Raw genomic sequence first — 82,308 nt, forward strand, 5'->3', positions numbered from 1 at the left:
GATTGCTTCGGGCAGCCAGGCTGCAATGATGAATGTGCTGAAGAAATTCAACCTGTCAGGTTTGTTCGGTGACGAAAAAATGCTGGCGCTGTTCATGAAAATGAAAGATGGGTTGGGTCAATTCCAGGATGCCAGAAAAACACTGGCCAGCAACCAACCTGCTGGGATGTTGGAAAGCAATTATCAGAAACGTACCAATACATTGGGCTCATCGTTGACGCAGGTTTCACAGGATGCCCATCAGTTCTCGACTGGGGTGGGTGACGCAATCAACCCCATCGTCAAAAAAGGAACCGATGCCGCGTCGCCCCTGATTCAGCGTGCAACGGGGTGGGTGAATGACAACCCTGGCTGGGTGAAGGCAATCATCGGGGCTTATGCAGGTTTCCATCTGGGCAAAATTGCCGTCAATGGTGTGCGCCTGACCCGGGCGACTGTCAAACTGGCCAGAGCGCATATGGGAACAGCAAAGGCTGCACGCGGGATCAGTGCGGGTGCCGCTGGCCTAGGAGGTGGTGGCCCGAGCCAAGGTGGGCGATTTGCATCCATCGTGGCAAAAAGCCGCAATGTTCTTGCTGGCGCCTGGGGGCGTGTGCAAGGTGGGGTCAGGGTTGCTGCAACCGGCGTGAATAATGCGCTGAACACCATCAAACCATATGCGCTGACCTTCTTGACCAAGGGAGTTGACCTATTTGCCAGGGGGTGGAGCCGGGCCAGTGCGTTGATTATGCCTTTGCTGCGGATGGTTGGAATCGGAATCCGGGTGCTATTCGCGAACCCAATCGGCTTAGCGGTGACCGCTGTAGCCGGTGCGGCGTACCTGATTTACAAAAACTGGGACACGATCGGCCCAATGTTTACGTCCCTGTGGGAGAAGGTGAAAGGCATCTTTGCCGGCGCGATGGAGTGGTTTGCCTCATTGCCCGATAAGTTCATGGAATTTGGCAAAGCGATGATCAATGCGTTGATTGGCGGGCTGATCGAACGGATTACCAATACCCGGGAGGTGTTTGTCAATGCATCAAAATCCATCTCCAGCTTTTTCAGCAATCTGCTGCGTGATGATAAGCAGGTGGAAGTGACAACAGTGGCATCGCCAGTCAATGTCGCTGCACAGCAAGCAACCAACCGGGCCGTGACGGCACAAGCGGCATCCGCCAAATCGGTTGTGCCGACCACTCTGCCCACGATCCACTTCAACCCGGTATTCCAGATGCCTGCGGGGGTAAGCGGTGATGCGGTCAAAGGGCAGATCAAGACCGCGCTGAATATGTCGCTGCACGAGCTGGAACAACTGATCAAGCGCGTGGTGGAACAACAAGCGCGTCGCGCATATTGAAAGGAGGAATATCACCATGTCAGACAAGATTTTTGCCGTGTTGGGCGATATCCCATTCAATCTGTTGGCACTCAATAGCGGCCTGGAGTCACAGTTTGCAGTCGATTACGCCGAGCACGCGCTGATCGCAGGCAAACCACGTCTGCAATTCGTCGGCCAGAAACTGGATGAATGGCATATCGGCCTGGAGTTCCATGCCAGCTTTTGTGAGCCAGATGCTGAGCTTGCCAAGCTGAAGGCGGCCATGGCGGAGCGCAAGGCTTTGTCGCTGGTGCTGAGCAACGGAGATGTCAAAGGCTACTTTGTCATCAGCGAATTGCGGGTCACCAGTAAACACAGTTATGGCAATGGTGCATCTGTCTCGTTGGAGGCCAATGTCACCTTGCGTGAATTTGTAGGGGACAAACAGACCCGACCGCCTACCCCGGCGGTGCAGCCAGCCCTGCCGCCAGTTACGGCGCAGATTGCGCCAGTAGCCGCACTGCAGGCCAAGGAGCAGGCTGCCAAACTGGCGGCCAATGTCGAGGCTCGCTCACCCATTCGCGATACGGTACGTAAGGTGGTGGGTTTTGCCTACCAGGCTCACGCAGCCATCAAAACTGCACAGGGCACGGTGCAAATGCTGAAAAAGCTGAAGGGTAACCCCCGCACCATCCTTGCTGAGTTACCTGGTGTGCTGACAGGGCTGAATCAGGCGGCTGGGCCATTGGAAAAAATGATACCGGGTCTGGAGGGCCTGAGCGGTGGGCTGGAGAAAGCCACCAAGATGGCGCAGTGGGCAAAGAAGACAGATGGCATTTTGCAGAACATTCGCAAAGACAAGGCCAATCTGCCCGAGCACCTGGCGGAGCTGAGCCAGACCCTCGCGCCTTTGGGTGATTGGTCACCGCAAGTGGGTGAGGCGGTGACCACCGGGCTGGGTGAGGCGGCGGTGATGGCGCGGATGGTGAACGAGACTGGGGCAGTCCTCAAGAAGTTACGGGGCAATCCTGCTCAGGTATTGGATAACCTGCCCGCTGTGATGGCCGAGTTGCAGCGTGTATCCGGCCCCATCCAGCGGTGGTCACCTGCGTTGCAACAGGGCTTGGCTGGTGGGATGAAGGACATCGCTACCATGGCCGCTGACTGCAAGACCATGCTGGATGAGGCCCGTAAGGTGCAAGAAACGGTCCGCAATGCGAAAAGCGCCTTGCAGGCCTTCAAGATCACCAAGGAGCAGTTGGAAACGATGCCGCCGACGGATATCGAGGCGCGTGTGAATGAGCAGCTCGACTACCTGCTTAACCAGTTGGATGCTGGCATGTCGGCAATGGATCGTGCGGCGGGTGCCAAGGCACGTCTGGCGGCAACGATCATGACAAGGAGTCTTTGATGTATCTAACACATATTACGACAGCAGGTGAGCGCTGGGATCAACTGGCTGCGCGCTATTACGGCGATCCCATGCTGTATCAGGACCTGATCGCGGCCAATCCGCAGGTGCCTTTGGTATCTGTGTTGCCCAGCGGCCTGCCCTTGTCGATCCCGATCATCGAGCAAGCCAGATTGCATGAGGAGCTGCCACCATGGAAGCGATGAGCGAGCCGATTTTGGTGCAGCATCCGGTGTTCAAACTTGCCTATGGCAACAAAGATATCACCCGTGAACTGACGCCCTATGTATGCGCATTGAGCTTTTCCGATCAGTTGTCCGGGCAGTCGGATGAGCTGGAAGTGACGCTGGAAGACGTGGATGGCCGATGGATCGATGCATGGTACCCCGGCATGGGCGACCAGTTGTCTTTATCGCTGGGTTTCGAAGGCGGGGAGATGCTGAGCTGTGGCGAATTCGACATTGATGAGGTCGAATTCAGCCATCCGCCTGCCACAGTGCATATCCGCGCGCTGGCGGCCAGTGTCAGGCTGCCGGCGCGCACCCGACAGAGCAAGGCGTTTGAGTCCACCACCCTGGCGGCCATTGTGACGCACTATGTCGGTAAACATGGCTTGAAATTGGTTGGTAAGGTGCCCCCTGTGCCGGTTGATCGGGTCACGCAATTTCAGGAGGAGGATCTGGCTTTCTTGACCCGACTGGCCAATGAGTACGGCTATCACTTCAAGATCAATGGCAAGCAGCTGTATTTCCAGCAGCTTGGTCAGCTGGTGAATCAGCCAGTGGTCGCGACGCTGGACTTGCAGCAACTGACGCAATTGCGGCTACGCGACAAGATCAAGCAGGTGGTGAGTCAAGCACGCAACCGTTACCACAATCCAAGAAGCAAGAATCTGGATGCGGTGGATGTGAAGAATGGGAAGACCTTCATTGCCTATGGTGCGGGTGGGCCAGCAAGTGGGGACACCATCAATCTGACCAAGCGTGCCGGCAGCAAGGAGGAGGCTGAGGTGAAAACAGGGGCAGCGTTGGATCGGGCCAATCTGGAACGGACCAGTGGCAGCCTGTCGTTGCCTGGCAATCCCAGGCTGGCTGCGGGCAAGCTGGTGGAGCTGGTGTCATGCGGAAAATTGTCTGGTCGCTATCTGATCGAGCGCGCCATGCATCGCATCGAGCGCAGTGGCTATACAACCGAGATCGACATCAAGCGGGCCGCGCTTGCACAGACAAAAGCGGCAACTAAGGCAAAGCGCCCAGGCACAACATCGAAAGGGGAGAAAAAGTGATGGCCTATGGCTTGAGTGATTTGATCAGCACCATCCGTTTCGGTACGGTCAAGCAGACCAAACCTGGCTTTGCGCAAATCCATCTACCTGATCTGGATGGCCTGCGCACGCTTTGGTTGCCAGTAATCCTGCCGAAGACCCTGAAAGATCGAGCGTGTTGGACTTTGGATGTGGGAGAGCATGTCGCGGTATTGCTGGACGCCCTGGGCGAAGATGGAGTGGTGCTGGGCGCAGTGTATTCCAACGCCGAGCCGCCCCCCACCACGCAAGCGGGTACATTCATGGTGCAATTCAGTGATGGTGCCAAGTTGGAGTACGACCGTGACAGCCACACGCTCACGGCCACGGGCATGCAACAGGCGCTGGTCGAGGCGAAGGGTGACGTATCGGTCAAAGCTGGTGGCAATATCCAGCTGAAAGCGGCGGGAAAGGTCATGGTGGATGCGCCGGAGACAATCTTCACCGGCAATGTCATTGTACAGAAACAGCTGGCCTATCAAGGCGGGCTGGCGGGCTCCGGGGGCGCGGGCGGGGCATCTGCTGTCATCAAGGGCAATGTGCGGGTAGAAGGGGGGGACCTGGAAGTCAGTGGCAAAAAGTTCCTGCCACACATGCACCCCGATACACATGGCGGAAGCACCGGTCCGGTCAGTTGATTCAATATGTTGGGGATACCCGCCTGTTGGCGGGTATTTTTTTGCTTTGCTTACAGATCAGGGTGGAGTTGTTGATGGTGAATTTTATTTGATTTATAAACAATGACATAGGTGATTGGTTTTTAAACTGAATCACTAATCTGCTTTAAAATACACCAACCGGTCATCGCGGCAAAATAGCTGCATGACACGACTAACAGACATCTCATCTATCCACTGGCAACCCGCCTTGAACCAACCCGATGTGGTTGAAGCAGAGGCGGATATCAGCCAGTCCATCCGTGTGATTCTCACGACGCCCAAGGGCAGCGTGCCACACCGTCCCCAATTTGGTTCCAATTTGCATCGCTACCTCGATCAGCCGATCGATCGGGCCTTGCCACAACTGGTACGCGAAACCACTGAGGCTATTCGCGACTGGGAGCCGCGCTGCACCTTGATCAAGGTGTTGCCGGTGGCAGAGGGCGCGACCATGCGTATCAAGGTGTGGTGGAAATTGGCCGATGGCATTCAACACGAAACTGAGGTACGCCTGTGACAACAAGCCACCCACGCGATTTGAAGCTGCCGGAGCCGGACTTCATTGAGCGTAACCCTGAAGTGATCACCCAAGAGCTGGTTGCTCAATATGAGCAGATGACCGGCAAGAATCTCTATCCCGCTCAAGTCGAGCGACTGCTGATCGACATGATCGCCTATCGCGAATCGGTCGTTCGTACTGGCATACAGGAGGTTGCCAAGCAGAACCTCGTGGCCTTTGCCAAGGCCCCTATGCTGGATTACCTGGGTGAGCTGGTCGGCGTCAGCCGCCTGCCTGCCAAGGCCGCTTTGACAACCCTGAAATTCAGCTTACCAACATCACCACAGACCCCCGTGGTGATCCCCGCCGGCACACGGGTTGAAACCAGTGATGGTGCGGTTTCTTTTGCAACTGACGTTGCAGTGACTTTGGATACCAATACCGCAAGCGTCGAGGAAGTTGCCGGTATCAAGCAATGGTACGTCCTGGCCAGCGCGGCCTGCGAGCTGGTTGGCGCCGTAGGCAATGACTGGCAAGCGGGCAAGATCATCCAGCTGATCAGCAGCCTGGACAATACCGAGTTGCGCGTGAGCAACATCACTGTGACGACCGGAGGGGTCGAAGCGGAGGACGACGATCGCCTGCGGGAGCGCATCAAGCTTGCGCCGGAATCTTTCTCGACCGCTGGAAGCAAGATGGCCTATCGCTTTCACGCTCTGAAAGCGCATCAGGACATTGTTGATGTCGCGGTGCTGTCACCCAAGCCCGGCGTGGTGAAGCTATACCCTTTGATGGCCAAAGGCCTGCCCAGCGACGAATTGCTGGCCAAGGTCAATGCCACCTGCTCTGCCGATCAGGTGCGCCCATTGACCGATAGTGTTGAAGCGCTCAAACCAGAATTGGTGGAGTACGACATCCGTGCGGATCTCACTTTCTACAGCAATGTTGATCGCAAGCAGGTCATGGCCAATGCCAAAGCCCAGGCCGAAGCCTATTGCAAGGATCGGGCGGCAGGCCTGGGACGGGACATCGTGCCAAGTCAGGTCCTGGCAGCTCTGCAGGTGCCGGGGGTGTACCAGGTTGAATTGAAAGCCCCGTCACTGAAGGTGTTGTTGGAACACCAATGGGCCAGTTGTAAAGACATCAAGCTCAACGACCAGGGAGAAGCGAATGGATGAAGCACGCCGACAGCGGGCCGTACATAGCTTATTGCCACCTGCATTGGCGGCTGACGACCGGTTCCTGGTGCTGGAGCAGCTGGCCAGCCGCTTGAATGAACTCGATCTGTCACGGTTGCTGGTCTACCTGGTGGATACGGTTGAAGCATCGGCTTTACCTGCTTTGGCCGAGCAATTGCATATCCACGGCGAGGGCTGGCAGCTGACCAAGGACGAGGCGGAAAAACGACGTCTGCTGAAACGCGCCATTGAGTTGCATCGCTATAAAGGCACGCCTTGGGCCATCCAACATGTCCTGAATGCCTTGTCCTTGAGTGGCCGCATCCAGGAGTGGTTCGAGGCAGACTACAACAGCGACGGCAGTAACGGTGCGCCATTCCATTTCAAAGTGGATATCGACCTGACCACGCGCGGCATCGATCAGGCCACAGTGCAATCACTGGAAGCACTGATCAATGAATACAAGAACGTCCGTTCCAGGCTGGAGGCTCTGAGGCTGTCACTGACCAACCGTTCGACCACGCCGGTCGTGGCGGCGGCCATGGTCAGCGGCGAGATCGTCACGGTTTTTCCGTATTACCTGCCCAGCGAGCTGACACAGCAAAGTGCTGTACCGAATATTGGCATTGGGCATTGGAGCGTCGAGCGAACCACCCTCTATCCACAAAACGCCACCAGATAAGGATTTTGAATGGCAAACGAATTTTTTACGATTTTGACTGCAGTCGGGCGCCAGAAACTGGCCAATGCCATCAGCACCGGTACCGTGCTGACTTTGACCCAGATGGCAGTCGGTGATGGGCAGAATGGTGCCTACTACCTGCCCAGCGAAGATCAGATCACCTTGAAGCGAGAGACTTGGCGTGGTGCGATCAATCACCTGTTCGTTTCACCCGACAACCCCAATTGGGTGGTCGCAGAAGTGGTGATTCCTGACGAAATAGGTGGATTCTACATCCGGGAAGTCGGCCTGTTCGACAGCACGGGTGCCTTGATCGGCATTGGCAAATTCCCCGAAAGTTACAAGCCAGCGCTGGCAACCGGCAGCAACAAGCAATTGCACGTACGGATGATCCTGGAGGTCAGCAATACCGCTGTGATCACCCTGCAGGTGGACCCCAGCATTGTGCTCGCCACCCGCCAGTATGTGGATGACAAAGTGGCGGCAGAGCTGAGCAAGCTCGATGCCAAGCAATCGGTACGGCTTGCCACCACGGGCAACATCCCTCTTTCCGGCCTGCAGGTAATTGATGGCATCACGGTGTCTGCAGGGGACAGGGTGCTGGTCAAAGACCAGACCTTGCCTCGGGAAAACGGCATCTACGTAGCTGATCTGGCCAACTGGCAGCGAGCACAAGATGCGGACCATGCGTTGGAAGTCACACCTGGTTTGTTTGTCTCTGTTGAACAAGGCAGTACCCAGGCCGATTCGATCTGGCAAGTGATGACAGATGGCCCGATCACGCTGGGCACCACCAATCTGCAATTTGAAATGATCGCAGGCCGCACCGGTATTGCGGCTGGCACCTATCGCAGCCTATCCGTCAACCCGCGCGGCATAGTCATCGGTGGCACCAATCCCACCACCTTGGCGGGCTTCGGGATTACAGATGCAGCTCTACGGAGTTATGTGGATGGTCAGCCAAATTTGCTCCGTAATCCATCTGGGGAATTGGGTAAGCAATGCTGGAGATTTAATAGTGTTGATTGGATGGCGGTGCATGGTGTATCGGGGGAATGGGTTTTTTTTAATGCACCTGATTTGTCAGGTCAAGGTCAGGCGATTGCTACATCAGAATTTATACGGATCGACGCGGTGCCCTATATTTCCCTGAGTCTGGATGCTTACACCTTAGGAGTGTATGCCGGTAAGGTTTATGCGGAGATTGAGTTTTTCAATGGCGAGTTCAAATTGATTGGCGCCTCTTCTGCCCTGGATATCGCGATTGGCCAAGTCTGGAGAAGATATGGAAGTGAATTGGGGTCTGTAAAACCTGGAACGAAATACTGTAGAGTTAAAATAACTTTGGATAGTAATAAATCAGATAACTTTTCATTTTCAAGAGTTAAGCTTGAATTCAATGTGAAGCCGTCTATGTATAGCTTGGAAAGTAGACTTTCAGTTCCTGTTGGAACGGTATCTTACTTCTCAAGCCAATCTGTTCCTTTTGGCTGGCTGATGGCGGATGGGAAAGCTTATTCAAGAAACGAATATCAGTCTCTATTTGATGTAATTGGGACGGTGTTTGGTGAGGGGGATAAATCTACAACGTTCAATGTGCCAGATTTGCGAGGTGAATTCATTCGAGGATGGAATGCTGGTGCAGCAAAGGACAGAAATCGAGTCTTTGGCTCCAGCCAGGCAGCATCTCTGATAACGGCATCGATAGGGCCAGATGCAATTCAAAATTTGGTTGTGGAGGGTGTGGTTCCAAATACAGCAACACCAGAAGAGTTTTCGTCCGGTATGAAAACAGACCTGATTGATCCAGCCCAATATAAAGGTTCAATTAAAGGATTTCATCATGTTAGGGCAGCCTATGCATATTCTGGAAATAATATTGTTCAAGATAATTCAGATTGTGATCTTCCATTGAACAGACGTAACGAATTCGGTGCGGGTGGTGCTAGGCCAACCAATTTATCGCTTTTGGCTTGCATTAAATATTGAGGTGACTATGTCTGAAATTTTTTTCACAATCATTACGCAATCGGGTAAGAAAAAAATAGCTAAGTCTTTGGCCGAGGCCAGGCCGATTGTATTATCTAGAATGGCCGTTGGAAGTGGGGTTAATAACGATTATTACCCTCCGGAGGAAACGCAGCAGAATCTGAAGGCACCTATCTGGTCTGCTGATATCAATCGACTGGTTGTCGATGTGGCCAACCCCAATTGGGTCGTGGCAGAGCTCTCCATTCCTGATTCGGTCATGAGCCAGCTGCCAGAGCCATATAAGTCAAATGGATTTTATATTCGTGAGGTGGGTGTATTTGACAAGGATGGTGATCTATTTGCTATTGGTAAATTTCCAGAAAGTTTCAAGCCACCTATTTCAAATGGAACCAATAAGCAGATCTATGTGCGAATGATGCTGGAGGTGACCAATGCATCGAGTGTGATTCTGCAGATTGACCCGAATACCGCAGTGGCGAACAAGCAGTATGTAGATCAGCAGGTCATGAACCATACCAAGCAGGTTGACCCGCACCCGCAATACGCAACGATCACCGCGATTCAGCGTCAGGCTTACACCGCCTTATCCACAGGCGGTACCGCACCGGCGTTCACGGCCACGGCTTCGCCTGCAATTACGGCTTACGTGGCGGGGCAGCGCTTTCGTGTTGGCTTTCATGCGGGGGTGTCGGGGGCATCGACTATCAATCTGAACAGCCTGGGTGCGAAGCCGCTCAAGCAATATGATTACACTGGCACCAAGGTCAATGCGGTGATTGCTACAGGCCAGCTGGGCGACGTGGAATATGACGGCGCCGACTTTGTCATACTCGACCCACTGCCTGGTTTCTCTGCTCCACCTGGTGAGGTGCAGTTTTTCGCTATGCGTACAGCTCCCGCAGGCTATCTGAAGGCGAATGGAGCGGCAGTATCGCGCACCACGTATGCGGCGCTGTTCACGGCAATTGGCACTGCTTTTGGCGCTGGTGATGGATCGACTACATTCAACTTGCCCGATCTTCGTGGCGAATTTTTGCGAGGATTTGATGACGGACGTGGCATTGACAGTGGGCGTACGTTTGGGACGCTCCAAGCGCAGTCGGTTCAAACTCACCAGCATGGCATTGCGACCATTGAAGTCTTCAACACAGCAGCGTTCATCATTAATGATAGCTCCGGAGACGGGGTGGTTTCCGCAGATAACTCAGGGGCTAGCATCTGCATAACAAGGTCTGGCCGGTATTTCACGGACAATGCCGGATCGACTGAAACCCGCCCCCGCAATGTGGCGCTACTCGCCTGCATCAAATTCTGATCGAGGATATCATGGCCAAGACCATATACAACTACCACCCCCAAATAGGCGAGTTCATCAACGAAGCGCCAGCTGATGAATCTCCGCTCGAACCAGGGACGATCCTGCTCCCTGCCTTCGCCACCACGGACAAACCTCCTACAACCTCCTCCCGAGAGGTCGCAGTATTCGCTGACGGCCAGTGGCATGTCAAAGCCGACTGGCGTGGCGTCTCCCTGTTTAGCGTGGTGGATGGCGGCGCAGTCACCATCGAAGAGATTGGGCGAACCCCGGCTGAGGCGAATGCGACCGACCAGGCTATGCCAAGCCCTGCCCATACTTGGCATGATGGTGTCTGGCGACTTGATCCGATCAAGCAGTCCGTACTACTTAACCATGCCAAGCTACAGGCGTTGGCCGCCATCAAGACCGAGCGTGATCGGCGGAAGATGCTAGGATTCCAGGTGGGTGGCAGGTGGTTCCAAAGTGATGCCGACAGCCGCATCCAGCACCTGGGATTGAAAGACCAGGCCCGTGATCTGATTGCCGGTGGCGGTGAGATGGGTGACAAACTCATCGCGCTGGGCAAGCCGATCCATTGGAAGACACTGGATGGCACGATGGTGCCCGTCACGGCTCAGCTGGCCTTCGATATTGTGGCGGCTGCGGGTGAATTTGATGCTAGGTTGTTTGCGGCGGCAGAGGCGCATAAGGATGCAATGGAAAACTGTGCTGATCCTGCTGGTTACGACTATTCTGCGGGGTGGCCACGATCCTTCGGGGAGTAGGTACGTCATGGCTTAGGTCTTGGCTGCCGGGGTCAGACAGATGAATCTGCCAAGGGCTGTTTCATCGGTCTGACTTCGGCGGACTGGTCGGCCATCAGTCTTTGATCTCTACCACCTTCCCGCTTGCGAATCTCACCACTTTTCGATCCACCTTGGTGGACCAATATGTCCATTGATCATCGTCCAGTGACGGGGTTTTGTGAGCGGGTGGGTAGCCGACAGCCATCAGGACAGCGGCTTTGGGCATGCCCTTGATGATGCGGCCTTGTTGGATGGCTTCTTCGATCTGTTTGCCGAATTGAGCGGTATTGACAGGCTTTTGACCAAATAAGCGTTGCCGGAGCTGGTCGATGGTTTGCCCTGACCAATCCTGCCGGTTCTGGATGATGACGCGCTGCCCAGCTCGCAGAAGCTCGATTTCGATGCTCTCGACTTTGCTGCCATCAGAGGCCGCGATGAGTTTGACCTGGGTGTTGGGTGGGACAAAGTTGCCGAACTGGGCGTTGGATGGTAGCACGGTGCCCGCATATTGATAGAAACCGACTTGGGTGTAATGTACCTGATCGGACTGGATGTCCTGTTTGTGTGCGCAACCTGCCAGCAGGGCAACTGCGCATAGGACGGCCAGCCTTGTCATCAATGTCTTCATCGATTGCCTCAGATAGTAGTGGGTGTGCATGTGTGTGGTCTGGTCAACGGAAATGTCGGAAGATCAACGAGGTGTTGATACCGCCGAAGGCGAAGTTGTTGCTCATGATGTATTCGGCATCCAATTGGCGCCGCTCGTACATGATGTAATCCAAGGCCGGGCAGCGTTCGTCGATATCTGTCAGATTCAGGTTCGGGCTGAACCAGCCTTCGCGCATCATCTGGATGCTCATCCAGGCTTCCAGTGCACCACAGGCGCCCAGGGTGTGGCCCATATAGCTCTTGAGGGTGCTGATGGGTGTCTGCCCCTGGAATAGCTGGTAGGTTGCTTCGCTTTCCGCGATATCGCCTTGGTCCGTGGCGGTGCCGTGGGCATTGATGTAGGCGATCTCACGGGCCGGGATCATCGCCTCCTCCAGTGCCATGGCCATGGCGATACGCATGGTATCTGGGCTGGGGTGGGTGACGTGGGTGCCATCGCAATTGGTGCCAAAGCCGATGATTTCCGCGTAGATGCGGGCACCACGGGCCTGGGCATGTTCCAATTCCTCCAGAATCAAAGTGCCAGCCCCTTCACCCAGTACCAGTCCGTCGCGCTTGGTGTCAAAGGGGCGAGGGGTCTGCTCGGGGTGGTCGTTCTTGATGCTGGTGGCGAATAAAGTGTCGAATATGGCTGCTTCGGTAGCATCCAGCTCCTCCGCGCCACCGGCGATCATGGCTGTTTGTCGACCATGTTTGATGGCTTCGTAAGCATAGCCAATGCCCTGGCTGCCCGAGGTGCATGCGCTGGATGTGGTGATGACGCGGCCTGTCACACCAAAAAAGACACCGATGTTGACGGCGGCGGTGTGGCTCATCATTTTGATGTAGGTATTGGCATTGATGCCTTCGGTGGTCTTGGCGTGGATCATGCGACCAAAATCACCGATGGATGCAGGGGTGCCGGCGGACGAGCCATAGGCGATCCCCATCTTCCCGCTTTTGACAATCGGGTCGCCCAGTAGGCCTGCATCGGCCAATGCCATTTCTGTGGCGCGGGTGGCCATCAGCGCCACGCGGCCCATGCTGCGAGTGGTTTTGCGGTTGTAGTGGGCGGGTAGGGTGAAAGGCCTGGCTTTCGAGCCAAGTAGGGTATTGAGCCCCTCATACTGGGCCCAATCTTCCATGCGGACGATGGCATTCCGATAGCTCAGCAGTGATTCACGCACACTTTCCCAATCATTGCCCAGTGGGCTGATGCCGGCCATGCCGGTGATCACGACACGGCGGCTCATGACAGACCTCCATCCACGCAGATCACTTGCCGGGTGATGTAACCGGCCTCGGGTGAGAGCAGGAAGCTCACCGTGGCGGCGACTTCCTCTGGCTGGCCGATACGTCTGGCGGGGATCACCTTCAGAATTTCTTCCTGCGGTGCATCTTGCGTCATGTCGGTGTCGATCAGCCCTGGCGCGACACAGTTGACGGTGATGGCGCGTTTGGCCAGCTCCAGCGCCAGGGCTTTGGTGGCGCCGATGATGCCGGCCTTGGCTGCGCTGTAGTTGACTTGCCCTCGGTTGCCCATGACACCCGACACTGATGACAGCGTGACGATCCGTCCTGGTGCGCGTCGGCGCACCATCGGCATGGTCAGGGGGTTCAGCACATTGAAAAAGCCGTCCAGATTGGTGCTGATCACTGCATCCCAGTCCTCGCCGGACATGGCTGGAAACGCGTTGTCACGGGCAATCCCTGCGTTGCAGACAATACCGTAATAACAGCCATGGGTTTCGATATCATCCAACAACGCACTGGCGGTGGCCTCACGGTCGCAGACATCGAATTGCAGCACCCGGGCCTGGCGGCCCATGGCTTCAATGGCTTGCTTGACCGCATTTGCTTCCTCACGCTGGCTGCGGCAATGCAACACTACATCGTAACCATCACGGGCCAGGCGCAATGCAATCGCCTTGCCGATGCCCCGGCTGGAGCCCGTGACCAAAACCGTTGAATTCATGCTTCCTGTCCTTCCAGATACATTTGTGGGTCGGCTGGCTGGAATACAGTCAGCACGGCCCGGACATCGATGTTGTCGCTCTTGATGGCGCAATCGAACGATGCCAATCCACTGTCACCCTGTAGCTCTTTGTTCACGGTGACCCGTAAGGTGTCACCTACTGCAAAATAAGGTTGGCTGGCGCTGTAACGGCGAGTGCCCAGCAAAAAGCCGACCTTGATCTTCTCGCCCTGTTGGCGGGCATGCAGGCCGGCAAATGCCGCGATGGCCTGCGCCATATATTCGATACCGACCCATGCGCCCATCTGCTGGCCATCACAGAACATGCTGTCGAAATGGATGGTGACTTCTGCAGTCAGGCTGTCCGCATCGGCGGCAATCACGCGATCGAGCAGCACCATGCGCCCGCCATGGGGAACCAGTTCGTGGATGGGGGGGAAATCACTCATGAGGCTCTCCTGCTGAAAACCAGGCTGGCATTCGCGCCGCCGAACGCGAACGAATTCGACAATACGTGTTGGGGCGGGTGGCCGAGTTGCTCACCGACAGCCACTGTGTGTAGCGTGGGCAAGGTGGGATCGGGCTCGCCATCCCAAAGATGGGGTGGCAGGAAGCCGGTTGGGTTGTCATCTTGCATGCTCAACCAGCAAAAAGCGGCCTCGATGGCCCCTGCTGCACCCAGCGTATGTCCGACCATGCCCTTGCTGGAGCTGACAGGCACATCGCCGCCAAACAAGCTGTGCGTGATCCTGCTTTCCATCGCGTCATTCTGGAGCGTGGCCGTACCATGCAGATTGATGTATTCGATCTGCGCAGCGGTCAGGTTGGCGCGAGCCAGCGCTGACTCGATGGCGACGCGTGCACCGGCACCGTTCGGCTCAGGCGCCGACATGTGGTAGCCATCGGATGACTCGCCCCAGCCACTCAACGCTACCGTAGCGGGCTCGCGGGTCATCAGGAACAAGGCGGCAGCTTCACCGATATTGATACCCTTTCGGTTGACCGAAAGCGGGTTGCAGGGCCCTTCACTGACCGAATCCAGTGCTGAAAACCCAGCGATGGTGAATGCGCACAGTGAGTCCACCCCGCCGGTAATGGCTGCATCCACCACGCCACTGGCAAGCAGGCGGGCGGCGCTGGCCATGGCCTTGGCCGCCGACGCGCAAGCGGTGGAGTGCACATAGCACGGCCCGGCCACGCCGAGCTGGCTGGCGACAAAACGGGCAGTGGAGCCCATTTCCTGTTGAGCATAGTGAAAGTGTGTCGGCATGGTGCCCTGCCCGATCAAATGCTGGATGGCGCGTTCGCCCTCTGCAATGCCAGATGTGCTCGTTCCCAGAATGACAGCGATGCGATGCGCGCCAAAGCGCAACTTGGCGGCCTCCACTGCAGCTTGTATCTGTAGCAAGGCTTGCATGGCCAATTGGTTGTTGCGGCTTTGAAAACCGACGGGCCAGTCATCGCAGGCCGGGAGCGACGTAGTCACCCTGCCCAATGCCAGCGGTCGCCCGGGGGAGAAGCAATCGGTAGTCAGCAGCCCCGTGTCGCCACGGAACATGCGCTGCTGTACCTGCGTTTTGCTGTCGCCAAGTGGGCAGACCAAACCCAATGCATTCAGGTAATACATATCAGTTTTCCTGCATCGCTGATTCAATGGTCAGCTGATATTCATAGCGTAGGTTGTGCAACTCGATCCGTCCAAGCCAGGGTGGCTGAGCGGTATAGTGAATCTCTGCAACCCGTTGCTGGCCTTGAAAAAGTGTGCGTGTGGTCGGGGTGGCATCCAGCCGCCAACCGGTTGGCAGGGCCTCCACAATACGTGCGGCAGGCCAGAGCGCCAATTGCAAGTCACTCAAGATATCCGCCGCCTGAACCTGGGAAGGTAATAGCGGGTGGGTGTGCGAATGGAGCTGGGTGCCATCGTGGTGTAGTGTCAGCACCCGCTGTCCCAAAGCCATGCCGACCAGAGTCAATTGATCGTGATCGACCTCAAGCACCGCATCCAGCGTGTGCTGCTGTCCATCCCGATCGACCGTCACGCGTTGCTGCAGGCTGAGCGCCTGCCCCAGCGTCGCCGGGGCGAGCTGCAACAGCGCGGGGGGCTTGCTGGGTGTGCTGCAGGCACTCAGCCCCGCAGCGACCAGCAACGCGACCCAGGCGGGCATCACTGACACACTGTCTCCAGCACCGCCAGACGACGCTTGGTCTCAGCGACATAGGGGTTGGACTGATCCCAGGCATACCCCGCCAAGATCGCGCAGATCTTGCGGCGGACTTCTGCAGGAGGGTGTTCATGGAAAATGACGCGCTGGAACCCACCGGCATACCATGATTCGACAAAGGCACGGAAGGTATCGACACCTTTTTTCAATGCCAGGCCATAGTCTTGTTGCCAATCAACGGTTTCGCCGTTTGATTCCCTGCGTAGGCATTCACAGGCCAGGCTGGCGGATTTGAAGGCGATGGTGACCCCGCTGGAGAACACCGGGTCGAGAAACTCGCCTGCATTGCCAAGCAGAGCAAAGCCCTTGCCATGCAGCGATTTGACGTTGGCGGCATAGCCGACGATATGGCGAGCCGGGGTATCCCATTGTGCATTGGCCAGCAAGGCCTTCAGTGAAGGGTCTTCAAATACCAGCGCCTGCAGGCGTGCCGTATCGCTACCTTGATATTGCGACAGGAAATCCTGTTTGGCGACAACCCCCAGTGAACAGCGTCCATCGGCAAAGGGAATCAGCCAGTACCAGACATCGACATGTTCCGGGTGGATGGTGATGCGGATCTTGTTGCGGTCGAATGTGCCAACCGGGATGCGGTCTTCAATGTGGGTAAAGATCGCCCCCCGCACCGGGAAGTCGGAGGGGGTTTCCAGATCAAGCAGGCGGGGCAGAATACGACCGAAACCGCTGGCATCCAGCACAAAATTGGCCTCGATCAAGTATTGCTCACCTTCTGGGGGTTTGATCGTCAGGCAAGGGCGTTCACCGGCCATGTCAGCCGCGATGACTTCATGACGATAGCGAATGATCGCACCTTGCCGCTCGGCGTCCTGGGCTAATACATGGTCGAAATGAGCCCGCTGGACCTGATAGGTGGTGCCCCAGCCTTCAGAGTGTTTGTCACGGAAATCGAAGTCGGTATAGCGACTCCCTCGCATGAATGCAGCGCCGTTTTTGTATTGAAACCCTGCTTCGACCACTGCTCGCAGCATGCCCGCCTCTTCCAGATAGGCCATGCTTTGTGGCAGCAGGCTTTCACCGATGGAAAAGCGAGGAAAGGTCTCCCGCTCGATGATCAGCACCTCGCGCCCTTGCTGCCTCAGCAGGGCCGCAGCCACCGAGCCAGCCGGGCCGGCTCCAATGATCAAAATGTCGTGGCGTTCCAGGCGTTGCATGATGCTTCCTTTCAAAAAGACGATGATGGTTTCGTATTACGGCGATCAAGGCACGGTGCGGTCAGCCAGACGGTGCTGATACCGATCAGCAGGGTGGTGCCAAATGCCCTTAAAGCCGGGGTGGCACTCAGCCCCAACAAGCCGAATGACAGCAACGTGCTGGCTGCGGACAGGCTGACTGCCAGCCAAGCATGTCGATCTTCGGGGTTGGGGTGTTCCTGCATGAAAATGCCGTAGTCCTCGCCCATGCACAGAATCAGCAACAAGGCCAGCACATGGAATAACTGCAATGGCGTGCCGCTCCAACCCAGCCAAGCCAATACCACGGCGCTGGCGAATGCGGTCGGGAGCAGGATCAGGAAGGCGCGACTGCGGTAGCGCGGCCATAGTACGATCAGCACGGCCAGGTAGCTGGCGATGATCACCCAGCCCATCAGCGTCCGGTAATGGGCCATCAGGGCTGAAATGCCTGCGACCTTATCGACCCAGCTGATGCCAGCTTGTGGGTGGGCAAGCTGCTGCAGTGTTTGGAGATTGTGCGGGGTCACGCCCAGCAGGGCTACGACGCTGACGAATTCCCCGTCGATCTGCCCAAGCCAGAGATGGCGCTGGGTTTGTGATAGTGGGCTGCCGAGCCAGTCTGCAATGGTCAACCGCCCGGTTGCCTGCTGGTGCTGTTGCAGCGCTGATGCCCAGGCGGGTGATTCGTCGAGCGTTTCTGCCAACCGCGCTGCCGCCCCATGTGGCCCCCACAATTTTTGATCAGCCAGGGATCGGGTCGCCTGCTGCTGGGTGGGTGAGGGCACCCATTGCGATACGGCTTGATAGCCTTGCAATTGTTGCTGTTGAATCAGGGAATCCAGTTGCTCGCGCAATTGGCCTTCGCGGGCCAGCACGGTGGCTTCGTCCTGACCTCGAACCAGGAAGAACTGCGCTGGTGCTGGTATATTCAGCAGACGACTGATTTTGTTCTGATCGGCCAGCAAGGCGGGTGGCGAGCTTTGCAGCGCGCGGATGTCGTCATTGGTCGTCAGCTTGCTGATGCCCATGCCGAGCGTGATCACCACTGCGCCAGTGAGCACCCAATGGCTAGGTCGGCCAGTGAATTGCGGCCAGCGCATACGGGTGTTGCCATACCAGCGGCTGAGGCGGGTTTCAGGCAGCGAGTGCCGGCTCAGGAATGGCATCCATAGCACGGCAGTCAGCCACGAGGTGGTCAACCCTGCAGCGGAGAAGACAGCCATCTGCCGTAGACCTGGAAACGGTGTCAGCCCCAGGCCGATGTAGCCGACAACCGTGGTCAACATCGCCAGTGCCAGGCCAGGCAACAAGCGTTGCATGGTGCGTAGCGGGTGGGTGGCGTCACCGATGCGGGTCGACACGTAATGAATGCCGTAGTCTTCCGCCACGCCGATCAGGCTTGCACCGAACACCAGCGTGATGAGATGGATTCTGTCAAAGAACAGAGCCGATACCGACAATGCCCCCAGCAAGCCGGTGGCCAGGGTCAGCACCACCAGCGAGATCGGACGCATTGACCGAAAGGCCAACCACATCAATAACAAAATACCCAGCAACGAGCCTAGGCCGATGGTGGATATCTCATCGTTTGCCTGTTCGGCAGCGGCGGCGGCGTGCAGCAGTACCCCGGCGCTCAATAATTCGATGGAAGGGTGGGCGCGTCTGGCTGCCTGCCCTGCCTCGGTGAGGATCGGCATGACCGCCTGCTGAGCACTAATTGAGAAGGCGCTTTGGTTCAGCTCCAGGCTGATCACCGCATAGGTGGTATCGTCCCGATCAACCCGCAATTCCCCATCAACCGGGCGGACGGGCGACTGAGCGGTGCGCTCACTCAGCCAATGGTTGAACAGGCCAAAGGGGTCATCCCGCCAAGCCCCAATCCTGGCTTGGCCCATCGGGCTGGCCATGTCCCGTAGCGCTTGCTCGGCAATTTCAGTCGGGGGCTGGTTGTGCAGGGCCTGCTGATCGGTTGCGGTCAACAAGGCGGCGCGATGGTGCCACCACGGAGCCAGTGCGCGCTCGTCCAGAACCATGGCTGGCGAGGGCTTGAGCCATTGCGGGTAACGTAGGATGACTTGACGGTATGCCTGTGCCGCTTGGCGGGTGGTCTGCCAATCATGGCTGCCGAGTAGAATGATCACGCGCTGCTGCGCTGCACCGGCAAATTGCTTGAGTGCGGCGTTGACTGCCGGGTCGTGCTTCTCGGCAGGCAACAGTGCCAGCATGTCGGTCTCTGGCGTGCGTTGCTGCACCAGCCAGACCCAGCCGGTATGCCCCGCCATGGCCAGGATCACGACCAGCCACAACCATGCCAGCCACCGCCATGGGCGGGCGTTGACAATGGGTTCGCCAGGTGGATTGTGCAACGGATCACTCAAACTGCTTGGCCTCATCTGCTTGCAAGGCATGGTGGCCCGACATCAGGTTGTAAAACTGGATGTCCGTCTGATCACCACCTTGGTCGGTCAGCAGGATCTGCTGTACCTGGGCATTGCCCGACAGCACTACCTGCTTGATGACTTTGTCGATACCATTCCCTGCCTTGGGTGCCAGCGTGGCTTGCCATTGCTTGCCAGCCTGCTGCGTGCTGATGCTGAAATTCTGCTCAAGTTGTTGCAAGTCGCCATTCATCAGTGAGAACAACAGGCTGTTGATGATGCGTACAGCAGGTTCCTGTCTGGTATTCAGCACCTTGGTCACCCGGGCCCCTTGGCTTTCGATGATTTCATCGCGGGTCAGTTTGAGGTCCTGACTGAAGGGGTGTTGTGTCCGCCACAGCACGCCTTTGCCATTGACCATGCAGAATCGTCCGCCGGACTTCACGGGCTTTTTCAGCCCCAACAAGGTCTTTGCCTGGGCAAACTGGCCGCACAGCACATCCGGACGACTCAACTGTTGCTGAATGCCAGCCAAGCTGGAGCTGTCGGCCCAAGCGGGCAGGCTGATCAGGCTGATGCACAGCACAAACGATTTCATGGCGTGGGCAGCCCCAGCTTGTCGAACAGCACAGGTGGGCTGACAAAACACAGCTCCTGTTTTGTGAAATCGACGGCGACTTGCACTGTGCTGCCCTTTGTCAAACGTGTGCCGGTGGCTTTGTCTGTGATCAGATATTGAATCTTCAGCCGGTTTTCCCATTCCACGATTTCGGCGCGGACACGGATCACCTGACCAAAGGTGGCAGGTTTCACGTAGCGCAGATGCAGGTCCACCACCGGCCAGGCGTAGCCTGACTCGCGCATCTGCGGGTAGTTGTAATCGATCTGATCAAACAACTTGCAGCGGGCGATTTCGAAATACTTGACATAGTTGCCGTGCCAGACGATCTCCAGCGGGTCCAGGTCATAGAACTGCACCGTGATATCGACTTCTGCACACCAATGGGCGCGATGCTCAGTCATACAGCCTCCAGATCTGTCGTTGTATCCAATCCACCAGTTGTTGCAGCTCGCGGTCGAGTGCACGGTCTTCTGTCAGAGGAGGAATGGCGTGTGCCAGTGCCTCGAACATCGGGATCAGTGGGGCGCTGAGCGGGTGGGCACCTGGTTGCTGCTGACGTAACCAGATACCCTGGCGTACCGCCAGCAGCAGGGCGGCTACGATTTGCTCGGTCAAGGTCAGCACCCGCAGGCAATCACGGGCGGCAATGGTGCCCATGCTGACTTTGTCCTGGTTATGGCACTCGGTGGAGCGTGAGAACACGGAGGCCGGCATGGTGTGTTTCAATGCCTCTGCCGTCCAGGCCGACACGCCGATCTGCAAGGCTTTCAGCCCATGATTGATGGCTGCGCGGTCGGCTGATGCCCCGGAGAGATTGGATGGCAGGCCGTGGTTGAATCGGGTATCGACCAACAGCGCCAATTGTCGATCTAATAGGTCGGCAATATTGGCCACTGCTTGCTTGAGGCTGTCCATGGCGAATGCAATGTGGCCGCCGTAGAAATGCCCGCCATGCAGCACCCGCTCGCCTTCGGCATCGATGATAGGGTTGTCGTTGGCACTGTTCAGCTCGTTATCGACCCATTGTGCCAGCCAGGGCAGGGCATCTTGCAACACGCCGATCACATGTGGCGCGCAGCGTATCGAGTAACGATCCTGCAGCCGGCGCTCATTGCGTGGCGGGCGGTCACTGACCAGATCTGCACGGATGCGGGCGGCGACCAGTTGTTGACCAGCATGGGGTTTGACGGCGAACAAGGTTTCGTCGAAGTGATGGCTGTTGCCATCCAATGCATAGGAGGCCATGGCGGTGATGCGGGTGGCCAGGGCTGCGAGGTAGTTGGCGCGATCCAGCGCCAGGCAGGCCAGGCCGGTCATGACTGCTGTGCCATTCATGATGGCTAGCCCCTCTTTGGGGCGTAGGCGTAACGGGGTCAGGCCTACTTTGGCCAGCGCCTCACCTGCAGGCATGATACGTCCTTCAAACAGGACATCACGCTCACCACACAACGCCGCGGCGACATAGGATAACGGCGTCAGGTCACCGCTCGCGCCAACTGACCCTTCCGATGGAATCAGCGGCAGAATGTCATGGGCGAGCAAGGCATGAAGCTGTGACAACAACGCATGGCTGACCCCGGAAAACCCTTGGCACAGCGATTGCAAGCGCGCGGCCAGTACCGCACGTGTCTCGACAGGGCTCAGCATCTGACCCAAACCACAGCCATGGTAGGTATACAGGTGGCGGGGCAAGTCTGGCACCAAGGCGGGGGGGATGGTGACGGTGCACGAATCGCCATAGCCGGTGGTGACACCATAGATCACGCCATCTTCTTCCAGAATGCGGTCGATGAAATCCGCCCCGCGTTGGATGCGCTGTACAAAGTCCTGGTCGTTGCGCAGCACGGCCTGGGCGCGTCGGTGGGCCAGATCAACTATGTGGTCGAAACTCAATCGTCCATCGCCAAAGACGATGGTGGGTAAGGTTGCGTCAAGGGTGGTCATGCGTGGTTACCGATTGGGGCATCGCCCAGAAATCATAGAAATTGAACCATTGCAGCGGTGCGAGCCGACAATAGTGTTCAAGTCGCTCTGCGTAGTGTTGGGCTTGCGTTGCCAGTGCTTGCTCGCGTTGCCCGCGTGGCAGCTTGATCTGTTCGCTGAACAGCTCGAAATGGATGTGGTATCGGCCTTGTCGCGCCAACCCGACAACGAGATAGACTGGGCATTGCAAGGCGTTCGCCAATACATAGGGGCCAATTGGGAAAGGAGCTCGCGCCCCTAGGAAATCAGCATAGGCCACACGCGGGTTGGGGGAGACCGGTACCCGATCCGCAGCGATGACCACGAATTCGCCCCGCTGCACCCGCTCAGACAAGCGCATGGCCATGTCGGGGGTCATGTCGGTCACCTGTAGCAGATTCAGCTGGCTGTTGGGGTTCAGCTCGGCCAGCAGGCGGTTGAAGGCAGCAGCGTGCTTGGTATGCACCAGTACAGTCAATTTCACCTGATGATTACGTTGCGACATCATCCGGCATAGCTCGACATTGCCGATGTGTGCGGTGATGATCACGCCCCCTTGCCCGGTTGCCAATTGCTTGAACAACACTTCCCGATTGTGGATGGTGACGTACTCGGGGGGCAGTTGGCCGCCCCAAACCCGCAATTTGTCGAGGATGGCCTCAGCGAACGCAATGAAGTGCTGGATGACATGACCCAGGCGGACTTGTTGGGCGGGCCTGCCCTGCGCAGGCCAGATGCGTTGCAGATAGCTTCTGGATGCGGCCCTGGCTGCCCGGCTTTTCAGCACGTAAAAGCTGACCACTGGGTACAGCACCAAGCGGAATGGCCAGCGGCCCAGCAGGCGGAAGATGATGAACAGCAGCTTGATGCCCGCTATGAAGCTGGCTTCGTTGATCTGCGCCCAATGTCTGGGTAGTTTGGCGGCGGTGCGGTGGGTCATCGTCCACACACCTTGCGCCGACATAGGCGCGGCAGGCGCCATAGCATGCCAAAGAACAGGATCGCATGCATGCCGGATATCTGGATGTTGTCACGCCATAGCTTGAAGTGCGAGACACCATCCAGCGGGTAGTGTACCGGTGTGGGTTGATTGATCACGCGCAATCCCTGCCAGTGCAGGCGTACCAGGATCTCCGTATCAAAGGCCATGCGACTGCCCAGCTTGACATGATCGGCCAATGTCAGCACGGGTTTGATGGGGTAGACCCGAAAACCGCACATGGAGTCGTGGATGTCCAGTGACAAGGTATTGATCCACACCCAGACATGTGTCAAGTAGCGGGAGTAAAGACGCCCTTTTGGCACTGATTCATCATAGATGGGCTGGCCGATGACCAGCGCATCTGGCTGGTGCTGGGCTAGTGACAGAAACACCGGTAGATCGCTGACCTGGTGCTGCCCATCAGCATCGATCTGAACCACATGGGTATAGCCTTGGCGCGCGGCTTCCCGTATCCCGGTCAGCACGGCGGCCCCCTTGCCTTGATTGATCTGGTGCACCACCAAGGTCACCTGATCCGGGTGGACCTGCGCCAGTGCCTGCAGCGCTAACGCACAGGCTGCATGGCAGCCATCGTCAACCAAAATGCAGGCTACATCATGGGCGCATACCTCGTTCACCACATGGCCGATTGCGTGCTCATGGTTATAGACCGGGATGACAACACAGGGACGGAACATGGTTCACCCAAAGATCAAACGCCCGCTGGCGTGTTGACCGGCGGATGAGCTGAGTGTGAATGACAGCGATTGTTTGTCGCTACGCCAAGTGAGATCGAGTGTGACGACCATGCCGGGCTGGATGATCCGTTGGAATTTCAAGGCTTCCATCCGCACAAATGAACCTGGGATCTCGAAGTGCCGACGACCTTCGCGCATCACCCAATCCACCTGGGCGACGCCTGGCAGCACCGGTGTCCGGGGGAAATGACCATCGAAACACAGCAAGTCTGGCTGAATGGTCATCTGCAGGCTGATCTGGCCATCTGCGCGGGTCAGCACAGTGGTTTCCGGGTGAGTGGGTGCAAACAAGGTAGACAACAGCGCGTGGGTGTGTTTGCCTTGGCTGTCTGCAGGCAGTTGGCCGACAAAACGCCAGCGGCGCGGTAGCGCCACAGCTTCAACGCTGCTTGCCAGCGATTGCCGTAGTTGCCGGGCAAGCACTGTTTTTCCAAGCGCCTGCAAAGCCTGTAACCCTGCTTGGCTGAGAACGACCACAGCAGCCACCTGCTCCCGCTGCTCAGCCAACATCAACACCTTGGCTTGCTGCACCCAGGCATGCTGTTCAAGCGCCTGCTCTATCGCAATCAGTGACACACGCTTTCCCTCTATCTTGGCGATCAGGTCGCCACGCCCTTGCAATTGAAACCCCCCCTGTTCATTTAAGCTTATCCGGTCGGCGGTTTGGAACCAGTTTTCATCCGCCAGATGTGGGGATCGCAAACACAGCATCCCGTTTTGTTCGCCCAGGGTGATCCCTGGCAACGGCAACCAGTCAGCAGGTGTGCCATGGGGGCGCTGCCGCCAGGCAATTCCACCGGTTTCCGAGCTGCCATACACCTCGATCGGCGTGCGCCCGAGTTTGGACTCCACCAGGGGAATGGCGTCTTCCGGCAAGGGCCCGGCGGAGGAGAAAATTGCCTGGGTATGCTGTGCAGCAGCTTGCCATGCCATGGTGTCGGGCAAACGTTTCAGATGTGCGGGGCTGGATACCAACACGGTTGGGCATTCGGCCAGTGCGACCGAGAACTGCTCAGGAAACACCAGGCTGTCTGACAGAAATGCGCGTTGGTTGGCCAGTGGCCATAAAATCTTGAACAGCAGACCATAGATATGTTGGTGCGACACGGTTGCGACAATGCGTGCCTGCTGCAGATGGCTGCCAAACAGCTGTGTGAGAGTGGCGACCTCATTGGCCAGCTGGAACAGGTATTTGGAGATGGCCTGTGGCTCGCCCGTCGAGCCTGATGTGAAGACCATCACGCCGAGGTGATCAGCGACAAGTGGTGGCAGCTCGATCACCACCGGATCGGTTGTCATGGTCGCCAAGCGCTGCTGCTGGTCGACGCCAGGGAAATCCCCAGCGAACAAATTGGTCAACCTGGTCAATTGCTGTGTGGTGGCAGGCAGATTGTTGCCGGGCAGGATCACGGTTTTCCTGGCATGCCAGGCACCCAGCAGCATGGCAGCAAAAGTGGCCCCATCTGGTTCGTACAGGGCCAAATGGGTGGCGTCTTCCGTTCGCAGCCGTTCGTACCAGGCTTTGACCTGCGCGATGAATGCCGCATAGCCGAGCGTGCCCCGTTGGGTATACGCAACAATATGATCCGACACAATGGGGGCGGTGCAGCCCAGCAAGGATTCAAACATGGTGTTTTCGCTTCACATGCCAGCGCACGCAAAATTCAATGGCAAACAACACGCCCATCAGCAGATAGGCAATCAGCCCGTTATAGAGCGACCAGACGGCAGGGCTGGCCCACAACGCTGTGCCAAGAGCAATGGCGCCATTGACGACGAAGAAGCCGCACCATACCTGCGTGACCTTTCTGGTGTACTGTACGCCAGACTCCGGTAGATCGGGCTCGCGTAAACGCGCCAGACGCTCGATCACGGTTGGCGGGTGGCGTAGGCTCCAGCCGAATACGGCAAGCATTGCCAGGTTGACCAGCACTGGATAGAGTTTCAATGGCAAGGCGCTGTTGCTGATCAGCACTGTTACCAGCAGTGTGCCAGCAGCCAGCAGCCAGCCTTTTCCGGCCAGCAGCCCGCTACCCTTCACCCGTAGCGCCAGAACCGCAACCAGCAACAAAGCCAGCACCCGCGGCTCGACATGTGCTTGACCCAGCCAGACCGCGAAGGGATAGAGCAGGGTGATCAATCCGATCAGAACATTGCGTAGCACGGGCAGGGCTTATTCCTTCATCAATGCATCGATGGCATTGATCACATCCTGCACCGTGCGCACAGTTTTGAAGGCCTCAGCGGTGAGCCGTTTGCCAGTCAGTTGTTTCAGCTTGACGGCGAGATCCACCGCATCGATGCTGTCGATGTCCAGATCGGTATACAGATTGGCATCGCGTGTGATGCGGGCTGGGTCAAGTTCGAATGTGTCGTGTAAAACGTCCACGATCATTTGATAGATTTCATCTTGTGTCATGGTGTGCTCCATTTACTGCTGATGGCTGGCAATCAGTGCTACCAGGGCATTGACCGAGGCAAAGTGTTTGCGGGTTTCTTCCGAATCGGCTGACAATTGAATGCCGTAGCGCTTTTGCAGCGCGACGCCAAGCTCTAGTGCGTCGATTGAATCCAGCCCAAGGCCCTCGACAAATAAAGGTGCATCGGCATCGATGTCCGCCGGGGTCATGTCCTCTAATTGCAGGGCATCGATGATCAGTTGTTTGACTTCGTCTTCAAGCGACAGCATGGGTTTGGCTTTCGTGAATGAAATAATCTTCAAGGTAGTGAGTCAGTTGACGTGCCGCCAGTGCCGGTTGGCCTGCTGACTCGATAAAAGGTTGTACATGGATGTCATCTTTGACCTCCAGTCGGAAATACACACGGCGGGCGGGCACTTGCCACCACTTCTCACCCTTACTCAAGGTGGGCGGCGTGCAGTGGATGATGACTGGGGTGATGTTCCGGGCGCCTCGTACTGCAATATTGGCCGCGCCCCGTTTGAGTTGGATCTGTCCGTTTTGCGGGGTACGGGTGCCTTCTGGAAAGATGATCAGATTGCCACCAACATCAAGTGATGCGACACAATCATCAATCAGTGCCAAGCCGTTGTTGTTCATGATATAGCCTGCGGCCCGAACCGGGCCGTGGGTGAACGGGTTGTGCCAGAGTGCAGCTTTGATGACGCAATCGGCATTTTTGACGAAGGCCATCAGGAACACCGTATCGATGAGCGAAGGGTGGTTGGCTAGGATGAGCAGGCCATGGCGGTCGAGTTTCTCCAAGCCGATGAAGTCGTAGCGCAATACACCCAGCCAGTGCATCAACCCGATGAACAGGCGGAAAGTGAGGCGGATGGTCAATCGAGCCAAGCGCTGGCGAAGCTGGTTTTTCCAGACGAACAGGCTCAAAACAGGAAAGACCAGCACACGAAGCACCAACCCCCCTGCCCCAAAGGCAGCGAAGCTCAGACCAGTGCCAACTACCCGCCAGTAACGGCCTAGGACATCAAACATGGCGTTGCCACATCCAGCTTTGCTGCCCGTCGGTTTGGACGAGGTCGCGCTCACCGCTCAGATAGAACAGATGCGGTGCCAATGCAGCAGGGCAGTATGGCGTGCTGTTCACTGGCTGGTGATGATGGCTTTGTAGGCTGAAATGATCATCAGCCGTTGGCGGGCCGATCAGCCATGCCCAGGCAAACGCCTGATCGGGCTCATCTGCATAGGTTTGATAGGCATCGGGTAGCTTGCCATCCGCAACAATGACCAAAACCTGATCCACACCAGTCTGCAGCAGCCCACAGGCCTCGATGACCGCAGATACACCGGATAGTGGCCCGCCTGCTAGCGCAATGGCATTGGCGGTGTCCTGTCGGGCAATGGAGAATAAACCGCAGGTGCCATTGTGGACGGACATGCCGAATGCAGTAGGAGAAAGGAGCTGACCCGCTGCCAGCGTCTTCAGTAAAGCCAAGGAACGATCAGCCGCGCCATGCCGAGAGCAGAATATGATTGGGATGCCGGTTGCATCACCCAATACGGCATATCCGACCTCGCAGGCCATGCGATCCAGCAGCCCAGCCCGTCGTCGCATCATCGGCGCCATCGCGGTCAGCGCAGGCTCCCCAGCACCATCAATCTGACGCGCCTGACACGCCCACGCTTGCCAATCCTCTGGTAGCGCCAGCCCAGGTGCCCAGGCAGCCTGTCGGATGATCGAGAAACGAAGTGCGGGTTCCAAGTGACTTTACTCAATTCTATTTATAACTGTTTCTAAAACAATAGCATAGCCAGAAGGCACATTGACGTAAGTGCATGGCTATTGTTGCATGCTGAAAATCCCTCCCTGAGTATCTGGCTTACAGCTGAACGTCAGACGGGGAGTGGAGCCTAGTCTTTAATTTTGCTTCAGTAAGGGGAATATGACTTTGAATATTTAAAGCATAGATTCGAATGAATACGAATATGATATCAGAAAGCCTGTCTTAAAAAAATATGATTGATCTAATCATATGTTTTTATGACATTTTTGTGTGATGCCTGGGGCGAAAATAAGTCGTTTGTTGATAAAAAGCCAATTGTTCGTTGCCTGGATGCCAGCCGGGAATCCCAAGATATGGCAGTGGAGGCATTTCTTTGGGGGTGGCCAGAAAATCTGGCTGGATCAGTTGGTGGGCGATCAGTGTATCGAGGTGGCGTAGCTGCTCAGGGAGTGGCCAAGCAAAGAAGTCCGGCTCTACAGGGATGGGAAGGGCTTTTGCGGTCATGCCAATGAAGGGTTGATGGGCGCGTTCGAAGATGGCGTGGCCGATCACCAAGGGTTTGATTTCGTGCTGCCAGGCTGCGCGCCGGGTGACGAATAAGGTATGCCAATCATGCTCAATCAAAGCCATGATCAGGCTTGGGCTGCTGTAGGGCAGCAAAATGCCGGACTCATCAAGCAAAGTGGCGGCATCGCGCTTGCGGGTGCGATGTCGTGTATCTGCTTGGCCTTGCAGTTCGTCGATATGCCGTTGATTCAACGACCATTTGGTATGTGGAAATGTCAGCCAGCACAGTGCATTGAAAAGATCGTGCCAATTCGCAAAGCGGGTGGGTACTTCATGCTGCTGAAAGACCTGTTGCTCGTAGTAAAGTGGTGAGGCGGGCTGTGTTTCAGGGTAGATGAAGCGGGGAATCGGGCTTGATGACAGACTGTTTCGCCGTAGGGTGTCCAGCTGTTGCTGGGTGGGCCAGGTTGTCCAATCAATGCTGGGAATCAGCCACGAAAGCGTGTCGAGAATCGGGCTGCGGGATAGAAACAGCGGGGAGAATGAATCGGACATGGTAAGTCGGATCGACAGCCGGTTCGGCACGCGACTTATGTGTTATTGACGCCTGCCGGGTATAGGGTGGTTTGGGAATGATGGTATTGTCAGGTGAAGGCGGGAGTGCACCACTGGGCGCTCCCGGCTCTCAGTCCCGAGGGTGCTGATTACTTCAATACAGCCAATGCCGCGTCGTAATTAGGCTCATCGCGAATTTCGCTGACCAGCTCGGCGTGCAATACTTGGTTGTTGGCATCGAGAACGACAACGGCACGCGCTGCTACGCCTGCCAATGGGCCTTCCTGGATTTCTACGCCATAATTCCCAAGGAAGTCACGCCCGCGCATGGTGGACAGTGTCACGACATTGCTGAGCCCTTCCGCACCGCAGAAGCGCTTCTGCGCAAAAGGCAGATCGGCTGAAATGCACAGCACCACGGTGTTGTCCAGCTCATTGGCTGCTGCATTGAATTTACGGGTTGACATGGCGCAGGTGGCGGTGTCGATGCTTGGGAAAATATTCAATATCTTGCGTTTCGTGCCAAGGCTCGCCAAGGATACATCTGCGAGATCAACACCAACCAGGTTGAATGTGGGTGCAACGCTACCTACGGCAGGTAGCTCGCCATGGATGGAAACAGGATTGCCACCGAGTGTGACGGTTGCCATGCAAAAAACCTTTCAGATCATTGTTGAGGTGTAGTAAGCGTATCGATGATCGCTTGGTAATTGGGTTCGCTGGTCAGCTCTGCCACCAGCTCGGAATGCAGTACGACATCGTTTTCGTCCATCACCACGATGGCGGTGGCCATCAGCCCCGAGAGCGGGTAATCGGTGATCATGACGCCATAGTCTTTATGGAAGTCCCGCCCCCGCAGCGTAGACAGGGTGACAATATTCCGAAACTCTTCAACAGCAACGATGCGTGCCTGGGCGTAAGGTGTATCGACCGAAACGATGATTGTGATCGTGTTTTGGAATTGGTCGGCCATGTTGTTGAGGCGGCGAGCAATGGTCAGGCCGATTGCTGCATCCAGGCTGGGCACCACCGCAATGATTTTACGCTTGCCGGCATATTGGCTGAGCGAGACGTCTTTAAGGTCGGTATTGACCAGCATGAAACTGTGCGCAATATCACCCGGACGGGGGAAGCGTCCACCTACGCCAATCGGCTCGCCTTTGAGCAAAATGGTTGCCATCTGGTTGGTCTCCTGAAAGGCCGGCCCCATGCCGGCGCGGGTTCACCTCATTATAGGCACACATTCCAGTGCCGTTGACAAATCCACCCAGCGCTGATGACCGGATATGAACATCAGCGCTGGGTGGGTTGCCAACAAGCATGTGGCCCAGCAGATTACACCGTACAGATTACGCAGAAAGTGGGCAGAGTTGGGAGATCGGCAGCGGCAGGTCAAATATGCTGTTTCTGCTTGATCTTGCCCAGTTCATCGGCCTTTTTCTGAAAAAAACAACAGAACCCGGAATCCGGATGCTTTTGCGTCGCCTATATCCAATGACAGGCGTGCTGGCACCTCAGAGTTGGGTGCCATGCCCATGTTGCTGAGCTGATTGGCGCCCAGATATTGCTTGGGTTCGAACACCTTCCGCAACACCATCTGATCATTGTTGTCCGTCAGTGTCAGCTCCATCAGTGGGAATGCTTGAGCATAAGCGGCGCGGTTACGCAAGGTGGCGGATAGGGTGATCAGGTTGGGGTGCTCAGCATCGGGTGTCAGCTCGGACGACTCCAGCGTGATCAGATTCTCGTCAGCGGGCAAGGGAACCTCGCAACCTATCGCATGGCAGACCTTTTCCAGCCAGGGGCGGCTACCAGGGAATTGTGTGGCCAAACTGGTCCGGTAGGTATATGTCAATTGAGCGCAGATGCCGAATACCGCCACCACGCTCAAAAGTGCCCAAAGCAGTCGTAGCTTGCTTGGCGGCGGTGGGGTGTCCGGCTCCAGTTGATCCATGCCAGTGTCTGGCCGATAGACCCGCGATTGCCGGGGCAGGGGGCGTATCTCCTGCTCGGCTGGTGGGCATATGTCCAGATCCAGCTCTGGTTCGACATATCGGCTGTTCTGCGGCGCAGGGGGGCTTTCCACCGCCACGGGTGCGGGTGCATCGGCCAGGAGGTCGATGGCGGCAGGGGCCGGGCTGGGCGTGACAGCTTGTTCGCTGATTTGGGGTAGATCATCCAGCGGCGTGCTGGTGGTATCAGAAGCGATCTGAGGCTCGTTATATTGCGGGCTGATGGCTTCGATGAATGCTTCAACAGCGCTGGCCGGTGCACTGGCAGCTTGATTGAACGAGTCATCTGGAATGGCGAAGCTGGGCACGTCGGAAGGGGGGGCTTCGACAGCCTTGGCGTGGGTATCCAGACTTATTTGTGGCTCTGGTGAGGAGATTTCCTCCTGCACGCTTGAGTGTGCCTCAGCTACTGCCATAAGCTGTTCGCTCGCTGGAGCTGGCACAGACTCGGCCTCAGGTGCAGGTGCAGGTGCAGGTGCAGGTGCAGGTGCAGGTGCAGGCGTCAGGGGTTCGCCGGACATGGCATTGGCCGACATGCGCAATGTCTGTGCGGACATATCTTCCACCTCGACCAGGTGGTTCAACGCATTGAAAACGAAGGCGCAACGACCACAACGTACTTTTCCGTTGTAAAGCGCCAGTTGCTCTGGCGTGACCTTGAAGCAGGTTTGGCAATTAGGGCAGTGCGTGACCTTCATTCACATCCTCAATGTGTTTTGGTGCCCGATACACAAGTCCAGCCGTCATCAAAGACTGGTTCATCCAGATCAAACCAAGCGGAGTAGATATCGATGATTTCCTGTGCCTGGTTCTCCAGTATGCCAGACAATGCGATCCGCCCACCTGCCCTGCAGCTGCCTGCCAGCAACGGTGCCAGCATACGGAGTGGGTTGGTCAGGATGTTGGCGACCACGATATCGTAGGTTTGTTTCGGCATGGCGTCTGGCAAGCAGAACTGTGCCACGACCTGATTCTGTTCGGCATTTTGATTGGATGCAACAATCGCCTGCGGGTCGATGTCCACGCCCAGACAATCGCCTGCGCCAAGTTTTTTGGCCGCAATCGCCAGGATGCCAGACCCACAGCCGTAGTCGAGCACGGTTTCTCCATGAGCCAAGTGTCGATCCAGCCATTGCAGGCACAGGCGGGTGGTGGGATGGCTGCCGGTGCCGAATGCCAAGCCAGGGTCCAATTGCAGGTTGATTGCATCCGGGTTGGGTGGTTGATGCCAAGTGGGCGTGATCCATAAACGATCCGAGATGCGGATCGGGTCGAATTGGGCTTGGGTTGCGCGAACCCAGTCCTGCTCTTCCACCGTGACGGTCTGAAATGCAGGTGGCGCAATACCACATTGGGCGACGGCTTGGGCGACCAGGCTGGCGACATCCGTGCCCTCGTCGAACAATGCGATGACATGGCTGGCTTCCCAGACGGTATCGCTGGGCTCACCTGGCTCACCGAAAATCGGTTGCTCAGAGTCGGTGCCGGCATGGGCATCTTCAATGCTGGTGGACAAGGCGCCCAGGTCAAACAGGGCGTCAGAAAGTGCATCGGCGTGTTGGGCGTCGGTTGCAATGGTAACGGAAAGCCAGCTCATGATTCTCGATTCAAACGCTTGAAGATAAAAGCAACAGCCGGCGCGAGGCCGGCTGCGTATTTTATCTGAATGACATCGCTAAGCGACAATAAAATTGCGGGTCAGCGCTTGTTTCGCTGTTCCAGCTTGTGTTCCAGATAGTGGATGCTGGTGCCGCCACGCTGGAATGCGCTGTCGTTCAGTAACTCATTGTGTAATGGGATGTTGGTGGAAATGCCTTCTACCACCATCTCCGACAGTGCAATCCGCATGCGGGCCATGGCTTGATCACGAGTGTCACCGAACGAGATGACCTTGGCGATCATGGAGTCATAGTTCGGGGGGACGAAATAGCCTTGATAGATATGGGAGTCCATGCGGATGCCTGGTCCGCCCGGCGGGTGGTAGGTGGTGATCCTGCCGGGGCTGGGCGTGAATTTGAAAGGGTCTTCGGCATTGATCCGGCACTCCATCGCATGGCCACGCAATACCACATCTTTTTGGGTGTAGCGTAGCTTCTCGCCTGCCGCGATGCGGATCTGCTCCTGGACAATGTCGATGCCGGTGATCAGCTCAGTGACTGGGTGTTCCACCTGAACCCGTGTGTTCATCTCGATGAAGTAGAATTCACCATTCTCGAACAGAAATTCAAATGTACCGGCACCGCGATAGCCGATCTTGCGGCAGGCATCCGCGCAGGCCTCACCAATTTTCTTGCGATGCTTGTCGGTGATGCCGGGGGCGGGTGCTTCCTCGATGACCTTCTGGTGGCGGCGTTGCATCGAGCAATCGCGCTCACCGAGATAGATGGCGTTCCCATACTCGTCGGCCAGAATCTGAATCTCGATGTGGCGCGGGTTTTCGAGGAATTTCTCCATGTAGACGGTTGGGTTGCCAAATGCAGCCTGGGCTTCCGCACGGGTCATGTTGACCGAGTTGATCAGTGCGGCTTCAGTATGCACCACGCGCATGCCGCGACCACCCCCGCCTCCAGCTGCTTTGATGATGATCGGATAGCCGATGCGTTTGGCGATGCGTGTGATTTCGGCGGGGTCGTCAGGCAAGGCCCCGTCTGATCCTGGCACACAGGGTACCGCAGCTGCCTTCATGGCGTCTTTGGCCGACACCTTGTCACCCATCAGCCGGATCGAGTCTGGGCGTGGGCCGATGAAGACGAAACCGGACTGCTCGACCCGCTCGGCAAAATCAGCATTTTCCGACAGGAAGCCATAACCCGGATGGATGGCTTGGGCATCTGTGACTTCAGCAGCGCTGATGATGGCTGGGATATTCAGGTAGCTTTGCGGGCTGGGTGCGGGGCCGATACACACCGATTCATCAGCCAGCTTCACGTACTTGGCTTCGCGGTCGGCTTCAGAGTGCACGACCACGGTCTTGATTCCCATCTCGCGGCAGGCGCGCAGCACGCGCAACGCAATTTCACCGCGATTGGCGATCAGGATTTTTTCAAACATGGATGGCTCCGTGAGGAGTGAGGCAGGGCTGTCGCGCTCAGGCTGACAACCACCTCACAGGCTTAATGCAGCAAACAACATGCGCCACGCAATCGCACTTCAGGTGGTGCCGGTGTTGGCGCGCTTTGTCTCTGGTCTTGGCCAGAATGTCGTGTGCTGTACTTAGCCAATGATGAACAGGGGTTCGCCGTATTCCACCGGTTGGCCATTCTCGATCAAAATGGCTTTGATCACACCGGACTTTTCTGCCTCGATCTCGTTCAGCAGTTTCATGGCTTCGATAATGCACAGGGTGTCGCCTACATTGACCTGCTGGCCGACTTCGACGAAGGATTTGGCACCAGGGCTGGGTGAGCGGTAGAACGTACCCACCATGGGCGATTTGATGGTTTCACCATCAATGGCTGGGGCTGCTGGCGCTGCGGCGGCTGCTACGGGGGCGGGTGCGGCAGCGGGGATGCCGGTCATGGGCATGGATTGAGGCAACAGAACCTGGGTCGGCTGAGAGGCAAAGGCAACCTGGGGGTTGGTTGATACACGGCTGATGCGGACTTTCTCTTCACCTTCGGTGACTTCGATTTCTGCAATGCCGGATTCCTCTACCATTTCGATCAGCTTTTTCAGTTTGCGCAAGTCCATGCTTGTCCTTTCTTATCAGTTTTCTAGGGCTTAGGCGGTTTGGCCCGCAAGCTGGCGAATGGCGTACTGCAAAGCCAGCTCATAACCCATTGCGCCCAGGCCGCATATGACGCCAATGGCCAAGTCGGAGAAATAACTCCGATGGCGGAAGGGCTCACGGCTATGGACATTGGAGAGATGTACTTCAATGAATGGGATCTTCACCGCCGCCAGTGCGTCACGTAACGCGACACTGGTATGGGTGAAGGCTGCGGGGTTGATGATGATGAACCCCGTATTGTCGCTGTATGCCTGATGAATGCGTTCGATCAGCACATGTTCAGCATTGCTTTGGAGCGTACTCAATTGCAGTCCCGCAGCATTGGCGGAGGCTTGCAGGCGGGTGTCGATATCGACCAGGCGGTCGGAGCCATACAGGTGCGGCTCGCGCATACCCAACATATTGAGATTCGGGCCATGCAATACCAGAACATCTCGCTTGGCAGCGTTCATGAGTGCATCACAGGCGTTTTGAACATCGGCGCAGTTTGCAGCAAGATCGGCGAAGTTGTCTAGCTTTCGCTGCAAATTTTATGGGGGAAATGGCGATGAGTGTAGCGGGCTTTGCCTCAGGCACCGCGCTGCTGATAGGGTTCATAGCTTATATGCGGAGAAACCCTGAGGCAAGCAAAATCGCCTGAATGGCTTGTCAGCCAAGCACTTGCTCGATAGCCGCTTCCAGTCTGGCTTTCGAGAGTTTTCCGGCGGCAATCGACACAATCTTGCCCTGCCGGTCCAAGATCGTGGTGAACGGTAATCCGCCTACTTTGTTGCCCGCTGTCCGCATCATTTCCATGGCTTGTTCTTCACCCAGCAAGATCGGGTAGTTCATACCGAGTTCCTTGCTGAATTTGCTGACTGCGGCAGACTCATCCAGTGCAATACCGACAAATTGTACCCCTTTGGCCCGGTATTTGTTCTGTAGTTCCACAAATTCGGGAATCTCCTGTCGACAAGGTTGGCACCAGGTCGCCCAGAAGTTGACGATCACGACTTTTCCCTTCCAATCGCTTAATTTGCGTTGTTTTCCATCCAGGCCAGGAAGAGGGGTGTTCAGCAGATCGGCGCCTGTTTCTGGCGCAGTGGCCACCGTTTTGGCGGAGAGCGGCTGCAGGGTGGCTGTGAATATGCCAGCCGCCAGACCGGCAACGGCAATGGTGGCGATCAGCATCAAGTGTTTGGTTTTGCTCATCATCAGGACTCGCTGGAAGGTGGAATCAGGCGCGACAGCGTGCTCAGAAACTGATCTGCGGTCTGGAAGCCGATGACCTGTTCGGCCTGGGCCTGCCCTTGGCTATTGAAAAAGATAATACCGGGCGGGCCGAATAGACCAAAACGCTTCAACAACTGCTGGTGTGCGTCGGTGTTGTCGGTGACATCGGCCTGCAATAGCACCACGTCTTTGAGCTGGGCAGTAACCCGCTGGTCGGTGAAGGTGAAGCGTTCCATTTCCTTGCAGGATACGCACCAGTCCGCGTAGAAGTCGAGCATGATCCGTTTGCCAGCATGGTCGGCCAATGCCTGATCGAGTTCCTCAACTGAGCCGATGCGCTTGAATGCCAAGTGTGACTGGCTGGTCTCCGCTGTCGCATGGGCCCCGCTGGCCAAGGTAAAGCTCTTCAGGGGTTGCAGCACGTCGCGGTTGCCTGCCAATGCGCCTAGCAACAATGCGCTGCCTCCCAGCAAGGCGATGACGCCCACGCCTTTCCATAGCTTGCGCCAGCCACTTGCATTGCTTGGCAGTGGGTCTAGTGCGTGCAGGTAGATGGCGCTGATGATCAGCAAGGCTGACCAGGACAGCATATAGGCGAGCGGGGGCAGGATCGGTGTGGCAATCCAGATGGCGACGGCCAACATGAGTGTGCCGAAAATGGCTTTGACTGTATTCATCCATGCACCGGCGCGGGGCAGGATGTGTCCACCAAAGACCCCGACTGCGATCAGGGGCGTGCCCATACCCAAGGCCATGGCATACAGGCTGGAGCCGCCCAGTACCACGTCCCGCGTTGCGCCGATGTACCCCAGAGCCATCGCCAATGGCGGGGCGACGCACGGGCCGACGATCAGTGCGGAGAGGATGCCCATCCCAAACACAGAGGCATAGTGGCCGCCCTGCATACGATTGGACCGGTCAGAGAGACGGCTTTGCAAGCCGCTGGGCAGCTGGATCTGGTATAGGCCGAACATGCCGCCAGCCATGATCACGAAAAAGATGCTGAATAAGCCCAATACCCATGGCTTTTGCAATGCATTGCTGAGCAGGGTGCCTGTCAGGCCCGCCGCTACGCCAGCCAAGGCGTACGCCAGCGCCATGCCTTGTACATAAAGCATGCTGAGCAAAAATCCACGTGACTTGCTGACGGCTTTGCCCTGGCCAACGATGATCCCTGACAGGATGGGGATCAGCGGGTACATGCAGGCAGTGAAGGCCAAGCCCAACCCTGCCAAAAAGAAAAAGCCCAGCAGACTGACCAGGCTTTTGCTTGCGAAGGGGTTTTGAGCGCCCGGCGGCCCAGAGGCATCTGCTCCCAGCAGCTTATCCAGCTTGGCTGAGCCGGTGCCGGAAGGGGCTGGGCTGGCGCTCCCTGGGCTCAATTTGAGCGTGTGGGTGTAGGGTGGGTAGCAGACCCCGGCATCGGCGCAGCCCTGTGAGGTCACTTTGAGCGTGATCGGCCCAGCGGTGGGTTGGGCCAGTGGCAATGTGAATTTCAGGGTGTCGCGATAGGTTTCAACTTGGCCGAAATAGTCGTCCTGCTTGATCTTGCCGGGTGGGAACTTCGCTTCCCCCAGTGTGGTGCCTGTTGTTTCGAGCTTGAATTTGAACCGCTCGCGGTACATGTAATAACCGCTGGCAATGTGGTAGCTGACCTCGACGGTTTGCGGGTCAAGCAAGCGGGCTTGTGCCGCAAAAGCCTGTTCTGGCGGCAGCAGATCGGGTGAGCCAGCCGCGTGTGCTGTCAAGGCAGCCGAACACAGCATGATAAATGCAATGAATGGGCGGAGCAGACGAGACATACTTGTTTTTCTGAAAAATGGCGCCATATGTGATGCAACAGACGCAAAATTGGGTTGGTCGGGTCAATGAGTCTACTCTTACCCTCGGCTCAAATAAAGCATCGTGCGTGTTTTGCAGAGGGCCTGGTATCCAGATCGATGCAGCCTGCTTGCGGCTTTATGCATGAGCTGGCGAACTCTCTGCGATCACCCAGCTCAAATACTCAGGCAGGCCATTGTCGACATTGACTGCGATGATTTCTGGAAGTTCATATGGGTGATGGCTGCGAATTGCTGCTTCCAATGCCGCATAACGGTCAGCATGGGTTTTGATCAGCAGCGGGGTTTCGGTTGCTGTCTCCACCTTGCCTTGCCAGCGGTATACAGAGGTGGCCGGTGACAGGATATTGACGCAGGCCGCAAGCCGTGTGTCGACCAGCATCTGGGCCAGCTGCGCTGCGCTGGCTGGGTCTGGCAGATTGGTGATGACCAGCAGTGTTTTCATTGAGTGTGCTCTGTTACCGTGCGTAATGGATGCCATGTTAGCAGAGGCCAGGGGTTGATCATGCTTCGTATTGTGTTGTTTGTCGTATTGGGTTTTCCGGTTTTGGAGTTGGCAGCTACCTTGTGGGTGGGCTCGTTGATCGGTGGGTGGATCTGGGTATGGCTGCTGGCATCGTTCCTGGGGGGCGTGCTCATTTTGAAAGGCCAGCGCCTTGGCGCTCCTTTGCTGATCATGCAGGCACTGCGTAGCGGCAACCCCGTGGCTGGGGTGTTGTGGAATGTTCGCATTGCGCTATGCGGGGTGTTACTGATTGTGCCTGGGGTGTTGTCTGACCTGCTGGCGTTGCTGCTGTTATTGCCCTGGCAGCCTAAGTTGGCGACTGTGCCTGTCCAGCAAGATGACGTGATTGAAGGTGAATACCGGCGGGTGGATGAGCGGTTTGAGCGTCTGCGCTGACTCGTCTTCAGCACAATATCTGTAGAAAAGGCCCACCGAAGCGTGGGCCTTTTTCTTGGGTGTCAGGGTCAAGCAAACATTTTAGTGGGCGAGCAATGATTCTGGCGAGTGGGGGCTGCCCTCGATAGCCACGACTTTGCGCCGCGATGTTTCCCCTGTTTTGAGTGTGACCTGACGGACAGGCACGCCGAAACGATCAGCCAGAAAAGCCAGCAGGGCCGCATTGGCTTTACCATCGACAGGTGGTGCAGCCAGCCTGATCTTCAGTGCATCGCCATGCAGACCAGCAATCTCAGTGTGCTTGGCCCCTGGCTGAATGTGCAAAGTCAGCGTCACAACCGTTCCACGTGATTTGAACCAGCTCACCCTTGGTTGACCATCAAGGCAAACATGGTGCTCTCCAGCGGGCTGATTGCCAACATCAAAATCACTTGTAAGATCAACAACAAAACTAGCGGGCTCAAGTCCACACCACCAATCGGCGGAATGCGCTTTTGCAAAGGGCGTAGGAAGGGATCGGTGATGCGGCCCAGAATCGGGGTAAGCGGGTTGCCATAAGGGGATACCCAGGACAGAATGGCTTGTACGATCACGGCGCCCATCAGTAGATACACCGACAACTGCAGAACATGGACGACCGACAGCAGCATCAGCCCCATGAGCGCGACCGGCATGACGAAGCTGATGGAGATCGGAAACAGATTGATGACCAGAAAGTTCTTCAACAGCAACGTCAGCCAAGCCAATAGCAGCGTAGCGGTATCGTAACCGCCAATGGCTTTGACGATACGCCGGGTGGGCAGCACGATCCAGTTGGTGAAGGCCAGCAAAAACTGGGGCAAGGGGTGCTGAAACGGGGCTTTGACCACCTGTAGGTAAAAACGTAACAGCAGGGCTAATGCAAAGAAGCCGGCGATGTTTTCGATGAGAAACCGCAATGCTTGCGCCATGTGCGACATGGTCATCCTCTAAATGTGATGCGATGGGTAGGATCGTTGACCGCTCGGTAGCTGCCAATGCGTGCTGTCTGTGGGCACGCTGGTATGGCTTGGTTGGTTACCGGAGGGTCGGGTTATAACCAGTATTGAAGTTTATTGTTGCCCAAGGATGGCACCCAACTCCTGACCGCGATGATTCGCGGCGGCGATGCCTTTATCAATCCCTTGCTTGACGCCGGCGGCTTCCATGGCATGCAATGCAGCCTCGGTCGTGCCGCCTTTTGACGTCACCTTGGCGCGCAAGGTTGCCGCGTCGTCCGGGCTGTCCAATGCCAATTTGATGGCGCCCTCAAACGTGGCGTAGGTCAGCTTGCGCGCATCGTCATCATTAAAACCCAAAGCGCGTCCCGCCGCCATCATGGCCTCCATGAAGTAGAACACGTAAGCCGGCCCGCTGCCAGACATGGCCGTGATGGCATCGATTTGGGTTTCCTGCGCGACCCATAGCACTTGCCCCACTGCCCGCATGATCTGCTCGGCCTGTGCGCGGTGGCCAGTATCGACATCGGGAGGGGCATATAAGCCGGACATACCTGCCCGCACAAGTGCCGGTGTATTGGGCATCACTCGCACGATCTGTGTATACCCCCCCAGCCATGTTGCCAGAGTATTGACCTGAATGCCCGCTGCGATGGAGATGATCAGCTGCTTGCCCAGGTGTGGTGCCAATTGCTGCGCAACAGCCTTCATGCTTTGTGGTTTCACCGCAATCAAGATGACATCGCAGGCTGGCAACCCGGTTTCGATGGCTGCCTGCGTCTGGACGCCAAATTGCTGCTGCAGCGCATCACGCTTTGCCGGATCGGGCTCCACCACGGTCAGTCCGGCTGCTGCAAACCCCTGCTGCAGCATGCCGCCAATCAGGGCGGTGGCCATATTGCCGCCACCGATAAAAGTGATATTCATCATGTATTTCCCATGGGTGCACGACGGCCAAAGATGGCGGTGCCAATACGAACCAGCGTGGCACCTTCGCTGATGGCCAGGGCCATGTCGTTGGACATGCCCATCGATAGGGTATCCAGACCCAAACCACCTTGGTTGAGTTCCATCAGTGCCCGGCGCAAAGTTTGAAACTGCAGACGAAGTGCAGCCTCGTCGTCGGTCGCCTCCGGTATACACATCAACCCGCGTAGCTGCAAGTGTGGCAAGGTGCGAACCGCCGCTGCCAATGCGGGCAGGTCGGCAGGTGCGCAGCCGCTCTTGCTGGCCTCCCCGCTCACATTTACCTGAAGGCAGATCTGCAGCGGTGGTAAAGTGGCCGGGCGCTGGGCGGACAACCGCTCCGCCACGCGCAGGCGATCGATGCTGTGTACCCAGTGGAAATGCTCGGCAACCGGGCGGGTCTTGTTGCTCTGCAGCGGGCCGATGAAATGCCATTCCAATGGCAGATCGGCCAGTGCTTGAATTTTTGCAACACCTTCCTGTACATAATTTTCGCCAAAGGCAGTTTGGCCACCTTCGAATGCTTCTCGTACAGATTCGGCGGGAAAGGTCTTGCTGACAGCCAACAGTCGAACCGAGCCTGCTGGACGTTGGCATGAAGCCTCGGCGGCCCGGATATGACTGTTGACTGCTTGCAATGCAGTTTTTATTGTGCCCATAATGAATTTCAGCGTTTTCTGATGCACTTCTTGATGCACTTTAGTACATGCGCCAGTCCGCATCCAAGGCGGAACTCAGAAGGTTTTGGCGTGAATTTCGGGAGATTATAAATGGAAATATCAGAGCTGCTTGCGTTCGCGGTCAAGAATAAGGCCTCGGATTTGCATCTCTCTGCCGGCCTGCCCCCTATGATCCGGGTGCACGGTGATGTAAGACGCATCAATTTGCCGCCGATGGAGCACCGTGACGTCCATGACATGGTGTATGACATCATGAATGACGGCCAACGCAAAATCTACGAAGAAACGCTGGAGTGTGACTTCTCATTCGAGATCACCGGTCTGGCCCGTTTCCGGGTCAATGCCTTTGTGCAGAACCGGGGTGCGGGTGCGGTGTTCCGTACCATTCCGTCCAAGGTGTTGACGCTGGAAGACTTGAATGCGCCACGCGTATTCACTGAGATCTCTCAGCAACCACGTGGAATCGTGCTGGTCACCGGCCCTACCGGCTCGGGCAAGTCCACTACCTTGGCCGCGATGATCAACTACATCAATGAAAACGATTATGGCCACATCCTCACGGTCGAGGACCCGATCGAATTCGTGCACGAGTCGAAAAAGTGCTTGATCAACCAGCGGGAAGTCGGCCCTCACACCATGAGCTTCAACAATGCGTTGCGTTCAGCGCTGCGTGAAGACCCGGACGTGATTCTGGTGGGTGAAATGCGCGACCTCGAAACCATCCGGCTGGCGCTGACCGCAGCGGAAACCGGCCACTTGGTATTCGGTACCTTGCACACCAGCTCGGCGGCCAAGACCATCGACCGTATCGTTGACGTGTTTCCAGCAGCGGAAAAGGAGATGGTGCGCTCGATGCTATCTGAATCCATCCGTGCCGTGATTTCGCAGACCTTGCTGAAAACCAAAGATGGAACAGGCCGAGTGGCAGCACACGAGATCATGATCGGCACCCCGGCGATCCGTAACCTGATTCGTGAAAACAAGATTGCCCAGATGTATTCCGCCATCCAGACCGGCCAGACCGTAGGGATGCAGACGTTGGATCAATGCCTGACTGAGCTGGTGCGCCGTAATCTGGTGTCGGTGGGCGAGGCCCGTACAAAAGCCATGAACAAAGATGCCTTCATGTAAGCATACAGCCCGCTGCTGCTGAGTATGGATCATGCGGGCTGAATGCGTATCTGATATCCGCTATATATAAAGCATGTGCATTCAATGTCTAATGCCCTTGGCCTGTGCTGGAAGGTGTTGGGGGGTCGGTTTTTTGTGTCGGCATGACGCAATTTACAGACCGTAGCTGGCGGGTTGGCAGATCGCAGATTTTTGTTGATGCTGATGTCTTAAATCAAGACATGATGTACTATCGCGCAGGTGCAAGCGACGTCGGAGAAGCTTGCACCTGATGTTTTTGGCTGGGGTTCTGTTGACTGATTTCATTGCCTGGGCTGAGTTTGGTGCTGGGATAGGGCTATGCCACGCGTGCTGCACAGGTTTCACCGTGGCAGAGGTTGGTTCTGCGGGTGGGTTTGGCCGTCGGGACTGCCTTTACAGCCCGCTGCGCCTCCTGCTGGGCATGATTGGGTGAAAAGAACCTGAGCCAGACGGTTTGCTGAATCAAGTAGGTGGAGTGTTCTGAGGTGGGGCAAGGCCACTTCAGGCGGCTACCGCAGTATTTGCCGCATTGATATTGCGGTTAGGAGACACCATGGAAAGAGATCAAGCATCCAAATTCATGCATGACCTGCTCAAGCTCATGCGCAGTAAAAATGCATCTGACCTGTTCATCACAGCAGACTTCCCGCCTGCCATCAAAATCGATGGCAAGCTGACGCCTGTCTCAAGCCAGGCATTGTCACCACAGCATACGCGCGAGCTGGCGCGGGCGATCATGAATGACCGCCAGACGGAAGAATTTGAAGCCACCCGTGAGTGTAATTTTGCGATCAGCCCACCGGGCATTGGCCGTTTCCGGGTCAATGCATTTGTGCAGCAAGGTCGAATCGGCATGGTATTGCGGACGATCACCACGGAAATCCCCAAGTTCGATGACCTGGGTTTGCCGCAGGTCTTGAAAGACGTTGCGTTGACCAAGCGTGGTCTGGTGATCTTCGTGGGTGGGACGGGCTCTGGTAAATCGACTTCACTGGCCTCGATGATCGGGTTCCGCAACGAAAAAACCTATGGTCATATCATCACCATTGAAGACCCGGTCGAGTATGTTCACGATCATATCAACTGTATTGTCACCCAGCGCGAGGTGGGTGTGGATACCGAATCCTGGCACGCGGCATTGCGTAACACTCTGCGCCAGGCGCCGGATGTCATCCTGATCGGTGAGATTCGTGACCGAGAGACCATGGATTACGCCATCGCCTTTGCGGAAACCGGTCACTTGTGTATGGCTACGCTGCACGCCAACAGTGCCAACCAGGCGCTGGATCGGATCATCAACTTCTTCCCGGAAGAGCGTCGTCAGCAATTGCTGATGGACTTGTCGTTGAACTTGAAAGCCTTCGTCTCGCAACGGCTGATCCCCCATCGCTCTGGCAAGGGCCGGGTGGCGGCAGTCGAGGTGATGTTGAATTCGCCACTGATCTCGGACCTGATCTTCAAAGGCGAGGTGCATGGCATCAAGGAAATCATGGCCAAGAGCCGCGAGCTGGGCATGCAGACCTTCGATCAAGCTTTGTTCGATATCTATGAACAAGGCCGCATCACCTATGAAGACGCCCTGCGTAATGCAGACTCAGTCAATGATCTGCGGCTCAAAATCAAGCTGGAGTCCCGCGAATCCAAAAACCGCGATGTCATGGAAGGTATCGACCATCTCGACATCCTTTGAGCTTGCTGATGTAATCAGTCGGCAGGCTGCAATACAACGAGCGGGCATTTCGGTGCCCGCTTTTTACTGGTGCGCCATGATCATCACTCGACCTGTTTCTCCTTGCATCCAGATCTGTCGGTTGGATACGACGGGTGTCTTGTGCACGGGCTGTTTCCGTACCTTGTCCGAAATCGTACAGTGGCGCGATCTCGATGACTCGCAACGCGAAGTCGTATGGCAGCAGCTGGACGATAGACGCCAAGCCTGGGGACGCCGATTGCCCAGCGACAAACACTGCTGACACTACGTTGTCAGTAGCAGGTGGTTACAGTCTCTCCATCGAGCCGCTGGGCTCATTCATTGAAAAAGGAGAGCTGACATGAATGCCATCAACTGGTTTGAAATTCCCGCCACCGATTTCGAACGTGCTCTGAAGTTTTACAACACTGTCTACCATGCCGACCTGCGGCTGGAATCATGTATTGATGATGCATCAATGGCCATCCTGCCCTATGAGCAAGGAAAAGGGGTCGGCGGGGCCATTGTCAAAGGCCTTGGCCTGGTGCCACATGCAGACGGCGTGCGTGTTTATTTGAATGGCGGTGATGACTTGTCTGTCATGCTGCGCCGCGCTCAAGAGGCAGGTGGGGAGGTGCTGATACCCAAGACCAAGCTGCCGGACGACATTGGCTACATTGCGCAATTCCGCGATAGCGAAGGCAACGTCATCGGCCTGCATTCAATGGCATGATGTGGTCGGGATGTCACGGGGCCTTGATCGACAACCGTTGAGCCATCGGGCTGGCCGTCAGGCTGGCCCAACCCAAACAGGGGCACTGCGGTGTACAGTGTAGCGGCCTATCTGTGGAATAGGAGATCCACCATGCAGTTTGCATATACGATTGTGTATGTTGAATCAGTCGAAACGACGCTGGCCTTTTACGAAGCCGCGCTGGGCTGTCAGCGTCGTTTCCTGCACGAATCCGGCTTGTATGGCGAGCTGGAGACGGGCGCGACGACACTGGCCTTTGCTGCCCACGAAGTCGCCAGGGAAAACCTTGGGGTACCCTATCAAGCCGTCAGACCAGATGGGCCACCGCCGGGTATCGAGCTGGCCTTTGCTACGCCAGATGTGCCACAAGCCTACCATCGTGCGGTAGCGGCGGGTGCTGCGCCAATCCAACCGCCGGCAATCAAGCCCTGGGGGCAGACTGTCGCTTATGTGCGTGCACCGGATGGTACCTTGATTGAACTATGCACCCCCATGCATTGAAAGAAATGAGTCTGCTCCATGCGCCGCGCTGACCGCCTGTTCCAGATCGTGCAACTGCTGCGCGGGCGTCGTACCGTCCTCACCGCCCAGGCCTTGGCTGAGGCGCTGAATATTTCCGTGCGCACCGTCTACCGTGATATCGCTGATCTGATGGCCAGCGGCGTGCCGATCGACGGTGAGGCGGGTGTTGGCTATCGGTTGGCTCACGGGTTCGATCTGCCACCCTTGATGTTTGACCGATCCGAGCTGGAGTCGTTGCTGGTGGCGGCCCGGCTGCTCAAAGCCTGGGGTGAGCCGCAGCTTGCCAGATCGGCGCAGTCCGCCTTGTCCAAAATCGAGGCTGTTCTGCCAAAAGACCTGCGGCCTTCGTTGGGCCAATCCGGCTTTTACGCAGTCGAGATGCGCCATTACCCAGTGGCCCAGCTGACACCCTTACGAGAAGCCATTCTCGGGCAGTATAAAATTCGGTTCGATTACATCCGGGCTGATGGCGTTGGCTCCAGCCGCTGTGTCTGGCCACTCGGTGTGTTTTTCTGGGGAACCGTCTGGACACTTTCCGCCTGGTGCGAGCTGCGCGATGATTTCCGGAATTTCCGGGTTGATCGCATGGTAACCATCCAGGTGGAGCCTGAACGCTATCCACACCAAGCAGGCCGCACATTGGATGATTGCCTACAACGGATGTGTGAGGGCGAGATGCCTGGGTGAGCGATGGCGGCAATGCTCCGGCAGGAATGAGGCAGATGGTGACAAACGCTCTGCTGTTTTTTTCAGGCTGAACGGCAGTTGTTGCAATGGGGCACTAAATTACAACACCATCCGGATGACTTGATTGAAGCGGCGTAAGCTGTTATTGCATGACGATGCAGACCAATTTCTCTGATGCAACCTGGCTGTACCGCCGCCTTTCTGATGCGGTGTCAGGCACGCCAACCCAGGTGTTGCTGCTGGATCTGGCCAGACATGCCAGCGACCAGGCTTGTGCACCCACTGTTTCGGCACGCTGGTTGGCTGGACTGAGTCGGTGGATCAATCCCTGGTGGCTGCGGCATTGGTATGCCCGGCATGGGGTGCGTGGGTTGGAGGTGTTTCGTCCGGATGTCCGCCCTTGGCTAGCTGCGGTGTGGGCTGGTATACAAAGCGGTGTACTGGTGTTCATGTGTGTATTGGCAGGTGGAGTGGGGGCAGGGTTTGCGATAGCAGCACTGTTTCTGTTGGGTTTGATCGGGCTGATGCTCGGCTGTGTGTGGCAAGGGGTGTCGCGTTATATGACGGCCCATGCTCGTTGGGCGGGGCAGCAGGCTGAGCTGGCCTTGCAGCATGCCGACCCTGCCCAGTACCCGCCTGAGGGCGCCACCACACTGGAGTTGATTGCCATCGCCCGTGGGCTGGCCCCGGACAAGGCGCACAGACTGGCTCAGGCAATACGACATGCACCTGATGCCATCTTGACGCCGGATTTGTGCCGAGTACTGTGCTTGGTCGAGCCAAGCCTGCCCACGCCTTTGTCACAAGCTGGCGGGGCGATGTTGGGTACGGTAGCGGGGTTCCTGCCTGGCATGCTTTGTCTGGGTGCTGGCCCTTCATTGGGCTGGGCTCTACTGGCATATCTGTTGTCTGGCGTGGGCCTGGTCGGGCTGGCAATCAGACATGGAGGGCACCGGCTGATGGGTATCAGCCGGCTGGTGGGCGGTGCCGTGTTACTGTCTGGGTTGGTGTTTCTTTTGGCGTGGACCTTGCGGCATGTCTGGTAAAGGGCATCCCGCCACTGGCTGGGCATCGTAGCTCAGCCCGCTGACTGCCGCGTTCAGTTCCCAGGTACGGTGCCGATGCGTTGATACAAGGACATCGCTGGCTGGTTGAAGCTCTTACTGTACCAGTAGGCATTGGCCATCACTTTTTTGACGTAATCCCGTGTCTCCGAAAACGGAATGTTCTCGATGTAGACAGCCGCCTCCAGTGGGCGAGATGCCTGCCAAGTCTTGGCTCGCCCAGGGCCTGCATTGTAGGCAGCAGTGGCCAGCACGGGCTGCCCCCCCAAGGTATCCAGCACATGTTTCAGGTAATAGGTGCCTAGCTGGACGTTGGTGCCAATTTCGTTGACCATTTCCGCACGGAATTTCTTGTAACCCAGCCGCTTGGCTACCCATTGGGCGGTTGAGGGCATCAACTGCATCAAGCCTGATGCCCCGACATTGGATCGGGCAACAGTCACAAACCGGCTTTCCTGCCGCATCAAGCCAAATACCCAAGCCTCATCCAGCTCGATCTGCTTGGCAGCATCCTGCACGACTTCACGGTAGGGAGCGATATAGCGAAGCGAGAAGTCGTGCACATCTTTGGTGCGATCTGAGGTGTAGATGGCCCGGTCGTACCATTGGTTGCGTGCCGCCAGCTCGGCAGCGGCGATCAGCTGGGTGTCTTCCATGCCGCGCACCCCCCAGTTCCACTCCTTGACTGCATCGCCACGTTGATCCAGGCGGTACAGAGTCAATGCCCGAGACAAGCTGGCCAGACGGCGCATGCCATTCACTTCGTTGTCGCTGGGTCGATAACGCCCTGCGGCGACATCCATGACATTGCCGATTTCCTCTTTGGCCAGGAGCCCGTAGAAATGGTGCTCACGCGATAGCGGGGCGAACAGCTCATTGGCCTCGATCGTGCGGCCCAACGCTTTCAGACTTCGTGCGCGCCAGTAACGCCAGGTTGCATCCGCCTGCTGGTTGTTTCCCATGCCATCGATCGATGCCAGCGCAGTTTGCCAATCGCCGGCGCGTAGTGCGGCGCGGGCCTTCCACTCCAGCTGGATGGGCGATAGCGGCGTATTGCCTGCCAGCCGGAACCATTCCAGTGCTTCGGGGCGATGACGGCGTGCAGCACTCAAGGCAAGCTGGCCCCAGGCATAGGTGGTGTCGGCCACATTGAAGCGATCCTTCAAATCCTGCAGCAGTGCGGCGCCTTGATCCAGATCGGTTCGCCCAACCCGCATCAAGGCATACAGCGCCAATTCGCGCCCGCCACGGGTTCGATACGTGATTTGATCCTTGCGCAATGCGGCTTGCGGGTTGGCGGCCACTAGATCCAGTTGCCGCGCGGTGAAGCTTTGTTCATCGGGTAGCAGAGCAGCCAGATGCTTCATCAGGCCTAGGTTGTTCTCCTCCTGTGCCAGACGCAGTCGATCCCAGATATTGTCTTGTGTCACCAGCCCATTGCTGCGTAACAGGTCAAAGAGCGGGCCGCATGCATCGGGCTGGTCTTTGCCCGTAAACCAAAGTGGCCGTGCCGCCTGCAGGGCGGTCATGTCCTTCAGCACATGGCGTGCACGATATTGATAGCAATTGAGCTCTGTGTCGCTGTTGATCAAGGCTGGCCATTCGGCGCTGAAGGTGTCCCAGCGCTCGACTTTTCCCAGCTGCTTCAGCCAGTCGGCACGAAGCCGATCAGCAAGCAGGCTGCCGGAATACATTTGCAGGAATTGCTTGACCTGCGTCTCAGGGATGGTGTCGATCTGGACATTGATCAACCAATAACGAGAGTAGATTTCCAGCTCATCTCCCTGCATTTTTTCAACCAGACGTTCGAGGCGCGGAATATCCTTGGCGCGATATGCATCACGTGCAGCGTTGAATTCATTGGTAGAGACGGCAGCATTGGCCAATGCCGGGATCAGTACTGACAACAGGGGAAAGACAAATCGTTTCATGAGCGCTATAGTGGTGGACTTTGCCCCGGCGTCCAAATGGTCATCTGATGTTGAGAGATGTCATCGTCACGTGGGGCGAGTCCATAACGATACCATACTCATGCCGTACCTCAGCCTGAACCCCACAACTGGCGAGTGCTTGCAGGCATTCGACAATCACATTGCATCTGATGTTCCATATATCCTAGAGAAAGTTGCCCATGCTCAAGCGAGCTGGTCCCGGTGTTCGATTGAAGAGCGGGCAGCCATCATCCGCCGGGCCGCTGACCAACTCAGCACACACCGCGAGCGATATGCCGGGCTGATCACGCTGGAAATGGGCAAGCTCTTGCGCGAGGCGCTGGATGAAGTCGATAAATGTGCTGCCTTGCTGCGCTGGTTTGCTGATAGGGCTCCTTCTATATTAACCGAGGAATCGGTAGGTGGCGATGGCAATGTCATCGCATATATGCCAGTTGGTGTGGTATTGGGCATCATGCCCTGGAACTACCCATTTTCTCAGGTTTTCCGCTACGCCGGGGCCGCATTGGTGGCAGGGAATGGTTGCGTGTTGAAGCATGCAGCCAATGTGCCGCAATGCGCATTTGCAATCGAAGCATTGTGGCGGGACGCGGGGCTGCCCGAGCATCTGTTCCGGGTGCTTTTGATCGAGCCGGAGGAGGTGCCTCAGGTGATCGCATCGCCCCATATCCATGCCATTGCCCTGACGGGCTCTGAGGCCGCAGGACGATCTGTCGCCGCTGTGGCCGGGGCCTATCTCAAAAAGACCGTGCTGGAGCTTGGCGGCTCTGATCCTTTTATCGTGTTGGCCGATGCCAATCTGGACGATGTGCTGGCGCAGGCGGTCACGGCCCGATTCACCAATTGTGGGCAGTCCTGTCTTTCTGCCAAGCGGTTCATCGTGGTGCCCAGCATTGCCGATCAGTTTGTGGATGGGCTGGCAGACCGAATCAAACAATTGAAGATGGGAGATCCGCTGCAGCAGCAGACGACATTGGCGCCCATGGCGCGTGCCGTGTTGCGGGATAAGCTGCACGAGCAAGTGATGACCACTCTGGCCCAGGGGGGGCGGAGCAGGGTTGGATGCCACATCGAGCCGGGGGAGGGGTTGTACTATCAGGCCAGCCTGATCGATGCAGTACCCGCTGGCTCGCCTGCCTATGCTGATGAGTTATTCGGGCCGGTGGCGGCAGTGATTCGTGCGGCAGATGAAAACGATGCCATGCGAATTGCCAATGACAATCGATTCGGCCTAGGCGGCAGTATCTGGACATCGGATATCGGTCGCGGCAAGCAGCTGGCGCGACGTATCCACGCTGGCTATGTGAGTGTGAATCGACCTTGTAGATCAGACCCGCAGCTGCCGCTGGGCGGGGTCAAGGCATCGGGTTACGGGCGGGAGATGGGCGAGGCTGGGTTGAAAGAATTCGTGACGATTCAGGTGCTGCGGAGCTGAGCGCTAGCAGCAGAACGGATTGAAGCAATACGTTCTCTTGCCACCAGCCCATGAAAAAAACCACGCCAGACATCGGCGTGGTTTTTTGTGCAGCAGGGTTGTTTCAGCGACGACGGCGATTCAGTGCCGCTGCAGCGCCCAGCAAGCCCAGACCAAACAGTGCCAGCGCGGTGGGCTCTGGTACGGCTGTCCTGCTGATCCAATTGCTGTATGCGCTGATCAGCATGCCGCCCATGCCATCACCAAATGCGCCCTTGGGGTGATCCCATCTGGTGCATTCATTTGAAGCAGGGTCTCTTTCCAGGCAGCCGATGCGGAAGCCAAAGGTATTGTTCCCAACCAGCTGCAGCTCACCATCGACTTCAATGAACGACGGACCCCCGGAATCACCGCCACCGATATTGGTTTCAACATCGTTACCCAGTGAGTTGCCACACACCGCCCGACCTAGCACAGCTGCGTCGCAGAACGCGTCACGGTTTTCTCCGTCGCGATTCGTGCCGTCAAAGTCGGCATACCAGATTTCACCGGTGCTGTTGGGATCGAAGCCGTGCTCATCATCGGTCTCGGTAAAGTCATACACGTTCCTGCCAGACCGCTTGGTGCGGAATGCAGGTTCAACGTTATAGCCATCCCAACCATCCCCGCTGGTGCCGTAACCCGCCATGGTGAAGACCGTGCCTTCGTTGATCCTGCCATTGTGCAATTTGTACCAAGTGGACGAAGTAGGGATGGCGCGTGGCAGGCGCACAATGGCGACGTCGTCATTGACACATTCACCAGGCGTGCCGATCGGGCATCGTCCAAAACCCTGGTAATCAGGGTGCATATCGACTTTGCTGGCGGTGATGATCGAACGACCTGGGCTATTTGGTGTGGATTCTGAATTGAAAATCACCCGGACATCATTCCCTGGGCGACTGATGTCAATCACGCTGCCTTGGCCATTGGTGTCCACACAGTGGCTGGCGGTCAAGACATGCCATGGGCTGATGGCCGCGCCGGAGCAGATGAAGCTTTCACCGCCATAGCGGATATTCAGGCTCACGACACCTCTGAATCGAGATGTGGGCAGGTTGGGGTCAACGCGGGTGTCTGGCGTGTCTGGCGCGTGTCCAGAGGTGATGAGAGGTGTCGGGGCGGATGCAATGCCTGTATAGACACCAACCGGCACCGCGAAGGCTGATGCGCCCAAGCTCGCCATGACTGCAAATGAGACGGCTTTTAGGGCAGTGCGAAACTCTCTCCTGATTTTGGTATTCATTTTTATTCCCAGTTATTGATAGCCGTACTTCCGGCAGCCCAAGTGGTTTGAGTTCTGTAATGGGGTATGGGCTACCGCCTGTGTGTCGCTTTTCGTTGATGAGCAATAATGAGCTCAAACAAGCGAACAACCAGATCGAACTAGCAATATTTATTCCATATTGTACAAGCTTGATAAAAAAGAACTCTATATATCTAAAAAAGTGAACATTAGAACGAATGTAAAATTATTCGACAGTGAACATGTGAAAATTCTACCAAGAGGCACATGCTTTGGTTTGATAGCCGGAACTTGATTCATTAATTAATTGATTTCATTTGAAAATAGAAATTGTCATAATGTGTAAAAAAAGCCGACGACCAGCGGAGAAGCGGCACCAGCATCATTGGGGTGAGCAAAACGGTAAAACTGGTTGACCAGATATAATGTTGACTGAGACTCCCCTCTACTACCAGAGATGTTGGGTGATGTGATATATACTATTATTCGTATTCGAAAATTATTGAAATTGCATGTATGTGAGTGGCAATCATCAAGTTGAATGATGCAGAACAGGGCTGGTTGATTGCGTAAAAGTGCTGTAGAACAGCCTAATGTGAATCATGCTGTCATGATATACCAGAGGAAAAACAGCCTGCCGATGGCGTGAGGGCATGGCGACAAGCCAGTACTTTTTGATTTTCCATATTCTAATCAATTATTTTTTGAACAAAAAAACATGGTCATTCGCGAGGCGACGGTCGGAGACATTGCCCAACTACACGTTGTTCGAACATCCGTTGTCGAAAACAGGTTATCCAGCCCGGACTTGATCACACACGATGATTACCGGATGTTTCTCACGCAATATGGCAAGGGTTGGTTGGCTGAGGTGGATAAAACCGTCGTGGGTTTTGCCATTATTGATTTACTAGGCAACAATATCTGGGCGCTCTTCGTTCACCCTGATTTTGAGAAAAGAGGTATTGGGAAAACATTGCATGATGCAATGTTGAACTGGTATTTCGAACAAACAGCGGTGGCCATCTGGCTAAGTACGACACCGCAGACACGGGCCGAGCAATTCTATAGACAGGCTGGGTGGACGGCTGCAGGATTGACACGCACTGGCGAGGTGCGTTTTGAGTTGACTCGGGAGGCCTGGGTGAGCCTCAATCATGTCGTCAAATAGCGGAAAGCAGCCAGGGGTGTCGTGCTCTCATTGTGTCCCCCTGGCCGCGGCCACTTGATCGTGTAAGGCTCAGCTACCTCGATCATGAGCGGCACATTCGGCATGTAAAGCATTGCTGGAATCAGATCATGAAAAATCCACAGGTGGCAGATTGATAGTGGGGATTTTTCTGGATTCAGCCGTCACTGCCAAGGCGGAAACGGCGTTTTCTTTCCTGATCAAGAATGTATCGTTGAATCATCTGTTCCGTCTGCGGTGTCAGATTCAGGAATCGGCAGCCCGATCGGTGGGTGCGCGTGCCGTTGCGCAGGATGAAATCGAAGCTGGATCGGATCTGTAACGCGGTGACGATCTGGCCAAATCCAGGCAACGTAATGCTACAGTTCTCAAATATCGCGCCTGGCTCTAAGTCGATCTCGATGGGATAGCCAATGACACCCACCCCGCCGATGCTGATGTCCATGACTTCCACCTCAACCGGCATCTGCCCTAATTGGGGAATCTGGCATTTCAGCGTCTGGCTGTAGGGAATAGATAGCCGGTAATAGTTACGGCGTTGCAATTTCAGCAGTTTGTCAGGAATGGGCACGACAAAGGCGTCTCGTCCATCCAGGTTGCGCAGGCTGAATGCGCTTGTATCAAATTGCACCCTGACCCGGTCGTGGGTGGACACACACATGATCCGCTGTGCCTGCTGTAGGTGTTGGTTGTCTGGCTGGCTGGGGGCCAGATCCAGAACCAGTAACCCTTCCGCTGGCAGCGTTGTCAGAATGGACGTGGTGGCAAATGCTTGCTGATCATTGAAATAGGCGCTGATGGCGGTGTGTTTTTTCGCCATTGCATTCAGGATATAAAGAATTTCCACCGGCGACTTCAGCAGGAAGGGATTGTCCTCTCCGAGTGGGTGGATCTCTTCTGCCATAAAATGATGTGATGCTTTGTCCGTCATGGAAATTCAAACTCCTGTTACAACTTCGGTGTACCAAAAATACATTCGGCCCAGACAGATGCTGGGCCGTGATGTCAGCAGAACCTAGGGCATCTGTGACGCCAAGTGCCATATCGCACAATCCAATCCGACATAAAGTGAACCAATGGCATGGTAGCCCCGTGCCATGGGGTTGTCTTATGTACTGGTATTGTGCGCTCTTGGCTCTAAAGACTCATTGAAAAACAATAAGTTCATTTTCCAGATGAAGAATCTGGAATGCCCAAGTGATCTCCGTTTGGTATAGGTTCATGCACTTTGCATGGCATGCTCTTCCAGCATTTTCTCTACTTGATCAATCCTTGCCCGTTCAAGCCCCCCACCGTCCGCTCGGCTGGCGCTGTTTCTGCGCAGCTCGTCGCGAGGATACACCGCCAAGCTGATTGGAATGTCATTCGAATAGAAACTGACATTCATTTCCGCACGCTCATTGGGAAGTGCCAGATGACGGAACTGGATGGCTTGATTCAACAGGAAGATTTCGACATCTTTGCTTGAGTCAACAAACAGCTGGATGTTGATATCCGAGTATCGCCCCGCTGTTCCACTGAGTACCGAGCCCACCAGATACGGGTTGAACTGCGCCAGTTGCCGCATGACCCGAACTGCCTCCTCCCGCAGGGTCGTCAGTAGTTTGGAATGATCGTCTTTGAAATAGATATCACGGTAGGCTTTGAGCGCCGTCTCGATCTCCATATTGGTTGGGAGATTCTGAGGGTCGTCAGTACCCACCTGTCGGGCTGCCTTTTTCTTGGCCAAGCCAAAATCATCAAGGCCATCGACCGCGATCAGTCGTGCGGCGACATGGGCAATTTGTTCTCGAATCGATTGATTGCGGCCTGCTCGTTCGCGGGGTTTGGGCATGGTCGTTTCACTTTCCTGGGCTACCACCAGGGGTAGCAGCCCATCGAGAGCGCTGTCTGGTCGATCAGATGTCAGAACAGCATGTCTTTGACCTCTTCCTGCACTTGCGCAGGTGAGGTGCCACTATCAACACCAAGTTCAGGGTTGGTTTGCTGGAACTCCTCATAGAAGTAATCAACGATGGTGCCGTTTTCTGTCTCCAACGGTTTGGCAACCACACCTTCTGGGATGACAGGCTTGAACTCAGGTTCGCCCTTCAAGGCTTTGCCCATGTAGCCTATCCAGATGGGCAGAGCCGCCTGGCCGCCGGTTTCTGCGTTGCCTAGGGATCTAGGTTGATCATAGCCCATCCAGGATACCGCGACCAGATTACGTTGAAAGCCCGCAAACCAGGCATCGTATTGGTCATTGGTGGTACCCGTCTTCCCTGCCAGATCGCCCCTGCCCAGCGTCATGGCCTTGGCCGCTGTGCCACGACGCACCACGTCAGACATGATGGAAGTCATGATGAATGCGTTTCTCGGGTCGATCACCTGCTTGGCGTTCTTGCCTGCTTCTTCGGGCTGGGTCTTGGCCAGCACATTTCCCTTTCCGTCTTCGATCCGATCAATGAAATAGGGCGTGACACGATAGCCGCCATTGGCGAATACCGCATAGCCACCAGCCATCTGCAGAGGGGTGACTGATCCAGCACCCAAAGCCATGGTCAGATAGGGTGGATGGTTTTTGGGATCGAAACCAAAGCGGGTAATGTATTCCTGAGCATACTGTGGCGTGATGGCCATCAGAATCCTGATGGATACCAGATTTTTTGACTTGGTCAGTGCATTGCGCAGCGTGATGGGGCCGCTGAATGTGCCATCGTAGTTTTTGGGCTCCCAGTGTTGCCCGCCGATGGTCGCGGGATCAATCGCCAATGGTGCATCGTTGATGACGGACTGGGGCGTGAAGCCTTTGTCGATTGCCGCTGAGTAGATGAACGGCTTGAAGCTGGAGCCTGGTTGCCGCCATGCCTGGGTAACATGGTTGAAGTTGTTCCGGCTGAAGTCGAAACCACCGATCAGCGCCCGGATCGCCCCATTGTTGGGGTCCACTGCAACAAAGGCGGTCTCCACCTGTGGAAGCTGAGTAATGGCCCAGTTGCCCTTGTCATCTCGTTGGACACGGATGATAGAGCCTCGGGTGATTTTGTTGGCAGGGTTGACCTTGTCCGTCAGATTGCGTTGTGCAAATTTTAGGCCATTTCCATTAATAGAAATCGTTTCGCCGTCTTTTAGGTGAGCTGAGACAGATTTTGTGTTTACAGACAATACGATAGCAGGTACCAGGTCACCAGCATCGTTCACTTTCTGCAATTCATCATCCAGCTGATCATCCGTGACGTCTGCAGCGATTTCGACGGTTGCTTCTGGGCCACGATAACCATGCCGCCGATCATATTCCTGAATACCTTTTCGTACAGCAGCATATGCGGCATCTTGATGGGTCTTGTCGACTGTCGTATAGACCTTGAACCCCTGTGTGTAGGCCGCCTCCTTATACCGATCGTACATGACTTGGCGGACCATTTCGGCAACGTATAGAGCATCTGAGCTGAAGGTGACCGGACTACGTAGTACATGCAGTTTTTCGGCTTTGGCCAGCTGCATCTGCTCATCGCTGATGAACTTGAACTCCCGCATACGCCTGATCACATACTCCTGCCGTTGTTTGGCGCGATTGGGGTTGGCCACTGGGTTGTAAGCAGACGGTGCCTTGGGTAGCCCTGCGAGCATTGCCATTTCTGCAACACTCAATTGCTCCAGGTTTTTGCCGAAATAAGTCTGGGCGGCAGCTGCAAAGCCATATGCACGTTGCCCCAGATAAATTTGATTGAAGTAAAGCTCAAGAATCTTGTCTTTGCTTAAATTATGTTCAATCTTGAAAGCTAACAAGATCTCATTGAACTTGCGGCTGAATGACCGTTCGCTGGAGAGAAAGAAGTTCTTGGCCACCTGCTGGGTAATGGTGCTGGCACCCTGCTTGACCTGGCTGGACAGCACGTTTGAGATGGCGGCGCGCGCCACGCCTATGTAATCGACACCACTATGTTCATAGAAACGTACATCCTCCGCAGCCAGGATTGCTTGTTTCATGAGCAATGGAACATTCTCGATTTTGGCGAATGCGCGCCTTTCCTCACCGAATTCGCCAATCTGTACTCCATCGCGTGTATATATGCGTAATGGAATCTTTGGGCGATAGTCAGTGATCGCTTCAAGTGATGGAAGCCGGGGGTAGGTGATGGCTATCAATACACCTGCCGCACCAGCTGCGAGCACGAGCAGACCAACTAGGACTGCAAGAGGATATGTGATCCAACGTTTTGACATGAGCGAAAAGAATTCTACTAGATGTAGTTGTTTAGACAGATGTTGCGCGAAATTATAGGCAGGAACAGGGTTTAAAAGAAGCCAGTTGATACTTTACATGACATTTTCTTACTGCTACAGTGGAATCAGATTAGCATAATCTAATGCTAATAACTTATTAGAAAAAGGAAAAACGGTTTGAAATTCCTCGACTTTCTGAAACCGAACTCTCCTCCTCTGATTGGCGTTGACATTAGCTCGTCTGCAGTGAAAATGGTAGAGCTTTCCCATAACGGTAAAGCCTACAGCATCGAGAGATATGTCATCGAGCAATTGCCCAAGGATGCGGTCACCGACGGGAACATTGCCAATCTTGATGTGGTTGGAGATGCGGTCAAGCGTGCGTGGCGCTTGATGGGAACACGCATCAAGAACGTTGCATTGGCATTGCCAGCGGCTGCGGTGATCACCAAGAAGATTACCATTCCTGCAGGGCAAAATGAGAATGAAATGGAGCTTCAGGTGGAAACCGAAGCAAATCAATACATTCCGTTTGCGCTGGATGAGGTGAATCTTGATTTCCAGGTGCTTGGGCCATCGCCTGCCGCACCGGATGAGGTTGATGTGTTGGTCGCGGCCTCGCGTAAAGAGAAAGTCGAAGATCGGGTCGGTGCTGTTGAAGCAGCCGGCCTTAAAGCCGTTGTCGTGGATGTAGAGTCCTACGCTACGCTGACTGCATATGAACTCATCAAGCGACAACTGCCTGGCGAGGGGGCCAATCAGATCGTCGCTGTGGTCGATATCGGTGCGACCATGATGCATATCAATGTCCTCCGCGATGGAAATCAAGTCTATTTCCGCGAACAGGCTTTTGGCGGTAACCAGCTGACCCAGGATATCCAACGGCGATATAACTTGTCCTCCGATGAGGCCGAGGCTGCAAAGCGCAGCGGGGGGCTACCCGAAAACTATGAGCCCGAGGTGCTTCAGCCATTCATGGATGGTCTGGCATTAGAAGTCTCTCGTGCGCTTCAGTTCTTTTTTACTTCCACTCAATTTAACAAAGTGGATCATATCCTGCTGGCGGGCGGATGTGGTGGCATTCATGGATTGGATGAGGTCGTTGCGAACCGGACCCAAGTCGGTACCATGATCGCCAACCCTTTCCTGAACATGACCCAGTCGAGCCGGATCAAGCCTCGACAGTTATTGATTGATGCGCCGTCCTTGTTGATAGCCTGTGGCCTTGCGATGCGGAGGTTCGACGCATGATTAGGATTAACCTGTTGCCTCATCGTGAGGCAAAACGAAAGGCTAGGGCGCAGCGTTTTGCTGCAATCGTCGGGTTCACCGTTGTGGCTGGTGGTCTGATCGTGCTCGCTGGCTATACCTTGCTTGAGGAGCGGCTGAACACCCAGACGGCACGCAATGATTTTCTGAAAGCGGAAATTTCCCGTCTGGATAGAGAGATCAGCGAAATCGAGGTGCTCAAGGCAAAGCGTAAAGACCTGTTGGATCGCAAGAAGGTCATCGAGAAATTGCAGGCCAATCGCAGTGAAGTGGTCCGCATGCTTGATCAGGTTACCCGGCAGACACCTGATGGCATCTATTACAAAGAGATCAAGCAAAAAGGCGATGTGGTCACATTGATCGGCTATTCTCTTTCCAATGCCCGTGTATCAACCCTGATGCGAGCGCTGAATGACACGCCCGCATTCGAGATGCCCAATCTTGAAGAGATCAAGGCAATGACGGTTGAAAACCAGCGTCTCAATCAGTTCACCATGAACTCTAAGTTGAAACGCCAGAGCGACACCGAGCAGAAGCCGGGTGACAAATCCAAGGAAGTGAAAAAATGACACTGGATGAGCTACGAAATCTTGACCCGAAGGATGCGGGCAATTGGCCTCTACCGGTACAGCTTGGGTCGCTGATGCTGATTCTGTTGATTGCGGCGGGGCTTGGCTATTGGCAGGTCTGGATGCCGCAGTTGGAGCAGCTGGATGCAGGCCGTGCCGAAGAAGAACAGCTTAAGACCACCTATCTGGATAAAAAGGGCAAGGCTGTCAACCTGGATGCTTATAAGCAGCAATTGATCGAGATAGAACAGAGTTTCGGTGCCATGCTGAAGCAGCTGCCCAAGAAGTCTGAAATCGATTCACTGTTGACTGAGGTAAACCAAGTGGGGCTGGGGCGCGGACTTCAGTTCTTATTGTTCAAACCGGGCGCTGAGATCAAGACTGCTGAAATGGCCGAGTTGCCGGTGGAGATCCGTGTTGGTGGCAGTTATCACGACTTCTCAGCTTTTGCCAGCGATATTGCGCAGCTTTCCCGGATCGTGACGCTGAACGATATCAATATCAAGGTTCCTGAGGATGCCAATGAAAAGAAGAATTTTCCTCTGGTGCTTTCTGCATTGGCGAAAACATACCGCTACCTTGATCCGGAAGAGGCTTTGGCTGTGAAAAAAGCTGAAGCTGACAAGAAGAAGAGCAAGTGATGAGGGATAACAGATCATGAAGAAGACATATCTGCTCTATCCTGTGCTGATGGCCTCCAGTTTACTGGTTGGGTGTGCGGGTGAGGAATTTGGTGACTTGAAGACCTGGATGGATCAGGAAAGCAGCAAGTTACAAGGAAAGGTTGAGCCTTTGCCGGAGGTGAAGCCGTATGAGCCTTATGCATATGATGCATTCAATTTGACTGATCCCTTCAACACGATCAAGTTGAAGATGGATAAAAGCAAATCCAGTGCATTTGCTCCTGATACCAATCGGCCCAAGGAACCACTCGAATCATTTGACTTGGAAAAGCTCAAGATGGTTGGCACCCTGTCTCGGGCTGGGGTGATCTATGCGTTGGTCCGTACACCAGATAACACGATGTATCGAGTCAAAACTGGCAACTACATTGGTCAAAATTTTGGATTGATCACCGGCGTGACCGAATCAGAAGTAAAAATTAAGGAAATCGTCGAAGATAGTAATGGAGATTGGATAGAACGAGCCAGTTCCATTGCACTTGATGAGCAACAACAGGAGCAAAAAAAATGATAAGAGGTAATCGCAGATGGATCGCCTGCGTTGCTCGTGCGTTGATCGGGCTTTCGCTCCTGGCTGAAGCTGGGATTGCGATGGCAGCTGAGGCGGCTGCCAACGCAATCAAGTCCATTGACGTATCGCAGCAGGTTGGCGACAAGGTCGTGGTGAAGTTTTCGATGGATGGTGCTGCTACAGCACCTGCTAGCTTTGCAGTCAACAGCCCCCCCCGGATTGCATTGGACTTCCCGAATACGGCCAACCAGCTTGGTAAAAATGCGATGGAGATTGGCACGGGCGTGTTGCGTAGTGTCAATGTCGTTGAGGTGACTGGCCGTACACGTGTTGTCTTGAATTTGGATAAAGCAGCTAACTATGAGACAAGAACCGAAGGTAATCAGCTGTTCCTGACGCTGTCGAATGTGGTGGGTGGTAATCAATCAGTCAATATTTCTTCACAGTTCTCTTCTGCATCTGCAACTTCTTCACCATCTGCTGGGCCCAATACGATTCAAAAAATTGATTTCCGCCGTGGCCGTGAGGGTGAGGGCAAGGTGGTTGTCGATTTGAAATCGGGCAATGCTGGGATTGACATCCGCCAACAAGGTAAGTCACTGATTGTCGAGTTGCTCAAAGTCAAGCTGCCTCGGGAGTTGGAGCGTCGCCTTGACGTGACTGATTTTGGCACGCCGGTACAACGCATTGATGCCATGTCGCAGGGCGGCAATACCAAGCTGGTCATTGAGCCCAAAGGCTTGTGGGAATATTCCGCCTATCAAACAGATAGTCAGTTTGTTGTCGATGTGAAGCCGGTCGTTGAAGATCCTACTCGTCTCACACAGGGCAGCAAGCTTGGCTACAAAGGCGACAAACTGTCTCTGAATTTCCAGAATGTCGAAGTGCGTACCGTATTGCAGGTGATTGCTGAATTCACCGGCTTGAATATCATCACCAGCGATACCGTCAAAGGTGATTTGACATTGCGCCTCAAGGATGTGCCCTGGGATCAGGCTTTGGAGATCATTCTGCAAAGTCGTGGCCTGGATCAGCGTAAGAACGGCAACGTCGTATGGATCGCGCCGCGTGATGAATTGGCGGCCAAAGAGAAAGCCGAGTTGACAGCCAAGCAGGAGCTGTCTGAACTTGAGCCACTCCGCACAGAGACTTTCCAGTTGAAATACCACAATGCAGAGGCTTTCCAGAAGATTCTGCAGGATGATAAACAGAAATTGTTGTCGAAACGCGGCAGTGCGGTGATCGATACCCGTACCAACACGTTGTTCATTCAAGATATCCCTGCACGACTTGAAGAGCTGCGCAACTTGATCAATAAGGTTGACGTGGCTGCCCGCCAGGTTCTGATCGAGGCTCGCATCGTCGTTGCGAGTGATGATTTCAGCCGTGATTTGGGCGTTAAGCTTGGATTGCAAGGGCAAAACATCAAGAATTCAACAAAGACAGGTATTTCCGGCTCATCCAGCAGCGCGACCAACTTGGCGAATAATGGCACCATCCCGTCAGGTGGCGATACGATGGTCAACCTCCCCCTGGCGTCTTCAGCAACAGGAGCTGGTACGCTTGGTGTTGCGGTCCTGAATGCTGCGCGTGGCATATTGCTGAACCTGGAATTGCAGGCAATGGAGACAGATGGCAAAGGTAAGGTTGTGTCCAGTCCGCGCGTTGTGACAGGTGATCGTCAGAAGGCAAAGATTGAGCAAGGCCAGGAAGTGCCATATCGAACTGTTACCTCTAGCAACGGCGTGACCACGACGACCATCGTCTTCAAAAATGCTGCGCTGAGTCTTGAAGTCACACCGCGTATTACACCTGATGGCAAGATTTCCATGGATTTGGAGATCAAGAAAGACAAGGTGGACTCAGTTGCCGGGTTTGATGATTTCGTCATCAACAATAAGCGGGTATTCACCACCGTGCTGGTTGGCAATGGAGATACTGCAATCATTGGCGGTATTTTCGAGCAGGATCAAAGCGAGAACAAGACGCGCGTTCCATTCTTGGCTGACATCCCTGTGCTGGGAAATCTCTTCAAGAAGAGCCTGAAGAAAGACAACAAGAGCGAATTGTTGATTTTCATCACGCCTAAGATTCTCGATGAGAATTTGTCTCTTCGCTAATCTTGCGTGATTTCGATACAATGCCTGCCATGAAAATGGCAGGCAATATTTTTTTGGTGGGCATGATGGGGGCTGGCAAGACGTCCGTTGGGCGGGTGCTGGCGAAACGCCTTCACCATGAGTTTGTGGATTCCGACCACGAAATCGAAGCCCGGACAGGGGTTCGTATTCCTACGATCTTCGAGATTGAAGGCGAGGCTGGTTTTCGAGTGCGTGAACAAGAAGTGATTGCTGATCTCGTCACACACACCAGAATTATCCTGGCGACAGGGGGCGGGGCGGTGTTGAAAGCGGAGAACAGAGCTGCTTTACGCATGCATGGCACAGTCATCTACCTTAGCGCATCCGTGGATGATTTGCTGGAACGAACTCAGCACGACAAAAATCGCCCCTTGTTAAGGACTGAAAACCCCAGGGCGAAGTTGAGCACTTTGCTTGCGGAGCGAGATCCGCTTTATCGTGAGGTGGCGGATTTGATCATAGATACAGCACATCACAATGTACATAGCTTGGCTACGTTGATCGAGCGTAAGCTGGTACGTCTTGTCGGTAAGAAACGAGATGACATTTCAAACGCTTGAGCTTCAGCTGCAAGGGCATTCCTACCCGATTCATATCGGCAGTGGTGTGCTCAGTAATACGGTGCTTTTTCAGCGTGCGCTAAAGGGCCAACGCAGAGTGGCGATCGTAACCAATGAAACGGTTGCGCCTTATTACCTGGATACGCTTGTTAAGACGCTGGGTGGTTGTGAATGTACGCCAACAGCAATCGTCTTGCCTGATGGTGAAAAGTATAAGAATTGGGAAACGCTGAACCTGATTTTTGATGGCCTGCTAAAACAAGCGTGTGATCGTAAGACACCGATCATTGCTTTGGGGGGCGGGGTAATTGGCGACATGGCGGGCTTTGCTGCCGCAACTTATCAGCGCGGTGTGCCATTCATCCAGGTTCCAACCACGTTGCTCTCACAGGTTGACTCATCCGTGGGCGGCAAAACGGCCATCAATCATCCGTTGGGTAAGAATATGGTTGGTGCTTTCTATCAGCCTGATGCGGTGATTGCTGATACCGATACCTTACGAACCCTGCCTGATCGCGAATTGGCAGCGGGCTTGGCTGAAGTGGTCAAATATGGAGCACTGGGTAACTTACCTTTCTTTGAGTGGATTGAGGCAAATATTGATCTGCTGGTAGCACGTGACCCCGATGCTTTACAGAAAGCTATTCTGCAGTCATGCAAGGATAAGGCGAGCATCGTGGAGCAGGATGAGAAAGAGGTAGGCATCAGGGCTTGGCTAAATCTGGGTCATACCTTTGGGCACGCGATTGAATCAGGGCTGGGGTACGGTGCATGGTTGCATGGAGAAGCAGTTGCCGCCGGAATGATCATGGCTGCAACGGTGTCTCAGCTGATGGGGTTGATTCCTGAGGCGGATGTGCAACGGCTGAAACAGTTATTGGTACGTTGTGGCTTGCCTGTTGTTGGCCCCAAGTTGGGTGCTGCTCGGTATATTGAATTGATGTCACTCGACAAGAAGGTCGAATCTGGCAAGATCCGGTTTGTGTTGTTAGAGCAGCTTGGGCGTGCTGTGATCAGATCGGATGTGCCCAATGTGCTGCTTACTCAAGCAATAGAGATGTGCTGTGAGTGAAATGGTATTGTAGCGATGTCATGCTGGGTCCAGTGGCCCAGGCTTCATCAGGCCGAATACAGCGGGTAACAAAAAAGGCGTGGATTCCACGCCTTTTTTGTTCTGTCGGCAGTGTTTACTTGGCTTGGGAGACAAGGTACTCGACAGCAGCTTTAAATTCGTCATCTGACCCGCTAAAACCACCTTTGGGTGGCATTGCGCCTTTGCCTTGGGTGGCGCTGGCTATCAGTGCCTCCATCCCGCCGGCAAGACGTGGGCTCCAAGCAGCTTTGTCGCCAGTCTTGGGTGCGCCAGCGGCACCGGTTGCATGGCAAGCGCTACACACGGTATCGACAATATGCTTGCCTTGAGCGGCATCAACCTTGGCAGTGCCACCAGCGGGCGCGGCAACCTTGGGCTCGGTGAAGCTGGCACCGGATTTGTTTGCCATGTAGGCAACCGCACGGGCAACTTCATCATCTGTCAGATCCGGAGAGCCGCCACGTGCGGGCATGGCATTGAATCCCTTGACCGCGTGATCGATCAGTGTCTGGAAGCCTTTGCTGATGCGAGGTGCCCAGCCAGCATTGTCGCCCATTTTAGGTGATCCGGCAGCGCCAGTGGCATGACAGGAAGAGCAGATTGCTGTGTAAACCTGTTCGCCGGAGCGGGAACCTGGTGCGACTGGAATGCTGGCCTTGGAGATGCCGACCGGCTGGATACGGGCGGTGACCGCCTCGTTGGACATCGCCAGGCTGCCTGTATCTGGGTGGCCTGTACTCACGCTGCTGACAAGTTTGACCAACAGGTAAATCGATACAACCGGAACAACAAAGCTAGCTACGATAATGCCTATGAGTTTTTTTGGCGACATGTTGCTCATCTGACTATCCGTCCCTTGTGGAAACCCGCAAACAAAATAGGCAGATTATAGCCATAAAAGCCATATGGACAAACCTTAGACGTAGACGGGCGTAAAAAAAAACGCTATTCTTACGCCCTCGCTTGGGGGATCACCTCTATAGCACCCGGCAGGCGCCTGTAGCTCAGTGGATAGAGTGTTGGCCTCCGAAGCCAAAGGTCGCGCGTTCGACTCGCGCCAGGCGCGCCAGCCATCCTGATATCAAGTATTTTCCGAATTCCTTTCCTCCCTGCTATTCAGTTGGTTATGGCTAAAAGCCGATCTAAAGGCTTTTCACTAGCCTGCTTATCAGCGGCTTCATAGCCCATGGTGCCTTGCTAGAGCTTGCTCTGCTTATGTCGTTGATTGGATTAACCAATTTGATGATTAAAATATTAGAATTTTCTAATAATCTAATTTATAGTGCTCTCGTGCCTGTAGTTATGTATGGAGATGAGAGTCATGATCGGTAAGCAGTTTCCTCGGGTAATCGCAGCAGTAGTCGTAGCGTCCTTATTTGCACTGCCTGGCATGGGCCATGCTCACCATGCCGGTTCCTCCATACAAGCTGCAGAGGTTTCCGATACTGGGATCGTCTTCAAGTCTGGTTTTGCGCTCCCAGCCACGACATTGTTCGCCATGAAAGCCAACGATAGTTTTGCAGTTGAATTCCCCTTGCTGGGCGGCAAAACCATCGTCCACGAATCGCATACCGACATGGTCAATGGTGTCGCTTACTGGCATGGGCACTTGGCAGGGGATCGCTCCGCTCGTGTGACATTGCGTTTCGACGGGCAAACATTTGTTGGTGCAATCCGATATAACGGTGGTGAATTCGCGCTGGAGCAGACCAATAGCAAGTTGAGTGTGCAACCCGGCAAGCAGGCCAAGTTCGAGGCCCAGCAGGGTGATGTGGCGGGCTATCTGGCGGATAAGAACGGCAAACCTGTTTCCGTCCGTCCTGGTATGTATCAGATCAACCTGTCGGTTGAGACTTTGATGAACACTCAGCCCAACGAAATGGTGCAATTGCCTTTGCCCGATGGAAGCAAATTACCGTTGGTATTCACCGGGCGAGATGTTGGGCATGAAGGTGCGGTGGATTGGTATGGTTATTCCAGAGATGATGGGCAGGCATTCCAGGCAACGCTGACTATGGGGCCAGATGCTGTTTTTGGGGTTATTACAACACCCAAGACGGTCTATCGCCTGGAAACCGAATCTGGCAGAACTTATCTGGTGGATGTAAAGGCTGCTGGCTACAAGACGCCTGATCATCGCCACTATGACCTGAACGCACCGACAACCGCAGCGGCAGCATTGGTTGATCAGGTCAAAGCCATGCAAGGAGCGGCTACAACCGTGCCTGCGCAGCAAGTAGTAGCTACCGCAGCCAACACTGTTGCACCGACTGTTGATGTCCTGGTGTTGTACTCCAGCACATTCCGCCAAACCCTGGGTGATACTGGGTTCCCAGTGCGTATTCAGAACATTTTTGCGATTGCCAACCGGGCATTGGCGGATAGCCAAGTGAATGGGAAGCTACGTCCAGTTTTCCAGAAAGAGATTGCCTATGCGGACAATGATAACGGCGTGGCGCTGGGTGACTTGCAGGCCAATCGTGGGTTGTTTGCTGGTATCGAAGCCCTGCGTACCCAAACAGGTGCCGATCTGGTGACTTTTTTCCGCCCATTCAATTACGCCAAGTCGGGTGGCAGTTGTGGGGTTGGGTATGTGTTGGGTGCAAACCTGCGGCCAGACCTGATCCCTTTGCAAAAAGGTTATGCCTATACCGTGGTTTCAGACGGGCGTGACAAGGCGACCAGCTATTACTGTGACGACACGACCTTTGCACATGAGGTTGGTCATAACTTCGGCGCCATGCATGATTTGGCCCACTCGGGTACTGGCAAAGGTGCATATCAGGATTCGTATGGCTATGGCGTGAGCGGCAAGTTTGGCGATGTCATGAGCTATTACTGGCCTAAGGTTGGTGTCTATTCCAATCCGAATTTGAAGGTATGTGCCAACCAAGCCTGTGGCTCCGCGCAAGCCAACGTGGCTCGCACCATGCAGCTGAACTTCAAAGCGGTGTCGGAGTTCCGTGCAGCCGTTCCGGCACCGACACCAGTATCTCTGGCAGGTAGCGTATTGGATCGCAATACCCGTCGTGTGATTGCAAATGCGACAATCACGACAACAGACGCCAAAGCCAAATGCACCATTGGTAACAATGGCCTGTTCACCTGCACAACAGTCAGTGGTGCAAGCGGTGTCATCACCATCAAAGTCGCGGGCCGTATCGTTGAGCCTGCCAGCTACAGTTACAACGCCATCAAGTCCAATATCGCTGGATTGATGTTCACAGTTAGATGATTGGTTGTCCTTTCCCTCTCTGGCCGGCATCTGCCGGCTTTTTTTTCGCCCATGGTTCTGCTGATATGCAAAGTGACCAGCTGCTGGATTCCCGAATCCAGCCGAGTGGACATGTCCTGTTATACTGTTCCGCTATGCGGGCCATTGCCCGGTTTTCAAACTATATTGCCGATAACCCGTACTGTTGAGCCTATGCGCAGGCCGATATGATCGGTTGAACATGTTGACATGACTGCGTGATAGACCGAATCTACATGTCGGAAGACCGACATTCCAGCGGCTGATCCAGCGCATACAATGACATCAATGGTTCGGAGGGGACTCTCGCAACATGGCTTCATTTTTGGATAGTTTTTTCTCGCTGCTGGGCGTCGATTTCAGGTGGCGCATTCTTGTTGAGTATGCCCCCTTGTTCATGGACGGCATCCGGATGACCTTGATGGTCACCGTGATCGGCGTGGTGATGGGTACCGTACTGGGGCTGATGTCAGGCATGGCCCGGTTGGGAGAAGTCAAACATGGTCCTTGGCGGTACCCGGTCAAATATCTGATCCGCCTGCCCGCTGCCGCCTATGTCACCTTCTTTCGCGGCACGCCACTCTTTGTACAAATCTTGCTGATTCATTTTGCTTTGATGCCGGTGCTGATCCATCCGACAGATGGCTTGTTGTTTACAGGTGATACTGCCAGACATATCAAGCAGGAATATGGCGCTTTTCTGTCTGGCATCGTTGCGTTGAGCTTGAATGCCGGGGCCTATATTTCAGAGATCTTCCGCGCGGGCATCCAAAGCCTGGACAAAGGCCAGACCGAGGCCTCGCGCAGCCTGGGGCTCAATTATTGGCAAACCATGTATCACGTCGTGGTTCCCCAGGCGTTTCGGCGCATGCTACCGCCCTTGGGTAATGAGGCCATCATGCTGCTGAAGGACTCATCGCTGATTTCAGCGATAGGTTTGGCTGAGCTTGCATATGCGGCACGAACCGTGGCAGGGGCGTATTCCAGGTATTGGGAGCCCTATCTGGCCATTTCATTCATTTATCTGATCATGACGCTGTTGATGTCTGCGTTGGTTTCCCATCTGGAAAAGAGGTACGGCAAAGGTGATTCACGTTAAGGGTTTGCAAAAGGCCTATGGCTCAGTCCAGGTGTTGCGGGGTATCGACTGCGAAATCGCTGAGAAGGAAGTGGTCTGCGTCATCGGCCCATCCGGCTCGGGCAAGAGCACCTTTTTGCGCTGCATCAATGCGCTGGAAGAGATTACAGGCGGTGAGATCATTGCCAACGGCGTGTCGGTACACCATCCGGAGACGGATATAAACAAACTGCGCGCTGATGTCGGCATGGTGTTTCAACGGTTCAACCTGTTTCCACATATGACCGTGCTGGATAACATCTGTCTGGCACCCGTCATGGTGTGCAAGATCTCCCGTGAGGAAGCGGTCAATCGCGCCAAAGAGCTGTTGTTCAAGGTCGGCCTGTCGAACAAGGCTGATGCCTATCCGAATCAGCTGTCAGGAGGTCAGCAGCAGCGGGTGGCCATTGCGCGCGCTTTGGCAGTGCGCCCCAAAGTCATGTTGTTTGATGAGCCGACCTCGGCACTCGACCCGGAAATGGTCGGGGAGGTGCTCGACGTGATGAAAGGCTTGGCAGAGGAAGGGATGACCATGATCATTGTCACCCATGAGATGGGGTTCGCCAAAGAAGTCTCAGATCGTGTGTTCTTCATCGATCAGGGTGTCATCATCGAGCAAGGCCCGCCGGAGCAGATCTTCAGCGCACCAAAGCACGAGCGAACACGTGACTTCCTGAGCAAAGTCCTGTAACGAGTGGGTCACAAAGGCGGTGGTGATGTTCAGCGAGGTATGACCTCATGAGGCATCGTCTTCCACCGCTGTTTCCGCACACAGCTGTTGTCCAATGGTTTTACGGATAGTGCTTAGGTGGAAACAACACCGATCATGCCCGACATTGCTATGTCGGGCATTGTCATTTCTGTCCCCGGTCTGTTGTTGCCAGGTGTATCATGCGCGCTTTCAAGTCATGAAGTTTGGTTATGTCCCCACATCCCAGCGCCCCCATTGGGGTGTTCGACTCTGGTGTCGGCGGTCTGACGGTGGTCAGAGCGCTGATGGAACGCCTGCCGTTTGAAGATATCGTCTATTTTGGCGACACCGCGCGCGTACCTTATGGCGTGAAATCGGTGGATACCATTCGCCATTTCACTGCCCAGATCACCCAGTTTCTGCTGGAAAAACAGGTCAAGATGCTGATTGTTGCCTGCAATACCATGGCTGCCGTGGCGGTGGATGTAGTGCACCAATTGGCCAATGTGCCGGTATTGGACGTGATCGAAGCAGGGGCCCGCAACGCAGTCAACGTGTCGCGGTCGAATTCGATTGGTGTGATCGGCACTCCCACTACCATCAACAGCAATGCTTACGCCCGTAGCATCCATCACCTGAACCCTGGCGTCCGTGTGTTTTCACAGGCCTGCCCGTTGTTTGTGCCCTTGGTGGAGGAAGGCTGGCTGGATCACCCGGTCACTCGCATGACGGCACATGAGTACCTGCGTCCGATTTTTGTCGAACAGATCGATACGCTAGTGCTGGGTTGTACACATTACCCGTTGCTGAAACCCTTGCTACAGGAAGTGGCCGGCCCCGACATCGCCTTGGTGGACTCCGCAGCCGCTATGGCCGAGCAGACTGCGCAGATCCTTGCCGAGCGGCAATTGGCCAATCTGGCTCGTCATGCGCCGCGTTATCACTTTCATGTGACGGATATTCCACTGCGCTTTCAGACTATTGGTGAACGTTTTCTGGGTCGATCCCTGGCCAATGTCGACATGGTCAAATGGAATTGATTGCAGCATATTGCCTTTTGCTTATAATCATAGAAATAGCCATGTATATCAAGGCTTGCCAGTTGTAAGGGAACAACATGGCTGGCCACTGGGAAACACAGAAAAGAGGAGTATTCATGAACTCGTTTGTAGCGCGGTCTGTTCAAAAAGGATTGCTGATGGTGGTAGTGGCCGGGCTGGCCGCCTGTGCGACACCACCTGTGGAGCCCACCGCACCTGCGGTGCCGGCAGCGCCCGCGCCCGCCGTACCGGCAACCACCCCAGCGCCTGAATCGGCGCAGAGTGAGTGGATCGGCAATTTTGAAGGCAAGTGGACAGTCGATGGGCTGGGGCATTCAGGCAAGGCAACACTGAAGATCACGGCAGTCAATGGGAATCAGATTGCTGGCGAGGCAACTTGGTTTGACACACCGTTTGGCGATTTGACCGAGCCAGTGTGGCAAAGCGAGATCAAAGCGGATGGCAGCTTGATGGTGCGCCATAAGAACAACGCGGAGTATGTGCTGAAGCTGGCAAACCGTAAGTTGCGCGGTAACTTCAAGTATGAGGTGTATACCGGTACGCTGGATATGGATCGTAAGTAACGACTGATCCATCCAATCAGGAAAAGCGGCAGATGGCCGCTTTTTCTTTTTGTGGCAAGCTGATAGTCACGTCCTGCTGTAGCGGACACATGGCACATGTTAAAATGGCCGACTTTTCTGCTACATCGGGAAGCTCCCCATGAACCTCACTGCCCTGACCGCATTGTCTCCGCTCGATGGCCGTTATCAATCACAGGTTGCCGGCTTACGCCCGCATTTCAGCGAATATGCGTTGTTCCATAACCGTATCAAAGTCGAAGTCGAGTGGTTGAAAGCGCTGGCGGCAGAGCCTGCCATTGCTGAGATTGCCCCCTTTTCCAAGGGCACCATCGAGCAGCTGGACTATGTCGTTGCCCATTTCGGTGAGCTTGATGCAGAGCAGGTGAAAGCGATCGAATCACGGACCAACCACGATGTGAAGGCGATCGAGTACTGGCTGAAGGAACGCTTGTCCGACAACCCAGAGGTGATCAAGGCCAGCGAGTTCATCCACTTTGCCTGTACATCGGAAGACATCAATAATCTGTCGCATGCTTTGATGCTGAAGGCCGGACGTGACCAAGTAGTGTTGCCGCAGCTCGACAGCATCATCACCAAGCTGGCTGAGCTGGCCCATGATCTGGCGGATGTGCCGATGATGAGCCGCACACACGGCCAGCCAGCCAGCCCCTCCACGATGGGCAAAGAGATGGCGAATGTAGTGTATCGTCTGCGCCGCCAGCGCGACCAGATGGCGGCGGTGCCATTACTGGGCAAGATCAATGGCGCTGTGGGTAACTACAATGCCCATTTGTCCGCTTACCCAGGCTTCGATTGGGAAAGCTTTGCTCAGCGCTTCGTCGAAAGCCTGGGGCTGACCTTCAACCCGTACACCATCCAGATCGAGCCACATGATTACATGGCGGAGTTGTATGACGCGATCAGCCGCGCCAATACCATCCTGATTGACCTGGATCGCGATATCTGGGGCTATATTTCGCTGGGCTATTTCAAGCAAAAGGTCAAAGCGGGTGAGGTGGGCAGCTCGACAATGCCACACAAGGTCAACCCAATCGATTTCGAAAATTCAGAGGGCAACCTGGGCCTGGCCAATGCCATCCTGAACCATCTTTCGCAGAAACTGCCGATCAGCCGCTGGCAGCGTGACCTGACTGACTCGACCGTACTCCGTAATATGGGGGTGGCGCTGGGTTACTCCATGTTGGGTTATGTCGCGCTGGCGCGTGGCCTGGGTAAGCTGGAGGCCAATCCACAGCTGATGCATGATGATCTGGATGCGAACTGGGAAGTGCTGGCCGAGCCGATTCAGACGGTGATGCGCCGCTATGGTGTACCCAATCCGTATGAGCAGTTGAAGGAGCTGACCCGAGGTAAAGCGGGGATCAGCAAAGAGGTGTTGCATACCTTCATCCAGGGCTTGAACATCCCACAAGACGCCAAACAGCGCCTGCTGGACATGACTCCCTGGAGTTACACCGGTAAAGCAGCGGAATTGGCCAAACGGATCTGATTATCGCTTTACCAACACCTAGCCCGCCTGCCATGGCGGGCTTTTTGCTTTTGGTGATCGGTCAGACACTGGCCTGGGCCATGTTTTCGAGCAATGCCTGGCAGCGCTCGGACAAGTCACGCGACAGCGTCGTGGCCTGGTCGAGATGGCCATCACGCACGGCATGCTCTGCCGCCTCTGCCAAGTTTGCCGTGCCGGTCAGGCCCAGTTGACGGGTGCTGCCTTTCAGTTTGTGAGTGGCCTGCCGCAAGGCGGTCGGGTCGCCGGCTTTGGTTGCCGCGTCAATTTGGGCAATGCCCTCCTGCAGCCCTTGTCGGAGTGAGACGAGCAATTCTTCGCCAAGCGAAGTGCCCAGATCATTCGACAGCTGTTCGAGGGTGCCATGCAATGACTGGATGTCCAACGAGATGTCATCCAAATCACGTGTGGGCTGTTCAACCGGTTCCGGTGTCGTGGTGGTGGGGGGCGGGGCGCTGGTCTTCAAGGTGTCTTGTTTTTGAGCGGTGACCCACTTGCGCACGACAGCTTCCAGGCTGGTTTGGGAAATCGGCTTGGGAAGAAAGTCATTCATGCCGACATCAAAGCATCGTTGTCGATCCGACTCGAACACGTTGGCGGTCAAGGCAATGATCGGCACAACGGCATTGGGCGGTGCCAGCCTACGGATCTCAGTGGTTGCCTGATAGCCGTCCATCACCGGCATCTGACAGTCCATGAAGATCAGGTCGTATTGGCGAGCCATGGCGGCATGCAGGCCTTCCTCGCCATTGCTGGCAACATCAATCCGGCAATTGAGCTTTTGCAGCATCAGTGTAGCCAGGCGTTGGTTGACGGGGTTGTCCTCCACCAGCAACACAAAAGGCTTGGCGACACCTGCTTGCTCAGCCAGCGTCCGGATGGTGATGAGCTCTTTGCTGGGCATGTCGCCAGGGCTATTCAACACCAGCCGCAGGCATTCGATCATCTGTTCCTGGCGGATAGGCTTGGTGATATAGCTATTGAAACCATTGGCTGCCGCAAGCCGCCCTTGGCCGTGCATGGCCATCGATGTGGCCATCACCATCGGCAGCTGCGCCCAGCGGGGCATCTCGCGGATGGCTTTGCCCAATTGCAGGCCATCCATATCCGGCATCTGCATATCCACCACCGCCAGATCGAATCGGGCCGATTGCTCCCGCAGGCGTGCCAATGCCGCATCACCACTGGAGACAGCCTCGACGGTCATTCCCGCATCGGCCAATTGCAATGTGATCAGCTCGCGATTGGTTTCGTTGTCGTCGATGATCAGGCAATGCCGACCGGCAAGATCCGCCGAGGGGAGAGGTGCGATTTTCCGGTCGATGAAAGGCAAGGGGATTTGAAAATAGAAGGTTGCCCCTTTTCCCTCTTCACTTTCCAGGCCGATTGTGCCGCCCATGGCATGAATCAGGCGTTGGCAGATCGATAGGCCGAGCCCTGTGCCACCGAATTTGCGTGTGGTCGAGGCATCGGCCTGGCTGAATGGCTTGAATAGTTTTTTCTGAACATCCAGTGGAATGCCGATACCGGTATCCACCACTTCGACTCTGAATGCCACCCGATTCGATTCGTTGGGCAGCTCATCCGAGCTGGCTCGCACGGTCACTTCGCCTTTCGATGTGAATTTGATGGCATTGTTGACCAGATTCAGCACGACCTGTCGTAAGCGGCTTGGGTCGCCCACCAGCCGGAACGGCACCATCGGCTTCACCAGGTGGGCCAGCTCCAGCCCTTTGCTGGTGGCACGCTCGGATGCCAGGCCCATGACGCTCTCCAGTAACTGTCGTGGGTCGAACTCAATGGATTCAAGCTCCAGCTTGCCGGATTCGACTTTCGACAGATCCAGGATGTCGTTGATCAATGACAACAAGGCATCGCTGGCCACCCGCACAGATTGTACGTATTCCTGCTGCTCACCAGTCAGCGCAGTTTCAGACAGCAGGTTGGAAAAGCCGATCACCGCATTCATCGGGGTGCGGATTTCATGGCTCATATTAGCCAGGAAGTCGGACTTGGCGCGGCTGGCATCTTCAGCCTCCTGGCGGGCTTCCTCCAATGCCATTTCCTGTCGCTTGATGTCGTCGATATCGACATGGATTCCCAGCATCCGTGTGGGTGAGCCAGTCTCATCACGTTCGATCACTTTGCCGATACTGCTGACCCATTTCCACTCGCCCGGCGCCGTCAACATGCGGAAATGGGCCGTGTAGATGGCACTTTCATCGGCAAAATGAGCCTGCAGTGCTGCCTCCACTGCAGCCTGGTCGTCGGGGTGTATCAACCTGCGGAGCACTTGTCCATGTTGATCAAGTCGGCGCTCATCGTAGCCCAGCATCGTTGCCCAATGCCCGGCCACGATCATTTGATCTGTATGAGGGTGCCAATCCCAGATGCCCAGCTCGGCGCAATCGATGGTCAGCTGCAGGCGGCGCTCCTGCTCGATCAGGGCTGCTTCGCTGGCTAGTTTCTCTGTGATGTCCTTGGCGGAGCCCACAATCCGCCGGACCGACCCATCTGAATTGTGCTCGGCCAGTGCTGCGACACTCAGGCTGCAGGTTTCGAGCCGCAGCAGACATTCGCCCCGATTCTTGCTTGGGTTGCTGAGGGAGGCGAGCAAGGCCTGCAGGCGGGTTTGCTCATCAGGCGGGAAATAGGCCAGCCATGTCGTCAGGTGATCTGGCAGCTCCCTGGCAGGGCAATGCAGCCGATCTGACCAGAATGGCGCCAGCCAGAGGTGGTCAGTCTGGGGAATCCATTCAAAAATACCCTCACCTGTCGCCTCGACCGCCAAGACGAATCGCTCAGCCTGGGTTCGTGCATTCTGACTCATGCTCTCTGCCAGCCGTTGTGCGCGCATCCGGCCCGTGACCACCAAGTGGACGATCATGCCTAGCAACAGGCTCAAGATGGCACCGAGCGTCAGAATGGCATTGGGCAGGTGGGTCGCACCTGTTTCAATATCCTCCGCATTGGTGGCGACTACCGTCCAGTAACGGCCCGCGACCTCTACCTGCACCTGGTGAGTGAGTTGATTTCTGGCGGCCACCACGAGGTGGTTACCATGTGGGTGCTGCTCCGTGGGGGACGCATCGTGGTGATCATGGTTGATGATCAGGTAACGGTCGTTGATTTTCGTGCCATCATAAATGGCAATATCCAATGCGTTGAGATCTTTGTGGATGACGTGCTCCAGCATGACATCCAGATTGATCGGCAGATAGAGCCAGCCATAGACTTCGGCCTGCCGCAAGGCCACGGTGGGTGGGGCCAAGCCCGACAGATAGACGGGGGCGACCATGATGATGCCGGGTATCTCCCTGCGACCCTCTGCCATTTGTACCGGGCCGGAAATCGCCGGCTCACCTTTCTCTGTCGCCTTCTCGACAGCGGCCCGTCGAATGACCTCGCTACGGAAATCGAGCCCGAGGGATGAACGGTGCGCGGCCATTGGTTCGGCGTACTCGACGATATAGTGCTCCTGCCGGACGATGGCCTCATTCGACAGCGATTTCAGCTGTATGGGCAACCCAAGCTTGGCGCCGGTGATCTCAAGAAACGAGGGCAAGTCTTGCCTGGATACCCGCCTGATCAAGCCAAGCCCAACCACGCCGATGCTGTGTTGGTCCTCGGTCACCAGCATCGCCGCACGCCGGAACTCATCTGCATTCGGATTCTGATTGGTCAGAAACAAGGAGCGCAGCCCGTCGAGCGAGTGAGCGTACATCTGGATTTGTGACTTCAGATCGTCAGCAAATTTCTCAACCTGGTGTTGAAACGCAGTATTGATCCGGGCAGCTTGTTGCTGCTGCGCATAGTTGGCGAAGATCACCGTCGCGGCTGCACCAATGGCAAGGGCAAGCAAGGACGGGAGCAGGTGTTTGAGCTGTTGCATGGCACCTTCAAGTAAGAGTGCATATCTCTTGATATAGCTTATTCAGCCGTGCCCTGATGCATCCATGTTGTCGATTGGAATGGGCGAGCCATCATCATACGAGCGAATTGTGTTCAAGACGTGTACTGCAGCATGGCCTGCTGTGGTGCGCTCCGCATCTTTCTTCAAGTGGCGGTTATGGTGGTTGGTAGTGATTTTTAAATAGATAAATTCTATTATTTTAATAATAACAATCAATTTTATAAATTACGTAGTGGGCTATACCATCGCTTCATCTGCAGTTTGCGCAGTGAATTCAGAAAGGACATCCCATGAAAACCGTTGGTCAGAAGGTAGAAGCATTCTCTGTTGTTGGTGTAAAGCCTGGTTTCAACAACCATGAAGAAAACGGCGTCTCTGCATTTGAGACCGTGACGGAGGCTTCCTTCGCCGGCAAGTGGAAGATCGTCTATTTCTACCCGAAAGATTTCACGTTTGTGTGCCCAACCGAGATCGTCGAATTCAACAAGCTGGCCAAGCAGTTTGAAGAGCGTGACGCGGTGCTGCTGGGGGGCTCGACTGACAATGAATTCGTCAAGCTGGCCTGGCGACGTGACCATAAAGACCTGGATCGCTTGGCGCACTGGCAGTTTGCCGATGTGACTGGCTCTCTGGTTGACCAGCTGGGGGTGCGTGACGCCGCTGCCGGTGTTGCACTGCGCGCCACATTTGTGATCGACCCTGACAATGTCATCCAGCATGTTTCCGTCAACAATCTGAACGTTGGGCGCAACCCTGCGGAAATCCTGCGTATTCTGGATGGCCTGCAGACAGATGAGCTGTGCCCTTGCAACCGTCCGGTTGGCGGCGCCACGCTGTGATTTCCTACGGGCGATTCGCCCCCAGGCGCTGCTGACGCTGCTATCAGCTGCGCTACCAAAGCTGGGCGCCGATGATGCGTGGTGCCCAGCTTGCCGCCGTAGCCCAACTGGGTTGGGCGGGGAGGGGGGCAGATTGCAGGCTGATATGTGATGCATGCATGCAAGGAGTAGAGATGATGGAGTTTCTGGAGCCGATCAAAGCCAAGATTCCGGATTTCGCCAAAGATGTCCGTTTGAATCTCGATAGCGCCATCCTGCGCTCAAGCCTGACCCCGCAAGACGCGGTGGGGGCTGCGCTGGCTGCGGCGTTTGCCGCCAAGAGCCCCGAGCTGGTGGCGGTCTTCCGTCAAAGTGGAGTGCTGTCGCCGGAGGAAGAACAAGCTGCTTTGAGTGCAGCCGCAATCATGGGCATGACCAATGTCTATTACAGCTTTGTCGATATGGCGAGCGATGCCGATCTGAAAACCCTGCCCGCCCAGATTCGCATGAATGCCTATCAAAACCACGGCGGCGTGGATAAGCGCCGATTCGAGCTGTATGCCTTGTCGGCCAGCGCAGTGGGTAAATGCAAGTTCTGCGTGTCATCCCACGCCGATGTGTTGAAACAGGAAGGCATGAATGCGACTGCTTTGCGTGATATCGGGCGGATCGCAGCAGTGGTGACTGCCGCCGCGCAAGTGCTGGCTTTGGGAGCGTAAGCTTCAATCCATGACGCGTCATTTCAGGCGCGTTTTTTTGATGTTAAAGTTGCATTTTTAATGCATGTTTAATATGATGACCATCAGGATAGAAGTGAAAGCTCACTGATATGCAATTGACTCGATTTACTGATCTCGGCCTGCGGGTGCTGATGTATCTGACTTATCACGACCGTGACGGTTATGTGACCATCAGCGAGATTGCCGACCAATTCGCGGTTCCCCATAACCATCTGATCAAGGTCGTGAACAAGTTGGGCAAGCTGGGTTGGATCTATGCTGTGCGGGGTCGCAACGGCGGATTGAAATTGGTGTCTGAGCCCAGCCAGCTGAAACTGGGCCGGATTCTGCGGGAGCTGGAAGGTAGCACCCAATTGATCGATTGCGAGACACCGGTCTGCGCATTGAATGCGGGCTGTCGGTTGAAGGCCGCGCTGGATGTCGGCCTGGAAGCCTTTTATACAGCGATGGATACCTATACCCTGGCTGATATCGTGGCCACCCCGACGGGTGACAAGATCATCCAGATGCATCGGCAATACATCAACCTGCATTTGGCATGACAGAGATCGATCCGTAGACAAGGGCTGGGCCGCTACCGTCACCGGCTGTGATAGGGCCGCCAAATGGCGCCCCCAGGGCCTCGTTTTGCCCGAAAAACCGCTAGACGTGAGCCATGCGGCCATGCCAGCAGCGCTTGGCCCAGCACGATGCAATGTCGTTTTGAAGATGAAGTGAGATGGTGATGCAAGATATAGCCCAGTTGATTGGTAAAGAGCAGGTGGCCAAGGTGGTCAGCCAGTTTTATCAGGCGATCCGACAGCATGAGACGCTGAAGGAACCTTTTTTGATTGTGGCGGATTGGCCGCACCATGAAGAGATTCTGACCCATTTCTGGTGGGTGACCCTGGGTGGCGAGCGCTATCTCGATTACACCTATCAAGTGGCCCCGAAACATATGCAGGCGGGTTTTACCCCCGCGTTGCTGGTGGACTGGCTGGCATTGTTCGAGCAGACCATCTCGCAATGTCTGCCAGCTGATCTGGCTACGCCCTGGTTGGAACGGGCTCATCGGATAGGTAAATCGCTGGTGCTGTTACACCAATTCCACGCAGACAATCAGGTGGCAATCGACTCGTAACGGGTTGTGCGCCCTGTTGTTGTGTGCTTTGGCAGTTGTATTGAAAGGAGTACACCATGGCAATGAACCACCCTGACGCATTTCTTCCGCTGGCCAATACTATGATTGTAGCGGGGGCGACACTGAGTGGGCTGGCCGTCTGGCTGGCTTACGGGCCCGCCACCAGCCAGCTGTCGCTGACGACGCAGGTAGCCAGCCATATGTTGTTGATGGTGTTGCCTGGTTTGTTCAAAATAGGTTGCGTCATCCGTCTTGCCGCGCTGCATGAAAAACAGGTGCAGCAGGTGGGAACTTGCTCGGTCTTTTCCATGTCTTAAAAGTTGTATTTTATATATAACTATATAGGGAGCCATTGTGCTGACACCTGAAACCTTGTCCCTCATCCAAGCAACCGTACCCGTATTGAGAGAGCATGTCGAGGACATCACCCGCCATTTCTATAACCGCATGTTTACCCATCACCCCGAGCTCAAAAACCTGTTCAACCTGGGCAACCAGGCATCCGGCGAACAGCAGCAAGCACTGGCTGGGGCTGTGTACGCTTACGCTGCCAACATTCATAACCCAGCAGCGTTGGCGCCGGTGTTGGAGCGCATCGCCCATAAGCACGCCAGCCTGGGAATCACACCGCCGCAGTATCTGATCGTAGGGCGTCATCTGCTGGCCGCCATCGCAGAAGTATTGGGCAAGGCAGCCACACCTGACATCCTGGCGGCCTGGGATCAGGCTTATTGGCTGTTGGCCATGGAGCTGGTCGCGATCGAGGCCAAACTGTATCAACAAGCTGGATGGCAAGCTGGCCAAACCTGGCGACAGGTCAAGGTGACCAAGATCGAGCCCGCATCGCAGGACGCCTTGAGCTTTTACCTGCAAGATCCGCAGGGCGGTGTGCTGCCAACCTTCCTGGCTGGGCAATACCTGAGTGTCGCACTGGACGTACCCGCCTTGGGTCTGCGCCAGATCCGGCAATACAGCTTCTCCAATGCTCCGGATGACCGTACCTGGCGCATCACTGTTCGCCGTGTCGCACAGGCGGATACCCCGGCAGGCATGATCTCCAACCAACTGCATGACACAGTCAAAGTAGGGGATTGGCTGGAGGTCGGCCCGCCATCAGGCGAGTTCACGCTCGATCAGACCACGGACCGACCCATCCTATTACTCGGCGCGGGCGTTGGCGTGACCCCGCTGGTGTCCATGCTCAAACAGCTGATCCGCACCCAGCCACACCGCCAGGTTCTGCTGGGCTTGGCCGGCACATCGACCCAATATCTACCACTCTGGCAAGATGTCCGCACAGACTTGGCAGGTTTACCCAACGCCACCTGCCATCTCTGGCTTGAGCAGCCGGACATGACGCCGCCGACAGAGGCACACATACACCCGGGACGCATGAATCTATCTGACCTGGACAGCATCCCGCTGGATGCTGAAATCTACCTCTGTGGATCGCTACCCTTCATGCGTGCTCAGCGGGAATGGTTACTGGCAAATGGATTCGATGTGTCACAGATCCGCTACGAAGTCTTCGGCCCGGATCTGCTGGGTGGCCTGGATTGACCCGCCTCGCAGGCCCGGTGCACGGGCCGCCAATAGTGTAGGGCAGCACAACGGCCCACCCCTGCCGATCTGGTGTTCCTGCAGATTCAGATATGAGCTGCCCCGGCTCAAAGCGCGGTGGGCTTGGCTGAATGGCAGCACACCACCCCAGCCACCCTGCGAGCACGACCCACGGCTTTGCAGCGTAGCCGTCATGGGCTCGTGTTGCCAACAAAGGGTTGTGGCTGGGGGCGCGTCTGCAGACAGCCAGCCAAGCCCTTTGGTGGTGCCCTTTACACCATCATACCCAGCTGTGCCCCATGACACATGCGGGGCATCAGTGCTCAGGGGGCATGGGCGGGTCTTGGTAGTCGGTGTCGATCTGGTGGCCGGCAGCTTTTGCCTTGGCCTCTTCAGCTGCCCGTTCAGCATGTGACACTGGGAGCGATTTCAGCCAGACAGCACGCCAATCGCGTCTTTCTTCCGGTGCCATGCCATCCTGCATGGCATGGGTCATAGGCCGTAGGTTGATAGACATGAAATAAGCACCCGGCTTTTGTGGGTCGCGCTTGGTGATGTCGTGGGACAGCGTAATCTGCATCTCGACGTGATTGGCGTGAAAATTCCAATGCAGGCTATCTCCTAATGCCATCCATTCGTCCAGCGTAGGCATGTACTCTGGGCGAAGGTTGAATTTGGCATCGATGTCTTTTTCTTCTGCTACCCGTCGTAGGATTTCCTTGGCCATGAGCCTGGGGTAGGATTCCGAAAGATACGGCTTCCACCCTGCTTTCACGATGTCATCCAGCAGCTTGAAGAATGCCTGCCGGGCCTGGTCGTGCATTTCTTCTTTATTCTCGGTCAGGCCGCTATTGATCCATATCTCAGATATGTTTTCATTTGGAAAGTCTAAATTGTATGGTCCAGTAATACTCAATACAGCAGGTATTTCGATACTATTTCTCCCAAACTCAAATAATATTTTCGCTTGATTTTTTCCGCCATTTTTGGGAAAGCGAACTTTATAAAAATTTACGCCAGCAGGTTGCTTATCCACCTGCATATTTGGAAATTTTGCTTGCCAGCTGGCAACAGGCTCAAACAGCGATAGCGAGATCGGGGAAGCAGCGGTGATTGAGGTGTTCATAGATTGTTTTTCTTTGCTGGTAGGTTCAGTTTGCTTCGAATCAGTACAACCGAGTAGAGTCAATGCCAGCAACAGACTGGCTGTCAATGTGTGACCCCTCATACCTTTCATTGCGCATCCTCTCGGGCCTTGGCCAGGGCCCAATCAGCAATCGCGCTCAGCTGGATTTCCATGAAAGCAGTTTGAGTTTGCATGAGATGGTGAAAATGTTTAGCTGCATCCGCGATCCAGCCCATACGGCTTTGATAATCCTCCACAATCATATCTTCTGGCGCTTCTGACTTCAGCTTAGGGTCATCCGTTTCACAATGATTGGTGAACACAATCTGCTGCTTGGGAGAAATCCAGCGGATCGGCCAGCTGCGCATGGTGGCCAGAGCCCGCTTGAAATCCGCCTGCTCGTAAATCAAGGGCTGTAGCACCATGCCTTGCTCGTGCTTGGCGATGGCCATCAGATGTTCAAGTTGATACCCGGCTTTTTTCTTTTTGTCTGATATCGCTTCAATCTTGGGTATCAGCCGGAACGCTTCTTCAATAAACGGCGAAATCTGCAGGTGCTTCAAAATCGGCAAGGATTCCTCCGCCCAGGGCTGCAGTTGCAGGTTGCGCAGCACCGGATCATGGC

The 82,308-nt window shown here is 55.4% G+C and carries 84 protein-coding genes and 1 tRNA gene (1 of these 85 cut by a window edge); 41 read left to right on the forward strand and 44 right to left on the reverse strand.

The window, feature by feature from the left end; all coding sequences use genetic code 11:
* The 11 genes from HNQ59_RS03350 to HNQ59_RS03400 all read left to right on the forward strand — a co-directional run.
* Window positions 1-1,339 carry the 3' portion of a phage tail tape measure protein gene (locus HNQ59_RS03350; protein WP_184035175.1) on the forward strand. It extends 1,079 nt beyond the left edge of the window, so 1,339 of the gene's 2,418 nt are visible here — the last part of the coding sequence; its start codon lies off the left edge, out of view; the stop codon is at window positions 1,337-1,339.
* A gap of 16 nt (window positions 1,340-1,355) precedes the next feature.
* On the forward strand, window positions 1,356-2,711 hold the full coding sequence (locus tag HNQ59_RS03355) for a phage tail protein (protein ID WP_184035178.1): 1,356 nt from the start codon (window positions 1,356-1,358) through the stop codon (window positions 2,709-2,711).
* The gene (locus HNQ59_RS03360; protein WP_184035181.1) at window positions 2,711-2,917 is read left to right on the forward strand and encodes a tail protein X; all 207 of its coding nucleotides are present in this window, start codon (window positions 2,711-2,713) and stop codon (window positions 2,915-2,917) included. Before HNQ59_RS03355 ends, HNQ59_RS03360 begins: the two co-directional genes overlap by 1 nt.
* Entirely contained in the window at window positions 2,905-3,996 is a 1,092-nt protein-coding gene (locus tag HNQ59_RS03365) for a phage late control D family protein (protein ID WP_184035184.1), read from the forward strand. The genes HNQ59_RS03360 and HNQ59_RS03365 overlap by 13 nt, the downstream gene beginning before the upstream one ends.
* Complete coding sequence (locus HNQ59_RS03370) at window positions 3,996-4,652, forward strand: phage baseplate assembly protein V (protein ID WP_184035187.1); 657 nt, start codon at window positions 3,996-3,998, stop codon at window positions 4,650-4,652. Before HNQ59_RS03365 ends, HNQ59_RS03370 begins: the two co-directional genes overlap by 1 nt.
* A 184-nt stretch (window positions 4,653-4,836) precedes the next feature.
* The gene (locus HNQ59_RS03375) at window positions 4,837-5,190 is read left to right on the forward strand and encodes a GPW/gp25 family protein (protein ID WP_184035190.1); all 354 of its coding nucleotides are present in this window, start codon (window positions 4,837-4,839) and stop codon (window positions 5,188-5,190) included.
* 20 nt (window positions 5,191-5,210) lie between these two features.
* Entirely contained in the window at window positions 5,211-6,350 is a 1,140-nt protein-coding gene (locus HNQ59_RS03380) for a baseplate assembly protein (protein ID WP_184035406.1), read from the forward strand.
* A complete protein-coding gene (locus tag HNQ59_RS03385; RefSeq protein ID WP_184035192.1) occupies window positions 6,343-7,032 on the forward strand; it encodes a phage tail protein I in 690 nt (229 codons plus the stop codon). Before HNQ59_RS03380 ends, HNQ59_RS03385 begins: the two co-directional genes overlap by 8 nt.
* A gap of 9 nt (window positions 7,033-7,041) precedes the next feature.
* The gene (locus tag HNQ59_RS03390) at window positions 7,042-9,021 is read left to right on the forward strand and encodes a phage tail-collar fiber domain-containing protein (RefSeq protein ID WP_184035194.1); all 1,980 of its coding nucleotides are present in this window, start codon (window positions 7,042-7,044) and stop codon (window positions 9,019-9,021) included.
* Window positions 9,022-9,028: 7 nt separating this feature from the next.
* Window positions 9,029-10,339 carry a phage tail-collar fiber domain-containing protein gene (locus HNQ59_RS03395; protein ID WP_184035196.1) on the forward strand — a complete coding sequence of 437 codons (1,311 nt, stop codon included), beginning with the start codon at window positions 9,029-9,031 and terminating at the stop codon, window positions 10,337-10,339.
* 11 nt (window positions 10,340-10,350) lie between these two features.
* Window positions 10,351-11,106 carry a DUF4376 domain-containing protein gene (locus HNQ59_RS03400; RefSeq protein ID WP_184035199.1) on the forward strand — a complete coding sequence of 252 codons (756 nt, stop codon included), beginning with the start codon at window positions 10,351-10,353 and terminating at the stop codon, window positions 11,104-11,106.
* 94 nt (window positions 11,107-11,200) lie between these two features.
* Here HNQ59_RS03400 and HNQ59_RS03405 read toward each other — a convergent pair whose 3' ends face one another.
* The 30 genes from HNQ59_RS03405 to cutA form a co-directional block, all read right to left on the reverse strand.
* Window positions 11,201-11,755 (reverse strand): hypothetical protein, encoded by a 555-nt coding sequence (locus HNQ59_RS03405; RefSeq protein WP_184035202.1) that lies wholly within the window; start codon window positions 11,753-11,755, stop codon window positions 11,201-11,203.
* 43 nt (window positions 11,756-11,798) lie between these two features.
* Complete coding sequence (locus tag HNQ59_RS03410) at window positions 11,799-13,028, reverse strand: beta-ketoacyl-ACP synthase (protein ID WP_184035205.1); 1,230 nt, start codon at window positions 13,026-13,028, stop codon at window positions 11,799-11,801.
* Complete coding sequence (gene fabG / locus HNQ59_RS03415; protein WP_184035208.1) at window positions 13,025-13,750, reverse strand: 3-oxoacyl-ACP reductase FabG; 726 nt, start codon at window positions 13,748-13,750, stop codon at window positions 13,025-13,027. The genes HNQ59_RS03410 and fabG overlap by 4 nt, the downstream gene beginning before the upstream one ends.
* On the reverse strand, window positions 13,747-14,199 hold the full coding sequence (locus tag HNQ59_RS03420) for a hotdog family protein (protein WP_184035211.1): 453 nt from the start codon (window positions 14,197-14,199) through the stop codon (window positions 13,747-13,749). The genes fabG and HNQ59_RS03420 overlap by 4 nt, the downstream gene beginning before the upstream one ends.
* Window positions 14,196-15,377, reverse strand: a complete 1,182-nt coding sequence (locus HNQ59_RS03425; protein ID WP_184035214.1) for a beta-ketoacyl-ACP synthase — start codon at window positions 15,375-15,377, stop codon at window positions 14,196-14,198. The genes HNQ59_RS03420 and HNQ59_RS03425 overlap by 4 nt, the downstream gene beginning before the upstream one ends.
* Window position 15,378: 1 nt before the next feature.
* Window positions 15,379-15,915 carry a DUF3261 domain-containing protein gene (locus HNQ59_RS03430; protein ID WP_184035409.1) on the reverse strand — a complete coding sequence of 179 codons (537 nt, stop codon included), beginning with the start codon at window positions 15,913-15,915 and terminating at the stop codon, window positions 15,379-15,381.
* Complete coding sequence (locus tag HNQ59_RS03435) at window positions 15,915-17,144, reverse strand: NAD(P)/FAD-dependent oxidoreductase (protein WP_184035218.1); 1,230 nt, start codon at window positions 17,142-17,144, stop codon at window positions 15,915-15,917. Before HNQ59_RS03435 ends, HNQ59_RS03430 begins: the two co-directional genes overlap by 1 nt.
* Before the next feature lie 11 nt (window positions 17,145-17,155).
* Window positions 17,156-19,543 carry an MMPL family transporter gene (locus tag HNQ59_RS03440; RefSeq protein WP_184035220.1) on the reverse strand — a complete coding sequence of 796 codons (2,388 nt, stop codon included), beginning with the start codon at window positions 19,541-19,543 and terminating at the stop codon, window positions 17,156-17,158.
* The gene (locus tag HNQ59_RS03445; protein WP_184035222.1) at window positions 19,536-20,141 is read right to left on the reverse strand and encodes an outer membrane lipoprotein carrier protein LolA; all 606 of its coding nucleotides are present in this window, start codon (window positions 20,139-20,141) and stop codon (window positions 19,536-19,538) included. Before HNQ59_RS03445 ends, HNQ59_RS03440 begins: the two co-directional genes overlap by 8 nt.
* Window positions 20,138-20,566 (reverse strand): acyl-CoA thioesterase, encoded by a 429-nt coding sequence (locus HNQ59_RS03450; RefSeq protein WP_184035224.1) that lies wholly within the window; start codon window positions 20,564-20,566, stop codon window positions 20,138-20,140. Before HNQ59_RS03450 ends, HNQ59_RS03445 begins: the two co-directional genes overlap by 4 nt.
* On the reverse strand, window positions 20,559-22,109 hold the full coding sequence (locus HNQ59_RS03455) for an HAL/PAL/TAL family ammonia-lyase (protein ID WP_184035226.1): 1,551 nt from the start codon (window positions 22,107-22,109) through the stop codon (window positions 20,559-20,561). Before HNQ59_RS03455 ends, HNQ59_RS03450 begins: the two co-directional genes overlap by 8 nt.
* A complete protein-coding gene (locus HNQ59_RS03460; RefSeq protein ID WP_184035228.1) occupies window positions 22,096-23,067 on the reverse strand; it encodes a lysophospholipid acyltransferase family protein in 972 nt (323 codons plus the stop codon). The genes HNQ59_RS03455 and HNQ59_RS03460 overlap by 14 nt, the downstream gene beginning before the upstream one ends.
* Window positions 23,064-23,807, reverse strand: a complete 744-nt coding sequence (locus tag HNQ59_RS03465; protein ID WP_184035230.1) for a glycosyltransferase family 2 protein — start codon at window positions 23,805-23,807, stop codon at window positions 23,064-23,066. Before HNQ59_RS03465 ends, HNQ59_RS03460 begins: the two co-directional genes overlap by 4 nt.
* Window positions 23,808-23,810: 3 nt before the next feature.
* A complete protein-coding gene (locus tag HNQ59_RS03470; protein ID WP_184035232.1) occupies window positions 23,811-25,496 on the reverse strand; it encodes an ApeI family dehydratase in 1,686 nt (561 codons plus the stop codon).
* Window positions 25,489-26,037, reverse strand: coding sequence for a COG4648 family protein (locus HNQ59_RS03475; RefSeq protein WP_184035412.1), 549 nt, complete (start codon window positions 26,035-26,037; stop codon window positions 25,489-25,491). The genes HNQ59_RS03470 and HNQ59_RS03475 overlap by 8 nt, the downstream gene beginning before the upstream one ends.
* Before the next feature lie 3 nt (window positions 26,038-26,040).
* Window positions 26,041-26,286 carry an acyl carrier protein gene (locus tag HNQ59_RS03480; RefSeq protein WP_184035234.1) on the reverse strand — a complete coding sequence of 82 codons (246 nt, stop codon included), beginning with the start codon at window positions 26,284-26,286 and terminating at the stop codon, window positions 26,041-26,043.
* A gap of 12 nt (window positions 26,287-26,298) precedes the next feature.
* Window positions 26,299-26,556 (reverse strand): phosphopantetheine-binding protein, encoded by a 258-nt coding sequence (locus tag HNQ59_RS03485; RefSeq protein ID WP_184035237.1) that lies wholly within the window; start codon window positions 26,554-26,556, stop codon window positions 26,299-26,301.
* On the reverse strand, window positions 26,543-27,322 hold the full coding sequence (locus HNQ59_RS03490; RefSeq protein ID WP_184035239.1) for a lysophospholipid acyltransferase family protein: 780 nt from the start codon (window positions 27,320-27,322) through the stop codon (window positions 26,543-26,545). Before HNQ59_RS03490 ends, HNQ59_RS03485 begins: the two co-directional genes overlap by 14 nt.
* Window positions 27,315-28,049 (reverse strand): beta-ketoacyl synthase chain length factor, encoded by a 735-nt coding sequence (locus tag HNQ59_RS03495; RefSeq protein ID WP_184035242.1) that lies wholly within the window; start codon window positions 28,047-28,049, stop codon window positions 27,315-27,317. Before HNQ59_RS03495 ends, HNQ59_RS03490 begins: the two co-directional genes overlap by 8 nt.
* A 277-nt stretch (window positions 28,050-28,326) precedes the next feature.
* Window positions 28,327-29,133: a DUF3025 domain-containing protein gene (locus HNQ59_RS03500; RefSeq protein ID WP_184035244.1), complete on the reverse strand. Its 807-nt coding sequence runs from the start codon at window positions 29,131-29,133 to the stop codon at window positions 28,327-28,329.
* Window positions 29,134-29,282: 149 nt separating this feature from the next.
* Window positions 29,283-29,783 carry a thiol peroxidase gene (tpx, locus tag HNQ59_RS03505; RefSeq protein ID WP_184035246.1) on the reverse strand — a complete coding sequence of 167 codons (501 nt, stop codon included), beginning with the start codon at window positions 29,781-29,783 and terminating at the stop codon, window positions 29,283-29,285.
* Between the two features lie 17 nt (window positions 29,784-29,800).
* Complete coding sequence (tpx, locus tag HNQ59_RS03510) at window positions 29,801-30,313, reverse strand: thiol peroxidase (RefSeq protein ID WP_184035248.1); 513 nt, start codon at window positions 30,311-30,313, stop codon at window positions 29,801-29,803.
* Between the two features lie 246 nt (window positions 30,314-30,559).
* Window positions 30,560-31,843, reverse strand: coding sequence for a zinc-ribbon and DUF3426 domain-containing protein (locus tag HNQ59_RS03515; protein ID WP_184035250.1), 1,284 nt, complete (start codon window positions 31,841-31,843; stop codon window positions 30,560-30,562).
* 8 nt (window positions 31,844-31,851) lie between these two features.
* Window positions 31,852-32,742 carry a 50S ribosomal protein L11 methyltransferase gene (gene prmA / locus HNQ59_RS03520; RefSeq protein ID WP_184035252.1) on the reverse strand — a complete coding sequence of 297 codons (891 nt, stop codon included), beginning with the start codon at window positions 32,740-32,742 and terminating at the stop codon, window positions 31,852-31,854.
* Between the two features lie 101 nt (window positions 32,743-32,843).
* Complete coding sequence (accC, locus tag HNQ59_RS03525; RefSeq protein ID WP_184035254.1) at window positions 32,844-34,196, reverse strand: acetyl-CoA carboxylase biotin carboxylase subunit; 1,353 nt, start codon at window positions 34,194-34,196, stop codon at window positions 32,844-32,846.
* A 162-nt stretch (window positions 34,197-34,358) separates the two neighbouring features.
* The gene (gene accB, locus HNQ59_RS03530) at window positions 34,359-34,835 is read right to left on the reverse strand and encodes an acetyl-CoA carboxylase biotin carboxyl carrier protein (protein ID WP_184035256.1); all 477 of its coding nucleotides are present in this window, start codon (window positions 34,833-34,835) and stop codon (window positions 34,359-34,361) included.
* A 30-nt stretch (window positions 34,836-34,865) separates the two neighbouring features.
* Window positions 34,866-35,327 carry a type II 3-dehydroquinate dehydratase gene (aroQ, locus tag HNQ59_RS03535; protein ID WP_184035258.1) on the reverse strand — a complete coding sequence of 154 codons (462 nt, stop codon included), beginning with the start codon at window positions 35,325-35,327 and terminating at the stop codon, window positions 34,866-34,868.
* Window positions 35,328-35,523: 196 nt separating this feature from the next.
* Window positions 35,524-36,069, reverse strand: a complete 546-nt coding sequence (locus tag HNQ59_RS03540; RefSeq protein WP_221320164.1) for a TlpA family protein disulfide reductase — start codon at window positions 36,067-36,069, stop codon at window positions 35,524-35,526.
* Entirely contained in the window at window positions 36,069-37,889 is a 1,821-nt protein-coding gene (locus HNQ59_RS03545) for a protein-disulfide reductase DsbD (protein WP_184035262.1), read from the reverse strand. The genes HNQ59_RS03540 and HNQ59_RS03545 overlap by 1 nt, the downstream gene beginning before the upstream one ends.
* 157 nt (window positions 37,890-38,046) lie before the next feature.
* A complete protein-coding gene (gene cutA / locus HNQ59_RS03550) occupies window positions 38,047-38,373 on the reverse strand; it encodes a divalent-cation tolerance protein CutA (RefSeq protein ID WP_246490832.1) in 327 nt (108 codons plus the stop codon).
* Window positions 38,374-38,433: 60 nt separating this feature from the next.
* On the opposite strand from cutA, the gene HNQ59_RS03555 reads away from it, so the two are divergent.
* Window positions 38,434-38,829 carry an FxsA family protein gene (locus HNQ59_RS03555; protein ID WP_184035266.1) on the forward strand — a complete coding sequence of 132 codons (396 nt, stop codon included), beginning with the start codon at window positions 38,434-38,436 and terminating at the stop codon, window positions 38,827-38,829.
* Window positions 38,830-38,910: 81 nt separating this feature from the next.
* On the opposite strand, the gene HNQ59_RS03560 is transcribed toward HNQ59_RS03555, so the two are convergent.
* The 4 genes from HNQ59_RS03560 to HNQ59_RS03575 form a co-directional block, all read right to left on the reverse strand.
* A complete protein-coding gene (locus HNQ59_RS03560) occupies window positions 38,911-39,195 on the reverse strand; it encodes a DUF167 domain-containing protein (RefSeq protein ID WP_184035268.1) in 285 nt (94 codons plus the stop codon).
* Complete coding sequence (locus HNQ59_RS03565) at window positions 39,192-39,788, reverse strand: YggT family protein (protein ID WP_246490833.1); 597 nt, start codon at window positions 39,786-39,788, stop codon at window positions 39,192-39,194. Before HNQ59_RS03565 ends, HNQ59_RS03560 begins: the two co-directional genes overlap by 4 nt.
* 132 nt (window positions 39,789-39,920) lie before the next feature.
* Entirely contained in the window at window positions 39,921-40,733 is an 813-nt protein-coding gene (gene proC, locus HNQ59_RS03570; protein WP_184035271.1) for a pyrroline-5-carboxylate reductase, read from the reverse strand.
* A complete protein-coding gene (locus tag HNQ59_RS03575) occupies window positions 40,733-41,431 on the reverse strand; it encodes a YggS family pyridoxal phosphate-dependent enzyme (RefSeq protein WP_184035274.1) in 699 nt (232 codons plus the stop codon). Before HNQ59_RS03575 ends, proC begins: the two co-directional genes overlap by 1 nt.
* 111 nt (window positions 41,432-41,542) lie before the next feature.
* Here HNQ59_RS03575 and HNQ59_RS03580 point away from each other — a divergent pair, with 111 nt between their 5' ends.
* From HNQ59_RS03580 to HNQ59_RS03610, 7 genes are all read left to right on the forward strand, one after another.
* A complete protein-coding gene (locus HNQ59_RS03580; protein ID WP_184035276.1) occupies window positions 41,543-42,583 on the forward strand; it encodes a type IV pilus twitching motility protein PilT in 1,041 nt (346 codons plus the stop codon).
* Window positions 42,584-43,157: 574 nt separating this feature from the next.
* Window positions 43,158-44,294, forward strand: a complete 1,137-nt coding sequence (locus tag HNQ59_RS03585) for a PilT/PilU family type 4a pilus ATPase (RefSeq protein WP_184035278.1) — start codon at window positions 43,158-43,160, stop codon at window positions 44,292-44,294.
* 76 nt (window positions 44,295-44,370) lie between these two features.
* Complete coding sequence (locus tag HNQ59_RS03590; protein ID WP_184035281.1) at window positions 44,371-44,577, forward strand: DUF1289 domain-containing protein; 207 nt, start codon at window positions 44,371-44,373, stop codon at window positions 44,575-44,577.
* A gap of 78 nt (window positions 44,578-44,655) precedes the next feature.
* The gene (locus tag HNQ59_RS03595) at window positions 44,656-45,027 is read left to right on the forward strand and encodes a VOC family protein (protein WP_184035284.1); all 372 of its coding nucleotides are present in this window, start codon (window positions 44,656-44,658) and stop codon (window positions 45,025-45,027) included.
* 132 nt (window positions 45,028-45,159) lie between these two features.
* Entirely contained in the window at window positions 45,160-45,549 is a 390-nt protein-coding gene (locus HNQ59_RS03600; protein WP_184035286.1) for a VOC family protein, read from the forward strand.
* A gap of 18 nt (window positions 45,550-45,567) precedes the next feature.
* Window positions 45,568-46,257 carry a helix-turn-helix transcriptional regulator gene (locus tag HNQ59_RS03605; protein WP_184035289.1) on the forward strand — a complete coding sequence of 230 codons (690 nt, stop codon included), beginning with the start codon at window positions 45,568-45,570 and terminating at the stop codon, window positions 46,255-46,257.
* A 149-nt stretch (window positions 46,258-46,406) separates the two neighbouring features.
* On the forward strand, window positions 46,407-47,303 hold the full coding sequence (locus HNQ59_RS03610; RefSeq protein ID WP_184035292.1) for a VIT1/CCC1 transporter family protein: 897 nt from the start codon (window positions 46,407-46,409) through the stop codon (window positions 47,301-47,303).
* A 53-nt stretch (window positions 47,304-47,356) separates the two neighbouring features.
* Here HNQ59_RS03610 and HNQ59_RS03615 read toward each other — a convergent pair whose 3' ends face one another.
* Entirely contained in the window at window positions 47,357-49,252 is a 1,896-nt protein-coding gene (locus HNQ59_RS03615) for a lytic transglycosylase domain-containing protein (RefSeq protein ID WP_184035295.1), read from the reverse strand.
* A 100-nt stretch (window positions 49,253-49,352) separates the two neighbouring features.
* Here HNQ59_RS03615 and HNQ59_RS03620 point away from each other — a divergent pair, with 100 nt between their 5' ends.
* Window positions 49,353-50,708 (forward strand): NAD-dependent succinate-semialdehyde dehydrogenase, encoded by a 1,356-nt coding sequence (locus tag HNQ59_RS03620; protein ID WP_184035297.1) that lies wholly within the window; start codon window positions 49,353-49,355, stop codon window positions 50,706-50,708.
* A 103-nt stretch (window positions 50,709-50,811) separates the two neighbouring features.
* On the opposite strand, the gene HNQ59_RS03625 is transcribed toward HNQ59_RS03620, so the two are convergent.
* Window positions 50,812-51,972 (reverse strand): trypsin-like serine protease, encoded by a 1,161-nt coding sequence (locus tag HNQ59_RS03625; RefSeq protein WP_184035300.1) that lies wholly within the window; start codon window positions 51,970-51,972, stop codon window positions 50,812-50,814.
* Between the two features lie 832 nt (window positions 51,973-52,804).
* Here HNQ59_RS03625 and HNQ59_RS03630 point away from each other — a divergent pair.
* Complete coding sequence (locus HNQ59_RS03630) at window positions 52,805-53,143, forward strand: GNAT family N-acetyltransferase (RefSeq protein ID WP_343074197.1); 339 nt, start codon at window positions 52,805-52,807, stop codon at window positions 53,141-53,143.
* A 175-nt stretch (window positions 53,144-53,318) separates the two neighbouring features.
* Here HNQ59_RS03630 and HNQ59_RS03635 read toward each other — a convergent pair whose 3' ends face one another.
* The 3 genes from HNQ59_RS03635 to HNQ59_RS03645 form a co-directional block, all read right to left on the reverse strand.
* Window positions 53,319-54,092 (reverse strand): flagellar brake protein, encoded by a 774-nt coding sequence (locus HNQ59_RS03635; RefSeq protein ID WP_184035306.1) that lies wholly within the window; start codon window positions 54,090-54,092, stop codon window positions 53,319-53,321.
* Window positions 54,093-54,380: 288 nt separating this feature from the next.
* Complete coding sequence (locus HNQ59_RS03640) at window positions 54,381-54,995, reverse strand: hypothetical protein (protein ID WP_184035309.1); 615 nt, start codon at window positions 54,993-54,995, stop codon at window positions 54,381-54,383.
* 71 nt (window positions 54,996-55,066) lie between these two features.
* Window positions 55,067-57,367 carry a penicillin-binding protein 1A gene (locus HNQ59_RS03645; protein WP_184035311.1) on the reverse strand — a complete coding sequence of 767 codons (2,301 nt, stop codon included), beginning with the start codon at window positions 57,365-57,367 and terminating at the stop codon, window positions 55,067-55,069.
* A 177-nt stretch (window positions 57,368-57,544) separates the two neighbouring features.
* Between HNQ59_RS03645 and HNQ59_RS03650 the strand changes: the two genes are divergently transcribed.
* Genes HNQ59_RS03650 through aroB form a run of 7 tightly spaced genes read left to right on the forward strand, consistent with a single transcriptional unit; the run spans window position 57,545 to window position 64,172 of the window.
* Window positions 57,545-58,618 carry a pilus assembly protein PilM gene (locus HNQ59_RS03650; protein WP_184035312.1) on the forward strand — a complete coding sequence of 358 codons (1,074 nt, stop codon included), beginning with the start codon at window positions 57,545-57,547 and terminating at the stop codon, window positions 58,616-58,618.
* Entirely contained in the window at window positions 58,615-59,205 is a 591-nt protein-coding gene (locus HNQ59_RS03655) for a PilN domain-containing protein (RefSeq protein ID WP_184035314.1), read from the forward strand. The genes HNQ59_RS03650 and HNQ59_RS03655 overlap by 4 nt, the downstream gene beginning before the upstream one ends.
* The gene (locus HNQ59_RS03660) at window positions 59,202-59,846 is read left to right on the forward strand and encodes a type IV pilus inner membrane component PilO (RefSeq protein WP_184035316.1); all 645 of its coding nucleotides are present in this window, start codon (window positions 59,202-59,204) and stop codon (window positions 59,844-59,846) included. Before HNQ59_RS03655 ends, HNQ59_RS03660 begins: the two co-directional genes overlap by 4 nt.
* A 16-nt stretch (window positions 59,847-59,862) precedes the next feature.
* Window positions 59,863-60,399, forward strand: coding sequence for a pilus assembly protein PilP (locus HNQ59_RS03665; RefSeq protein ID WP_184035318.1), 537 nt, complete (start codon window positions 59,863-59,865; stop codon window positions 60,397-60,399).
* On the forward strand, window positions 60,396-62,519 hold the full coding sequence (locus tag HNQ59_RS03670; RefSeq protein WP_184035320.1) for a type IV pilus secretin PilQ: 2,124 nt from the start codon (window positions 60,396-60,398) through the stop codon (window positions 62,517-62,519). Before HNQ59_RS03665 ends, HNQ59_RS03670 begins: the two co-directional genes overlap by 4 nt.
* Before the next feature lie 20 nt (window positions 62,520-62,539).
* Window positions 62,540-63,100: a shikimate kinase AroK gene (gene aroK / locus HNQ59_RS03675; RefSeq protein WP_184035418.1), complete on the forward strand. Its 561-nt coding sequence runs from the start codon at window positions 62,540-62,542 to the stop codon at window positions 63,098-63,100.
* Window positions 63,081-64,172 (forward strand): 3-dehydroquinate synthase, encoded by a 1,092-nt coding sequence (gene aroB / locus HNQ59_RS03680; RefSeq protein ID WP_184035323.1) that lies wholly within the window; start codon window positions 63,081-63,083, stop codon window positions 64,170-64,172. Before aroK ends, aroB begins: the two co-directional genes overlap by 20 nt.
* 115 nt (window positions 64,173-64,287) lie before the next feature.
* Here the strand turns inward: aroB and HNQ59_RS03685 are convergent, their stop codons facing one another.
* Window positions 64,288-64,935, reverse strand: a complete 648-nt coding sequence (locus tag HNQ59_RS03685; protein WP_343074198.1) for a c-type cytochrome — start codon at window positions 64,933-64,935, stop codon at window positions 64,288-64,290.
* A 251-nt stretch (window positions 64,936-65,186) separates the two neighbouring features.
* Here HNQ59_RS03685 and HNQ59_RS03690 point away from each other — a divergent pair.
* From HNQ59_RS03690 to purB, 7 genes are all read left to right on the forward strand, one after another.
* Window positions 65,187-65,262: transfer RNA gene (locus HNQ59_RS03690), tRNA-Arg, on the forward strand.
* Window positions 65,263-65,514: 252 nt separating this feature from the next.
* Window positions 65,515-67,428 (forward strand): reprolysin-like metallopeptidase, encoded by a 1,914-nt coding sequence (locus tag HNQ59_RS03695; protein ID WP_184035327.1) that lies wholly within the window; start codon window positions 65,515-65,517, stop codon window positions 67,426-67,428.
* Window positions 67,429-67,759: 331 nt separating this feature from the next.
* Window positions 67,760-68,545, forward strand: coding sequence for an amino acid ABC transporter permease (locus HNQ59_RS03700; protein WP_184035329.1), 786 nt, complete (start codon window positions 67,760-67,762; stop codon window positions 68,543-68,545).
* Window positions 68,532-69,254: an ATP-binding cassette domain-containing protein gene (locus HNQ59_RS03705; protein ID WP_184035331.1), complete on the forward strand. Its 723-nt coding sequence runs from the start codon at window positions 68,532-68,534 to the stop codon at window positions 69,252-69,254. The genes HNQ59_RS03700 and HNQ59_RS03705 overlap by 14 nt, the downstream gene beginning before the upstream one ends.
* A gap of 230 nt (window positions 69,255-69,484) precedes the next feature.
* Window positions 69,485-70,294: a glutamate racemase gene (gene murI / locus HNQ59_RS03710; protein ID WP_184035333.1), complete on the forward strand. Its 810-nt coding sequence runs from the start codon at window positions 69,485-69,487 to the stop codon at window positions 70,292-70,294.
* 116 nt (window positions 70,295-70,410) lie between these two features.
* Complete coding sequence (locus HNQ59_RS03715) at window positions 70,411-70,878, forward strand: hypothetical protein (protein WP_184035335.1); 468 nt, start codon at window positions 70,411-70,413, stop codon at window positions 70,876-70,878.
* 139 nt (window positions 70,879-71,017) lie between these two features.
* The gene (purB, locus tag HNQ59_RS03720) at window positions 71,018-72,388 is read left to right on the forward strand and encodes an adenylosuccinate lyase (protein WP_184035337.1); all 1,371 of its coding nucleotides are present in this window, start codon (window positions 71,018-71,020) and stop codon (window positions 72,386-72,388) included.
* A gap of 61 nt (window positions 72,389-72,449) precedes the next feature.
* Here the strand turns inward: purB and HNQ59_RS03725 are convergent, their stop codons facing one another.
* On the reverse strand, window positions 72,450-76,298 hold the full coding sequence (locus HNQ59_RS03725) for a response regulator (protein WP_184035339.1): 3,849 nt from the start codon (window positions 76,296-76,298) through the stop codon (window positions 72,450-72,452).
* A 311-nt stretch (window positions 76,299-76,609) separates the two neighbouring features.
* Between HNQ59_RS03725 and HNQ59_RS03730 the strand changes: the two genes are divergently transcribed.
* The 6 genes from HNQ59_RS03730 (at window position 76,610) to HNQ59_RS03755 (ending at window position 80,557) form a co-directional block, all read left to right on the forward strand.
* Window positions 76,610-77,158, forward strand: coding sequence for a peroxiredoxin (locus tag HNQ59_RS03730; protein WP_184035342.1), 549 nt, complete (start codon window positions 76,610-76,612; stop codon window positions 77,156-77,158).
* A 176-nt stretch (window positions 77,159-77,334) separates the two neighbouring features.
* Window positions 77,335-77,856 (forward strand): carboxymuconolactone decarboxylase family protein, encoded by a 522-nt coding sequence (locus HNQ59_RS03735; protein WP_184035421.1) that lies wholly within the window; start codon window positions 77,335-77,337, stop codon window positions 77,854-77,856.
* 110 nt (window positions 77,857-77,966) lie between these two features.
* Complete coding sequence (locus HNQ59_RS03740; RefSeq protein ID WP_184035344.1) at window positions 77,967-78,419, forward strand: Rrf2 family transcriptional regulator; 453 nt, start codon at window positions 77,967-77,969, stop codon at window positions 78,417-78,419.
* A 182-nt stretch (window positions 78,420-78,601) separates the two neighbouring features.
* Window positions 78,602-78,997, forward strand: coding sequence for a group III truncated hemoglobin (locus HNQ59_RS03745; RefSeq protein WP_184035346.1), 396 nt, complete (start codon window positions 78,602-78,604; stop codon window positions 78,995-78,997).
* A gap of 56 nt (window positions 78,998-79,053) precedes the next feature.
* Entirely contained in the window at window positions 79,054-79,314 is a 261-nt protein-coding gene (locus tag HNQ59_RS03750) for a hypothetical protein (protein ID WP_184035349.1), read from the forward strand.
* Between the two features lie 37 nt (window positions 79,315-79,351).
* Window positions 79,352-80,557, forward strand: a complete 1,206-nt coding sequence (locus HNQ59_RS03755) for a globin domain-containing protein (RefSeq protein WP_184035352.1) — start codon at window positions 79,352-79,354, stop codon at window positions 80,555-80,557.
* Here the strand turns inward: HNQ59_RS03755 and HNQ59_RS03760 are convergent.
* The 3 genes from HNQ59_RS03760 to HNQ59_RS03770 form a co-directional block, all read right to left on the reverse strand.
* The gene (locus HNQ59_RS03760; RefSeq protein ID WP_184035355.1) at window positions 80,504-80,752 is read right to left on the reverse strand and encodes a hypothetical protein; all 249 of its coding nucleotides are present in this window, start codon (window positions 80,750-80,752) and stop codon (window positions 80,504-80,506) included. The two genes, HNQ59_RS03755 and HNQ59_RS03760, sit on opposite strands and share 54 nt — an antisense overlap.
* A gap of 121 nt (window positions 80,753-80,873) precedes the next feature.
* Window positions 80,874-81,794, reverse strand: coding sequence for a hypothetical protein (locus HNQ59_RS03765; RefSeq protein ID WP_184035358.1), 921 nt, complete (start codon window positions 81,792-81,794; stop codon window positions 80,874-80,876).
* Window positions 81,791-82,308, reverse strand: a 518-nt coding sequence (locus HNQ59_RS03770) for a DUF2515 family protein (RefSeq protein ID WP_425491326.1), incomplete at its 5' end; no start/stop codon positions are given. The genes HNQ59_RS03770 and HNQ59_RS03765, both read right to left, overlap by 4 nt.

Source organism: Chitinivorax tropicus (genome assembly GCF_014202905.1).
Lineage (GTDB): Bacteria > Pseudomonadota > Gammaproteobacteria > Burkholderiales > SCOH01 > Chitinivorax > Chitinivorax tropicus.

Coding starts and splice junctions, on each gene's coding strand:
- HNQ59_RS03355 (WP_184035178.1), top strand. CDS start 1,356: ATGTCAGACAAGATTTTTGCCGTGTTGGGCGATATCCCATTCAATCTG.
- HNQ59_RS03360 (WP_184035181.1), top strand. CDS start 2,711: ATGTATCTAACACATATTACGACAGCAGGTGAGCGCTGGGATCAACTG.
- HNQ59_RS03365 (WP_184035184.1), top strand. CDS start 2,905: ATGGAAGCGATGAGCGAGCCGATTTTGGTGCAGCATCCGGTGTTCAAA.
- HNQ59_RS03370 (WP_184035187.1), top strand. CDS start 3,996: ATGGCCTATGGCTTGAGTGATTTGATCAGCACCATCCGTTTCGGTACG.
- HNQ59_RS03375 (WP_184035190.1), top strand. CDS start 4,837: ATGACACGACTAACAGACATCTCATCTATCCACTGGCAACCCGCCTTG.
- HNQ59_RS03385 (WP_184035192.1), top strand. CDS start 6,343: ATGGATGAAGCACGCCGACAGCGGGCCGTACATAGCTTATTGCCACCT.
- HNQ59_RS03390 (WP_184035194.1), top strand. CDS start 7,042: ATGGCAAACGAATTTTTTACGATTTTGACTGCAGTCGGGCGCCAGAAA.
- HNQ59_RS03395 (WP_184035196.1), top strand. CDS start 9,029: ATGTCTGAAATTTTTTTCACAATCATTACGCAATCGGGTAAGAAAAAA.
- HNQ59_RS03400 (WP_184035199.1), top strand. CDS start 10,351: ATGGCCAAGACCATATACAACTACCACCCCCAAATAGGCGAGTTCATC.
- HNQ59_RS03405 (WP_184035202.1), bottom strand. CDS start 11,755: ATGAAGACATTGATGACAAGGCTGGCCGTCCTATGCGCAGTTGCCCTG.
- HNQ59_RS03410 (WP_184035205.1), bottom strand. CDS start 13,028: ATGAGCCGCCGTGTCGTGATCACCGGCATGGCCGGCATCAGCCCACTG.
- fabG (WP_184035208.1), bottom strand. CDS start 13,750: ATGAATTCAACGGTTTTGGTCACGGGCTCCAGCCGGGGCATCGGCAAG.
- HNQ59_RS03420 (WP_184035211.1), bottom strand. CDS start 14,199: ATGAGTGATTTCCCCCCCATCCACGAACTGGTTCCCCATGGCGGGCGC.
- HNQ59_RS03425 (WP_184035214.1), bottom strand. CDS start 15,377: ATGTATTACCTGAATGCATTGGGTTTGGTCTGCCCACTTGGCGACAGC.
- HNQ59_RS03430 (WP_184035409.1), bottom strand. CDS start 15,915: ATGCCCGCCTGGGTCGCGTTGCTGGTCGCTGCGGGGCTGAGTGCCTGC.
- HNQ59_RS03435 (WP_184035218.1), bottom strand. CDS start 17,144: ATGCAACGCCTGGAACGCCACGACATTTTGATCATTGGAGCCGGCCCG.
- HNQ59_RS03445 (WP_184035222.1), bottom strand. CDS start 20,141: ATGAAATCGTTTGTGCTGTGCATCAGCCTGATCAGCCTGCCCGCTTGG.
- HNQ59_RS03450 (WP_184035224.1), bottom strand. CDS start 20,566: ATGACTGAGCATCGCGCCCATTGGTGTGCAGAAGTCGATATCACGGTG.
- HNQ59_RS03455 (WP_184035226.1), bottom strand. CDS start 22,109: ATGACCACCCTTGACGCAACCTTACCCACCATCGTCTTTGGCGATGGA.
- HNQ59_RS03460 (WP_184035228.1), bottom strand. CDS start 23,067: ATGACCCACCGCACCGCCGCCAAACTACCCAGACATTGGGCGCAGATC.
- HNQ59_RS03465 (WP_184035230.1), bottom strand. CDS start 23,807: ATGTTCCGTCCCTGTGTTGTCATCCCGGTCTATAACCATGAGCACGCA.
- HNQ59_RS03470 (WP_184035232.1), bottom strand. CDS start 25,496: ATGTTTGAATCCTTGCTGGGCTGCACCGCCCCCATTGTGTCGGATCAT.
- HNQ59_RS03480 (WP_184035234.1), bottom strand. CDS start 26,286: ATGACACAAGATGAAATCTATCAAATGATCGTGGACGTTTTACACGAC.
- HNQ59_RS03485 (WP_184035237.1), bottom strand. CDS start 26,556: ATGCTGTCGCTTGAAGACGAAGTCAAACAACTGATCATCGATGCCCTG.
- HNQ59_RS03490 (WP_184035239.1), bottom strand. CDS start 27,322: ATGTTTGATGTCCTAGGCCGTTACTGGCGGGTAGTTGGCACTGGTCTG.
- HNQ59_RS03500 (WP_184035244.1), bottom strand. CDS start 29,133: ATGTCCGATTCATTCTCCCCGCTGTTTCTATCCCGCAGCCCGATTCTC.
- tpx (WP_184035246.1), bottom strand. CDS start 29,783: ATGGCAACCGTCACACTCGGTGGCAATCCTGTTTCCATCCATGGCGAG.
- tpx (WP_184035248.1), bottom strand. CDS start 30,313: ATGGCAACCATTTTGCTCAAAGGCGAGCCGATTGGCGTAGGTGGACGC.
- HNQ59_RS03515 (WP_184035250.1), bottom strand. CDS start 31,843: ATGAAGGTCACGCACTGCCCTAATTGCCAAACCTGCTTCAAGGTCACG.
- prmA (WP_184035252.1), bottom strand. CDS start 32,742: ATGAGCTGGCTTTCCGTTACCATTGCAACCGACGCCCAACACGCCGAT.
- accC (WP_184035254.1), bottom strand. CDS start 34,196: ATGTTTGAAAAAATCCTGATCGCCAATCGCGGTGAAATTGCGTTGCGC.
- accB (WP_184035256.1), bottom strand. CDS start 34,835: ATGGACTTGCGCAAACTGAAAAAGCTGATCGAAATGGTAGAGGAATCC.
- aroQ (WP_184035258.1), bottom strand. CDS start 35,327: ATGAACGCTGCCAAGCGAGATGTTCTGGTATTGCATGGCCCGAATCTC.
- HNQ59_RS03540 (WP_221320164.1), bottom strand. CDS start 36,069: ATGATGAGCAAAACCAAACACTTGATGCTGATCGCCACCATTGCCGTT.
- HNQ59_RS03545 (WP_184035262.1), bottom strand. CDS start 37,889: ATGTCTCGTCTGCTCCGCCCATTCATTGCATTTATCATGCTGTGTTCG.
- cutA (WP_246490832.1), bottom strand. CDS start 38,373: ATGAAAACACTGCTGGTCATCACCAATCTGCCAGACCCAGCCAGCGCA.
- HNQ59_RS03555 (WP_184035266.1), top strand. CDS start 38,434: ATGCTTCGTATTGTGTTGTTTGTCGTATTGGGTTTTCCGGTTTTGGAG.
- HNQ59_RS03565 (WP_246490833.1), bottom strand. CDS start 39,788: ATGTCGCACATGGCGCAAGCATTGCGGTTTCTCATCGAAAACATCGCC.
- proC (WP_184035271.1), bottom strand. CDS start 40,733: ATGAATATCACTTTTATCGGTGGCGGCAATATGGCCACCGCCCTGATT.
- HNQ59_RS03575 (WP_184035274.1), bottom strand. CDS start 41,431: ATGGGCACAATAAAAACTGCATTGCAAGCAGTCAACAGTCATATCCGG.
- HNQ59_RS03580 (WP_184035276.1), top strand. CDS start 41,543: ATGGAAATATCAGAGCTGCTTGCGTTCGCGGTCAAGAATAAGGCCTCG.
- HNQ59_RS03585 (WP_184035278.1), top strand. CDS start 43,158: ATGGAAAGAGATCAAGCATCCAAATTCATGCATGACCTGCTCAAGCTC.
- HNQ59_RS03590 (WP_184035281.1), top strand. CDS start 44,371: ATGATCATCACTCGACCTGTTTCTCCTTGCATCCAGATCTGTCGGTTG.
- HNQ59_RS03595 (WP_184035284.1), top strand. CDS start 44,656: ATGAATGCCATCAACTGGTTTGAAATTCCCGCCACCGATTTCGAACGT.
- HNQ59_RS03600 (WP_184035286.1), top strand. CDS start 45,160: ATGCAGTTTGCATATACGATTGTGTATGTTGAATCAGTCGAAACGACG.
- HNQ59_RS03605 (WP_184035289.1), top strand. CDS start 45,568: ATGCGCCGCGCTGACCGCCTGTTCCAGATCGTGCAACTGCTGCGCGGG.
- HNQ59_RS03610 (WP_184035292.1), top strand. CDS start 46,407: ATGACGATGCAGACCAATTTCTCTGATGCAACCTGGCTGTACCGCCGC.
- HNQ59_RS03615 (WP_184035295.1), bottom strand. CDS start 49,252: ATGAAACGATTTGTCTTTCCCCTGTTGTCAGTACTGATCCCGGCATTG.
- HNQ59_RS03620 (WP_184035297.1), top strand. CDS start 49,353: ATGCCGTACCTCAGCCTGAACCCCACAACTGGCGAGTGCTTGCAGGCA.
- HNQ59_RS03625 (WP_184035300.1), bottom strand. CDS start 51,972: ATGAATACCAAAATCAGGAGAGAGTTTCGCACTGCCCTAAAAGCCGTC.
- HNQ59_RS03630 (WP_343074197.1), top strand. CDS start 52,805: ATGTTTCTCACGCAATATGGCAAGGGTTGGTTGGCTGAGGTGGATAAA.
- HNQ59_RS03635 (WP_184035306.1), bottom strand. CDS start 54,092: ATGACGGACAAAGCATCACATCATTTTATGGCAGAAGAGATCCACCCA.
- HNQ59_RS03640 (WP_184035309.1), bottom strand. CDS start 54,995: ATGCCCAAACCCCGCGAACGAGCAGGCCGCAATCAATCGATTCGAGAA.
- HNQ59_RS03645 (WP_184035311.1), bottom strand. CDS start 57,367: ATGTCAAAACGTTGGATCACATATCCTCTTGCAGTCCTAGTTGGTCTG.
- HNQ59_RS03655 (WP_184035314.1), top strand. CDS start 58,615: ATGATTAGGATTAACCTGTTGCCTCATCGTGAGGCAAAACGAAAGGCT.
- HNQ59_RS03660 (WP_184035316.1), top strand. CDS start 59,202: ATGACACTGGATGAGCTACGAAATCTTGACCCGAAGGATGCGGGCAAT.
- HNQ59_RS03665 (WP_184035318.1), top strand. CDS start 59,863: ATGAAGAAGACATATCTGCTCTATCCTGTGCTGATGGCCTCCAGTTTA.
- HNQ59_RS03670 (WP_184035320.1), top strand. CDS start 60,396: ATGATAAGAGGTAATCGCAGATGGATCGCCTGCGTTGCTCGTGCGTTG.
- aroK (WP_184035418.1), top strand. CDS start 62,540: ATGCCTGCCATGAAAATGGCAGGCAATATTTTTTTGGTGGGCATGATG.
- aroB (WP_184035323.1), top strand. CDS start 63,081: ATGACATTTCAAACGCTTGAGCTTCAGCTGCAAGGGCATTCCTACCCG.
- HNQ59_RS03695 (WP_184035327.1), top strand. CDS start 65,515: ATGATCGGTAAGCAGTTTCCTCGGGTAATCGCAGCAGTAGTCGTAGCG.
- HNQ59_RS03700 (WP_184035329.1), top strand. CDS start 67,760: ATGGCTTCATTTTTGGATAGTTTTTTCTCGCTGCTGGGCGTCGATTTC.
- murI (WP_184035333.1), top strand. CDS start 69,485: ATGTCCCCACATCCCAGCGCCCCCATTGGGGTGTTCGACTCTGGTGTC.
- HNQ59_RS03715 (WP_184035335.1), top strand. CDS start 70,411: ATGAACTCGTTTGTAGCGCGGTCTGTTCAAAAAGGATTGCTGATGGTG.
- purB (WP_184035337.1), top strand. CDS start 71,018: ATGAACCTCACTGCCCTGACCGCATTGTCTCCGCTCGATGGCCGTTAT.
- HNQ59_RS03725 (WP_184035339.1), bottom strand. CDS start 76,298: ATGCAACAGCTCAAACACCTGCTCCCGTCCTTGCTTGCCCTTGCCATT.
- HNQ59_RS03730 (WP_184035342.1), top strand. CDS start 76,610: ATGAAAACCGTTGGTCAGAAGGTAGAAGCATTCTCTGTTGTTGGTGTA.
- HNQ59_RS03735 (WP_184035421.1), top strand. CDS start 77,335: ATGGAGTTTCTGGAGCCGATCAAAGCCAAGATTCCGGATTTCGCCAAA.
- HNQ59_RS03740 (WP_184035344.1), top strand. CDS start 77,967: ATGCAATTGACTCGATTTACTGATCTCGGCCTGCGGGTGCTGATGTAT.
- HNQ59_RS03745 (WP_184035346.1), top strand. CDS start 78,602: ATGCAAGATATAGCCCAGTTGATTGGTAAAGAGCAGGTGGCCAAGGTG.
- HNQ59_RS03750 (WP_184035349.1), top strand. CDS start 79,054: ATGGCAATGAACCACCCTGACGCATTTCTTCCGCTGGCCAATACTATG.
- HNQ59_RS03760 (WP_184035355.1), bottom strand. CDS start 80,752: ATGACGGCTACGCTGCAAAGCCGTGGGTCGTGCTCGCAGGGTGGCTGG.
- HNQ59_RS03765 (WP_184035358.1), bottom strand. CDS start 81,794: ATGAAAGGTATGAGGGGTCACACATTGACAGCCAGTCTGTTGCTGGCA.